The organism is Variovorax sp. PEI5, from assembly GCF_056679935.1.
Genome location: NZ_CM155257.1, coordinates 3,052,379 through 3,164,722 on the forward strand (window position 1 = coordinate 3,052,379; position 112,344 = coordinate 3,164,722).

102 protein-coding genes and 1 other RNA gene (2 of these 103 only partly in view) are annotated in these 112,344 nt (G+C 68.9%); 68 read left to right on the plus strand and 35 right to left on the minus strand.

What is annotated here, in order from left to right; genetic code table 11:
* The 8 genes in view from AC1MLT_RS14010 to AC1MLT_RS14045 are tightly spaced (at most 16 nt apart) and all read left to right on the plus strand, a layout consistent with a single transcriptional unit that may run on beyond the window.
* Positions 1-223 carry the 3' portion of a DoxX family protein gene (locus AC1MLT_RS14010; protein ID WP_481032810.1) on the plus strand. 173 nt of this gene lie to the left of the window's left edge, so the window shows 223 of its 396 coding nt (coding positions 174-396); its start codon lies beyond the left edge, outside the window; the stop codon is at positions 221-223.
* Complete coding sequence (locus AC1MLT_RS14015) at positions 220-678, plus strand: cupin domain-containing protein (protein ID WP_481032811.1); 459 nt, start codon at positions 220-222, stop codon at positions 676-678. The genes AC1MLT_RS14010 and AC1MLT_RS14015 overlap by 4 nt, the downstream gene beginning before the upstream one ends.
* A gap of 16 nt (positions 679-694) precedes the next feature.
* Entirely contained in the window at positions 695-1,609 is a 915-nt protein-coding gene (locus AC1MLT_RS14020) for an SMP-30/gluconolactonase/LRE family protein (protein WP_481032812.1), read from the plus strand.
* On the plus strand, positions 1,606-2,520 hold the full coding sequence (locus tag AC1MLT_RS14025) for a VOC family protein (protein WP_481032813.1): 915 nt from the start codon (positions 1,606-1,608) through the stop codon (positions 2,518-2,520). Before AC1MLT_RS14020 ends, AC1MLT_RS14025 begins: the two co-directional genes overlap by 4 nt.
* Complete coding sequence (gene cyoA / locus AC1MLT_RS14030; RefSeq protein WP_481032814.1) at positions 2,517-3,389, plus strand: ubiquinol oxidase subunit II; 873 nt, start codon at positions 2,517-2,519, stop codon at positions 3,387-3,389. The genes AC1MLT_RS14025 and cyoA overlap by 4 nt, the downstream gene beginning before the upstream one ends.
* A gap of 10 nt (positions 3,390-3,399) precedes the next feature.
* Positions 3,400-5,472 (plus strand): cbb3-type cytochrome c oxidase subunit I, encoded by a 2,073-nt coding sequence (locus AC1MLT_RS14035; protein WP_481032815.1) that lies wholly within the window; start codon positions 3,400-3,402, stop codon positions 5,470-5,472.
* A gap of 5 nt (positions 5,473-5,477) precedes the next feature.
* Positions 5,478-6,125 (plus strand): cytochrome c oxidase subunit 3, encoded by a 648-nt coding sequence (locus AC1MLT_RS14040; protein WP_481032816.1) that lies wholly within the window; start codon positions 5,478-5,480, stop codon positions 6,123-6,125.
* Positions 6,122-6,496 (plus strand): cytochrome o ubiquinol oxidase subunit IV, encoded by a 375-nt coding sequence (locus tag AC1MLT_RS14045; protein WP_481032817.1) that lies wholly within the window; start codon positions 6,122-6,124, stop codon positions 6,494-6,496. The genes AC1MLT_RS14040 and AC1MLT_RS14045 overlap by 4 nt, the downstream gene beginning before the upstream one ends.
* 11 nt (positions 6,497-6,507) lie before the next feature.
* Here the strand turns inward: AC1MLT_RS14045 and AC1MLT_RS14050 are convergent, their stop codons facing one another.
* From AC1MLT_RS14050 to AC1MLT_RS14070, 5 genes are read right to left on the minus strand one after another with little or no spacing between them, the layout of a single operon-like run.
* The gene (locus AC1MLT_RS14050) at positions 6,508-7,113 is read right to left on the minus strand and encodes a hypothetical protein (RefSeq protein ID WP_481032818.1); all 606 of its coding nucleotides are present in this window, start codon (positions 7,111-7,113) and stop codon (positions 6,508-6,510) included.
* 17 nt (positions 7,114-7,130) lie between these two features.
* Positions 7,131-7,649, minus strand: coding sequence for a carboxymuconolactone decarboxylase family protein (locus tag AC1MLT_RS14055; RefSeq protein WP_481032819.1), 519 nt, complete (start codon positions 7,647-7,649; stop codon positions 7,131-7,133).
* A 23-nt stretch (positions 7,650-7,672) separates the two neighbouring features.
* Positions 7,673-8,650: a Bug family tripartite tricarboxylate transporter substrate binding protein gene (locus tag AC1MLT_RS14060; RefSeq protein ID WP_481032820.1), complete on the minus strand. Its 978-nt coding sequence runs from the start codon at positions 8,648-8,650 to the stop codon at positions 7,673-7,675.
* 47 nt (positions 8,651-8,697) lie between these two features.
* The gene (locus tag AC1MLT_RS14065; protein WP_481032821.1) at positions 8,698-9,528 is read right to left on the minus strand and encodes an SDR family NAD(P)-dependent oxidoreductase; all 831 of its coding nucleotides are present in this window, start codon (positions 9,526-9,528) and stop codon (positions 8,698-8,700) included.
* Positions 9,529-9,538: 10 nt separating this feature from the next.
* Positions 9,539-10,396 carry an amidohydrolase family protein gene (locus AC1MLT_RS14070; RefSeq protein ID WP_481032822.1) on the minus strand — a complete coding sequence of 286 codons (858 nt, stop codon included), beginning with the start codon at positions 10,394-10,396 and terminating at the stop codon, positions 9,539-9,541.
* Between the two features lie 103 nt (positions 10,397-10,499).
* On the opposite strand from AC1MLT_RS14070, the gene AC1MLT_RS14075 reads away from it, so the two are divergent.
* A complete protein-coding gene (locus AC1MLT_RS14075) occupies positions 10,500-11,387 on the plus strand; it encodes a LysR family transcriptional regulator (protein WP_481032823.1) in 888 nt (295 codons plus the stop codon).
* Positions 11,388-11,431: 44 nt separating this feature from the next.
* Here the strand turns inward: AC1MLT_RS14075 and AC1MLT_RS14080 are convergent, their stop codons facing one another.
* Positions 11,432-12,256 carry a transglutaminase-like domain-containing protein gene (locus tag AC1MLT_RS14080; RefSeq protein ID WP_481032824.1) on the minus strand — a complete coding sequence of 275 codons (825 nt, stop codon included), beginning with the start codon at positions 12,254-12,256 and terminating at the stop codon, positions 11,432-11,434.
* Between the two features lie 428 nt (positions 12,257-12,684).
* On the opposite strand from AC1MLT_RS14080, the gene katE reads away from it, so the two are divergent.
* Positions 12,685-14,859, plus strand: coding sequence for a catalase HPII (katE, locus tag AC1MLT_RS14085; protein WP_481032825.1), 2,175 nt, complete (start codon positions 12,685-12,687; stop codon positions 14,857-14,859).
* Positions 14,860-14,975: 116 nt separating this feature from the next.
* Here the strand turns inward: katE and AC1MLT_RS14090 are convergent, their stop codons facing one another.
* Entirely contained in the window at positions 14,976-15,800 is an 825-nt protein-coding gene (locus tag AC1MLT_RS14090; protein WP_481032826.1) for an NAD-dependent protein deacetylase, read from the minus strand.
* A gap of 112 nt (positions 15,801-15,912) precedes the next feature.
* Here AC1MLT_RS14090 and AC1MLT_RS14095 point away from each other — a divergent pair, with 112 nt between their 5' ends.
* Both AC1MLT_RS14095 and AC1MLT_RS14100 read left to right on the plus strand, forming a co-directional pair.
* Positions 15,913-18,048: a molybdopterin-containing oxidoreductase family protein gene (locus tag AC1MLT_RS14095; protein ID WP_481032827.1), complete on the plus strand. Its 2,136-nt coding sequence runs from the start codon at positions 15,913-15,915 to the stop codon at positions 18,046-18,048.
* Positions 18,045-19,154, plus strand: a complete 1,110-nt coding sequence (locus AC1MLT_RS14100) for an aminopeptidase (protein ID WP_481032828.1) — start codon at positions 18,045-18,047, stop codon at positions 19,152-19,154. Before AC1MLT_RS14095 ends, AC1MLT_RS14100 begins: the two co-directional genes overlap by 4 nt.
* On the opposite strand, the gene AC1MLT_RS14105 is transcribed toward AC1MLT_RS14100, so the two are convergent.
* The 6 genes from AC1MLT_RS14105 to AC1MLT_RS14130 form a co-directional block, all read right to left on the minus strand.
* Complete coding sequence (locus tag AC1MLT_RS14105; protein WP_481032829.1) at positions 19,137-19,397, minus strand: acyl-CoA-binding protein; 261 nt, start codon at positions 19,395-19,397, stop codon at positions 19,137-19,139. The two genes, AC1MLT_RS14100 and AC1MLT_RS14105, sit on opposite strands and share 18 nt — an antisense overlap.
* An 81-nt stretch (positions 19,398-19,478) precedes the next feature.
* Entirely contained in the window at positions 19,479-20,339 is an 861-nt protein-coding gene (locus AC1MLT_RS14110) for a hypothetical protein (protein ID WP_481032830.1), read from the minus strand.
* A 38-nt stretch (positions 20,340-20,377) separates the two neighbouring features.
* Complete coding sequence (locus tag AC1MLT_RS14115) at positions 20,378-21,052, minus strand: TetR/AcrR family transcriptional regulator (RefSeq protein WP_481032831.1); 675 nt, start codon at positions 21,050-21,052, stop codon at positions 20,378-20,380.
* Positions 21,053-21,162: 110 nt separating this feature from the next.
* Positions 21,163-21,603, minus strand: a complete 441-nt coding sequence (locus tag AC1MLT_RS14120) for a phasin family protein (RefSeq protein WP_481032832.1) — start codon at positions 21,601-21,603, stop codon at positions 21,163-21,165.
* Positions 21,604-21,685: 82 nt separating this feature from the next.
* On the minus strand, positions 21,686-22,816 hold the full coding sequence (gene gmd, locus AC1MLT_RS14125) for a GDP-mannose 4,6-dehydratase (protein ID WP_481032833.1): 1,131 nt from the start codon (positions 22,814-22,816) through the stop codon (positions 21,686-21,688).
* 7 nt (positions 22,817-22,823) lie between these two features.
* Positions 22,824-24,269 (minus strand): mannose-1-phosphate guanylyltransferase/mannose-6-phosphate isomerase, encoded by a 1,446-nt coding sequence (locus AC1MLT_RS14130; RefSeq protein WP_481032834.1) that lies wholly within the window; start codon positions 24,267-24,269, stop codon positions 22,824-22,826.
* A 332-nt stretch (positions 24,270-24,601) separates the two neighbouring features.
* On the opposite strand from AC1MLT_RS14130, the gene rfbB reads away from it, so the two are divergent.
* The 9 genes from rfbB (at position 24,602) to AC1MLT_RS14175 (ending at position 38,978) form a co-directional block, all read left to right on the plus strand.
* Positions 24,602-25,684, plus strand: coding sequence for a dTDP-glucose 4,6-dehydratase (gene rfbB, locus AC1MLT_RS14135; RefSeq protein ID WP_296309551.1), 1,083 nt, complete (start codon positions 24,602-24,604; stop codon positions 25,682-25,684).
* Entirely contained in the window at positions 25,681-26,571 is an 891-nt protein-coding gene (gene rfbD / locus AC1MLT_RS14140) for a dTDP-4-dehydrorhamnose reductase (RefSeq protein WP_296309554.1), read from the plus strand. Before rfbB ends, rfbD begins: the two co-directional genes overlap by 4 nt.
* An 82-nt stretch (positions 26,572-26,653) precedes the next feature.
* Positions 26,654-27,544 (plus strand): glucose-1-phosphate thymidylyltransferase RfbA, encoded by an 891-nt coding sequence (gene rfbA, locus AC1MLT_RS14145; protein ID WP_296309556.1) that lies wholly within the window; start codon positions 26,654-26,656, stop codon positions 27,542-27,544.
* Complete coding sequence (rfbC, locus tag AC1MLT_RS14150; RefSeq protein ID WP_481032835.1) at positions 27,541-28,089, plus strand: dTDP-4-dehydrorhamnose 3,5-epimerase; 549 nt, start codon at positions 27,541-27,543, stop codon at positions 28,087-28,089. Before rfbA ends, rfbC begins: the two co-directional genes overlap by 4 nt.
* Positions 28,090-28,339: 250 nt before the next feature.
* On the plus strand, positions 28,340-31,684 hold the full coding sequence (locus AC1MLT_RS14155) for a glycosyltransferase (protein WP_481032836.1): 3,345 nt from the start codon (positions 28,340-28,342) through the stop codon (positions 31,682-31,684).
* Positions 31,685-31,694: 10 nt separating this feature from the next.
* A complete protein-coding gene (locus AC1MLT_RS14160; protein ID WP_481032837.1) occupies positions 31,695-32,849 on the plus strand; it encodes a glycosyltransferase family 4 protein in 1,155 nt (384 codons plus the stop codon).
* Between the two features lie 390 nt (positions 32,850-33,239).
* Entirely contained in the window at positions 33,240-35,771 is a 2,532-nt protein-coding gene (locus AC1MLT_RS14165; protein ID WP_481032838.1) for a glycosyltransferase family 2 protein, read from the plus strand.
* A gap of 10 nt (positions 35,772-35,781) precedes the next feature.
* A complete protein-coding gene (locus tag AC1MLT_RS14170) occupies positions 35,782-37,986 on the plus strand; it encodes a DUF7657 domain-containing protein (protein WP_481032839.1) in 2,205 nt (734 codons plus the stop codon).
* 5 nt (positions 37,987-37,991) lie between these two features.
* Complete coding sequence (locus tag AC1MLT_RS14175; RefSeq protein WP_481035026.1) at positions 37,992-38,978, plus strand: glycosyltransferase; 987 nt, start codon at positions 37,992-37,994, stop codon at positions 38,976-38,978.
* Between the two features lie 42 nt (positions 38,979-39,020).
* On the opposite strand, the gene AC1MLT_RS14180 is transcribed toward AC1MLT_RS14175, so the two are convergent.
* The 5 genes from AC1MLT_RS14180 to AC1MLT_RS14200 all read right to left on the minus strand — a co-directional run bounded on the left by AC1MLT_RS14180 (position 39,021) and on the right by AC1MLT_RS14200 (position 43,445).
* Complete coding sequence (locus AC1MLT_RS14180) at positions 39,021-39,989, minus strand: glycosyltransferase family 2 protein (protein ID WP_481032840.1); 969 nt, start codon at positions 39,987-39,989, stop codon at positions 39,021-39,023.
* Positions 39,986-40,981, minus strand: coding sequence for a glycosyltransferase family 2 protein (locus tag AC1MLT_RS14185; protein ID WP_481032841.1), 996 nt, complete (start codon positions 40,979-40,981; stop codon positions 39,986-39,988). Before AC1MLT_RS14185 ends, AC1MLT_RS14180 begins: the two co-directional genes overlap by 4 nt.
* Complete coding sequence (locus AC1MLT_RS14190; RefSeq protein ID WP_481032842.1) at positions 40,978-41,730, minus strand: ABC transporter ATP-binding protein; 753 nt, start codon at positions 41,728-41,730, stop codon at positions 40,978-40,980. The genes AC1MLT_RS14185 and AC1MLT_RS14190 overlap by 4 nt, the downstream gene beginning before the upstream one ends.
* Positions 41,731-41,735: 5 nt before the next feature.
* Positions 41,736-42,539, minus strand: a complete 804-nt coding sequence (locus AC1MLT_RS14195) for an ABC transporter permease (RefSeq protein ID WP_481032843.1) — start codon at positions 42,537-42,539, stop codon at positions 41,736-41,738.
* 102 nt (positions 42,540-42,641) lie between these two features.
* A complete protein-coding gene (locus tag AC1MLT_RS14200; RefSeq protein ID WP_481032844.1) occupies positions 42,642-43,445 on the minus strand; it encodes a glycosyltransferase in 804 nt (267 codons plus the stop codon).
* Between the two features lie 54 nt (positions 43,446-43,499).
* On the opposite strand from AC1MLT_RS14200, the gene AC1MLT_RS14205 reads away from it, so the two are divergent.
* Genes AC1MLT_RS14205 through argB form a run of 3 tightly spaced genes read left to right on the plus strand, consistent with a single transcriptional unit; the run spans position 43,500 to position 46,885 of the window.
* Entirely contained in the window at positions 43,500-44,594 is a 1,095-nt protein-coding gene (locus AC1MLT_RS14205; protein WP_481032845.1) for a glycosyltransferase family 4 protein, read from the plus strand.
* Between the two features lie 57 nt (positions 44,595-44,651).
* Entirely contained in the window at positions 44,652-45,983 is a 1,332-nt protein-coding gene (locus AC1MLT_RS14210; protein WP_481032846.1) for a flippase, read from the plus strand.
* On the plus strand, positions 45,980-46,885 hold the full coding sequence (gene argB, locus AC1MLT_RS14215) for an acetylglutamate kinase (RefSeq protein WP_481032847.1): 906 nt from the start codon (positions 45,980-45,982) through the stop codon (positions 46,883-46,885). Before AC1MLT_RS14210 ends, argB begins: the two co-directional genes overlap by 4 nt.
* A gap of 12 nt (positions 46,886-46,897) precedes the next feature.
* On the opposite strand, the gene galE is transcribed toward argB, so the two are convergent.
* Positions 46,898-47,914, minus strand: coding sequence for a UDP-glucose 4-epimerase GalE (gene galE / locus AC1MLT_RS14220; protein ID WP_481032848.1), 1,017 nt, complete (start codon positions 47,912-47,914; stop codon positions 46,898-46,900).
* Between the two features lie 143 nt (positions 47,915-48,057).
* Between galE and slmA the strand changes: the two genes are divergently transcribed.
* Positions 48,058-48,699: a nucleoid occlusion factor SlmA gene (slmA, locus tag AC1MLT_RS14225; RefSeq protein WP_481032849.1), complete on the plus strand. Its 642-nt coding sequence runs from the start codon at positions 48,058-48,060 to the stop codon at positions 48,697-48,699.
* 31 nt (positions 48,700-48,730) lie between these two features.
* On the opposite strand, the gene AC1MLT_RS14230 is transcribed toward slmA, so the two are convergent.
* The 6 genes from AC1MLT_RS14230 to AC1MLT_RS14255 form a co-directional block, all read right to left on the minus strand.
* Entirely contained in the window at positions 48,731-49,837 is a 1,107-nt protein-coding gene (locus AC1MLT_RS14230) for a malate/lactate/ureidoglycolate dehydrogenase (protein WP_481032850.1), read from the minus strand.
* Between the two features lie 198 nt (positions 49,838-50,035).
* A complete protein-coding gene (locus AC1MLT_RS14235; RefSeq protein ID WP_481032851.1) occupies positions 50,036-51,565 on the minus strand; it encodes a UxaA family hydrolase in 1,530 nt (509 codons plus the stop codon).
* 14 nt (positions 51,566-51,579) lie between these two features.
* A complete protein-coding gene (locus tag AC1MLT_RS14240; RefSeq protein WP_481032852.1) occupies positions 51,580-52,974 on the minus strand; it encodes a TRAP transporter large permease in 1,395 nt (464 codons plus the stop codon).
* Between the two features lie 14 nt (positions 52,975-52,988).
* The gene (locus AC1MLT_RS14245; protein WP_481032853.1) at positions 52,989-53,543 is read right to left on the minus strand and encodes a TRAP transporter small permease; all 555 of its coding nucleotides are present in this window, start codon (positions 53,541-53,543) and stop codon (positions 52,989-52,991) included.
* 88 nt (positions 53,544-53,631) lie between these two features.
* Positions 53,632-54,603, minus strand: a complete 972-nt coding sequence (locus AC1MLT_RS14250; protein ID WP_481035028.1) for a sialic acid TRAP transporter substrate-binding protein SiaP — start codon at positions 54,601-54,603, stop codon at positions 53,632-53,634.
* A 191-nt stretch (positions 54,604-54,794) separates the two neighbouring features.
* Positions 54,795-55,505, minus strand: a complete 711-nt coding sequence (locus tag AC1MLT_RS14255; RefSeq protein WP_481032854.1) for a FadR/GntR family transcriptional regulator — start codon at positions 55,503-55,505, stop codon at positions 54,795-54,797.
* A gap of 286 nt (positions 55,506-55,791) precedes the next feature.
* Here AC1MLT_RS14255 and AC1MLT_RS14260 point away from each other — a divergent pair, with 286 nt between their 5' ends.
* From AC1MLT_RS14260 to AC1MLT_RS14305, 10 genes are all read left to right on the plus strand, one after another.
* Positions 55,792-56,526: an SDR family oxidoreductase gene (locus AC1MLT_RS14260; RefSeq protein ID WP_481032855.1), complete on the plus strand. Its 735-nt coding sequence runs from the start codon at positions 55,792-55,794 to the stop codon at positions 56,524-56,526.
* Positions 56,527-56,571: 45 nt separating this feature from the next.
* Positions 56,572-57,420 (plus strand): fumarylacetoacetate hydrolase family protein, encoded by an 849-nt coding sequence (locus tag AC1MLT_RS14265; RefSeq protein ID WP_481032856.1) that lies wholly within the window; start codon positions 56,572-56,574, stop codon positions 57,418-57,420.
* 124 nt (positions 57,421-57,544) lie between these two features.
* Positions 57,545-58,213 carry a TetR/AcrR family transcriptional regulator gene (locus AC1MLT_RS14270; protein WP_481032857.1) on the plus strand — a complete coding sequence of 223 codons (669 nt, stop codon included), beginning with the start codon at positions 57,545-57,547 and terminating at the stop codon, positions 58,211-58,213.
* 81 nt (positions 58,214-58,294) lie between these two features.
* A complete protein-coding gene (locus tag AC1MLT_RS14275; protein WP_481032858.1) occupies positions 58,295-60,091 on the plus strand; it encodes an acyl-CoA dehydrogenase C-terminal domain-containing protein in 1,797 nt (598 codons plus the stop codon).
* A gap of 62 nt (positions 60,092-60,153) precedes the next feature.
* Positions 60,154-60,543 (plus strand): DUF2147 domain-containing protein, encoded by a 390-nt coding sequence (locus tag AC1MLT_RS14280; protein ID WP_481035030.1) that lies wholly within the window; start codon positions 60,154-60,156, stop codon positions 60,541-60,543.
* Between the two features lie 53 nt (positions 60,544-60,596).
* Positions 60,597-63,008, plus strand: coding sequence for a 3-hydroxyacyl-CoA dehydrogenase/enoyl-CoA hydratase family protein (locus tag AC1MLT_RS14285; protein WP_481032859.1), 2,412 nt, complete (start codon positions 60,597-60,599; stop codon positions 63,006-63,008).
* A gap of 21 nt (positions 63,009-63,029) precedes the next feature.
* A complete protein-coding gene (locus tag AC1MLT_RS14290) occupies positions 63,030-64,226 on the plus strand; it encodes an acetyl-CoA C-acyltransferase (RefSeq protein WP_481032860.1) in 1,197 nt (398 codons plus the stop codon).
* Positions 64,227-64,327: 101 nt separating this feature from the next.
* A complete protein-coding gene (locus AC1MLT_RS14295; RefSeq protein WP_481032861.1) occupies positions 64,328-65,167 on the plus strand; it encodes an acyl-CoA thioesterase in 840 nt (279 codons plus the stop codon).
* Between the two features lie 118 nt (positions 65,168-65,285).
* Positions 65,286-66,092, plus strand: a complete 807-nt coding sequence (locus AC1MLT_RS14300; protein WP_481032862.1) for an enoyl-CoA hydratase — start codon at positions 65,286-65,288, stop codon at positions 66,090-66,092.
* 162 nt (positions 66,093-66,254) lie between these two features.
* Positions 66,255-67,391, plus strand: coding sequence for an ABC transporter substrate-binding protein (locus AC1MLT_RS14305; protein ID WP_481035032.1), 1,137 nt, complete (start codon positions 66,255-66,257; stop codon positions 67,389-67,391).
* A 30-nt stretch (positions 67,392-67,421) separates the two neighbouring features.
* On the opposite strand, the gene AC1MLT_RS14310 is transcribed toward AC1MLT_RS14305, so the two are convergent.
* Entirely contained in the window at positions 67,422-67,850 is a 429-nt protein-coding gene (locus tag AC1MLT_RS14310) for an acyl-CoA thioesterase (RefSeq protein WP_481032863.1), read from the minus strand.
* A gap of 74 nt (positions 67,851-67,924) precedes the next feature.
* Here AC1MLT_RS14310 and AC1MLT_RS14315 point away from each other — a divergent pair, with 74 nt between their 5' ends.
* The 14 genes from AC1MLT_RS14315 (at position 67,925) to htpX (ending at position 82,264) form a co-directional block, all read left to right on the plus strand.
* A complete protein-coding gene (locus tag AC1MLT_RS14315) occupies positions 67,925-69,853 on the plus strand; it encodes an ABCB family ABC transporter ATP-binding protein/permease (protein ID WP_481032864.1) in 1,929 nt (642 codons plus the stop codon).
* A gap of 35 nt (positions 69,854-69,888) precedes the next feature.
* Positions 69,889-70,830: a 2-hydroxyacid dehydrogenase gene (locus tag AC1MLT_RS14320; RefSeq protein WP_481032865.1), complete on the plus strand. Its 942-nt coding sequence runs from the start codon at positions 69,889-69,891 to the stop codon at positions 70,828-70,830.
* Positions 70,831-70,850: 20 nt separating this feature from the next.
* Positions 70,851-71,867: a LysR substrate-binding domain-containing protein gene (locus AC1MLT_RS14325; RefSeq protein ID WP_481032866.1), complete on the plus strand. Its 1,017-nt coding sequence runs from the start codon at positions 70,851-70,853 to the stop codon at positions 71,865-71,867.
* Positions 71,868-72,134: 267 nt separating this feature from the next.
* The gene (locus AC1MLT_RS14330) at positions 72,135-73,034 is read left to right on the plus strand and encodes an amino acid ABC transporter substrate-binding protein (RefSeq protein ID WP_481032867.1); all 900 of its coding nucleotides are present in this window, start codon (positions 72,135-72,137) and stop codon (positions 73,032-73,034) included.
* Positions 73,035-73,147: 113 nt separating this feature from the next.
* Entirely contained in the window at positions 73,148-73,876 is a 729-nt protein-coding gene (locus AC1MLT_RS14335; RefSeq protein WP_481032868.1) for an amino acid ABC transporter permease, read from the plus strand.
* A gap of 1 nt (position 73,877) precedes the next feature.
* Positions 73,878-74,546 (plus strand): amino acid ABC transporter permease, encoded by a 669-nt coding sequence (locus AC1MLT_RS14340; RefSeq protein WP_481032869.1) that lies wholly within the window; start codon positions 73,878-73,880, stop codon positions 74,544-74,546.
* 163 nt (positions 74,547-74,709) lie between these two features.
* On the plus strand, positions 74,710-75,447 hold the full coding sequence (locus tag AC1MLT_RS14345; protein WP_429594376.1) for an amino acid ABC transporter ATP-binding protein: 738 nt from the start codon (positions 74,710-74,712) through the stop codon (positions 75,445-75,447).
* A gap of 188 nt (positions 75,448-75,635) precedes the next feature.
* Complete coding sequence (locus AC1MLT_RS14350) at positions 75,636-76,652, plus strand: tripartite tricarboxylate transporter substrate binding protein (RefSeq protein ID WP_481032870.1); 1,017 nt, start codon at positions 75,636-75,638, stop codon at positions 76,650-76,652.
* A gap of 41 nt (positions 76,653-76,693) precedes the next feature.
* Complete coding sequence (locus AC1MLT_RS14355) at positions 76,694-77,578, plus strand: polysaccharide deacetylase family protein (RefSeq protein ID WP_481032871.1); 885 nt, start codon at positions 76,694-76,696, stop codon at positions 77,576-77,578.
* Between the two features lie 41 nt (positions 77,579-77,619).
* A complete protein-coding gene (locus tag AC1MLT_RS14360; RefSeq protein WP_481032872.1) occupies positions 77,620-78,327 on the plus strand; it encodes a GntR family transcriptional regulator in 708 nt (235 codons plus the stop codon).
* 57 nt (positions 78,328-78,384) lie between these two features.
* Positions 78,385-79,452: a dihydroorotase gene (pyrC, locus tag AC1MLT_RS14365; protein ID WP_481032873.1), complete on the plus strand. Its 1,068-nt coding sequence runs from the start codon at positions 78,385-78,387 to the stop codon at positions 79,450-79,452.
* Positions 79,449-80,426 carry an NYN domain-containing protein gene (locus tag AC1MLT_RS14370; protein ID WP_481032874.1) on the plus strand — a complete coding sequence of 326 codons (978 nt, stop codon included), beginning with the start codon at positions 79,449-79,451 and terminating at the stop codon, positions 80,424-80,426. Before pyrC ends, AC1MLT_RS14370 begins: the two co-directional genes overlap by 4 nt.
* Positions 80,423-81,307, plus strand: coding sequence for a DUF3025 domain-containing protein (locus tag AC1MLT_RS14375; protein WP_481032875.1), 885 nt, complete (start codon positions 80,423-80,425; stop codon positions 81,305-81,307). Before AC1MLT_RS14370 ends, AC1MLT_RS14375 begins: the two co-directional genes overlap by 4 nt.
* Positions 81,308-81,388: 81 nt before the next feature.
* Positions 81,389-82,264 (plus strand): protease HtpX, encoded by an 876-nt coding sequence (gene htpX / locus AC1MLT_RS14380; RefSeq protein WP_481032876.1) that lies wholly within the window; start codon positions 81,389-81,391, stop codon positions 82,262-82,264.
* Between the two features lie 18 nt (positions 82,265-82,282).
* Here the strand turns inward: htpX and AC1MLT_RS14385 are convergent, their stop codons facing one another.
* From AC1MLT_RS14385 to cysK, 6 genes are all read right to left on the minus strand, one after another.
* Positions 82,283-82,825 carry a hypothetical protein gene (locus tag AC1MLT_RS14385; RefSeq protein WP_481032877.1) on the minus strand — a complete coding sequence of 181 codons (543 nt, stop codon included), beginning with the start codon at positions 82,823-82,825 and terminating at the stop codon, positions 82,283-82,285.
* On the minus strand, positions 82,822-83,265 hold the full coding sequence (locus AC1MLT_RS14390) for a hypothetical protein (RefSeq protein ID WP_481032878.1): 444 nt from the start codon (positions 83,263-83,265) through the stop codon (positions 82,822-82,824). Before AC1MLT_RS14390 ends, AC1MLT_RS14385 begins: the two co-directional genes overlap by 4 nt.
* Before the next feature lie 380 nt (positions 83,266-83,645).
* Entirely contained in the window at positions 83,646-84,998 is a 1,353-nt protein-coding gene (locus tag AC1MLT_RS14395; RefSeq protein ID WP_481032879.1) for a ProQ/FINO family protein, read from the minus strand.
* A 128-nt stretch (positions 84,999-85,126) separates the two neighbouring features.
* Positions 85,127-85,765, minus strand: coding sequence for a flavin reductase family protein (locus tag AC1MLT_RS14400; RefSeq protein ID WP_481032880.1), 639 nt, complete (start codon positions 85,763-85,765; stop codon positions 85,127-85,129).
* 34 nt (positions 85,766-85,799) lie between these two features.
* The gene (locus AC1MLT_RS14405) at positions 85,800-87,512 is read right to left on the minus strand and encodes an NAD(P)/FAD-dependent oxidoreductase (protein WP_481032881.1); all 1,713 of its coding nucleotides are present in this window, start codon (positions 87,510-87,512) and stop codon (positions 85,800-85,802) included.
* Positions 87,513-87,589: 77 nt separating this feature from the next.
* A complete protein-coding gene (gene cysK, locus AC1MLT_RS14410; RefSeq protein WP_481032882.1) occupies positions 87,590-88,522 on the minus strand; it encodes a cysteine synthase A in 933 nt (310 codons plus the stop codon).
* Between the two features lie 77 nt (positions 88,523-88,599).
* Between cysK and rnpB the strand changes: the two genes are divergently transcribed.
* An RNA gene (gene rnpB, locus AC1MLT_RS14415) (RNase P RNA component class A) lies at positions 88,600-88,941 on the plus strand.
* Between the two features lie 57 nt (positions 88,942-88,998).
* On the opposite strand, the gene AC1MLT_RS14420 is transcribed toward rnpB, so the two are convergent.
* The 3 genes from AC1MLT_RS14420 to AC1MLT_RS14430 form a co-directional block, all read right to left on the minus strand.
* Positions 88,999-89,193: a YqaE/Pmp3 family membrane protein gene (locus AC1MLT_RS14420; protein WP_481032883.1), complete on the minus strand. Its 195-nt coding sequence runs from the start codon at positions 89,191-89,193 to the stop codon at positions 88,999-89,001.
* A gap of 117 nt (positions 89,194-89,310) precedes the next feature.
* Positions 89,311-90,102, minus strand: coding sequence for an RNA pseudouridine synthase (locus AC1MLT_RS14425; RefSeq protein WP_481032884.1), 792 nt, complete (start codon positions 90,100-90,102; stop codon positions 89,311-89,313).
* A gap of 69 nt (positions 90,103-90,171) precedes the next feature.
* A complete protein-coding gene (locus AC1MLT_RS14430; protein ID WP_481032885.1) occupies positions 90,172-91,827 on the minus strand; it encodes an MBL fold metallo-hydrolase in 1,656 nt (551 codons plus the stop codon).
* 138 nt (positions 91,828-91,965) lie between these two features.
* On the opposite strand from AC1MLT_RS14430, the gene AC1MLT_RS14435 reads away from it, so the two are divergent.
* The 18 genes from AC1MLT_RS14435 to murD form a co-directional block, all read left to right on the plus strand.
* On the plus strand, positions 91,966-92,955 hold the full coding sequence (locus tag AC1MLT_RS14435; RefSeq protein WP_481032886.1) for a magnesium and cobalt transport protein CorA: 990 nt from the start codon (positions 91,966-91,968) through the stop codon (positions 92,953-92,955).
* Positions 92,956-93,001: 46 nt separating this feature from the next.
* Positions 93,002-93,886 carry a diaminopimelate epimerase gene (dapF, locus tag AC1MLT_RS14440; RefSeq protein WP_481032887.1) on the plus strand — a complete coding sequence of 295 codons (885 nt, stop codon included), beginning with the start codon at positions 93,002-93,004 and terminating at the stop codon, positions 93,884-93,886.
* A complete protein-coding gene (locus AC1MLT_RS14445; protein ID WP_481032888.1) occupies positions 93,883-94,578 on the plus strand; it encodes a DUF484 family protein in 696 nt (231 codons plus the stop codon). Before dapF ends, AC1MLT_RS14445 begins: the two co-directional genes overlap by 4 nt.
* A 1-nt stretch (position 94,579) precedes the next feature.
* Positions 94,580-95,638 carry a tyrosine recombinase XerC gene (locus AC1MLT_RS14450; protein WP_481032889.1) on the plus strand — a complete coding sequence of 353 codons (1,059 nt, stop codon included), beginning with the start codon at positions 94,580-94,582 and terminating at the stop codon, positions 95,636-95,638.
* A gap of 308 nt (positions 95,639-95,946) precedes the next feature.
* On the plus strand, positions 95,947-97,056 hold the full coding sequence (locus AC1MLT_RS14455; protein ID WP_481032890.1) for an acyltransferase family protein: 1,110 nt from the start codon (positions 95,947-95,949) through the stop codon (positions 97,054-97,056).
* A gap of 174 nt (positions 97,057-97,230) precedes the next feature.
* The gene (locus AC1MLT_RS14460; RefSeq protein ID WP_481032891.1) at positions 97,231-98,298 is read left to right on the plus strand and encodes a CobW family GTP-binding protein; all 1,068 of its coding nucleotides are present in this window, start codon (positions 97,231-97,233) and stop codon (positions 98,296-98,298) included.
* Positions 98,299-98,608: 310 nt separating this feature from the next.
* Complete coding sequence (gene dksA / locus AC1MLT_RS14465) at positions 98,609-99,274, plus strand: RNA polymerase-binding protein DksA (RefSeq protein WP_481032892.1); 666 nt, start codon at positions 98,609-98,611, stop codon at positions 99,272-99,274.
* A gap of 46 nt (positions 99,275-99,320) precedes the next feature.
* On the plus strand, positions 99,321-100,991 hold the full coding sequence (locus AC1MLT_RS14470; protein WP_481032893.1) for an STAS domain-containing protein: 1,671 nt from the start codon (positions 99,321-99,323) through the stop codon (positions 100,989-100,991).
* Between the two features lie 94 nt (positions 100,992-101,085).
* On the plus strand, positions 101,086-101,631 hold the full coding sequence (gene hslV / locus AC1MLT_RS14475) for an ATP-dependent protease subunit HslV (protein WP_481032894.1): 546 nt from the start codon (positions 101,086-101,088) through the stop codon (positions 101,629-101,631).
* 2 nt (positions 101,632-101,633) lie between these two features.
* Positions 101,634-102,977 (plus strand): ATP-dependent protease ATPase subunit HslU, encoded by a 1,344-nt coding sequence (gene hslU, locus AC1MLT_RS14480; RefSeq protein WP_481032895.1) that lies wholly within the window; start codon positions 101,634-101,636, stop codon positions 102,975-102,977.
* A 260-nt stretch (positions 102,978-103,237) separates the two neighbouring features.
* Positions 103,238-103,672, plus strand: a complete 435-nt coding sequence (gene mraZ / locus AC1MLT_RS14485; protein ID WP_481035033.1) for a division/cell wall cluster transcriptional repressor MraZ — start codon at positions 103,238-103,240, stop codon at positions 103,670-103,672.
* A 20-nt stretch (positions 103,673-103,692) separates the two neighbouring features.
* Positions 103,693-104,628, plus strand: coding sequence for a 16S rRNA (cytosine(1402)-N(4))-methyltransferase RsmH (rsmH, locus tag AC1MLT_RS14490; protein ID WP_481032896.1), 936 nt, complete (start codon positions 103,693-103,695; stop codon positions 104,626-104,628).
* Between the two features lie 5 nt (positions 104,629-104,633).
* The gene (gene ftsL / locus AC1MLT_RS14495; RefSeq protein WP_481032897.1) at positions 104,634-104,984 is read left to right on the plus strand and encodes a cell division protein FtsL; all 351 of its coding nucleotides are present in this window, start codon (positions 104,634-104,636) and stop codon (positions 104,982-104,984) included.
* Positions 104,984-106,738 carry a peptidoglycan D,D-transpeptidase FtsI family protein gene (locus AC1MLT_RS14500; protein ID WP_481032898.1) on the plus strand — a complete coding sequence of 585 codons (1,755 nt, stop codon included), beginning with the start codon at positions 104,984-104,986 and terminating at the stop codon, positions 106,736-106,738. The genes ftsL and AC1MLT_RS14500 overlap by 1 nt, the downstream gene beginning before the upstream one ends.
* A gap of 20 nt (positions 106,739-106,758) precedes the next feature.
* The gene (locus tag AC1MLT_RS14505) at positions 106,759-108,318 is read left to right on the plus strand and encodes a UDP-N-acetylmuramoyl-L-alanyl-D-glutamate--2,6-diaminopimelate ligase (protein ID WP_481035034.1); all 1,560 of its coding nucleotides are present in this window, start codon (positions 106,759-106,761) and stop codon (positions 108,316-108,318) included.
* A 41-nt stretch (positions 108,319-108,359) separates the two neighbouring features.
* Complete coding sequence (locus tag AC1MLT_RS14510) at positions 108,360-109,790, plus strand: UDP-N-acetylmuramoyl-tripeptide--D-alanyl-D-alanine ligase (RefSeq protein ID WP_481032899.1); 1,431 nt, start codon at positions 108,360-108,362, stop codon at positions 109,788-109,790.
* A 28-nt stretch (positions 109,791-109,818) separates the two neighbouring features.
* Positions 109,819-110,997, plus strand: a complete 1,179-nt coding sequence (mraY, locus tag AC1MLT_RS14515; RefSeq protein WP_481032900.1) for a phospho-N-acetylmuramoyl-pentapeptide-transferase — start codon at positions 109,819-109,821, stop codon at positions 110,995-110,997.
* Positions 110,998-111,001: 4 nt separating this feature from the next.
* Positions 111,002-112,344: the 5' portion of a UDP-N-acetylmuramoyl-L-alanine--D-glutamate ligase gene (gene murD, locus AC1MLT_RS14520; RefSeq protein WP_481032901.1), read on the plus strand. Its footprint extends 658 nt past the window's final position; the window shows 1,343 of its 2,001 coding nt (coding positions 1-1,343); it begins with the start codon at positions 111,002-111,004; the stop codon falls past the right edge of the window.

The following is a 112,344-nucleotide window of genomic DNA, read 5'->3' on the forward strand; positions in this document are numbered from 1 at the left end:
GGCGCCGGTGTGCATCGTCGCCGGCTGGCAGGCGCCCCTGGCGGCGCTGGTGCTGGCGGCGTTCTGCGCCGTCACGGCGCTGCTCTACCACCCGTTCTGGAAGCATGGCGATTTCTGGGCCTCCGGCGCCAGCGTCGATCGTGGGCACTTCTGGGATTTCACCAAGAACTTCGGGCTGGTCGGCGGCTTGCTGCTGCTGGCCCTCACCACCGGATCGCCATGACCTCCGACACCGCCAAGGACACCCCGCCGATCACCCACTACTGGCACCTCTGGACCGACGACCAGGGCGTGAGCCACCAGACGCGCTGCGCGCTCACGGCCTTCCAGCAGGCGCAGGTCGGCGGCGCGGCGCCGCAATGGAACGACGAGCAGGCGCGTGGCGAGGCCACCGTCGTCTTCACCGTGCAGCCGGTCGGCTGGGTCGGCGACTGGCACGAGAATCCGGCGCCGCAATGGATCGTGCCGCTCTCGGGCCGCTGGTGGGTCGAGGCCATGGATGGCACGCGCATCGAGATGGGCCCGGGCGAACTGTCGCTCGGCGAGGACCAGCACTGCCGCGCCGATCCCCAGGGCCGCCGGGGCCATCGCTCCGGCACGGTCGGCGACGAGCCCGCGCACCTGATCACGATCCAGCTGCATGTCGAGTCCGTGCGCCAGCCCTGCCACCTGCGCTAGCGCGGAGCGGACCGCCATGAACGAAGTACCCCGGCACGAGGTGATCGACCCGCGCTTCCGTTCGTTCGTGCTGGGCAACGCCGAGCTCGAATTGCTGTTCGACCAGGCCCGCTGGCTCGAGGGCCCGGTCTGGTTCGCCGACCACCGCAGCCTGCTGGCGAGCGACCTGCCCAACGACCGCGTGCTGTGCTGGCGCGAGGGCGCGGGCGTGTCGGTGCATCGCGCGCCGGCGGGCTATGCGAATGGCCACACGCGCGACCGCGAGGGCCGCCTGCTGAGCTGCTCGCACCAGCATCGCGACATCCGGCGCATCGAACCCGACGGCACCGAGACCGTGCTGTGCGACCGCTTCGAGGGCCGGCGCCTGAACTCGCCCAACGACATCGTGGTCAAGCGCGACGGCACCGTCTGGTTCACCGATCCGCACTACGGCATCCAGACCGACTACGAGGGCGGCAAGCAGACCCCCGAGCTGCCGCCGCGCGTCTATCGCTTCGATCCGCGCGATGCCTCGCTCACGGTCGTGGCCGACGACTTCGAGGGGCCCAACGGCCTGTGCTTCTCGCCCGACGAGAAGCGGCTCTACGTGGCCGAGAGCGGCGACCAGTTCGCCGCCGAGCCGAGGCGCCACCTGCGCGTCTTCGACCTCGACGACGATGGCGCCCGGCTGGTGGACGGCCGCGTCTTCCACACCGTCGAGCCCGGCTATGCCGACGGCTTCCGCTGCGACACCGAGGGCCACGTCTGGACCGGCGCGGGCGATGGCGTGCACTGCATCCATCCGTCGGGCGCGCTGCTGGGCCGCATCTTCGTGCCGCACGCGGTGGCCAACCTGTGCTTCGGCGGGCGCCACCGCAGCCGGCTGTTCCTGTGCGCCGGGCAGCGGCTGTTCTCGCTGGCGGTGAACCAGCGCGGCTGCCAGTGGCCATGACATCCTCCACGGCGACCGGTCTGCCGGAACGGCTCGCGCGCTTCGGCTGGCTGGAGCGGCGGGTGCGCGACCTGCCGCGTTCGATCGCCTTCCATGTCGATGGCCTGGGCTTCCGGCTGCTCGGCGGATGCGCGATGACGCAGGGCGATCCGCCCGGCGCGCTGCTCGGACTCGGCGACCAGCGCCTGGTGCTGCGCCCGGTGCCCTCGGCCACCGCCGCCACCGCCGCCACCGCCGCCACCGCCGCCACCGCCGGGACCACCGTCTTCGCCGGACCGGATGTGCGCTTCCAGCACGCGGCGATCGTCGCGCGCGACATGGATGCGGCGCTGCGGCGCCTGCTGCCGCTGGCGCCCGGCCCGATCACGCGGGGCGGGCCGCAGCGGCTGCCCGTGGCCTCGGGCGGCGTCACGGCCTTCAAGTTCCGCGATCCGGACGGCCATCCGCTCGAACTGCTCGAATTCCCGGCCGACGACGTGCCGGCGCGCTGGCGGGGACCTGCCGGGGCCGGACCGACGCTGGGCATCGACCACCTCGCCCTCGCCGTGGCGGATGTGGCGCGCAGCGTGGCCTTCTACGAGCGCCTGGGCTTCCGCGTGGCCGGCCGGCAGCTCAACACCGGCGCGGCGCAGGCCCGCCTCGACGGCCTCGGCGCAGCCGATGGAGCGCAGGGGGAGGGTGACGTGGCGGTCGACGTGGTGGCGCTGCGGCTGCCGAGGGCGCCGGGGCCCCACCTCGAACTGCTGGGCTATCGCCGGCCCGCGCCGGTCGTCGTCGCCGCCGCGCCGGACCGCGAGGACGGCGACGACCACGCCCTGGCCGACCGCGCGCACTGGATCGGCATGCCATCGACCGGCGCGTTCGCCGATCCCGATGGCCACCGCCATCGCTGGACGGAGGGCGCGCCATGACGGTCGTGCCATCCCTGGCGGTGCTGCAGTCCGGCCTGCTCGATCCGCAGGGTCCGGTGGCGGCGTCGCAGCGCCTGATCCTGTTCAATGCCAGCGTGATCATGGCGGCGGTGATCGTGCCGGTGATCGTGCTGACGCTGGCGGTCGCCTGGTGGTTCCGCGCCGGCAACCGGCGCGCGCGGCGCCGGCCCGACTGGGCCTACTCCGGCCCGCTGGAGGTGCTGGTGTGGTCGGTGCCGCTGCTGGTGATCCTGTTCCTCGGCGGCATCGCCTGGATCGGCTCGCACGAACTCGATCCGCGCCGGCCGCTGGCCTCGGAGGTGGCGCCGCTGGACATCGAGGTGGTGTCGCTCGACTGGAAATGGCTCTTCATCCTGCCGCGCGCCGGCGTCGCCAGCGTCAACCACCTGGTGGTGCCGGTCGGCCGGCCCCTGCGCTTCCATCTTACCTCCACCACCGTCATGAACAGCTTCCTGGTGCCCCAGCTGGGCAGCCAGATCTACACCATGGCCGGCATGACGACCGAGCTCAACCTGCGGGCCGATCACGCCGGGGTCTATCCGGGGCTGTCGGCGCAGTTCAGTGGCGATGGCTTCTCCGACATGCGCTTCGAGGTCGAGGCGGTGTCCGAGGAGGCCTTCGCCGGCTGGCTCGCCGCCACCGCCGCCGAGGGCCGTCCGCTCGACGCCGAGGCGCTGCGGCTGCTCGAGCGCCCGGGCACCACCGGCCGCGAGCGCTACCGGGTGGCGCTGCCCGACCTGTTCGGCTCGCTGGTGCGGCGCCACGGCCACGGCGCCATGCCGGGCATGGCCGCCAGCGCTTCCGCTCCCTCCCATCCTTCCCATTCCCCCCACGCCGCCCCGCCATGAAAGTCGCGCCATGTCCCTCCTGGGCAAACTGAGCTGGTCGGCCCTGCCGCTGGGCCAGCCGATCGCATTGGCGGCCGGCGCGATGGTCGTGCTGACCGCGTTGTCGGTGCTCGCGCTGGTGACCTGGAAGGGCTGGTGGCCGGTGCTGTGGCGCGACTGGATCACCAGCGTCGACCACAAGCGCATCGGCGTGATGTACGTGGTGCTGGCGCTGGTCATGCTGCTGCGCGGCTTCGTCGACGCGCTGATGATGCGTTCGCAGCTGGCCCTGGCCGCCGCCGGGGCCCCGGGCTTCCTGCCGCCGGAGCACTACAACCAGATCTTCTCGGCGCACGGCACGATCATGGTGTTCTTCGTCTCCATGACCTTCATGGTCGGGCTGATGAACTTCGTCGTGCCGCTGCAGATCGGGGCCCGCGACATGGCCTTCCCGGTGCTCAACTCGGTCAGCTTCTGGCTGACGGCGGCCGGCGTGCTGCTGATGAACCTGTCGCTGGTGGTGGGCGAATTCGCGCGCACCGGCTGGCTGGTCTATCCGCCCCTGTCGGAGCTGGCCTTCTCGCCCCAGGTGGGGGTCGACTACTACCTGTGGGCGCTGCAGATCGCGGGGGTCGGCACCCTGCTGTCGGGCATCAACCTGACCACCACCATCCTCAAGCTGCGCGCGCGCGGCATGGGCTACTCGCGCATGCCGATCTTCTGCTGGACCGCGCTGGCCTCGAACCTGCTCATCATCGCGGCCTTCCCGATCCTGACGGCGACCTTCGCCATGCTGCTGCTCGACCGCTACCTGGGCTTCCACTTCTTCACCAACGAGCTCGGCGGCAACGCCATGATGTACGTCAACCTGATCTGGGCCTGGGGCCATCCGGAGGTCTACATCCTCATCCTGCCGGCCTTCGGCGTGTTCTCGGAGGTCATCGCCACCTTCGCGGGCAAGCCGCTGTTCGGCTACCGCTCGATGGCGATCGCCACCATGGCCATCTGCCTGCTGTCGTTCATGGTCTGGCTGCACCACTTCTTCACCATGGGCGCGAGCGCGGACGTCAACGGCTTCTTCGGCGTCATGACCATGATCATCGCCGTGCCGACCGGCGTGAAGGTCTTCAACTGGCTGTTCACCCTGTATGGCGGCACGATCCGCTTCAGCGTGCCGCTGCTGTGGTCGCTGGGCTTCATGGTGACCTTCGTGATCGGCGGCATGACGGGCGTGCTGCTGGCCATCCCGCCGGTCGACTTCCAGGTCCACAACAGCCTGTTCCTGGTCGCGCACTTCCACAACGTGATCATCGGCGGCGTGCTGTTCGGCGCCTTCGCGGGCTACAACCACTGGTTCCCCAAGGCCTTCGGCTTCACATTGCACGAGGGCTGGGGCCGGGCCTCGTTCGGCTGCTGGGTGGTCGGCTTCTACCTGGCGTTCATGCCGCTCTACCTGCTCGGGCTGATGGGCGCGACGCGCCGCATGCAGCACTACGACGAGCGCGGCTGGCAGCCGCTGATGGTGGTCGCCTGGGTCGGCGCGGTGGTGATCCTGGCGGGCATCGCCTGCACCATCGTGCAACTGGTGGTGAGCATCCGCACGCGCGACCGGCGGCGCGACCGGACGGGCGATCCATGGAACGGCCGCACGCTGGAATGGTCGGTCGCCTCGCCGCCGCCGGCCTGGAACTTCGACAGCCCGGTGGTGGTGAACGGACGCGATGCCTTCTGGACCGCCAAGAACGGCCAGGAGCCCGAGGTGGTCGATGCCAGTTTCGCCACCACGGCCGCCGCCGCGCCATCGCCGGGCCGCGCGGGGCATGGCGACGGCGCCGATGCCGGCGACCCGGCCGCCGGCGCGCGCCCGGAGCCATCCGTGACGGTGCCACCACCGAGCGCGGTGGGCGTGGTGATCGCCTTCTTCGCGGTCGCCTTCGGCTTCGGCATGGTCTGGCACATCGGCTGGCTGGCGCTGGCGGGTGGACTGGGCATCGTGGCGACGGTGCTGCGCTTCTCGTGGCTGGAGCGCGAGGAGATCGTCGTCGCGCCGGAGGCCCTCGCCCGGTCGGCGATGGCGCGCCCGGCGCCGGGAGGCGCGGCATGAGCGGCATGGCGACCCCATCCACGGCCGTCCACGGCGGCGCCGGGACCCCGCGGCATCGCGCCGAGGAGGTGCCGCGCTCGGAGCGCGGACCGGCGCCGCCGCGCGTGGTCGTGACCTATGGCTTCTGGCTCTACCTGCTGAGCGACATCGTCATGTTCGCCGCCTTCTTCGCGACCTACGCGGTGCTCCGGACCCATGTCGCCGACGGGCCCGACGGCCGCGCGCTGTTCGACCGCAGCAAGGTGCTGCTGGAGACCGGCTGCCTGCTGCTGTCGAGCTACAGCTGCGCGCTGTTCTCGCTGGCCATCGACCGCAAGGCCAGGCTGGCGAGCTATGCCATGGGCGGGCTCACGCTGCTGCTGGGCGGCGCCTTCCTGGCGCTGGAACTGTCGGAATTCGCCTCGCTGCTGGCGCAGGGGGCGGGGCCGCAGCGCAGCGCGTTCCTGTCGGCCTTCTTCGCGCTCGTGGGCCTGCACGGCCTGCACGTGGCCGTGGGCATGGCCTGGCTGGTGGTCCTGCTGCTGCAGATCGCGACCCTGGGCTTCACGCCGCGCACGGTGCGCCGCCTGCTGTGCTTCAGCCTGTTCTGGCATGCGCTCGACATCGTCTGGATCGGTGTCTTCACGATCGTCTACCTGGGAGCGTTTTCATGAGCCGACCCGCCACCGCCTCCGAGGTCCCGGAAGGTCAGATGGAGGAGGCGCCGGGCGATGCCGGCGACCTGCGCACGGGCCTGTGGAAATACTCCGGCGGGCTGGCGCTGTCGATCGTGCTGACGCTGGCGTCGTTCTGGGTCTCCGGCACGACGGCGATCTGGCCGGGTGGCGTGCCGGTGATGCTGGCCGCGCTGGCCATCGGCCAGATGGGCGTGCACCTGGTGTTCTTCCTCCACATCTCGAGCGGGCCGGAAGGCACCAACACCATCCTGGCGCTGGCCTTCGGCGTCTTCGTGGTCGCGCTGGTGGTGTTCGGCTCCCTGGTCATCATGGGCAGCCTGGATGCCATGCTGCCCGCGCACCCCTGAGCGCGGCGTCCTCAGCCGAGGGTCCTGAACATGGTGCGCCGGACGTTGGTGAAGTGCGGCCGCACGATGTCGCTCCACGCCGTGTGGCGCACCGCCAGCCAGGGGGGCGAACCCAGCACGTCGGGGGCGATCAGGTCGTAGCAGGCCAGGGAGAGCGGGCCGTGGTCGTGGTTGAGCAGGCGCGTGGCGCGGATGCTGCCGGGCACGGCGGCCAGGCCGGGCATGTGCTCGGTGTCGTACCAGCGCAGCAGTTCGTCGCGCCAGCCGGCCTCCGGGTCCATCTCGACCACGTAGTGCCAGGCCGGTGGCGCGTCCTGGCTGGCGCCGGCCACGTCGAAGGCCTGGGTCAGGCGCGAGACCCGTGGCGCGGCGTCCGCCGGCAGCGCCCTGGCCAGCGCGTCGCGTACCGGCGCCAGGTCGCCGGCTTCCAATGGCTCGGGCCGCGCCAGCGCCAGGTAGGCATAGGCATCGCCGCTCGTGGGCGACCAGGCCATGCGCCGCAGCCGGGCGCCGGGCCGGGCGGCTGCCGCGGCCGCGCAGGCCGCGGTCCAGGTCGCCGAGGCGCCCTCGTCGAGCCGGGCCTGCAGCAGGATGTGATCGGTGTCGATGGTGGTCATGGGATCGCTCCTGCGCCTCAGTGGCCGATGCGCAGCGCCACCAGGAAGCGCGACACCATGTTGTAGGCCGCCACGGTGGCGGTCAGGTCGACCAGCGCCTGGTCCTTGAAATGTCGGTTCACGCGCTCGAACAGCGCATCGGGGACGTCGATGTCGCGCGTCATGGCATCGGCGTATTCCAGCGCCACGGCCTCGGCCGGGTCGAGGCCGGCATCGGTGGGCAGCCCAGGCGAGCGCAGGGCGTCGATGGTGGCCTGCGGCACGCCGCCGGCCAGGGCGTGGGGCACGTGGGCCTCGAACTCGTAGGGCGCGCGGTTGATCACCGCCACCCGCAGGATGATCATCTCGCGCAGGCCCGCGGGCAGGCTGTTGTGGTTGCGGATGGCCGAGAGCATCTGCTCCCAGCCGTTGGCCACCGGCGGACTGTTGAGCAGCACCTGGTAGAGCAGCGAGATGCGCCCGCGCGCGCCCTGGATGCGGGTCTCGAGGTCCGCCAGTTCGGGGCGGCTGCCGGGTTCGATGGCTGGGATGCGCATGGATTCTTTCTCCTGTCCTGGCTTCAGTCGGGCTTGATGTTCTTGGCCTTGACGACACGGCCCCACTTGTCGCCGTCCTTCTTGAGCAGCGCGGCCAGTTCGGCCGGCGTGGAGGACGCCGGCTCGGCGCCCTGGGACATCAGGCGGCTGCGCACGCCCTCGTCCGCCAGGGCCTTGCGCAATGCGGCGCTCACCTTGTCGATCTCGGCGGCGGGCACCGACTTGCCGGCGAAAACGGCATACCAGTTGTCCGAGTCGACGCCCTTGATGCCCATCTCGGCGAAGGTCCTGACCTCCGGCAGCAGCGGGTTGCGCTTGTCCGAGGCGATGCCGATCGGCTTGAGCTTGCCGCCCTTGATGAAGGAGATCAGCCCGGGGACGTCGCCGAAGAAACCATTGACGTGGCCGGCGATGACATCGGTGATGGCCGGCGCCGCGCCCTTGTAGGGCACGTGCAGCATCGGCACCCTGGTGGCGTCGGACAGCAGCTCCATCGCCAGGTGCGGCACGCTGCCGGTGCCGGAAGACGCCAGCGTCAGCGGCTGCTTGGCCTTGGCGGCGGCGGCCACGAACTCGGCGCCGGTGTTGTAGGGCGCGTTGGCCGCCACCACCAGCACCTCGACATTGCGCACCACCAGCGAGACCGGCTGCAGGTCGCGCTGCATGTCGTAGGGCAGCTTCTCGTAGAGCGAGGGATTGATGGCGACCGCGCCCACGCTGGTCAGCCAGAGCGTGTTGCCGTCCGGGGCGGCAGTCGAGACGTACTGGGCCGCGATGGCGCCGTTGCCGCCGGCCTTGTTCTCGATGATGACCTGCTGGCCGAGTTCCTTGCCGAGCTGCTCGGCCACCGTGCGGGCCACGAAGTCGACCGGACCGCCCGGCGGGAAGGCCACCACCAGGCGGGTGATCTTGGCGCCCTGCGCCCAGGCGGCGGGCGCGGCCAGGCAGGCGGCGGCGGCCAGGCCGACGAGGCCGCGGCGCAGGAGGGAGGGGATGTGCATGGTGTTCTTGTCTCCGTGGGTCTCTGGGTTTCTTGGAAGGATTCGGGTCAGCCGCAACGCACCGACATGCCGCCGTCGACGACGAGCTCGGTGCCGGTGATGAACCGGGCCTCGTCCGAGGCCAGGAACAGGGCCGCGGCGGCGGCATCTCGGCCATCGCCCATGAAGGGCAGCGGAATGCGCGCCTGGCGTTGCGCCAGCAGGGCCTGCACGTCGCCGCCGGCGCGCTGCCCGGCCAGCCGCGCCTCGACCATCGGCGTGTGCAGCTGTCCCGGCACCACGGTGTTGCAGCGGATGTTGCGATCGGCGTACTGCACCGCCACCACCCGGGAGAGCTGGATCACCGCCGCCTTGGTCGCGGCATAGGCGACCTGCGCCGCGCCGGTCCAGCGCAGCCCGGAGGTGGAGGACATGTTGACGATCGCGCCCGCGCCCTGGCGCTCCATCAGCGGCAGCACGTGCTTGCAGGCCAGGAACACGCTCTTCAGGTTGAGGTCGACCTGGGCATCCCAGACCTCCTCGGACAGGTCGACGGGCCCGCCCTTGGCCGAGCCGCCGACGTTGTTGACCAGCACGTCGATGCGGCCGAAGCGCTCGGCGCATTGCGCCACGGCGGCGGCGAGGGAGGCGCTGTCGGTGACGTCGCACTGGCAGGTCACCAGGGTGCCGCCGGCGGCGGCCACCCGCTCGGCGGTCTCCACCAGGCGCGCCGGATCGCGGTCGGTGGCGAACACCAGCGCGCCCTCCTCGGCAAAGCGCACGGCGATGGCCCGGCCGTTGCCCCAGCCCGGGCCGACCGAGCCGGCGCCGCTGACGAAGGCCACGCGGTCCTGCAGCCGGCCGGCCGGGTTGTATCTGAAGTCCATCTCCTCGCTCATCGGTATTCCTTCACTCGAAACGGTAGAAGCGCGCCGGGTTGTCGACCAGCAGGCGCTGGCGCAGTCCGGCATCGGGCGCGATCTCGGGCAGCAGCTCGAGCAGCGCGGCGTCGTCGGGCACGTGGGTGTGGTTGGGATGGGGCCAGTCGCTGCCCCACAGGCAACGGTCGGCGAACGACTCGACCAGCCGGCGCGCCAGGGCCACGCCCTGGGGATAGGTGCCGGCCGTGGCGATGCGGTCGACGCCGCTCACCTTGACGCGGAACAGCGGGTTGGCCATCAGATGGCACAGGGCCACGAAATCGGCGTGGTCCGGCCCCAGCGCGGCATCGACCCGACCCATGTGGTCGATCACCACCGGCACCGCGCTCGCGGCCAGCGCGGCGCCCACGGTGTGCACCAGGGCGCTCTCGAAATGCACCTGCAGGTGCATGCCCAGCGGGGCGAGCCGGCGGCTCAGCGCCAGCACGTCGTCCACGGGCGTGCCGGGCAGGTGCGCCATGAAGTTGAAGCGCACGCCCCGGAAGCCGGCGGCGGCCAGGCGGGCGAGTTCGGCGTCGGGGACCGAGGCCGGCGCCAGGGCGATGCCCAGGTAGCGTCCCCCGCCGGCGGCGATGGCGTCCTCGACGACGCGGTTGTCCATGCCGTGCACGGCCGACTGCACGATCACGCAGCGCTCGATGCCCAGCAGTCGATGCAATGCGAACAGGGTCTCCTTGGGCGCATCCACGGGGGTGAAGCCGCGGCCTTGCGCATAGGGAAAGCGCGCGGCCGGACCGAACACGTGCACATGGCTGTCGCAGCTCAGGGGCGGTGGCGTGAAGTTCGCGGCCCGGGGTTCGGGGTCGTAGGTGAGGATGTCCGGCATGGCTTCATTGTCCGGCCGCCGCCGGCGTGGGACCATCGGAGGAATCGATAGCAGTTATCCGCCGATCGCATGCCTGGCGCGATCGCCACTCACGAGGAACACCATGGATCTGACCCGCCTGCGCTACTTCGTCGCGGTGCTCGAGAGCGGCAGCTTCAGCCGCGCCGCCGCCGCCCTGCACATGTCGCAGCCGGCGCTCAGCCGGCAGGTGCTGCTGCTGGAGGAGGAACTGGGCCAGCGGCTGCTGGTGCGCAACGGGCGCGGCGCGTCGGCCAACGAAGCCGGACTGGCGCTGCTGGCCCATGCGCGCGCCATCGACGAGCTGGCAGACAAGGCGCGTGCCGACATGCGCGAGCGCCAGGCGAGTCCGCGCGGGCGGGTGACGATCGGCCTGCCGCCGCGCGTGGCGCAGGTGCTGACGGCCGACCTGGTGCAGCGCTTCCGCGAGCAGTATCCGGAAGCGACGGTGACGATCGTCGAGTCGTTGAGCCTGCGCCTGCGGGAATGGCTGGTGGCCGGCACGCTGGACATGGCGATCCTGTTCGATCCGCCGTCATCGCCGCAACTGGCCGAGGAGACGCTGGGGCGCGAGCCCTTGCTGCTGTTCGGGCCGCAGGCCCTGCCGCGCCGCATCAGGCTGGCCGAGCTGAGCCGGCTGCCGCTGGTCATGCCCAGCGGCCCCAATGCCCTGCGCCAGCTGCTGGAGGCGCACACGCGGCCGCGCGGCCTGGCGCTGGACATCGTCGCCGAGGTCGATTCGGTCTCGACCGTGCTGTCGCTGGTGGCGCGCGGGGTGGCGCACACCGTGCTGCCGGCGAGCGCGTCGCGGCTCTGGAGCTATCCGCAGACGCTGCATCAGGCCGCCATCGTGTCGCCCGCGATGCGCAACCGCGTGGTGCTGGCGATCCCGAAGGCGCGGCCGGCGACGCGGCCGCAGCGGCTGGCGGCCGAGCTGCTGCGCGCGCTCGCCCTGAAGCAGTACGGCGGGTAGACGGCCCGGCTCGAAGCGATCCGGCGGAGCGGCCTACCGCCGACTCACAGGGGGCCGACGACCTCGTCGGTCACGACCTCGAAGCGCTGCAGCGTGTTGGCGCCGAAGACCATCGTGATCGGCACGTCGGCGGCATCGCGGCCGCGCGCGATGACGATGCGGCCGATGCGCGGCGTGTTGTGGCGCGCATCGAAGGTGTGCCAGCGGTCGCCGAGGTAGACCTCGAACCAGGCGCTGAAGTCCATCGGATAGGGCACCGCCGGAATGCCGATGTCGCCCAGGTAGCCGGTCACGTAGCGCGCCGGGATGTTCATGCAGCGGCACAGCGTGACGGCCAGGTGCGTGAAGTCGCGGCACACGCCCACGCGCTCGTTGAAGCCTTCCTGCGCCGTGCGGGTGGCGCGGGCCTGCTGGTAGTCGAAGCGCAGGTGGTTGTGGACGAAGTCGCAGATGGCCTGCACGCGTGCCCAGCCCGGCGCGACATTGCCGAACTGGCTCCAGGCGAAGCCGAGCAGCTGGCCATCGACCTCGCAATAGCGGCTGGGCAGCAGGAAGGGCAGGGCCTCGGTCGGCAGGTCGGCCACCGCATGCTCCTTGGCGCCGTAGTCGACCGGATCGGGCAGGCCGTTGTCGTAGACCACGGCCTCGTTACGCAGGCGCACGCTGTTGACGCCCCAGGGCACGTGCACGCGCGCGCATTCGTTGTCGAAGCTGTCGCGGTAGAAGTCCGTGACCAGCGGCGGGCTGATGGTGATGTTCTCGCCCTGGGTGATGTCACCGGCGCGCGATGGATGCACCTTGAGCATGTAGATCAGCGCGGTGGGGGCGCTGATGCCGAGTTCGATGTCGTAGCCGATTTTGATGAGCATGGCGCCTCGCAGGAAAAGAATGAGCGGATAGGGAACGAGGAGTGGTTCACAGGAAAAACCACCATCGATGCAAGCACGAGACGTGCCGCCCCGATGCCAAACTGCAGTCGATGGTATGCAGTGTGCGGCGGCTCGGCCGAGCAGGGCCGACGCGTGCTGACGTAGGCCAAGGCTGATGGCGTCCGCCAATGCCTATTTCCTACTGGGAATCCATCCAGCGTCCTACGCCGGCCATCGGTCGTTGCGACAAGGGCGGTGGACGGTGGCGCTTACCCTATCCCGAAGACGCGGCTCGACACGGCCTCGTCATGGCCCAAGAGGGTATCGGCTGTGCCAGCCGCTTCTTCCCCTTTCGCTTTCTCCCGCAATCTGTCGTGGGTTCCTCACAAGGGAGTCTGCGCATCGACGTTTTTGACCAAGGACTTGGAATGACGCTAAGAAACAGGGCGGCTGCCGGCCGCCGCCCGAAAGCCGGCGATACCGTCAACCCGAAGCAGCAGCAGCTCGCCGGTTTCATGCAGGAGCCGATCTCCCAGCTCACGACCAACCAGGGGGTCCACATCCCCGACAACCACAACTCGCTCAAGGCCGGCGTGCGCGGACCGACGCTGCTGGAGGATTTCATCCTGCGCGAGAAGATCACGCATTTCGACCACGAGCGCATCCCGGAGCGCGTGGTCCATGCGCGCGGCTCGGCCGCGCATGGCTACTTCCAGGTCTACAAGTCGATGTCGCAGTTCACCTCGGCCGACTTCCTGCAGGACCCGTCGCAGCGCACGCCCGTTTTCGTGCGCTTCTCGACCGTGGCGGGCGAACGCGGCTCGGCCGACACGGTGCGCGACGTGCGCGGCTTCTCGGTCAAGTTCTACACCCAGCAGGGCAACTACGACCTGGTGGGCAACAACATGCCGGTGTTCTTCATCCAGGACGCCATCAAGTTCCCGGACCTGATCCATGCCGTCAAGCCGGAGCCGCACCACGCCATCCCGCAGGCCGCCAGCGCGCACGACACCTTCTGGGACTTCGCCTCGCTGATGCCGGAGACGACCCACATGCTGATGTGGGCCATGAGCGATCGCGCCATCCCGCGCAGCTACCGGATGATGGAGGGCTTCGGCGTCCACACCTTCCGCTTCGTGAATTCGCGCGGCGAATCGCACTTCGTCAAGTTCCACTGGAAGCCCAAGCTGGGCGTCCACGGACTGGTCTGGGACGAGGCGCAGAAGATCGCCGGCAAGGATGCCGACTTCCATCGCCGCGACCTGTGGGAGGCGATCGAGAACGGCGACTTCCCCGAGTGGGAGCTGGGCGTGCAGATGATTCCGCAGGACAAGGAGCATTCGCTGGGCTTCGACCTGCTCGACCCGACCAAGCTGATCCCCGAGGAACTGGTACCGGTGCAGCGCATCGGCCGCCTGGTGCTCGACCGCAATCCGGACAACTTCTTCGCCGAGACCGAGCAGGTCGCCTTCCATCCGGGCCACGTGGTGCCGGGCATCGACTTCTCCAACGATCCCCTGCTGCAGGGCCGACTGTTCTCGTACACCGACACGCAGATCTCGCGCCTGGGCGGCGCCAACTTCCACGAGCTGCCAATCAACCGCGCGGTGTCCCCGTCCCACAACTTCCAGCGCGACGGCATGCATCGCCAGACCATCGCGCGCGGCCAGGTCGCCTACGAGCCCAACTCGCTGGGCACCGGCGCCGAGTACCGGGTCGATGGCGCCAGCGCCGGTTTCCAGTCCTATCCGGAGGCGCTCGAGTCGCCCAAGGTGCGCCGGCGCAGTCCGTCGTTCGACGACCACTTCACGCAGGCCCGCCTGTTCTTCAACAGCCAGAGCACGGCCGAGAAGGAGCACATCGTCGCGGCCTTCCGCTTCGAGCTGTCGAAGCTGGAAGTGCCGGCGATCCGCCAGCGCATGGTCGACAACCTGGCCCACGTCGACGAGAAGCTCGCGCGCCGCGTGGCCGAGCCGCTGGGCATCGGAGCGCCGGATGCGCGCGCCGCCGCCGGGCGCTCGGGCTTCCGCGACCACCAGATCACCAGCACCATCGAGGAGTCGCGCGCTCTGAGCATGGTCGACACGGGCGAGGGCTCGGTCAAGACGCGCAAGGTGGCCATCCTGGTGGCCGACGGCGTCGATTCGGCATCGCTCAAGCCGATCCGCGATGCGCTGGAGAACGCCGGCCTGACCTGCAAGGTGGTGGGTCCGCGCCTGGGCACGGTGTCGAGCGCGTCCAAGCGGCAGATCGAGGTCGACGCGACGTTCTCGGCCATGCCCTCTGTGATGTTCGATGCCGTGCTGGTGCCGGCCGGCAAGGATGGCATCGCGGCATTGGCGCAGAACGGCGAGGCCGTGCACTACGTGCTGGAGGCCTTCAAGCATTGCAAGGCGATCTGCACCATCGGCGAGGGCGTGCAGCTGCTGGACGCCCTGCGCCTGGCCGAGGGCGCGCAGCCCGCCGGCGTGGTGGTGGCGCCGACCCCGGTGACCAACCTGGGAGACGCCACCGCCGCGCTGCAGATCGCCAGCGATTTCGTGGCGGCGATCGGCAAGCACCGCCATTGGGATCGCGCGGGCATCGAGGCCGTGCCGGCCTGAGCCCGGGCTCGGTCAATCGATGATCGGCAGGGTGGCCGATCGATCGAATGCCGATTCGCCGATCGATGTCGGGCGCGTCCGGCCACCCCTGCCAACGTCCTTTCGCCACTGCCCTCTCACGTCGCGAGCGACTTCGCCAGGCCTTCCAGTGTCTCCCCCACCGACCGCTCGACCTTGAGGTCGAACAGGTCGTCGGCCCGGGTGCGGCCCAGGTTGACGGCGGCGATGGGCTTGCCGGCCTTGGCGGCCGCCTGCACGAAGCGGAAGCCGGAATAGACCATCAGCGAGGAGCCGGCGACCAGCATCGCGTCGGCGGCCTCGAGGGCGGCGAAGGCGGTGGCGATGCGCTCGCGCGGCACGTTCTCGCCGAAGAACACCACATCGGGCTTGAGCATGCCGCCGCAGATCGGGCAGTCGGGCACGTCGAAGCCGGAGAAGTCGAGGCCGTCGAGGTCGGCATCGCCATCGGGCGCGGCCTTGGCTTCGAGTTCGGCCCAGGCCGGATTGCGGCGCCGCAGCTCGGCCTGGAACAGCGGCCGCGGCGTGCGGGCTTCGCAGCCCAGGCAGCGGATGGTGTCGATGCGGCCATGCAGGTCGATGGTGCGCCGGCTGCCGGCGGCCTCGTGCAGGCCGTCGACGTTCTGGGTCAGCAGCAGCTCGACGCGGCCGGCGTCCTCCAGGTGCGCGAGCGCGCGATGGGCGGCGCCCGGCCGCGCGTGCGCCATGGTCGGAAACCCGACCAGGCTGCGGGCCCAGTAGCGCCGCCGCGTGGCTTCCTCGCCGGTGAAGGCCTGGAAGGTCACGGGCGAGGGACGCTTCCATTCGCCGCGCACGTCGCGATAGTCGGGAATGCCCGATTCGGTGCTGCAGCCGGCGCCGGTGAGGACGAACAGGCGGGGATGGCGGGCGGTGAAGTCGGCGAGCGCGGCGGTGGGATCCATGACGGGAGTAGGCCGCTCGGCCGGGTGCCGGCATGCAGGCGGTTTCCCCTGGCGGTGGTCAGCCGGCGCATCGGTTCGCACCCGGACGGACCGATGAATTTAGACTGGCGCGATGACCGCTCCCCTGGCCGCTTCCGCCTCCACCTCCGGGTTCCCCGCGCCCGGCGCCGACGACGGCGTCGCCGCCAGCGTGCTCGGCGCCTGTCCGCACGACTGTCCCGACACCTGCTCGTTCGTGACCACGGTGCGCGACGGCGCCGCCGTGCGGCTGCAGGGCAATCCCGCGCATCCCCACACCGGCGGCGTGCTGTGTACCAAGGTGTCGCGCTACCTGGAGCGCTGCGCGCACCCCGAGCGGCTGCTGCAGCCACTGCGTCGCGTCGGCGCCAAGGGCGAGGGCCGGTTCGAGCCGGTGAGCTGGGACGACGCGCTCGACGACATCGCCGCGCGCCTGCGCGCCCTGGCCGCCGACACGGCGGCCGGTGGCGCCGAGACCATCCTGCCCTACAGCTATGCCGGCACCATGGGCCTGGTGCAGGGCGAGTCGATGGACCGGCGCTTCTTCCACCGGCTCGGCGCCTCGCAGCTCGATCGCACCATCTGCGCCTCGGCCGGCGCGGAAGCTCTGACGATGACGCTCGGCGGCAAGGTCGGCATGCGCGTCGAGCATTTCGCCGAGTCGCGGCTGATCCTGATCTGGGGCAGCAACTCGATCGGCAGCAACCTGCACTTCTGGCGCCACGCGCAGGCCGCCAGGCGCGCCGGCGCGAAGCTGGTGTGCATCGATCCGCGCCGCTCCGAGACGGCCGACAAGTGCGACGAGCACATCGCGTTGCTGCCCGGCACCGATGCCGCGCTGGCCTTCGCGCTGATGCACCAGCTGATCGTCGAGGACCTGCTGGACCACGACTACATCGAGCGCCACACGCTCGGCTGGGCCGCCCTGCGCGAGCGCGCGCTGCAGTGGCCGCCGGCGCGCGCGGCTGCCGTGTGCGGCGTGCCGGAAGCGCAGATCGTGGCGCTGGCGCGCGACTACGGGCGCATCGGGCCCGCCGCGATCCGCCTGAACTACGGCATGCAGCGCGTGCGCGGCGGCGGCAACGCGGTGCGCGCGGTGGCCTGCCTGCCGGCGCTGGTGGGCGCCTGGCGCCATCGCGCGGGCGGCCTGCTGATGAGCGCGTCGAGCCATTTCCCGGTCGATCGCGCGGCCCTGCAGCGACCCGACCTCATGCCCGCCGGTCGGCCGCCGCGCACCCTCAACATGAGCCGCATCGGCGAGGTGCTCGCGGGCGATGCCGATGCCCTGGGCGGCGGCCCGCCGGTGCGCGCGCTGGTGGTCTACAACAGCAACCCGGTGGCCGTGGCGCCGGACTCCGCCAGCGTGGTGGCCGGCTTCGCGCGCGAGGACCTCTTCACCGTCGTGCTCGAGCAGTTCCGCACCGACACCGCCGACCACGCCGACTACCTGCTGCCGGCCACGGTGCAGATCGAGCACTGGGACATCCACACCAGCTATGGCCACACCGACGTGCTGCTCAACCGGCCCGCCGTCGCCCCGCGCGGCGCGGCGCGCAGCAACGCCTGGGTGTTCCGCGAGCTGGCGCGGCGCCTGGACTTCGACGAACCCTGCTTCCGGGACGACGACGAGACCCTGTGCCGCAGCGCCTTCGCGCCCGGCGTGGTCGACTTCGATCGCCTGCTGGCGCATGGCTTCGCCAGCCTGGCGCTGCCGGAGGCGCCATTCGCCGAGGGGCGCTTCCCGACGCCCTCGGGGCGCTGCGAGTTCTGGAGCGACCGGCTGGCCGCGCGCGGCGTGGACGGGTTGCCCGACCACCTGCCCAACCACGAGCCGATCGGCAGCTCGACCGAGTTCCCGCTCGCCATGATCTCGCCGCCGGCGCGCAACTTCCTGAACTCGACCTTCGTCAACGTCACCAGCCTGCGCGCCATCGAGGTCGAGCCGGTGCTGGAGATGCATGCCGACGATGCCGCCGCGCGCGGCATCGAGGACGGCGCGATGGTGCGCGTCTTCAACCGCCGTGGCGAGCATCGCTGCCGCGCCGAGGTCTCGCGCCGGGCGCGCCCGGGCGTGGTCAACGGCCTGGGCATCTGGTGGCGCAAGTTCGGGGTCGATGGCACCAACGTCAACCAGCTCACCAGCCAGCGCCTGACCGACCTGGGCCGGGCGCCGACCTTCTACGACTGCCTGGTCGAGGTGGAACGGCTGGCCGGGGGCGCGGCGGCGTGAGGCGGGCGGGCCGGATCGCCGCCGCCGCCGCGCTGGCGGGCCTCGTCGCGCTGGCGCTGAGCGCCTGCGGCAACCTGGGCTACTACTGGCAGTCGGCCCAGGGCCACGTCGACCTGCTGCGCGCGGCGCGGCCGGTGTCGCAGTGGATCGCCGATCCGTCGACCAGCGAGGCGCTGCGGGCCAAGCTCGCACTCACCCAGCGCATCCGCCGCTTCGCCGTCGACGAGCTGGCGCTGCCCGACAACCGCAGCTACACCGGCTATGCCGACCTGCAGCGCAACGCGGCGGTCTGGAACGTGGTCGCGGCGCCGCCATATTCGCTGACGCTCAAGACCTGGTGCTTTCCGGTCGCGGGCTGCGTCGGCTATCGCGGCTACTACGCCGAGGCCGATGCCCGCGCCGAGGCCGAGGCCCAGGGGGCCCAGGGCCTGGAGACGGCGGTCTATCCGGTGCCGGCCTACTCGACGCTCGGCTGGCTCGACTGGGCCGGCGGCGACCCGCTGCTCAACACCTTCATCGGCTATCCCGAGGGCGAGCTGGCGCGATTGATCTTCCACGAGCTGTCGCACCAGGTGGTCTACGTGCCGGGCGACACGCTGTTCAACGAGTCGTTCGCGACGGCGGTCGAGCGCCTGGGCGGCATGCGCTGGCTCGACGAGCGCGCCGGCGACGCGGCGCGCGCCGAGTACGCGCAGTTCGACGCCCGGCGGCGCCAGTTCCGCGCCCTCACGCTGGCGACGCGGCGACGCCTGCAGGCGGTCTACGACACGCCCGCCGCCCGCGCCGGCGACGTCGCCATGGTCGAGCCGATGAAGCAGGCGGCGATGGAGACCTTCCGGTCCGACTTCGCCGCGTTGCGCGCGACCTGGCCGCCGCAGCGGCAGGCCGCCTACGACGGCTGGGTCCGGCGCGCCAACAACGCCATGTTCGGCGCCCAGGCCGCCTATGACGAACTGGTGCCGGCGTTCGAGGCGCTGTTCGAGCGCGAGGGCCGCGACTGGCCGCGCTTCCACGCCGAGGTGCGCCGCATCGCCGCGCTGCCCGCGGGCGAGCGGCGACGCGCGCTGCCGGCGCTGGCGCCGACGGCCTCAGCCGGCGCGCAGTGAGTCGATCAGCTCGATGTACTTGCGCTTGGCCTCGTCGGCCGACACGCCCTTGTGCGAGGACCAGGCGTCCCACTTGGCACGCGCCACGAAGTCGCTGAAGCTCGGCCGCTTGGCGGTGTTGTCGCCTTGCGTCGCCTGCTTGAACAGGCCGTAGATCTTCAGGAGCGTGGGGTTGTCGGGCCGTTCGGTCAGCAGCTTGGAGTTGGCCTGGGCGGCATCGAAGAGGGCGTTCAGATCGGACATGGAGGAGCGGGAGGAGCGGAAAAAGCGGGAAGAACGGAGGAAATGGAGGACGGGACGGCCGGGAGGATGCGCGGGCGTGCTTCAGCCGATGTTCGCGGTGCGCGCCAGTTCGGCGTCCAGGCGCTCGCGCGCGTCGGCCGGGGTGATGGCGGCGGCCCTTTCGTAGAGCCGGCCGGCCTCGTCGATCTTCGCATCCCCTTCGAGCATCATCAGGCCCCGGGCGTATTCCATCCAGCCGCTGGCGGAATGGGAGTTGAGCGCGACGCCGCGCTCGAACATGGCGATGGCGGTCTCGGCGCGCACGCCATAGGTCATGCGCCCGACCAGCGTGCCGACCTTGTCGATCACCTCGGCATGGAACGCGCCCAGCGCGATGTGCGCATCCGCGTGCAGCGGTTCCAGCGCGACGACGCGTTCCAGCACCTCCTTGATGCGGCCGCCCAGGCCCTGGGCCAGCGCCCGCGCCACGCTGATGCCCTGGCTGTAGCGCCCGAGCGCGTAGGCCTCCCAGAACAGGGCCTGCGGATCGTCGGGATTGCGCGCGACCTGGGCGGCGGCGCGTTCGGCGACCTGCAGGAACAGGGCCAGGCGCGCCGATTCGCGCGGCTCCAGGTAGTTGGCGTAGATGGCGGTGGCCTGGTTGGCCAGCGTGAGGCCCTCGGGGCCCTGGAGCAGGCCGGATGCCGCGGCGCTCTCGAACTGACCCGTGTGATAGAGCATCCAGCCGTCGATCAGGGCCGACGAGGAGGGCAGCGGCAGGGCCTGGCCGGCATGCAGCCGCGCCCAGCGCGACAGCAGGGTGTCGGCGTCGAAGCGCGGCACGTCGGGGTAGGGCATCGCCAGCCAGGGGCCGATCGCCGGCTCGACCACCGGCGCGTTGGGGGGGCCGCCCCGCGTGCCGCCCTGCAGGAAGCCCAGGGGTCTGAAGTTCGTGATGGGCATGGGGTCGCGAGTCTCCGGGGTGGGTGCGTCGCAGCCGTTCATGCGGCCATGGCGAGGTCGTCGCGGTCGTAGGCGCTGCTCAGTGCGAGCAGGTGCCGGCGCTGCGCCGGGGCGAGATAGGGCGTCAGGAGGTGCAGGGTGTGGTGCGCGCCGCGCAACAGCGCCGCCTGCGCGTGCGCGGGCTCCAGCGCCTCGCGCGGATTGCGCACGTATTCGTAGCTCAGCCAGTAGGTCAGCACGACCACCATGCTCTGGGCCAGCATGCCGACCTCCCGCGTGTCGATGTCGAGGTGGCCGGCCCGGACCATGCCGCCGAGCATGGCGCGCACGGCATCGGTCTTGTTCTGCAGCACGTTCTGGAACCGCATCTCCAGGTGCCAGTTCTTGCTCAGCAGGTCGTTCAGGTCGCGATAGAGGAAGCGATAGCGCCACAACAGCTCGAACAGGCTGTGCATGAAGAACCAGGCGTCCTCCACGTCCCGCACGCCCTCGCTGGCGTGCAGCAGCTCGTCGAGCTCGAGCTCGTAGGCCTCGCACAGGCGGTTGATGAGCTCCTCCTTGGCCGGGTAGTGGTAGTAGAGATTGCCGGGGCTGATGTTGAGCTCGCCGGCCACCAGCGTGGTCGAGACGTTGGGCTCGCCAAAGCGGTTGAACAGGTCCAGCGCCGCCTCGAGGATGCGCTCTGCAGTGCGTCTAGGCGCCTTCTTGGCCATGATGGTGCCCCGGTTGATAGCTCCAGGACACTCTAGCTCAACTGTTACCTTTCAGGTGCACGGCCCCGGTCTGGTGCCGGGTAAGTCCGCATAGGCGCGGCGACCGTTCGTCAGGGTGCCTCGTCCTCGGGCTCCCGGCGGCGCGCTGCGCGGGCGCCGGCGCGTGGCTTCGACAGGGCGTCGAGTTCGTCCTCCAGTTCCTCCACCCGCGCCTTCAGGGCCGCGAACTCCTCGGCCGTGGGAATGCCCAGGCTCGTCAGCGCGCGCGCCACGCGTTCCTCGAAGATGTTCTCCAGCTTGCCCCAGCCGCCCGAGGCCTTGCTGCCGATCTCGCTGGCCAGGCCGGCCATGCGCGCCTGCGCCTCGGCCAGCGTCTCCTGGGCCGCCTGCTGCGTCTTCTTCTGGATGCCGACGCCATCCTTCACCAGGGCCTCGAACGCCTTGCTGCCTTCCTGCTGCATCTTGGCGAACGCGCCGAGCCCGGCCAGCCAGATCTGCTGGGCCGAGTCCTTGATGCGCTCGGCGGCCTTGTCTTCTTCAGGGGTTGCCATGAATTACGTGCTCCTTGAATGCGATGAGGGGACGCGCACGGTGCGTGCGCGTCCCCTCAGTTTGGCAGGCCGGCAACGCGGATCAGTTTTCCTTGCTCACCGACACGTTATAGCCATGCTTCTGCAGCAGCGAATGGCGGCGCGAGACCTCCAGGTCGCCCGCGACCATCTCGGCGACCATCTCGTCGAGCGTGATCTCCGGGATCCAGCCGAGCTGTTCCTTGGCCAGCGTGGCGTCGCCCAGCAGCGTCTCGACCTCGGCCGGACGAAAGTAGCGGGCATCGACCGAGACGATGACGTCGCCGACCTGCACGCCCGGCGCCTTGTCGCCGGAGATCGCGCGCACGACCGCCTTCTCCTCGACACCGCGGCCGACGAAGTCGAGCTCGATGCCCAGCTCGGCGGCCGACTTGCGCACGAAGTCGCGCACGCTGTACTGGACGCCGGTGGCGATCACGAAGTCCTGCGCCTCCTCCTGCTGCAGCATCATCCACTGCATGCGCACGTAGTCCTTGGCATGGCCCCAGTCGCGCAGGGCGTCGAGGTTGCCGACGAACAGGCACTTCTCCAGGCCCTGGGCGATGTTGCACAGGCCGCGCGTGATCTTGCGCGTCACGAAGGTCTCGCCGCGGCGCGGGCTCTCGTGGTTGAACAGCACGCCGTTGCAGGCGTACATGCCGTAGGCCTCGCGGTAGTTCTTGGTGATCCAGTAGGCGTAGAGCTTGGCCACGCCATAGGGGCTGCGCGGATAGAAGGGCGTGCTCTCGCGCTGCGGGATCTCCTGCACCAGGCCGTAGAGCTCGCTGGTGCTGGCCTGGTAGAAGCGCGTCTTGTCCTGCAGGCCGAGGAGGCGCACGGCCTCCAGCAGGCGCAGGGTGCCGATGGCGTCGACGTCGGCCGTGTACTCGGGGGCCTCGAAGCTCACCGCCACGTGGCTCTGCGCGCCGAGGTTGTAGATCTCGTCGGGCTGCACCTGCTGCACGATGCGCGTCAGGTTGCTGGTGTCGGTCAGGTCGCCGTAGTGCAGGTGCAGGCGGCGGTTCTGCTCGTGCGGGTCCTGGTACAGGTGGTCGATGCGGTCGGTGTTGAACGAGGACGCGCGGCGCTTGATGCCGTGCACCTCGTAACCCTTCTCGAGCAGGAATTCGGCGAGGTAGGAGCCGTCCTGGCCCGTGATGCCGGTGATGAGGGCTTTTTTGGGAGTCGTGGTCATTGTTGTTTTATTTTGCGCGAGCGTTGAGGGGGGTGACGCGGCCATAGGTGTCGTCGAAACGCACGATGTCGTCCTCGCCCAGGTAGCCGCCGGACTGCACCTCGATGACCTCGAGCATGAGCTTGCCCGGGTTCTCCAGGCGGTGCACGGTGCCCAGGGGGATGTAGACCGATTCGTTCTCGCGCACCAGGATCGTCTCCTCGTCGCGCGTGACCTTGGCCGTGCCCTTGACGACCACCCAGTGCTCGGCGCGGTGGTGATGCATCTGCAGCGACAGCTTGGCGCCCGGCTTGACGGTCAGGCGCTTGACCTGGAAGCGCTCGCCCGAATCGACGCCGTCATAGGCGCCCCACGGACGCGCGACGCGGCGGTGCTCGACGGCTTCGAGGCGGCCTTCGCGGTTGAGCATGCTCACCACGTCCTTGACCTGCTCGGCGTACTTGACGTTGGCCACCAGCACGGCGTCCTGGGTGTCCACGATGATCAGGTCCTCGGTGCCCAGGGCCACCACCGGACGGATCGGCGCATGCACGAAGGTGTTGCGGGCGTTCAGCGCGCTGGCCATGCCGTTGAGGCGGTTGCCGGCGTCGTCGGCCGGGTACAGGTTGGCCACCGCGTTCCAGCTGCCGACGTCGCTCCAGGCGCCATCGAAGCGCAGCACGGCGATGTCCTTGTGCTTCTCCAGCACCGCGTAGTCGATGCTCTCGCTGCGGCAGGCCGCGAAGGGCTCGCGGTTCAGGCGCACGAAGGTGCCATCGGTGGCGGCGCCGGCCGTGGCCTGCTGGCAGGCGGCCAGGATGTCCGGGGCCTGCTGGCGCAGGGCCTCGATCAGGGTGCCCGCGCGCACCAGGAAGATGCCGGCGTTCCACAGGAAGCCGCCCTTGAGCAGCATCGACTGGGCGACGTCCTCGGTCGGCTTCTCGACGAAGCGCACCACGGCGTTGCCGGCCGGGGCTTCCGCATCGGCGGCGCCGGTCAGGGCCGCGCCGGTCTCGATGTAGCCATAGGCGGTGCTCGGGAAGGTCGGAACGATGCCGAAGGTGACGATGTGGCCGGCCAGGGCAGCGGCGGCGCCGGCGCGCACGGTCTCGGCGAAGCGTTCGGCATCGGGGATGTGATGGTCGGCCGGCGCGAACAGCAGCAGGTCGTCGCTGTCGGCGAGCAGCGCGGCCGCGGCCATGGCGGCGGCGGTGTTGCGGCCGACCGGCTCGAGGATCTGCTTGCCCGACACCTTGGCGGCGTCGATCGCCTCCTGAACCAGGAAGCGATGGTCCTCGGACGCCATGCAGGTGATGACGTCGTTGAGGCTGCGCAGGCGCTCGAGCGTCATCTGCAGCAGGCTCTTGCCATCGATGAGCGGGGTGAACTGCTTGGGCAGCGCCTTGCGCGAGAGCGGCCACAGGCGCGTGCCGTTGCCGCCACAGAGAACAACTGGATGAATGGAAGTGGTCATGAGCAATGATCGGTCTGGATGGACGGGTTGTGGAGCAGTCATGCGCATCGTCGTCCGCGATACATGACTTGGTGACAACTTAATACAAAAGAACGCGTACTGTAACGCTCAATTGTTTCTTAAGCCTTGCCAGTGAATCGTGAAAGTCGGATGAAAGAGGTCATGATTCGGCTGAAAGTCACGGATGTTGAACAAATGCAGGGCCGTCTGAGCCACTGCGCTTTAAGGCCAACTGACTAGTTTTGTCAGATTTCGATCCGGAGCCCTTGTGGATAATCGCCTGCTGGGCCACCGGATCGGGGGTCATACAAGTCAACAGGACACAATTCCACATGATTCTGGTCACAGGCGGCGCCGGCTTTATCGGTGCCAATTTCGTTCTCGACTGGCTCGCGCAAGGCAAGGAACCGGTCGTCAACCTCGACAAGCTTACCTACGCCGGCAACCTCCAGACACTGTCGTCGCTCGATGGCAACGCTTCGCACATTTTCGTTCAGGGCGATATTGGTGATAACGCGCTCCTCGATCGCCTGCTCGCCGAGCACCGGCCGCGCGCCATCGTGAACTTCGCCGCCGAGTCGCATGTCGACCGTTCGATCCATGGCCCGGAAGACTTCGTGCAGACCAATGTGCTGGGTACTTTCCGGTTGCTCGAAGCCACGCGCGGCTACTGGAACACGCTGCCTCCAGAGGAGAAAGCTGCCTTCCGCTTCCTGCACGTCTCGACCGACGAGGTGTATGGCTCGCTGTCGGCGACCGACCCGGCCTTCACCGAGGAACACACCTACGAACCCAACAGTCCGTACTCGGCCAGTAAGGCGGCCAGCGACCATCTGGTGCGGGCCTGGCACCACACCTACGGGCTGCCGGTGCTCACAACCAATTGTTCCAACAATTACGGGCCGTTCCATTTCCCGGAGAAGCTCATTCCCCTCATGATCGTCAATGCGCTCGCCGGCAAGCCCCTGCCGGTCTATGGCGACGGCATGCAGGTGCGCGACTGGCTCTACGTCAAGGACCACTGCAGCGCCATCCGCCGCGTGCTCGAGGGCGGGCGCCTGGGCGAGACCTACAACGTCGGCGGCTGGAACGAGAAGCCCAACATCGACATCGTCAACATCGTCTGCGGCCTGCTCGACGAACTCCGTCCGCGCGCCGACGGCAAGCCCTACGCCGAGCAGATCACCTACGTCACCGACCGGCCCGGCCACGACCGCCGCTATGCCATCGACGCGCGCAAGCTGGAGCGCGAGCTCGGCTGGAAGCCCGCCGAGACCTTCGAGTCGGGCATCCGCAAGACGGTGGAGTGGTATCTCGCCCATGGCGAATGGGTGCGCAACGTGCAGAGCGGCGCCTATCGCGAATGGGTGGAGAAGCAGTACGACCACGCAGCCGACCCCAAGGCCGCCGCATGAAGCTGCTGCTGCTGGGCAAGGGCGGACAGGTGGGCTGGGAACTCCAGCGCAGCCTCGCTCCGCTGGGTGAAGTCGTCGCGCTTGATCACGACAGCCAGGAATACGCCGCCGATTTCAGCGAGCCGGACGCATTGGCCGAGACCGTGCTGCGGGTACGCCCCGACGTCATCGTCAATGCCGCCGCGCACACCGCGGTCGACAAGGCCGAGAGCGAGCCCGAATTCGCGCGCAAGCTCAACGCCACCGCGCCGGGTGTCGTCGCCCGGGCGGCCGACCGCATCGGCGCGCTGCTCGTGCACTATTCCACCGACTACGTGTTCGACGGCAGCGGCAGCGCGCCCTGGACGGAGGAGGCCGCCACGGGCCCTCTGAGCGTCTATGGCCTCACCAAGCTCGAGGGCGAGCAACTGGTGGCGCAACACTGCGCCAGGCACCTGATCCTGCGCACCAGCTGGGTCTATGCCGCGCGCGGTGGCAATTTCGCCAAGACCATGCTGCGCCTGGCGAAGGAGCGCGAGCGTCTGACCGTCATCGACGACCAGTTCGGCGCTCCGACCGGCGCCGAACTGCTGGCCGATGTCACGGCCCATGCGATCGGCGACATCCTGCGCGATCCGTCGAAGGCCGGGCTCTATCACGCCGTGGCCGGCGGTGAGACCAGCTGGCACGGCTATGCGCGCTTCGTGCTCGAGCAGGCGCGCGCCGCCGGTGTCGAACTCAAGGCCGGACCCGATGCCGTCGACGCCGTGCCGACCAGCGCCTTCCCGACGCCGGCGCGACGCCCGCAGAATTCGCGTCTCGACACCCGTCGGCTGCAGTCGACCTTCGGCCTGGTGCTGCCCGACTGGCGACTCGGCGTGGCACGCATGCTGCAAGAGACACTCTGATCGACATGCCGGCAGTGACCCCGTGGTCACATCCACCTCCCGCCAGAAACCCCGACCCACGAGACAAGAGACACGAAACGCAATGACGACCTCACGTAAAGGCATCATCCTGGCCGGCGGTTCCGGAACACGCCTGCACCCGGCCACGCTGGCCGTCAGCAAGCAGCTGCTGCCGGTCTACGACAAGCCCATGATCTATTACCCGCTGAGCACCCTGATGCTCGGTGGCATCCGCGACGTCCTGATCATCAGCACGCCGCAGGACACGCCGCGCTTCCAGCAGCTGCTGGGCGACGGCAGCCAGTGGGGCATGAACCTGCAGTATGCGGTGCAGCCGAGCCCGGACGGCCTGGCACAGGCCTTCATCATCGGCGACGCGTTCATCGGCGACTCGCCGAGCGCCCTGGTGCTGGGCGACAACATCTTCTACGGTCACGACTTCGCCCATCTGCTGGCGGACGCCGATCGCAAGGAGTCCGGCGCCACCGTCTTCGCCTATCACGTCCATGATCCGGAACGCTATGGCGTCGTGGCCTTCGACACGGACGGCCGGGCCAGCAGCATCGAGGAGAAGCCCAAGGTGCCCAAGAGCAGCTATGCCGTGACCGGCCTCTACTTCTACGACAACCAGGTGGTCGACATCGCCAAGGCCGTGAAGCCGAGCGAGCGCGGCGAGCTGGAGATCACGGCCGTCAATCAGGCGTACCTCGACATGGGCCGGCTGAACGTGCAGATCATGCAGCGCGGCTATGCCTGGCTGGACACCGGCACGCACGAGAGCCTGCTGGAGGCGGGCCAGTTCATCGCCACGCTGGAGCATCGCCAGGGCCTGAAGATCGCCTGCCCGGAGGAGATCGCGTGGCGCGCCGGGTTCATCGACAAGGAGCAGCTGGCCCGCCTGGCCGCGCCGCTGCAGAAGAACGGCTATGGCAAGTACCTGAACCACCTGCTGGCCGAAGGAGTGCGCTCGTGAAGGTCACCGCGACCCGGATCCCCGACGTCCTCGTCTTCGAGCCCAAGGTGTTCGGCGATGCGCGGGGCTTCTTCATGGAGAGCTTCAACAGCCGGGTCTTCGACGACGCCGTGGGCCGGCATGTGGAGTTCGTCCAGGACAACCATTCGCGCTCCGCCAGAGGCGTGCTGCGCGGCCTGCACTACCAGATCCAGCAGGCGCAGGGCAAGCTGGTGCGGGTGACGAGCGGTGCCGTGTTCGACGTCGCGGTCGACATCCGCCGGACGTCCGCCACGTTCGGCCAGTGGGTCGGGGTGGAATTGAGCGCCGACAACCATCGGCAGCTCTGGGTGCCACCCGGTTTCGCGCATGGCTTCCTGGTCCTCAGCGAGAGCGCCGACTTCCTCTACAAGACCACCGACTACTACGCGCCGGCGCACGAGCGCAGCATCCTGTGGAGCGATCCGGGGGTGGGGATCGAATGGCCGGATGTCGGGCAGCCGCCCCAACTCTCCGGGAAGGACGCGTCTGGAAAACTGCTTGCCGAAGCTGATCTCTTCGAATGAACGTCGGCCCATCAAAGATGGACGCGTTCATCCGAAGCCCCGCCTACCGATAGATGGACTGAATGCCGGAGGTCGGAGTCCAGGCTGGAACTGACGGCGTCGAGCGATCGGCACTCCATCCAGGATGGGAAATCCGTTTTTGAATCGATTGAACTCCATCGAGCGTCATGGTTTCTCTTCTCAATTAAAAAACACGCGATTCGGGGCCGGCTGGCTGATCCGAAGACCGCCAACGCAATTGCATGCTTAAATGAAATCAGAACAGTCCAGCGTCGCCGACATACCCTGTCTTCCCGTCGAGGCGTTCAAAAAGCCAACCACGCCAGTCACCTCCGCCTGGATCGAGCACACCCCCTTCGTCTTCTGGTTGATGCAAGCGGCTCGACCTGCGGTGTTCGTCGAGTTGGGTACCTTGCATGGGGTCTCGTACTTCACGTTCTGCGAAGCGGTGCAGCTGTTCGGCACGGGAACCAAATGCTTCGCGGTCGATACCTGGCAGGGAGATGACCACACTGGTCTTTACGGCGAGGAAGTGTGGAAGCATGTCCAGGACCTGAACCGGCATTACACGTCGTTCTCGACGCTTCTGCGAAAAACGTTCGACGATGCGCTGCCCTCGGTCGCGGATGGGGTCGTGGATGTGCTGCATGTCGACGGTCGTCATTTCTACGAGGACGTCAAGCACGACTTCACGAGTTGGATCCCCAAGCTGTCGAATTCGGCAATCGTTATTTTTCATGACATCAACGTTCATGAGAAAAATTTCGGTGTGGCGCGTTATTGGGCTGAATTGAAGCGGCACTATCCGAGCTTCGAGTTCTTGCATGGTAATGGACTGGGTGTGTTGGCATTCGGTCCCGAAATTCCGTCCGCGGCACGTCGGCTTTTCGATCTGAGCGAAGCCGATGCCACCAATGTCAAGATTGCCTATTCACGCTTGGGATCCGCGGTCTCGAACGAGCTCGAATTGGTGCACGAGCGTTCCATGGTGGAGCGTTTGCGGAAGGATGTTTCCATCATCCAGGCCGACGCAGCCGTGCTCAATCAGGAGATCGGTCGACTCCATGGCGAGCAGGCTCACGCGGCGGAACTGACGTCGACGATCGAATCCGAGAGAGCGGCTCACCAGGCGCAATTGAGCCGGGTGCAAGCCGACATCGACGAGCTTCAAAAGGCTTTGCAGTCATCGACTTCACTGGCGGAGTCCTATCGATTGTTGCAAGCCGCGATGGATGCGGTGACGCACGAGAAGCATGGATCGCGACAACGCCTTGAGGAACTCGAAAAAACGCTCAAGACGCGCAACGAACTGATCGTCGGTCTGCATTCGGAGGTCTCGAGGATCAGCCGCGCAGGTCTCGAACGCAGATTGCAGGAGCTGGAACGCCAGAACGATGCCCTGGTACGAGAAAAGGAAAAACTCGAATTCCAGTCCAGCAACCTTCGAGCCAACAGGGCGAAGATCTATGCGTCCCGTAGCTGGCGATTCATGGCTTCCTTCAGGAAGTTGGGCGCGCTCTACCGGTTTGCGCGCAAGTCGAAGAAAGGTGCCTATGCCCGCGGACCCGTCGAGCGGCTGCGCGAAATCGTCCGCGCGCAAAGGACGATCAAGACGCTGGCCGGCCTGAACGTCTTCGACAGCCAGTGGTACGAAGAGGCATACCCGGATGTCGTTCGCGCCGGCATCGATCCGTTGACGCACTACGTCTATTACGGTGTCGTCGAGAATCGACGCCCGATGAGATCGTTCGATACCGGTTGGTACGTCGAGCATTATCCGGACGTGGTGGCCGCAGGAATCAATCCCTTTCTGCACTATGCCATGTTCGGCGTCGCGGAGCGTCGAAATCCGTGCCAGGAATTCGATACGGAATGGTATCTGTCCAATAACAGGGATGTGGGCGCCTCCGGCGTCAATCCCTTGGTCCATTTCGAAAAGTTCGGCCATGCCGAGGGTCGGCTGCCCCGGCCAGCGCTCCCTTCGTCCTTCATGGAAATGATAGAAGGACCTGCCAGAGCGCCGGGCAGCGCCAGACACTTTGCCTTCATGCCGCTCATCTCGATTGTCATGCCGGTGTACAACGTGGCCGCCAAATGGTTGGCTCTGGCGGTGCAATCCGTGGAAAGGCAAACCTACCCCAACTGGGAACTGTGCATCTGCGACGATGGCTCGAAGAATGCCGACACGTTGGAGGAATTGACCCGTCTGGAGCGCCGCGGAGGACGCATCCGGGTCTTCAAGTCACCTCGAAATGGAGGCATTTCCGCCGCGACCAACCATGCGATGGCCCAGAGTTCGGGGGACTACATCACGTTCCTGGACAACGATGACGAACTCTCCACCGTCGCACTCGAGACCTATGTCCGGAAATTAAACGTCGATCCGGAGATCGACGTCTTCTACAGCGACGAAGCCAAGCTCGACGAGAACGGTGTGGCGGAAGAGCCGTTTTACAAACCGGATTGGTCACCCTCGATGTTGCGGGAGGTGATGTATGTGGGACATCTGCTGATGGCTCGCAAGGACCTGATCGAAGCAGTCGGCGGACCGGACTCTCAGTTCGATGGCGTCCAGGATTTCGAATTCGCACTGCGTCTGACCGAAAAAGCCAGGAAGGTCATGCATGTGGGCAAGATCCTTTATTACTGGCGCCGCATCCCGGGCAGCGTGGCTTCGCACAGCGAGGCCAAGCCTGATCTGACGATCAAGCAAGCAGCGGCTGTGAACCAGCATCTGCGCCGTATGAACATCGATGCGGTGGCCATTCCCAACCCCCGGCATTCTCATCGCCTGATCGTTCAGCCGAAACCCCGCAGAGATTGGCCAAAGGTCTCGATCGTGATCCCCAGCAAGGATGCGCCGCATCTGATCTCGCGCTGCCTGGAATCGATTTTCGAGAAGACGTCGTATCGGAACTTCGAAGTCATCGTCGTCGACAACGGGACGACCGACCCGGCGGCCTTGAAGGCATTGGCTTCCCACGACATCCAGAAGGTCGACCTGCCGGGATCGTTCAATTTCTCACGCGCCAACAATCGTGGTGTCGAGATGGCGACGGGCGAATACCTGATCCTGCTGAACAACGACACCGAAGTGATCCAGGCCGACTGGATCGAGCAGATGCTCTTCTTGCTGGAGGATTCGACGGTGGCAGCGGTAGGGCCGATGTTGCTTTATCCCGATCACACGATCCAGCATGCAGGCGTGGCGCTTGGACTGCGAGGTACGGCGGACCACGTGCTGCGCGGACTGCCGCGTGACGCGGATGGGTACTTCGGCTCGTTGGTGTGCACGCGTGAGGTATCCGCAGTGACTTTCGCCTGCGTGATGTTGCGCAAGGCCGATTACATCAACGCCCATGGCCTGGACGAGCTTTATCAGACGCATTATCAGGATGTGGATCTCTGTTTGAAGCTGATTGAGGATGGAAGAAGGATCCTCTACACGCCACGATCGGTTCTTGTCCATCACGAAAGCGCCACGCGAGGCCCCAAATACGATGCAGTCGACCGAATGCTGTTCCTGGACAGCTGGGGCAGCCATATCGCACGCGGTGATCCCTATTCGCGTTGGGAGAACGAAGCGAGGCGATAGGACTAAAAAAATGAATATCTTGTTTGTGTGCCACAACGGCATTGCCACCAACAGCGGCACCCATGTCAGCAACATCGCCACAGCCCTCGGGAAATTGGGTCTCGATGTGGTTGCGGCAGTGCCCGACGACAACCTCGTCACATCACGATCCCCGACAACGTGCAAAGTCATTTCCTGGAGTGAGGCTGAAATCCATCGCTTCGCCGATGGCGGGAAGGCTGATTTCATCCATGCCTGGACACCACGGCAGCATGTTGCCCGCAGGACGAGGTCGCTGGCTTCATTGCATGATTGCAATTACCTAGTGCATCTCGAAGACAACGAGTACGTCGTGACGTCGTCGCAGCTGGGTATCACTCCTGGAGACCTGATGTCCAGGTCGCAGGAATTGAAGATTCCGGAAATGCTCGCCGACCCGGAGGACATGCACGAGTTCATCGCGACCTCGGCTGGCGTGACGGTTCTCATCAAGAGCCTGTTGGAATTCAAGCCGTCCAACCTGCCTGGCATCGAGATATGGCCCTCAGCGGAGAAGGAGATCTTTCAACCTAGGGCGGCTGATACCGCATTGCGTCGAAGTCTGGCAATTCCAGATGATTCCAAAGTCGTGGTCTACCATGGCAACGTGCATGCAGCGAATGTAGAGGAAGTCCGTTCCCTGTATCTGGCTGTTGCGGCACTGGCGCGCGATGGAAGAAGGATCACGCTTGTCAGGTTGGGTGAGGATTACGCTGAATTGGTGACTGATTCCCTGAAGTCGGTCGAGGCTCATGTTGTCAGAGTGGCATTCCAGCCCAGGGAACGCTTGCCGGACTATCTCGCGTTGGCCGACTTGTTTGTTCAGCCAGGCCGAGTCGACGAATTCAACATCTATAGATTTCCATCCAAGCTGCCCGAGTTTTTCGCGATGGGCAAGCCTGTGATCATGCCCGCCACCAATCTCGGACACGCCTTGGTCCATGGTCAGAACGCCTTCTTGCTGCGCAAGGGCGACGGTCTGGAGATCGCCAATGCCATGGCCCGGATCTTCGATGACGAAGGTCTGGCCACCGTGCTGGGCCAGGGAGCCAAGGACTTTTTCGACCAGAACCTGAGTTGGGACCGAAGCGCTGCCAAGCTCGAAAAGTTTTATGGCAATGTCTCGGGGATGCTGGGCGGTTGGTGATCTCCGGTTCGAGTTCGAGAACCTAGTCAAGTACGCCAGAACTCCTTGGAGCGAATCTTCATGGATTTCGATAGAGTTCCGCGGTGTGCGATGCGATGAATGGCTTGGATCGAGCCCCGTCTTCATCGATCGGCGTGGCGACGGAGCATCGAATCCATTGTCGAATCTGTCAGCATTCAACATTCGGTCCGCTGGGAAGGCGGGCGATGCGCTGCTTTTCTTAAAGCGCTTGGTTTCGGAGGGCGGTGTCTTCGGCGGCTTCGTTTTCAAAGGGGTCAACCCTATTGTCCATTGCGGATGGCCTGAGCCGAATGGTGCTGCAGCGGGTCGATCGTCCATTTCATCCGTGATGCCCGAGCGCCGGAATTTATCTTCATTCAAACGAATCGCATGACGTCAGACTCCCTCCCTCCCTCTGCTGCATTCCGACCCGAACTCGTCAGAGACCCTGCCTTCTGGCGCGCCTTGGGTCCCGCATTCGAATGGCATCATGCACGCTTGCTGGTTCTTTTTCTTGGCAGCGATCAGAGACAGGCGGCGATGCATTGGCAAGCATGCTTCCCCGATGCTCGATGCGTCGTGACATGGGATGTGTCCTTGCCGATGCAGACCGATCATGAAGCGTTCGATAGTGTGATCGATGTGTCCGGACGGGCGCATGCGGAAGCCGTGGCAACGTTTCAACTGATCTTTTCGAACCTGCCGGATACCGGTGTCTACGTCTTCGCCGGTCAGAGCATCCGAGGGTTGTTGGGCGCACTCGACGTCGAGGGCAATGCGGCGGTGATGGACCAAGTTCAGGCCATGGATTTCGCGCATGGCCTGTGCATCGTGCGCAAGGGGCCGTCGAGCGTTGCCGGCAGACGATCGACGCAGACGATCCATGTGGAGGACAACGAGCGCGAAGCTTATCGGCTGTCAGCCGAGGTCGTGCGGCTGCGCGGCGAGGTGGCGCGTGAAACCGAAGCATTGCGGCGTGCCACGGTCGCACATGCGCAGAAGCTGGATGAAATTCACGCGTCGACGAGTTGGCGCGTGACCACACCGCTGCGCTGGGCCGGGACGCAGGTACTGCGCGGACGTGGCGCCATCAGATTGTTCAATACGATGCGTGAGCATCAGCAGGGCACGCTGGGTGCGGTACGCCAGGGTGTGCGCACGTTGCGACGGGTTGGTTTGAATGGCCTGTCTCAAGCCGTCGTGGAACGGGCAAAGCCGCCGGAGGATTACCAGGAATGGGTCCGCCGCTACGACACGCTGGATGATGACGAACGCATCCGGCTATCGGAACTGGTCCGCTCGATGCCGCTGCAGCCCCTGATATCCATACTGATGCCGGTTTACAACCCTGGACTGGAGTGGCTGGAGCGAGCCATCGCATCGGTACAGGCACAGATCTATTCGCATTGGGAACTCTGCATCGCCGATGATGCTTCGCCAGACCCCGCAGGGCGCGAGGCCCTGGCCCGTCTGGCGAGCGAGGATGACCGGATCAAGATCGTTCATCGCGCGCGGAATGGCCATATCTCGGCGGCCTCCAACAGTGCATTGACGCTGGTCACTGGCGAATGGACCGCATTGATGGACCAGGACGATCTCTTGCCGGCCCATGCCTTGGCGTGGGTGGCCCACGCCATCAATGAACATCCGGAAGCACAGTTGATCTATTCGGACGAAGACAAGGTCGACGACGATGACCGACGCTTCGATGCTTATTTCAAGCCCGACTGGAATCTCGACTTGCTGCGGTCGCAAAACGTGTTTTCCCATCTGGGGGTCTATCGGACGCAGCTTCTGCGCGATGTGGGTGGTTTCCGAGAAGGTTTCGAGGGGGCGCAGGACCACGACCTCGTATTGCGCTGTGTTGAGCGCATCCGCCCGGATCAGATCCATCACATTCCGAAGGTGCTCTATCACTGGCGCGTGCATGCTGAGAGCACGGCGAGTTCGGCCGACGCAAAGCCCTACGCACAGATTGCCGGGGAAAAGGCGCTCAATGAGCATTTTCAACGCAGCGGCATCCAGGGCCATTTCGAATCGCTGGGTCACGGCTATCGGGCGCATTACGATCTGCCAGAGCATCTCCCCTTGGTATCGCTGATCATTCCAACGCGCAACGCGGTGGAGCTGGTTCGTCAATGCGTCGACAGCATCGTGCTTCTGACGACCTATAAAAACTACGAAATAATCATCGTTGACAATGGCTCCGACGACAGGGAGGCGATCGATTATTTCAAGTCGCTGTCGGAGCGAGACGGATTCAAGGTCATCAGAGACGACGGCGAGTTCAATTATTCCGCGCTCAACAACAAGGCCGTGGCAGCCTCATCCGGGCAAGTGATCGGATTAATCAACAATGACATCGAAGTCATTTCTCCCGACTGGCTTTCCGAAATGGTGTCGATCGCGCTTCAGCCTGGTGTCGGGGCCGTTGGCGCGAAACTGTGGTATCCCGACGAAACGCTACAGCACGGTGGTGTGATACTGGGCGTGGGCGGTGTCGCCAATCATTCTCACAAGAAGTTGTCGCGGGGCCGCAAGGGATATTTTGGTCGTGCCGACTTGATTCAATCTTTTTCTGCTGTTACTGCCGCCTGTTTGCTCGTTTCCAGAAGAAATTACGAAGCAGTTGGTGGCCTGAATGAGATTGATCTGAAAGTGGCTTTCAATGATGTCGATTTTTGCTTGCGCCTACGCGAACTTGGCTTGAGAAGCGTATGGACGCCCTATGCTGAACTTTTCCACCATGAATCGGCAACGCGTGGCGAAGATGTCAAGCCGGAAAAGCGCGAGCGATTTCTGTCTGAAGTGAATTACATGATGAACCGCTGGAGTGGGATTTTGAACCGTGATCCAGCGTATAACCCCAACCTCACGCTTGTGCATGAAGATTTCAGTCTGGCTTGGCCACCAATAACCTAAAGAGGGTTCAATGCGAAAGTTGGTTAGAAAAAAGATAACAGTTTCAGCCATCTTTCTTTTTTTGGGTCTTTTCTATGTATCTCAATATTGGTCTCCATCGTCGTATGCGTTGGTACTACGTCAACTGGGAGTGTCAGATGTCGGTTTGATGTGGGGTAAACCGCGCCCCATCCGCTCCGATGAATGGGCGGTCGTCACACCGCTGACGCAGGCGGCGGTCCGCAACGATTTCCAGCGCATCAACCAGTCCTCCTATTACAAGGAGGACCTGCGCATCAATTACGGCTTGCCACTGCGCGACTGGGGGCTGATCTTCAAGCCGACGATGTGGGGTTATTTCATCGTCGACGCGGCGCATGCCTACTCTCTGCACTGGTTCGCGATCTTCGCGCTCTTCCTGGTCGGTCACCTGCTGCTGTTCCAGCGTCTGGGCCTGGGACGCATCGAAGCCGCGCTGCTCTCGGGCGCGATCTATTTCACCCCTTACACGCAGTTTTGGTGGAACGAGAAGGGCCCCATCTTCGCGATCTTTCCCTGGGTCATCCTGGCGTTGCTGGCGCGCCTGCCCTGGGGAGCGCGCCTCGTCCTCTTCTACTGGCTGGCCGTGTCCTGGCTGGTGACCAACTTCTATCCGCCGGTGTTCATCTCGCTGGCGTTCGTTGGCGGGGCGATCGTGCTGGCCTTCGAGCGTGACTGGCTGCGGCCGGGACGCGCCATCGCCCTGCTGGCGACGACCGCCTGCGCCGGTGGCACGGCGGCGTTCTACCTGAAGGACTATCTGCTGCGAACGGCCGCCACGGTCTATCCGGGGCATCGCAACAGCCAGGGTGGTGCCGTTCCGGCCTTCGAGTGGTGGGGCCAGTGGTTCCCGTTCAACGGCTTCGACTGGCGGTATGAAAGCGTCATGGGCCAGAACATCTGCGAGGTCGGCGTGGTCGGCGCCGCGTTCGCGCTGATGTACCTGTGCTTCATGGATCATCGCCGGGCCTGGGGCGTACTGGCCACGCCGGGGTCGCAGCGCACGCGGCTGCTGATCCTGTGCGGCGCGCTGGCCCTGATGTATGCCTGGATGCTGCTGCCGATCCCCGCGTGGGCGGGCCGGGTCTTGCTCTGGAACCACGTGCAGCCCGAACGCATGGAATACGCCGCCGGCCTGCTGATGCTCCTCGTCACGGTGCTGCTGGGCCGGAGCGCCGGACTGGTCGTGACGGCGCCGCGCATGGCGCTCTACCTGGCGCTGGTGATCCTGGGTTGGATCGCGTTCAAGGGGCTCGATCACGGCGCGCTGGTGGAACCCCGGATCATGGCCAAGCGCAGCAACGACCTGATCGTGCTGCCGGTCCTGCTGGCGTGCCTGATCGTGGGGCGCAGGATGCGCCTGGCATCTTCCACGGTGCTGCTGGGCGCTTCCACGCTGGCCGGCGCGATCCTGCTGTTCGCCTTCAATCCGATCCAGTCCGCCCGGCCGATCTTCGAGCGCCACGACACCCCGGTGGTCCGTGCCATCGAGGCCGAGCGCGCCGCCGATGGCTCGCTCGCCATGCCGGGCTTTCCGGGCGCGGTGCTCAACGGGCTGGGCTATGCCTCGGTGTCGCACGTCACGGCGGTACCGGCGCTCGACCTCTGGCGCAGCCGCTACCCGGACCTGCCCGAGGCGGAGTTCATGAGCATCTTCAACCGCTATTCGCACATCCGCCTGAACGATGGCGAACGGCCGGTGTCGCCCTATCCGGACGTGGTCGACGTGCCATTGCACGATTTCTGGCCGAATCGCGTCGAGATTCCGGTGGCGCGGACCGAACCGGTGGTGACCTGGCTGGAGCCCGGGCGGCATGCCTCCGGCAGCCTAGAACTCGCGCGGGCGGGCGCGTGGGACGCCCTGCAGGTGCTGATCGGCACCGGCCAGGGCAGTGCCGATGGCATCCTCCACCTGCGGGTGTGCGATGCGATGTCCCCGGTCTGCGCGAGCGGGCGGCGCGATCTGCGGGAGGCGCTGGACAACGATTACTTTCCAGTGCCGCTCGACCGGCCGATGACGCTGCCGGCCGGCCCGTCCCGCCTGACCTTCGAACTGTGGACCGAGAACGCCCGTGTCCCCGTGGCGCTCATCACCCAGCATGTACCGGGCGGTTCGACGTCCGCGTTCCAACTCGACGGTGTGCCGCATCGCGCGGCCGTGCGCTTTCGCATCGATTTCAAGCAGGAGGCCTCATGAGGACGATGAACCCGACCGCGCAACCGCCACGCACGCCACTCACCTACCGCGGCCAGCACGTCGCGTTGATCATCCCCTGCTACAACGAGGAGCAGGCCATCGGGCTGGTGATCGAGCAGTTCCGGGCGGCCATGCCGGCGCTGGACATCCATGTCTTCGACAACGCATCGTCCGACCGCACCGGCGACATCGCGCGCGCGCTGGGCGCGCGGGTCTCGCAGGTCGCCCTGAGCGGCAAGGGCAACGTGGTGCGGCGCATGTTCGCGGACGTCGACGCCGATGTCTACGTCATGGTCGACGGCGATGCCACCTACGATGCCGCGAGCGTGCGCCTGCTGGTCGACAAGCTGCTGGACGCGCGGCTGGACATGGTCGTGGGCTGCCGCCAGACCCAGCATGGCGAGGTCGCGGGCGAGGCCTACCGGCGCGGCCACCAATGGGGCAACCGCCTGCTGACGGGCAGCGTCGTGAACATCTTCGGCGGACATTTCACGGACATGCTCTCGGGCTATCGCGCCTTCTCGCGCCGCTATGTGAAGTCCTTCCCGGCGATCTCCCAGGGCTTCGAGACCGAGACCGAACTGACCGTGCACGCGCTGGAGCTGCGCATGCCCTATGGCGAGGTCATGACGCCCTACCGCGCGCGGCCCGAAGGCTCCGTCAGCAAGCTGTCCACCTACCGGGATGGCTGGCGCATCCTCAGGATGATCGGCAGCCTCTATCTCGCCGAGCGGCCCCTGGCCTTCTTCGGCCGGCTCGCGGCATTGATGGTGGTCGTCGCGCTGGTCCTGGCCCTGCCGGTGCTGATCGAGTACGTGCACAGCGGCCAGGTGCCGCGACTGCCGACCGCCATCCTGTCGGCGACCCTGATGCTCGCGGCCATGCTCTCGCTGGAGAGCGGGTTGATCCTGGACAACGTCACGCGGGGGCGCCAGGAGACGCGGCGTTTCGCCTACCTGGGCGTCGGATCGAAACCCGTCGAGGAGCACTGACGCGGCATCGGCCCGGGCCGGCATCGGCCGGTCGGGGCCGTCTTACCGGGGCAGGGGGCCGTCGATGCCCCGGATGCCATGCCACAGCCCGCGCAGCATCAGGCGCAGGTACTGCCAGCGCGGCGCGACGAACAGGGCGGTGCCGACGAACTTCAGCACCAGGCGCGGCAGGTCCTGCGCGATCCACACGGCGGGTGTCTCCGCCCGGCCATAGAGCAGCACGCGGTTGCGCATGATGTAGTAGAGCCGCACCGGCTTGTGGATCATCACGCCACCGGGCTTGAGCCAGGCGGCGCGCAGCGTATCGCCGATGCTGTGGCGCATCCGGGCATCGCAGACGCCGAACAGGCCGAAGCCGCGATGCTTCGCCCGGAAGCACCACTCCATGTCGACGTTGTCGATGAACAGGCGCTCGTCCATGCCGCCGATCAGGGCCAGCGCGTCCAGGGGCAGGAGGCTGCCCGACGAGATCAGGAAGTCGCATGGCACGACCTGGCCCGGCCCGCCGAACAGCTTGCGGTTGAGCGGGAAGCCGTTCTCGATGAAGGGCGCGACATGGCCGTTGCGGCGGTCGCTGAACTGCGGCCCCACCGCGCCCACCTTCCGGGTCCGCGCCAGGGTCTCGCAGGCATCCCGCAGCGTCGCGACCATGTCCGCATCGAGCAGGCTGTCCTGGTCGAGCAGCAGCAGGTAGGCGAAGCCGGCCGCGCGTGCGTGCTCGGCGGCGCGGTTCATGGCCGCGCCCAGGCCCACGTTGATCGGCGAGCGCACCACCATGCCGCCACGCTCGCGCTCGACCTCGTCGAGCAGGGTGCCCAGCGCGGCGGCACCACTCCCGCCGGTGGCGTTGTCGAACACCACGATGCGACCGACCTGGCCCTCGACGCTGTCGAGGACCTGGCGCAGCACGTCGAGCTGCGGCTGGTAGGTGATGACGACCGCGCAGACATCGCTGCAGCGCCGTGCCGTGCCGGTCGCCGGCGCCGGATCGCCCAGTGCGGAGGCGGTCATTTGCGCAGCAGCAGCAGGTCGCTCATGGCCGAGCGGGGGCCGTTCGAGAAGCGCGAATAGCGCCCGGTCGCGTACTCGCGCAGGATGGCCGCGAGCCGCGCGTGGATGTGTCGCGGCGGCGTCGCGCGAAAGCGCGCATGCGTGAGCCGGTCGCGCAGCAGCTGCATCGCCGGCGCGTCCAGCTCCAGCTGCCCGGCCTCGGCGAGCTCGAGCAGCGTCTGCGTGCGCAGCAGGGTGCGCGTCATGAACTCGAAGCGCGACATGCCGCCGCCCGTCAGGCGCTCGACGAAGCCGCGCCGGCGGGCGCCGATCTGGTTGTTGCCGTGCTGGCGGTAGTCGATGGTCGCCACCTCGAGGCAGTCGACCCGGCCCATCGAGGTGGCGATCATGGCCAGCCACTCGTCATGGATCCAGCCTTCGGGCACGATGAACTCGCCCGCGAACACCGAGCGACGCACGGCCATGGTGGCGCCGGTCACGATGTTGCGCCGCAGGAGCACCTCGAACATGTCGCCGGCGTGGACGGCGTCGAGTTCCTCGCGCGTCACCTCGAAGGCCTCGAACAGGCCGCAGTCCATGCTGGCGCCCTGGTCGTCCACCAGGCGGGCATCGCTGTGGAGCATCAGCAGGTCGGGCCGGCGTTCGAATTCGGCGGCGAAACGCTCGACCTTGGTCGGATGCCAGAGATCGTCCTGGTCGCACAGGAAGACGATTTCGCCGGCGGTGGCGCGCAGGGCCCGCTCGAAATTGACGATGTAGCCGACGTTGGCGGCATTGCGGTGCATGACCAGCCGGATGCCGGCGGCCCGGATGCGCGGGGCGAAGCTCTCCAGCAGGGCCCAGGTGCCATCGGGAGAGTCGTCGTCGAAGACGACCAGCTCCTGCGGCAGCCGCGTCTGCGCGAGGATGCTGTCGAGCTGCACGGCGAGGTAGTGCTCGCCCCGGAAGGTGCACAGCGCGACCGAGACGACGACGGGATCGGGCAGGTTCACTGCTTGAGGCCGGTGTATCCGGTGCCTTCCGCATTGGGCGTGAGTGCATAGGCGTCGACGATGCGGCCGTGCTCCATGTGGACGACGCGATTGCACTCCTTCTGGATCAGTTCCATGGAGTGCGAGGCCAGCACCAGGATGCCCGACTTCGCCACCACGTCGCGCATGCGCCGCTCGGCCTTCTCGGTGAACTCCGCATCGCCGACCGACAGCCATTCGTCCATCAGCAGGATGTCGGCCTCGACGCTGGTCGAGATGGAGAAGGCCAGGCGCATCAGCATGCCGGTGGAGTAGGTGCGCACCGGCATGTTGACATATTCGCCCAGGCCGCTGAACTCGCAGATCTCGTCGGTCAGGGCATCGACCTGCTTCTTGCTCATGCCCATGACCAGGCCGCGCAGCATGATGTTCTCGACGCCGGTGGCATCGGCCTCGATGCCCAGCGAGGGGTCGATCAGGCTGGCCACGCTGCCGCGGCGCTCGAAATCGCCCGACGAGGGTTCGTAGACGCCGGCGAGCGTGCGCAGCAGGGTGGATTTGCCGGCGCCGTTGTGGCCGATCAGACCGAGGCGGTCGCCGCTCCTGAGTTCGAGGTCGATGTCGCTCAGGGCCTGGACCACGCGCACGCCGGTCTCCTTGCCCAGGCGGCCGCCGGTGACGGAGGCCGCGAGCGTCTTCTTCAGGGACGCGGAGCCGGCGCCATAGATGGGAAAGCTCACCGATGCTTTCTTCAGGGAAATGGAAGGCATTTTCTTCAGAGCCAATAGACGACGCGACGGCGATATTTGGCGAACAGCAGGGCGGAGCCGGTCACGCAGACCACGGTCCAGCCCAGGATGCCGATCCAGCTGTGCGAGGAGGCCTCGCCGCCCATCAGGGGCGTGCGCAGGAGGTCGAGCATCTGCGCCAGCGGGTTGTAGAGGATGTAGCGCGCGCGGCCGGGCAGGCTCTCGGGCATCCAGAACACCGGGGTCAGGAACATCAGCATCTGCATGACGCTGGTGACGATCTGAGCGACATCGCGAAAGCGCGTGCAGATCAGGCCGAGCGCGATGCCCAGGGCGTGCGCGTTGATCAGCAGCAGCAGGATCGCGGGAACCACGAGCAGGGCCGACCACGACAGCGAGATGCCGGCCCAGAGCGCCACCGGCACGTAGATGACGATGTGGTGCAGGAACTGGATGAGGTTGCGCGACATGCTGCGCCACACGAACAGACTGATCGGGAAATAGCCCTGCTTGAGGTAGTTGGCGGAATACACGAAGGCATTGCAGGCATCCGTCACCAAATTGGAGAAGAAATTCCAGAAGATGATGCCCAGGGCCAGGTGGGGGAAGAACTTCGACAGCTCGGCACCGAAGAGCGAGCTGTACAGCGGTCCCATGCCGCCGATCATGGCGCCCATGCTCAGCGTCAGCCAGAGCGGGCCGAGCATCGAGCGCCGATAGCGCAGCACGATGTCGAACCAGGCCAGCGTCCACCAGATGTCGGTGCGCCGCGTGCCTTCCCACCAGTCGGCCCAGGCGGTGCGGTGCAGGTTGGAATGGGCCTGGCTCATGCGGCGCGGCTCGTCGGTGGAAAGGGCATGGAAAAGTCGCTCATGGAAGATTTCGGGGGGTTGGAGTGTGGCGAGGGAGTATGTGGTTTCGGTGCCGAATTGTTATTGCGCCAGCCGCCGATAACGCCAGAACGCACCCGACATCCAGACCTTCAGCAGGCTGGTCACATGCCAGGCGAGGTGGTCGCGGCTCGAATGACTGGCGCGCTGCGCTTCGTGCCGGACCCGCAGGTCCTCGGCGACCTGCAGGTGCCAGCCGGCCAGACGCAGGCGCGCGCAGATGTCGAAATCCTCGCCATACATGAAGAAGCGTTCGTCGAAGCCGTCGATCCGGCGATAGGCGGCACTGCGGAACAGCATGAAAAGGCCGGGAATCCAGGCCGGGACGGCCGGCGGCACATAGGCCGGTCGCTTGCGCGCCAGGATTTCGACCGGCGAGATTATGGCCCGGTGCGGTTCCGGCGCCGTCTTGCCGGGTTCCATGATGCGTGGCGTCAGCAGGCCGCCGTCCGGGCCGGCCCGGTCGACCAGGGCCGCGAGCACGTCGCCGTCGAGCCGGATGTCGGGATTCAGGACCAGGAACCAGGGCGTCGCGCAGCGCCCGAAGGCGGCATTGTGATTGGCGCCGAAGCCCCGGGGCGCCGGGTTGTCGATCCGCTCGATCGGGAAGCGCAGTCGCAGTCCGGCGATGACGTCATCCGGCTCGGGGATGTTGATCGTCAGCACGACCTTGTCGATGGAACGCCAGCTCCAGTGGTCGAGCTGATCGAGCAGCGGACGGATCAGCGCCAGCTGGCCATGGCTCACGATCGACACCGTGATGCCCCGTGTCGCCGCGGCCGTGGCATCGCCGGGCGCCAGCGGTGATGGGACGGGGTCTGGAGCGGGGAAGGCGGTAATGGACATGGTCTAATTTCGCCGGGAATTCTAGGTTCCCGCTCCTCTTCTGCTTTTCCCTCCATGATTGCCCTGATCGTCATCAGCTTCGTCGTGTCCGCCTTCGCCGTGCTGGTGTTCATGAGACGGGCGCGCCGTCACGCGCGCCGATACGCGGCCGACATGCCGCAGCGCTTCCACAAGGGTCACGTGCCGCGGCTCGGCGGCGCCGGCATCTTCATCGGCACCGGGGCGGCCTGGCTGGCGGCGGGATTGTTCGGCGACCCGTTCAACGTCGGCTGGCGCGTGTCGGCCTCGTCGCTGGTCCTGCTGTGCATGGCGCCGGCCGTCATCGGCGGCATCGCCGAGGACGTGACGCAACGCGTCCAGGTGCGCTGGCGGCTGGCGCTCACGCTGGGCTCGGCATTGCTGCTGTGCGGACTGCTGGACCTGGCCGTGAACCGGACGGGACTGGGCGTCGTCGACGCCGGGATGCGCGCCGTGCCGTTCGCGGGCGTGCTGTTCGCGGTGCTGGCCATCGGCGGCCTGCCGCACGCCTTCAACATCATCGACGGCTACAACGGCCTGGCCGGCACCGTGGCTGTGCTGGTGTGCCTGGCGATCTCGCACGTGGCGCTGCAGGTGGGCGACCGGCAACTGGCGGCGATGGTGATCTGCCTGGTCGGCGCGACGATGGGCTTCCTGATGTGGAACTACCCGAGCGGCAAGATCTTCGCCGGCGATGGGGGTGCCTATGTGTGGGGCATGGTGATCGCGGTGGCCTGCGTGGCGCTGGTGCAGCGGCACTCGGCCGTCTCGCCCTGGTTCCCGATGCTGCTGCTGATCTATCCGGTGTGGGAGACGCTGTTCTCGATCTACCGCAAGCTGGCGCGCGGCCAGTCGCCCGGCACGGCCGACGCGCTGCATTTCCATCAGCTGATCTTCCGGCGCATCGTGCGCGTCGCCTTCACCGACGACGAGGCCCGTCAATTGCTCTCTCGCAACAACCGCACGTCGCCCTACCTGTGGATGTTCGCCGCGCTGTCGGTGGTGCCGGCGGTGCTCTTCTGGCGCAACACGCTCGCGCTCATGCTGTGCTGCCTGCTGTTCGTCACGACCTACGTGCTGGCCTATCTGATGATCGTGCGCTTCAAGGTGCCGCGCTGGCTGCGCCCCTGAGTCGCAGACGTCTTCCTTCACCGCCGCGTGCCCGTCCTCCCGCCCCCAACCCGACCGATGTCCCTGCGCCGCAACATCTTCTGGAATCTCGCCGGTGCCGGGTTGCCGCTGCTGGCGGGCGCGGCGTTCATTCCCTATCTGGTGCGCGAGGCCGGGGTCGAGGTCTTCGGTATCCTGACGCTGGTCTGGGCGCTGATTGGCTATTTCAGCCTGTTCGACTTCGGACTCGGGCGCGCGCTCACGCAGCAGGTCGCGCAGCGCCTCGGCGCCGGGCGTCCCGGCGAGGTCGCGGCGCTGGTCAAGGGTGGCCTGGGGCTGACGCTGGCCACCGGCCTGGCCGGCGGCGCGCTGCTGGGCGCCTTCGCGCAGCCGCTCGCCACCCATGGGCTGAGCGTGTCCCCGGCGCTGCAGCACGACGTCCTGCTGGCCCTGCTGATCGCGGCGATCAGCGTGCCGGTGACGACGGTCACGGTCGGCCTGCGCGGCGTGCTGGAGGCCTACGAGGATTTCCGCGACGTCAATCTCCTGCGCATCCTGCTGGGGCTGGCCAACTTCGGGCTGCCGGCGCTCAGCGTCCTGTGGTTCGGTCCCTCCCTGGTGCCGATGGTGGCCGGCCTGATGGTGGCCCGGCTGGTGTTCTGCCTGGCCCACTGGATGCTGGTGCGCCGGCGCCTGCCCGGTGGCTTCGGCGCGGCCACGCTCGAAGGCGTCCAGCTGCGCCGCCTGCTGACCTTCGGCGCCTGGATGACGGTGTCCAACATCGTCAGTCCCCTGATGGTGACGGGCGACCGCTTCGTCATCTCGGCCATGCTGGGCGCGGTCCTGGTGGCCTACTACACGGTGCCCTCGGAGGTCATGGCGCGCGTGCTCATCCTGCCCGCCGCGCTCACGGGCGCCTTGTTCCCGCGGCTGGCCTCGCTCATGACCGCCGCCGACCTGGGCGCCGCGCGACGCATCTATCTGCAGTGCATCGCCGTGGTCGTCGCGGCCCTGATGCCGGCCTGCCTGGTGCTGGGACTGGGCGCGCACTGGGGGCTGTCGCACTGGCTGGGCGCGGATTTCGCGGAGCGCTCGGCGCCGGTGGTGAGCGTGCTGGCGCTGGGGCTGCTGCTCAACGGCATCGCCTTCGTGCCGTTCGCGGCGGTGCAGGCGGCCGGCCTCGCGCGCGTCACGGCCCAACTGCACGTGGCCGAGGCGCTGTTCTACTTCCCGTTGCTCTGGTTCGGCCTGCACGAGTTCGGCCTGATCGGCGCCGCCATGGCCTGGACGATCCGGGTGGGCATCGATCTCGTGCTGCTGCTGATCGTCGCCCATCGACAGGTCTTCAGGCACTCTGCGTCATCGTCCGTGCGGCACAATTTGCCATCCTTCGAACCGGAGTCTCCATGACTGTCAACGCGAGCGATCCCGTGCTCAACATCCCCCCCCGCGACAAGGCCGAGATCCTGGCCCAGGCACTGCCCTACATCCGCAAGTTCCACGGCAAGACCATCGTCATCAAGTACGGCGGCAACGCCATGACCGATCCGGCGCTGCAGGCCGATTTCGCCGAGGACGTGGTGCTGCTCAAGCTGGTGGGCATGAACCCGGTGGTGGTACACGGCGGCGGTCCGCAGATCGAGGCGGCGCTCAACCGGCTGGGCAAGAAGGGCAGCTTCATCCAGGGCATGCGCGTGACCGACGCCGAGACGATGGAGGTCGTCGAGTGGGTGCTCGCCGGCGAGGTGCAGCAGGACATCGTCGGTCTCATCAACCAGGCCGGTGGCAAGGCCGTCGGCCTGACCGGGCGCGATGGCGGCCTGATCCGCGCGCAGAAGCTCAAGCTGGCCGACCGCGCCGATCCGAGCCTGCTGCACGACGTCGGCCAGGTCGGCGACATCGTCTCGATCGATCCCAGCGTGGTCAAGGCGCTGCAGGACGATGCCTTCATTCCGGTCATCAGCCCGATCGGCTTCGGCGAGGAGAACGAGAGCTACAACATCAACGCCGACGTGGTGGCCGGCAAGCTCGCCACCGTGCTCAAGGCGGAGAAGCTCATGCTCCTGACCAACACGCCCGGCGTGCTGGACAAGGCGGGCACCCTGCTGACCAACCTGAGCGCGCGCGAGATCGACGAGCTGTTCGCCGACGGCACCATCTCGGGCGGCATGCTGCCCAAGATCGAAGGCGCGCTCGATGCCGCCAAGAGCGGCGTGAACGCGGTCCACATCATCGACGGCCGCGTGCCGCACGCGATGCTGCTGGAGATCCTGACCGATCAGGCCTACGGGACCATGATCCGCGCTAGATAGGGTGGTGCGGGTCTACTCGTAGCCGCGCGGATTGCCTTGCTGCCAGCGCCAGCTGTCGGCGCACATCTGGTCGAGACCGCGGCGGGCGCGCCAGCCGAGCGTGGCTTCGGCCAGGGCCGGGTCGCCCCAGTAGGCCGGGACGTCGCCGGCGCGGCGCGGGCCGATGTCGTAGGCGATGCGCCGGCCGCTAGCGCGCTCGAAGGCCTTGACCACGTCGAGCACCGAGGCGCCGGTGCCAGTGCCCAGGTTCAGGGTCACCAGGCCGGGTGCCTTCTCCGTGTGGCGCAAGGCCGCGACGTGGCCTTCGGCCAGGTCCATGACGTGCACGTAGTCGCGCACGCCGGTGCCGTCGGGCGTCGGGTAGTCGCCGCCGTGGACCGCCAGCTTCTCGCGCAGTCCCACCGCGACCTGGCTCACGAAGGGCATCAGGTTGTTGGGCTTGCCGTTCGGGTGCTCGCCGATCAGGCCGCTCTCGTGCGCGCCGACCGGATTGAAATAGCGCAGCAGCGCGATGCGCCAGTCGGGCTGCGCGATCTGCAGGTCGCGCAGCGACTCCTCCACCATGTACTTGGACCGGCCATACGGACTCGCCGGCCGGCAGGGCGCGTCCTCGCGGATCGGCGAACTGTCGGGCTCGCCATAGACCGTGGCGGACGACGAGAAGATCAGTGTCCTCACGCCCGCGGCCTGCATCGCCTCGGCCAGCACCCAGCTGCCGTGCACGTTGTTCTGGTAGTAGGCCATCGGCTCGGCCACCGAGTCGCCGACCGCCTTCAGGCCGGCGAAATGGATCACGCCAGCGATCTCGTGCTGCGCGAACACCCGGTCGAGCAGTCCGCGGTCGCGCACGTCGCCTTCGATGAAATCGGGTGCGGATCCGGTGATGCGTGTCAGGCGATCGAGCACCCGCAGGTCGCTGTTGCCCAGGTTGTCCAGAATGAGGGGCGTGTAACCGGCCTCGGCCAGCGCCACGCAGGTGTGGCTGCCGATGAAGCCTGCTCCGCCCGTCACCAGAATGCGATTGCCCATGTTTTTTCCCTGTTGGGTTCGTGAAGTGAGTATCTATTCTCACGCAGAGGCCTTTTCCGCCTGGCTTCGGCATGGCGAAGAAGCATGACGTGCGAGAATTAATTTTTTACATTTATGTACACGCAATGACAATTGAAGAGAACATGGCTGTCCTTGCCGCGGGCACCACCGTATCGTCAGGCGCCGTTGCGCTGCTGACGCGAAGGCGGCCCAAGCCTGGCGAACGCCGCGTGCAGATCATGCAGACCCTGGCGGCGATGCTGGAGCGTCCGGGGGGCGAGCGCGTCACCACCGCCGCGCTGGCGTCCGAGCTGGATGTCAGCGAAGCCGCGCTCTACCGGCATTTCGCCAGCAAGGCGCAGATGCTCGAGGGCCTGATCGAATTCATCGAACAGAGCGTCTTCGTCGAGGTCGACCAGATCCTGGGGCACGAGCTGCCATCGCGCGAGCGGGCGGCACGCATCATCACCACGCTGATGCAGTTCGCCGAGAAGAACGCGGGCATGGCGCGCGTGATGGTCGGCGATGCCCTGGTCTACGAGAACGAGCGGCTGCAGAACCGCATGAACCAGTTCTTCGACCGCATCGAATCGACGCTGTGCAAGGTCCTGCGCGACGACGCGGCCGTGGCCACGGATGCGGCGCTGCCGGGTGCGCTCGATGCGCAGGTGCGCGCCGGCGTGCTGACCGCCTTCGTCGCCGGGCGCCTGCAGCGCTTCACGCGCTCCGGCTTCAAGCGTCTGCCGACCGAGCATCTCAAGCTCGCCCTCGATCACCTGATCTGACCCGGGCCGCGCGCGGCGGCGACGGCGTTCGTCAGGCGCCGACGTCGACGCCCACTTTCGCGCCGGCGGCGACGATCTCGGCCCAGGTGGCGTCGTCGAGCGCGATGCCGGCCGACTCGCGGGCCCGGCGCGCGGCGCGCTCCGGCTCGCCGGCGATCCGCACGGCCTCGTGGCCCTCGCCCGGCGGACTGCGGCGCAGCCAGTCGACGAAGGCGCTGGCCTCCTGCTCGAAGGCCGCCTGCGTGCCCAGCCGGGCCGGATCGATCAGCACCGTCAGCATGCCGTTGTAGACCGAGCGCGCGGCATCGGCCGGACGGTGCCAGGTGCCGCCGCCGGTGAGCGCGCCGCCGAGCAGTTCGCAGGCCACGGCCATGCCATAGCCCTTGTGCTCCCCGAAGGTCATGAGCGCGCCGAACAGGCCGCCACCCGCCAGCGTCTCGGCCGTGCCGTCGCCGTCGGGGACCGGCGCGCGCTGCGGCACCACCACCACGCCGGGGTCGTCGGTCGGACGGCCGCGTTCGTCGATCAGGTAGCCCGGCGGCACGCGTTCCCCCTTGTTGTAGGCCACGCGCATCTTGCCCTGCGCCACGCGGCTGGTCGCGAAGTCCAGCACGAAGGGCTCGGCACCCGCCAGGGGCACGCCGATGCAGCACGGGTTGGTGCCGAAACGCCCGTCGCCGCCACCCCATGGCGCCACCACCGGGCGCGAGAGCACGTTGACGAAATGCATCGACACCAGCCCCTGCGCCGTCGCCATCTCGGCGAAATGGCCGATGCGGCCCAGGTGGTGGGCCTGCGCCAGCGTGAAGATGCAGCTGCCGTGTCGCCGGGCCCGCTCGATGGCCAGTTCCATCGCCTGCACGCCGACGATCTGGCCATAGCCGCGCCGGCCGTCGAGCGCCAGCAGGGTGCCGATGTCCAGCGTCACCGCCACCGACGCGCCGGGCACCAGTCCGCCCTCGGCCACCGCGTCGACATAGCGCGGCAGCATGCCGACCCCGTGCGAGTCGTGCCCGCTCAGATTGGCCAGCACCAGGTTGTCCGCGACCTGCGTCGCCTCGGCGGCCGAACTGCCCGCCGCCTCCAGGATGGCCGCGCACTGCGCCTGCAACACCCCGGCCTGAAAAATTCGTGACATCAAGACCTCCGTCGATACAGACCCATCAAACAATCCACTGCCTCGGTGGACTCACCCCCCCATCGCACGCCCCAGGGCCCGCGCAGCGAGGCCCGTTCGCGAACACCGCGGAACCGGCTCCGCCGGAGCCGCCAGTGTTGCCCCCGGTAGGGAGTTGGCGAAGCGACACGAAGTGCGCGAAGACTGGGGGCGAGCCAGTCACATCGTGGCCCCGATCTGCCAGGGCACGAACTCGCTCTGCCCATACCCGTGCCGTTCGCTCTTGGACGGCTCGCCCGAGGCGGTCGCCAGCACCAGCCTGAAGATGCGCTCGCCCATCTCCTGGATCGACGCCGTGCCGTCGACGATCTCGCCGCAGTTGATGTCCATGTCCTCCTCCTGCCGGCGCCACAGCGCGGAGTTGGTGGCCAGCTTGAGCGAGGGCGAGGGCGCGCAGCCATAGGCCGATCCGCGTCCGGTGGTGAAGCAGATCAGGTTGGCGCCGCCGGCGACCTGGCCGGTGGCGCTGACCGGGTCGTAGCCCGGCGTGTCCATGAAGACGAAGCCGTGCGTGGTGACCGGCTCGGCGTATTCGTACACCGCCTCCAGGTTGCCGGTGCCACCCTTGGCGACCGCGCCGAGCGACTTCTCCAGGATGGTCGTCAGGCCGCCGGCCTTGTTGCCCGGCGAGGGGTTGTTGTTCATCTCGCCCTGGTTGATGGCGGTGTAGTGCTCCCACCACTTGATGCGCTCGACCAGCTTCTCGCCGACCTCGCGCCGCACCGCGCGCTGCGTCAGCAGGTGCTCGGCGCCATAGACCTCCGGCGTCTCGCTGAGGATCGCCGTGCCGCCGTGCGCCACCAGCAGGTCGACCGCGACGCCCAGCGCCGGGTTGGCGCTGATGCCCGAATAGCCGTCCGAACCGCCGCATTGCAGGCCGATGGTCAGATGCGCCGCGCTGCACGGCTCGCGCGTCACGGCATTGGCGCGCGGCAGCATCGACTCGATCAGTGCCACGCCCTTGTCGACCGTCTTGCGCGTGCCGCCGGTGTCCTGGATGTTGAAGGTGCGGAAGTTCTCGCCCTCGGCCAGGTTGCCGGTCGCCAGCCAGGCGTTGATCTGGTTGGCCTCGCAGCCCAGGCCCACCACCAGCACGGCGGCGAAGTTGGCATGCGTCGCATAGCCCGTGAGGGTGCGCTCCAGCACCCGCATGCCCAGGCCGTCGGCGTCCATGCCGCAGCCGGTGCCGTGCGTGAGCGCGACCACGCCGTCGATGTTCGGGTAGGGCGCCAGCGCGGCCGGGTTGGTGTGGCGCGAGAAGTGATCGGCGATGGCGCGCGCCGCCGTCGCCGAGCAGTTCACGCTGGTCAGCACGCCGATGTAGTTGCGCGTCGCCACGCGGCCGTCGGCGCGGCGGATGCCCATGAATGTCGCCTCGCGCTTCGGCGGCGCGGGCTTGACGTCGCTGCCGAAGGCGTAGTCGCGTTCGAAGTCGCCCTTGTCCGGACCCATGTCGAGGTTGTGCGTGTGCACGTGCTCGCCCGGGGCGATGGGCTGGCTGGCGAAGCCGATGATCTGGTTGTAGCGGCGCACCGCCTCGCCCGGCGCGATGGCGCGCATGGCGACCTTGTGGCCCGGCGGGATCAGGCCGCGACTGGTCAGGTGCTCGATCGGCGTGCCGCCCACGAGCTGCGCGCGCGCGATCACGACATCGTCGGCGGGATGAAGGCGGATGAAGGGAGTGGTCATCGGAGGTCTCTCGTTCAATGCATGAACCGGGGCAGCCACAGCACGGTGGCCGGCCAGTAGGTGATCAGCACCAGGCTCAGCAGCAGCGGTATGAGCCACGGCAGGATCGCCATGGTGGTGCGCTCCAGGCTCAGGTTGGCGATGCGCGCGAGCACGAACAGCACCATGCCCATGGGCGGATGCAGCACGCCGATCATGAGGTTGAGCACCATCAGGACGCCGAAGTGGACCGGATCGACACCCAGCTGGGTGGCGATCGGCAGCAGGATCGGCACCAGGATGGTGATGGCCGCCGTGGTCTCCAGGAAGCAGCCGACGAACAGCATCAGCAGGTTCGCCAGCAGCAGGAACACCCAGGGCTCCTTGGTGAAGTCCAGCACCCAGGCGGCGATGTCCGCCGTGACGCCGGTGGCCGTCAGCATCCAGCCGAAGATCGAGGCGGCGGCGACGATGAACAGCACCGTGGCGGTCGACTCCACCGTCTCCAGGCAGACCTTGACGAACATCTTCCACTTGAGCGTGCGATACCAGAAGAAGCCCAGCACGATGGCCCACACGCAGGCCGCGATGGCGCCCTCGGTGGCGGTGAAGAGGCCGGTGGCCATGCCCCCGATCAGCAGCACCGGCGTCATGATGGGCAGCACGGCCTCGAAGTCGAACACCTTGTCGGCCACGAACAGGACGACCAGCGCCACCGCCACGGCCGGCTGCGCCGGCATGCCCAGCCGGCTGATGGCGAACCACAGCGCGGTCGGCCAGGCGCACACCACCAGCAGCTCGACCAGCGCCTTCATCAGGCGCGGCCACTGGAACTTGACGTCCGAGCCCCAGCCGTTCCTGTGGGCGTAGTAGGCGACCGTCAGCATCATCAGCAGCGTCATGATGACGCCGGGCACGATGCCCGCGAGGAACAGCGAGCCGACCGACACGTTGGCCATCATCCCGTAGATCACGAAGGGCAGGCTCGGCGGAATGATCGGCCCCAGGGTGGCCGACGCCGCCGTCACGCCGACGGCGAACTCGGTCGAATAGCCGTGCTCCTTCATGGCCTTGATCTCGATCGTGCCCAGGCCCGCGGCATCGGCGATGGCCGTGCCGCTCATGCCGGAGAAGATCACCGAGCCCAGGATGTTGACGTGGCCCAGGCCGCCCTTGAGCCAGCCCACCAGGGCGAGGGCGAAGTTGTAGATGCGGTTGGTGATGCCGGCGTTGTTCATCAGGTTGCCCGCCAGGATGAAGAACGGCACCGCCAGCAGCGGGAAGCTGTCGACCCCGCTGACCATGCGGTGGATGACGACGAAGCCCGGCAGGTTGCCCGACCACCAGATGTAGACCAGCGAGGCGCCGGCCATCGCCACGGCGACCGGCAGGCCGGCGCTCATGAACAGGAGGAATGCGATCTTGAGCATGGTGCGCGTTCGCCTCAGCGGTCCTGCATGGTGGATTCGGGCCGTTCGAGCGCGCAGTAGCCGCGCCGCCAGTGCACCACGCTGACCTGCACCGAACGCGCGAGCATCGCCACGAAGCCGAACAGGCACACGGCGTAGACCACGTTCATCGGCAGGTCGACGATCGTCATGCTGGAGTTGTTGCCGATGCGGATCATCATCTGCACCGTCATCACCACCGCCGCGGCGAAGAAGCCGGTGCGCAGCACGTCCACCGCCACGCCCAGCACGCGGCCGACCGAGGCCGGCATGTGGCGGTAGAAGAAGTCGACCTGGATGTGGTTGTTCTTGGCCACGCCGATGGCCGCGCCCACGAACACCACGCCCACCAGCAGGTAGCGCGCGATCTCCTCGGTCCAGGCGGCCGAGTCGTTCATCACGTAGCGCGTCACGAACTGGTAGAGCACCGTCGCGCCCAGCAGCCAGAAGATGCCCAGCGCGATCCAGGCCTCGAAGGTGGTCCCCGACAGGTCGACCGCTTCGTCGACCGCGTGGAATTCGCCGTCGTCGCCGACGAGTTTGTCGCTCATGAATATGTCTCCGTTCTTCTTGTTCGAGAGCACCGCGCAGCCGGCCCGGCCGGGCCGCCGGTGTGCCCCCCGGCCGGGGGGCGGGTCCTCACTTGATGGCGGTGATGCGGTCGTAGTCCTGCTGGCGGTAGCCGTGGTCGGTCGGCTTGGTGTTCTTCAGCACGGCGTCGCGGAAGGCGTTCTTGTCGACCGTGATGATGTTGTTGCCGCGCTTCCTGAACTCCTCCACCAGCCGCGTCTCGGAGGCGATGATCTCGCGGCCGGTCTTCTCGGCGGCCTCCTGCATCACGTCGCCGAACATCTTCTTCTCGTCGGCCGACAGGCGACCCCAGAGCTGGCCCGACACCACCGTGAGCAGCGAGTCGACGATGTGGCCGGTCAGCGAGATGTTCTTCTGCACCTCGAAGAACTTCTTCGCCTCGATGGTCGGCAGCGGGTTCTCCTGGGCGTCGACCGTGCCGCTCTGCAGCGCCAGGTAGACCTCGGCGAAGGCGATGGGCGTGGCGTTGGCGCCCAGCGCCTTGGGGAACGCCAGGTAGGCCGGCGCGTCGGGCACGCGGATCTTCAGGCCCTTCATGTCCTCGGGCTTGGCCACCGGGCGCGCCGCGCTCGAGGTCACGTGGCGCGCGCCGTAGTAGCTCAGGGCCGTGATGTGGTTGCCGGTCTTGTCGTCGTAGCCCTTGGCCAGCTCGCGGAACACATCGCTCCTGGCGTACTTCAGCTGGTGCTCGGCGTCGCGGAAGATGAAGGGGAAGTAGGAGATCGACAGTGGCGTGTAGCTGCGCCCGGCGAAGCTCGCGCCGGTCAGCACGATGTCGACCGTGCCCAGCGTCAGGCCCTGGTTGATGTCGGCCTCCTTGCCCAGGCTGGAGGCCGGGAACACCTGGATGTCGTACTTGCCGTTGCTGCGCTTCTTGATCTCCTCGGCGGCCCAGACCGAATACTTGTGGAATGGCTCGGAGGTCTCGTAGACGTGCGCCCACTTGAGCTTGGCCTGGGCCCGCGCGGTGCCGGGCATGCCCAGGGTGGCCAGGGCCGCGGCCACCAGGGTCGCGCCCATCAGGCCGCGCAGCAGCAGGCGGCGTTCCGCCGGTGGCCGGATGGCCGCGTCGCCTCGGCGTGTCGTCGTGAAGTCGTTCATCGTCTTGTCTCCGTTTCTTGGGCTGTGGAATGAAGGGAACGTCGGAATGGGGCGGCGGGCGGGGGCGGCGTGCGGATGCGGTCGCGACGGGGCTCCGGCGGCGGAGGGCCTCAGGCCGCGCGGCGCGCGCGCCGCCAGCTGGCGCTGAATCGCTGATGGGCCTTGTCCATGTGCGCGTGCATGGCGGCGCGCGCGGCGTCGACGTCGTGCGCGGCCACCGCCTCCAGCACCACGCCATGCTCGGCGATGGCCGCGCGCCACGACGGCAGGGTCTCGAAGTGGCCGCCCAGGCGCGTGAAGATCGGCCCCCGGCGCGAGTCCCAGAAGCCCTGCACGGTCTCCGTCAGCACGACGTTGCCGCAGGCGCCGGCGACCGCGACGTGGAAGGCGCGGTCGCCATCGAGCGGCATCACGTGGCGCTCCGACAGCTCCCGCATCTGCGCGATGGCGCGCGCCATGGCGTCGATGTCCTTGCGCCGGGCGCCGCTGGCGGCCAGCGCGGCGGTCTCGCCCTCGACCACGCGGCGCGCACGGATCAGTTCCAGCGGCCCCCACTCGGTCGCGGCCACGCGCTCGGCGCTGCGCTGGCTGCGATCCTGGACATAGACGCCCGATCCGGTGCGGACCTCGACCCAGCCCTCGACCTCCAGCGCGATCAGCGCCTCGCGCACCGATGGCCGGCTCACGCCGAGCTGGCGCGCCAGGTCGCGCTCGGCAGGCAGGCGCGCGCCGGTCTCGAATTCGCCCTGGCCGATCAGCATGCGCAGCTGGTCGGCGATCTGGCGGTACAGACGTTGCGGTTCGATGGATTGCAGGGGCACGGCGGGGCGGGAGGACTGATCGGGACGATGCTGGACAGGGCGGTCTCGGCGAACTCGCCGGACCCCTTAAGGGTTGTCCTGAATTGGACAAGTGGTCAGGCCAATCCAGAATAAGTTCGCTGTCGTGGCGTCGCATCGGGCGAAACCCTTGAGCGCGATGGCCGCGTCGCCGTCGCGGTCCGCGCCCGTCGCGCCCGTCGCGGTCGCCGCGCCCGCGTGCCGCGCGCGGCGCCCGCCTTCCTTCCTTCCTTCCACTCCGCCTCCTCCAGATCAAGGACTCCTCACCATGCGACTCCAGGGAAAAACCGCTCTCGTCACCGCCGCCGGCCAGGGCATCGGACGCGCCACCGCGCTCGCCATGGCGGCCGAGGGCGCCCAGGTCTGGGCGACCGATGTCAATGCCGCACTGCTCGAGAGCTATGCCGGCACGCCCGGCATCCGGACCGCGGTGCTCGACGTGCTCGACCGCGCCGCCATCGATGCCCTGGTGGCATCCATGCCCCGGGTCGACGTGCTGTTCAACTGCGCCGGCGTGGTGCATGGCGGCACCGCGCTGGAGGCCACCGACGACGACCTCGACTTCGCCTTCCACCTCAACGTGCGGGCGCAGTTCTGGACCATCCGCGCGGTGCTGCCGCGCATGCTGGAGGCCGGTGGCGGCAGCATCGTCAACATGGCCAGCGTGTGCTCCAGCATCAAGGGCCTGCCCAACCGCTGCGTCTATGGCACCACCAAGGCGGCGGTGCTCGGCCTGACCAAGAGCGTCGCGGCCGACTACGTGGGCCGCAACGTGCGCTGCAATGCCGTGTGTCCCGGCACGGTCGACACGCCCTCGCTCGCCGGCCGCATCAATGCCAGCGCCGATCCGGTGGAGGCCCGCAAGGCCTTCATCGCGCGCCAGCCGCTCGGCCGCCTGGCGCAGGCGCACGAGATCGCGCCGCTGGTGGTGTTCCTCGCCAGCGAGGACGCGGCCTTCGTCACCGGCCAGGCCTATTCGGTGGATGGCGGCATCACGATCTGATCCGCTAGGCTCGCGGGCTTCTTCCACTGAACCCAAGGAACCCTGATGAAACTCGTGCGTTACGGCAGACCCGGCAAGGAGAAGCCCGGCCTCGTCGACGAGACCGGCCAGTTGCGCGACCTGAGCGCCGTCGTGGCCGACATCGGCCCCGACCAGCTCGGCGACGCCGCCCTGGCCAGGCTGCGCCGGCTCAAGGTCGACAAGCTGCCGCCGGTGCGCGGCAAGCCGCGCCTGGGCAGCCCGGTCGCCGGCGTCGGCAAGTTCATCGCCATCGGCCTGAACTACGCCGATCACGCCGCCGAGTCGAACCTGCCGATCCCGACCGAGCCGATCGTGTTCATGAAGGCCACCACCTGCATCCAGGGTCCGAACGATCCCGTGATGCTGCCCAAGGGCTCGGTCAAGAGCGACTGGGAGGTCGAACTGGGCGTCGTCATCGGCACCCGGGCGCGCTACGTGTCGCAGAAGGACGCCCTGAACTTCGTCGCCGGCTACTGCACCGTCAACGACGTGAGCGAGCGCGAGTACCAGATCGAGCGCGGCGGCACCTGGGACAAGGGCAAGGGCTGCGACACCTTCGGCCCGCTCGGACCCTGGCTGGTCACGCGCGACGAGGTCCCCAACCCGCAGCGCCTGTCGATGTGGCTCGACCTCAACGGCCAGCGCATGCAGACCGGCAGCACCCGCACCATGATCTTCGGCGTCGCCAAGCTCGTGAGCTACGTGAGCCAGTTCATGACGCTGATGCCGGGCGACGTCATCACCACCGGCACGCCCCCGGGCGTCGGCCTGGGCATGAAGCCGCCGCTCTACCTGAAGAAGGGCGACGTCATGACCCTGGGCATCGAGGGCCTGGGCGAGCAGCGTCAGGACGTGGTGCCCTTCAAGCTCTGAGCCCGGCCCTGCGCGACGCGGGGCGACGGGAATCTCCGCTTGCGGGGGATGCATCGGTTCCGGCAAAATAGAACGACCGTTCTTTTTGTCGACGACCGATCCATCCCCCGCCCGGAGGCCCGCCATGCCCGTCGCTGCCCACGCTTCTCCCCACGCCTCCAGCCCTTCCTCCACCGCCGTCGCGCGGGCGCCGCAGAAGGGCCGCCAGACCAAGTCCGCCATCGTCGACGCCGCCCTGGCGCTGGCGGCGCAGATCGGCCTCGAGGGCCTGTCGATCGGCGCCATCGCCGAAGTGATGCAGATGAGCAAGTCGGGCGTCTTCGCGCATTTCGGCTCGCGCGAGGAGCTCCAGCTGTCGGTGGTGCGCGAATACCACCAGCGCTTCGAGCAGGAGGTCTTCTATCCCGCCCTCCAGGCGCCGCGCGGACTGCCGCGCCTGCGCGCGATGTTCGCCAACTGGATGCGGCGCACTTCCACCGAGATCGACTCGGGCTGCATCTACATCAGTGGCGCGGTCGAGTTCGACGACCGTCCCGGCCCCGTGCGCGACGCCCTGGCCGATTCCGTGAACATCTGGCTGGCCGCCATGACCCGTGCCGTGGTGCTGGCGCGCGAGGCCGGCCACCTGCGCGCCGATGCCGACGAGCAGCAGGTCGCCTTCGAGATCCACGCCCTGATCCTGGCGCTCCACTACGAGGCGCGGTTCCTGCGCTCGCCGGGCTCGCTGGCGCGCGCCGAGGCGGGCTTCGACAACATCCTGGCGCGCCACGCCGTGTCGCCGGCCGCCGCCTGAGGCCACGGCCTCTGCCGTGCGCCTGCCTCTGCGCTTTCCATTCTTCCGCCTTCCCCCCAGACCCTTCCACGGAGCTCACCGATGCCTCTCTACACGCCACCCCTGCGCGACATGCAGTTCGTCCTGCACGAAGTCCTCGACGTCGCCAGCGAGTTCCGCGCCATGCCCGACCATGCCGAGACCGACGCCGACACGATCAACGCCGTGCTGGAGGAGGCCGGCCGGTTCGCCGCCGAGGTGGCCTTCCCGCTCAATGCCGTCGGCGACGCCGAGGGTTGCGTGCTCGACCGTGCGACGCACGAGGTGAAGACCCCCCAGGGTTTCAAGGAGGCCTACGCGCAATATGTCGAGGGTGGCTGGGCGGCGCTGTCGTGCGATCCGCGGTATGGCGGGCAGGGCCTGCCGCTGGTGCTCAACCAGTGCCTCTACGAGATGCTCAACAGCGCCAACCAGGCCTGGACCATGTATCCGGGCCTCTCGCACGGGGCCTATGCCGCGCTGGCCGCGCATGGCACCGAAGCGCAGAAGAAGACCTACCTGCCCAAGCTGGTGAGCGGCGAATGGACCGGCACCATGTGCCTGACCGAGCCCCAGTGCGGCACCGACCTGGGCCTGCTGCGCACCCGCGCCGAACCGCAGCCCGACGGCAGCTACCGCCTCACGGGCAACAAGATCTTCATCTCCGCCGGCGAGCACGACATGGCGGCCAACATCATCCACCTGGTGCTGGCCCGCCTGCCGGACGCGCCGCGCGGCAGCAAGGGCATCAGCCTGTTCGCCGTGCCCAAGTACCACGTCGCCGACGACGGCACGCTCGGCGCGCGCAACCCGATCCATTGCGGCGGGCTGGAGCACAAGATGGGCATCCATGGCAACGCCACGGCGCAGATCGTCATGGAAGGCGCCACCGGCACGCTGGTGGGCGAGCCCCACAAGGGCCTGCAGGCGATGTTCGTGATGATGAACGCGGCCCGCCTGGGCGTGGGCAACCAGTCGCTCGGCCTGACCGAGGTGGCCTACCAGAACGCCCTGGCCTATGCCCGCGACCGGCTGCAGATGCGCTCGCTCTCGGGCGTCAAGGCCAAGGACAAGGAAGCCGATCCGATCATCGTCCACCCCGACGTGCGCCGCATGCTGCTGACCGCCAAGGCCTATGCCGAAGGCGGCCGCGCGCTGCAGATCTTCTGCACGCTGCTGCTGGACAAGGAGCACCACCACCCCGACGAGCGCGTGCGCAAGGAGAGCGGCGAACTCGTCGCCCTGCTGACGCCGATCGTCAAGGCCTTCATCACCGACAACGGCCACGTCGCCACCAATGCCTGCCTGCAGGTCTTCGGCGGCCATGGCTACATCCGCGAGTGGGGCATGGAGCAGTTCGCGCGCGACAACCGCATCAACATGATCTACGAGGGCACCAACGCCATCCAGTCGCTCGACCTGCTGGGCCGCAAGATCCTCGGCAACAACGGCGCGACGCTGAAGAAGTTCGGCAAGCTGGTGGCCCGCCTGGTGGAGGAGGAGGGCGTGAACGAGCAGATGGCCGAGTTCATCAATCCCATCGCGGCGCTGGGCGACCAGCTGGTGAAGTTCACCACCGAGATCGGCTTCAAGGGCTCGCAGAACGCCGACGAGGTCGGCGCCGCGGCGGTCGACTACCTGCGCGTGGCCGGCCACTTCGTCTTCGGCTACCTGTTCGCCCGCATGGCGCAGGTCGCGCTGCGCGAGATCGAGGCCGGCAGCACCGATGCGTTCTACGTCGCCAAGCTGCAGACCGCGCGCTTCTACTTCGCCCGCCTGTTCCCCGAGACCGCGACCCTGATGCGCACCGCGCGCGCCGGCAGCCGCTCGCTGATGGACACCGACGAGGCCCTGGCATGACACGCCCGCGCCACTCCTGGCGCGCCGCCGCGTTGGCGCTGGCTCTCGCGCTGCCGGGCGCGATGGCGTTCGCGCAGGCCACGCCGGTCGGGCTGTGGCACAGCGTGGACGACAAGACCGGCGAGGTGAAGGGCGAGATCCGCATCGTCGAGCGGGACGGCGCGCTCAGCGGCCGGCTGCAGCGCTCGCTGCGCAAGGACACCGCGCCGGACGCGACCTGCGAGGCCTGCACCGACGACCGCAAGGGCCGGCCGATCGCCGGCCTGGAGATCATCCGAGGCGGCCGCCAGGCCGACGGCCAGCCCTTCTGGGACGGCGGCCGCATCCTCGACCCCGAGAACGGCAAGGAATACAACGCCCGCTTCACCCCCGTCGACGGTGGTCGCCGCCTGGAGGTGCGCGGCTACATCGGCCCGTTCTGGCGCACGCAGACCTGGACGCGCCAGCCATGACGCCGGTCCCCGTGGCCGCCGCCGCTCCCACCTTCCCATCCCCGAGTTCCGCCATGTCCAGATTTCAAGTGAAGAAGGTCGCCGTGCTCGGCGCCGGCGTGATGGGCGCGCAGATCGCCGCCCACCTCGTCAACGTGCGCGTGCCGGTGGTGCTGTTCGATCTCGCCGCCAAGGAAGGCCCGAGGAACGGCATCGTCACGCGCGCCATCGAGGCCCTGAAGAAGCAGAAGCCGGCGCCATTGGGCGATGTCGCCGATGCCGCGCTGATCGAGGTCGCCAACTACGACGACGACCTGGCGCGGCTGGGCGAATGCGATCTCGTCATCGAGGCCATCGCCGAGCGCATGGACTGGAAGCTCGACCTCTACCGCCGGATCGCGCCCCACGTCGCGCCACACGCATTGCTGGCCTCCAACACCTCCGGCCTGTCGGTGACGACGCTGAGCGAGGCCCTGCCCGAAGGCCTGCGGCCGCGCTTCTGCGGCATCCACTTCTTCAATCCGCCGCGCTACATGTTCCTGGTCGAGCTGATCGACACGCCGGCCACCGGCGCCGGCGTGCTCGACCGGCTGGAGGAGTTCGTCACCACCACGCTCGGCAAGGGCGTGGTGCGCGCGCACGACACGCCCAACTTCATCGCCAACCGCGTCGGCATCGCCGGCCTGCTGGCGACATTGAAGGAGGCCGAGACCTACGGACTCACGCCCGACGTCGTCGACGACCTGACCGGCAAGAAGCTCGGCCGCGCCGGCTCGGGCACCTTCCGCACGGCCGACGTGGTGGGCCTGGACACCATGGCCCATGTCATCCGGACATTGCAGGACCAGCTCGACGAGACGAGCGATCCGTTCTACGGCAGCTTCGCCACGCCGCCGGTGCTCGCGACGCTGCTGGAGCGCGGCTTCCTGGGCCAGAAGACCCAGGCCGGTTTCTACAGGAAGGCCGGGCGCGACATCCTGCGCTTCGATGCCGCCGCCGACGGCGGCCGGGGCGACTACGTGCCCGCCGGCGCCAAGGCCGACGAGGTCTATGCCCGCATGCTCAAGAAGCCCGCTGGCGAGCGGCTGCGCCTGCTGCGCGAGTCCAAGGGTCCGCAGGGGCGCTTCCTGTGGGCCATCCTGCGCGACGGCTTCCACTACGCCGCCGTGCATCTGGCGACCATCGCCGAGAGCGCGCGCGATGTCGACTTCGCCCTGCGCTGGGGCTTCGGCATGAAGCAGGGGCCGTTCGAGCTCTGGCAGGAGGCCGGCTGGGCGCAGGTCGCGCGCTGGGTGCAGGAGGACATCGATGCCGGCGAGGCCCTGAGCCGCGCGCCGCTGCCGGCTTGGGTGTTCGAGGGTCCGGTGGCCGAGGCCGGTGGCGTGCACACGCCCGCGGGCTCCTGGAGCGCCGCCGAGCAGCGCTTCGTGCCACAGCGCCGCCTGCCGGTGCATGCGCGCCAGCTGTTCCCCGAGAGCGTGCTCGGCGCCGCCGCGCCCGGTGCCGCCGAGTCCGGCACCACGATCAGCGAGGACGGCGACGTGCGGCTGTGGACGCTCGATGGCGAGGTGCTCATCGCCAGCATCCAGTCGAAGATGCATGCCATCAGCCCCGATGTCGCCGAGGCGCTGGGCGCCGCCGTCGAGCGGGCCGAGGCCGGGTACCGGGGCCTGGTGATCTGGTCGCCGGACGAGCTGTTCTCGGTCGGCGCCGACCTGCAGGCGATGCTGCCGGCCTTCGTGGTGGCCGGCGTCGGCGCGGTCGAGGGCGCCGAGGAGGAACTGCAGAACGTGATGCTGAGGATCCGCTATGCCGCCGTGCCGGTGGTCGCGGCGGTGCGCGGCCTGGCGCTGGGCGGCGGCTGCGAGCTGGCGCTGCACGCGGCCCGGCGCGTGGCGGCGATGGAGAGCTACATGGGACTGGTCGAGGTCGGGGTCGGCCTGGTGCCGGGCGCCGGCGGACTCACCCACATCGCCCGCCGCGCGGCCGAGAACGCCGCCGCGTCGACCGGCACCGACCTGCTGCCCTTCCTCACCGAAGGCTTCACCGCCGCCGCGATGGCCAAGGTCGGCACCGGCGCGCTGGACTCGAAGCGGCTGGGCTACCTGATGGAGGGCGATGTCATCGTGGCCCACAAGGACGAGCTGCTCCATGTCGCGCTGCAGCAGGCCCGGGCGATGGCCGATGCCGGCTGGCGCGCGCCGCCACGGCGCCGCTTTCGCGTCGCCGGGCGCAGCGGCGCGGCCACCATCCGCGGCCAGCTGGTGAACCTGCGCGACGGCGGCTTCGCCAGCGCGCACGACTTCCACATCGCCAGTCTGATCGCCGAGGTGGTGACCGGCGGCGACGTCGACGCCGGTTCGCTGGTCACCGAGGAATACCTCATGGCGCTGGAGCGCAAGGCCTTCTGCTCGCTCATCGTCCACCCGAAGACGCAGGAACGGATCATGGGCATGCTCGGGACGGGCAAGCCGGTGCGGAATTGAATGAACATCAGGAGCCTCCCCATGAAACAACTCCAGGACGCCTATGTCGTCGCCGCCACGCGCACGCCGATCGGCAGGTCGCATCGCGGCTTCTTCCGCAACACCCGGCCGGACGACCTGCTGGCCACCACGCTGCGCGCCGCGCTGGCGGCGGTGCCGACGCTCGATCCGGCCGCCATCGAGGACATCGTCTGCGGCTGCGCCATCCCGGAGGCGCAGCAGGGCCTCAACGTGGCGCGCATCGCCGCCGTGCTGGCCGGGCTGCCGACCAGCGTCGGCGGCATCACGGTCAACCGCTTCTGCGCCTCCGGCCTGTCGGCGGTGCAGATGGCGGCCGACCGCATCCGGGTCGGCGAGGCCGACGTGATGATCGCCGCCGGCGTCGAGAGCATGAGCCTGGTGCCGATGATGGGCAACGCGCCATCGCTGTCGCCGGCGATCTTCGAGCGCGAGGGCGACGTCGGCATCGCCTATGGCATGGGACTCACGGCCGAGAAGGTGGCGCGGCGCTGGAAGGTCTCGCGCGAGGACCAGGACGCCTTCGCGCTCGCGTCCCACCAGAAGGCGCTGGCGGCCCAGCGGGCCGGCGAGTTCGCCGACGAGATCACGCCGATCGAGGTGACCGACCGCGCGCCGGACCTCGACAGCGGTGAGGCGGTCGCCACCACGCGCACCGTCGATCTCGACGAGGGCGCCCGGCCCGACACCAGCCTCGAAGGGCTGGCGCGTCTGCGCACCGTGTTCGCCGCGCGCGGCACGGTCACGGCCGGCAACAGCTCGCAGACCTCCGACGGCGCCGGCGCGCTGATCCTGGCCAGCGAGGCCGCCGTGCGGCGCTTCGGTCTGGTGCCGCTGGCGCGTTTCGCCGGCTTCGCCAGCCGGGGCGTGCCGCCGGAGGTCATGGGCATCGGCCCGGTCGAGGCGATCCCCGCCGCCCTGCGCCATGCCGGCCTGAAGCACGAGGACCTCGACTGGATCGAGCTCAACGAGGCGTTCGCGGCGCAGTCGCTGGCGGTCATCCGCACGCTGGGCCTGGATCCGGCGAAGGTCAATCCGATGGGCGGCGCGATCGCGCTCGGGCACCCGCTGGGCGCGACCGGGGCTATCCGTTCGGCGACAGTGGTTCATGCGCTGCGGCGCAAGAATCTGAAGTACGGCATGGTCACGATGTGCGTGGGCATGGGACAGGGCGCCGCCGGAGTCTTCGAGCGGGTCTGATGACCCGACCCGGGTCCTCGCGCACTGCGTGTCGCGACGCCTTCCCGCTTCCAGGGGGCCATGCCGGACGCTTCACAGATTGGAAGTCGAGGAGACGACGAATGACGCAGCAGCCACAGCATCCGTTCGACCGGGCCCTCGTGCTCGACCACAGCGACCTGCGCGCCGGGCTGTTCACGGGCACGACGAGCCCGGACTACTGGAACATGATCGGGCCGTTCGGCGGCACGACGGCGGCGGTGGCGTTGCAGGCGGTGCTGCGGCATCCGGACCTGCTGGGCACGCCGATCGCGCTGACCGTCAACTACGCCGCCGCGCTGGAGGCGGGCGCCTTCGACGTGCAGGCCACGCCGGCGCGCACCAACCGCTCGACCCAGCACTGGACGGTGCAGATCACCCAGGCCGGCGCGGAGGGCGCGCCGCACGTGACCACCACGGCCACGGTGGTGACGGCGGCGCGGCGCGAGACCTGGGGCACGACCGACCTGGCGATGCCCGAGGTGCCCGCACCGGAGGCCGTCGAGCGCGTCACGATCGGCCCCAGGGGCGTCGCCTGGATCGGGCAGTACGAGATGCGACCGGTGAGCGGCGGCATCCCGGCGCGCTGGGATGGCGGCGGCGAGCACAGCGAGACGCGCCTGTGGGTGCGCGACGCGACGCCGCGGCCGCTCGACTTCCCGGCGCTCGCCGCCATGAGCGACCTGTTCTATCCACGCGTCTGGCTGCGCCGCGCGACGCCGGTGCCGGCCGGCACGGTGTCGATCACCACCTACTTCCACGTCGGGATGGACGAACTGGCCGAGGTCGGCACCGGCCACCTGTTCGCGCGCGCCACCGGCCAGCAGTTCAGGAATGGCTTCTTCGACCAGACCGCGCAGCTCTGGAGCCGGGCCGGCGTGCTGCTGGCGACCAGCAGCCAGATCGTCTACTTCAAGGAGTAGGGCGGGGGTGACGGCCATGCGGGCAGCCCCGAGCCACGGTCCCGAACGCACCGATGCCACCGGAAGTGGCGGACGTGATCCAATCTTTCCTCCTTCCGTCCGAAAGCGATCCGATCCCATGAGCGACATCCTCGTCCACACCGAAGCCGGCGTGCTGACCCTGACCCTCAACCGGGTCGACAAGAAGAACTCCCTCACCGCCGCCATGTATGCCGCGCTCGCCGACGCGCTGGACGCCGCCGCCGGCGATGCGGCCGTGCGCGTGGTGCTGATCCAGGGCGATCCGGCGATCTTCAGCGCCGGCAACGACATCGGCGACTTCCTGCGCGCCTCGGCCGCCGGACCCGCGGGTGACGCGGAGGGCGCGGACGAAGCCGCCATCGCGCTGGACGAGCCGGTGTTCCGCTTCCTGCGCGGCCTGGCGGGCTTTCCCAAGCCCGTCGTGGCCGCCGTCTGCGGCCCGGCGGTCGGCATCGGCACCACGCTGTTGCTGCATTGCGACCTGGTCTATGCCGGCGACAACGCGGCCTTCTCGATGCCCTTCGTCAACCTCGGCCTCTGCCCCGAGGCCGGCTCGAGCCTGCTGGTGCCGCAGATGCTCGGCCACCATCGCGCCGCCGAGGCCTTGCTGCTGGGCGAGCCCTTCATGGCCGAGGCGGCGCTGGAGGTCGGACTGGTCAACCGCGTCGTGCCGCCGATGGAGGCCAACACGATCGCGCAGACGCAGGCCCGCCGGCTGGCCGCCAAGCCGCTGGCCGCCCTGGTCGAGACCAAGCGGCTGCTGAAGAAGTCGAACCAGGCGGTGGTGCTCGAACGCATCGAGGAGGAAGCGCGCAGCTTCCGCCGCCTGATGAGGGGACCGGCCGCGCGCGAGGCGTTCGCGGCCTTCATGGACAAGCGCAAGCCGGATTTCGCGGGGCTGTGAGGACGGCCGTCGGCGCGAGGCCGACGTCCGGCGAGATCCGTCCCGGCCGGGCTCGCGGTCGCCCGTAGACTCCGGCCCGTGCCTTTCCTTCCATCCTCCCTTCCTCCCTTCCGTCCGTCGACCCCCGCTGCCGCCGGGTCGAACCGCCGCCGTGCCCTGGGCCTGCTGGCCGGTGCGTTGGCCGCGCCCGCCGTGGTCCGCGCCGCTGCGCCGGCGGCCCCGCTGCGCATCGGCGTGATCGCCTCCTGGTCGGGCCCGTATGCCGACTATGGCCGGCAGTTCGATGCCGGCATGGCCGTGTGGCTGGGCGCCCATGGCAACCGCATCGCCGGCCGACCGGTGGAACTGCTGCGGCGCGACGTCCCCGGCAGCGCGCCCGACCTGGCGCGCCGCCATGCCCAGGAGCTGGTGGTGCGCGAGCGCGTCGAATTGCTCACCGGCCTCGACTTCAGTCCGAACGCCTTCGCCGTCGGTGCCATCGCCGCGCAGGCCCGGGTGCCGGCCATCGTCATGAACGCGGCATCGTCGGGGCTGACGGCGCGCTCGCCGTTCCTGGTGCGGGTTTCGTTCACGGTGGCGCAGGTGTCCGCGCCGATGGCGCAGTGGGCCCTGCGTGAGAGGATCGCCAGCGTCTGCACGGTGGTGGCCGACTATGCGTCGGGCGTCGACGCGGAGAGCGCGTTCACCGGCGCCTTCACGGCCGGCGGCGGGCAGATCGCGGCCAGCCTGCGCGTGCCGCTCGCGACGCTGGATTTCTCGGCCTACCTGCAGCGCGTGCGCGACCTCAAGCCCCAGGCGGTGTTCTTCTTCTTCCCCTCCGGCCAGCTGCCCACCGCCTTCCTGCGCGCCTGGAAGGAGCGCGGCATGGCCGACTCGGGCATCCGCCTGCTCGCCACCGGCGAGGCCACCGACGACAACTACCTCGACGGCATCGGCGAGCTGGCCGCCGGGCTGGTGACCAGCCACCACTACTCCTACGCCCACGAGTCGGAGGCCAACCGGCGGTTCGTGCAGAGCTTCGAGACGCTCTATGGCTCGCGCCTGCGGCCGGGCTACTTCGCCGTCGCCGCGCACGACGCGCTGGCCGCCGCCGATGCCGCCTATGCGCGCGCGGGCGCCACGGCGCGCGGCGAGGCGCTGGTCGACGGCTTCAAGGGCCTGAGGCTGGAGAGCCCGCGCGGCCCGATCGCCATCGACGCCGGGACGCGCGACATCGTGCAGACGGTCTACATCCGCCGCACCGCCAAGCGCGCGAGCGACGGGCGCTGGGTGAACGTCGAGCTCGCGCCCCGCTCCTGAGGACCGGCGCCGTCCCGGGAGGGGCGGGCGCTAGTCGCGCGGGATCGGCCGCGGCCGGCCGTGGTCGTCGATGGCGACATAGGTGAAGGTGGCCTCGGTGACCTTGATGTAGGCGCCCTGGGCGATGGCGCGTTCGGCGAACACCTCGACGCTCACCGTGATCGAGGTGCGGCCGATGCGCAGCAGCTTGGAATAGAACGACAGGATGTCGCCCAGGCGCACCGGCTGCTTGAAGACGAACTCGTTGACCGCGACCGTCGCCATGCGGCCGCGCGCGTGGCGCACCGGGATGACCGAGGCGGCCATGTCGCAATGCGCCATCACCCAGCCGCCGAAGATGTCGCCATTGACGTTGCAGTCCTTGGGCATGGGAATCACCTTGAGCACCAGCTCCATGTCGAGCGGCAGGCTCTGGACGGTGGCGTCGCGGCCGGCGGCGGAACCGGATGGCGGGGTCATCGGGGAGGAGGCGGGCGGTGGCGGGGAGGACATGGGCACAATCCGGAGCAAACAACACCCACGATTGTCCCCCCATGCGCCGCAGCGGCGAGGCGCCTTCGGCCGCCTCCTCAACCTCCCACCCCTCGTCCCACCACCACCACGCCGGCGGCCTGGAACCGGCGCGCGCCGATCGCTCCGACGTGGCGACATTGCGCCGGCTGCTGCCCTACCTGTGGCCCTACAAGTGGCGGGTGGCGGCGGCGCTGGCCTTCATGATCGGCGCCAAGGTCGCCAACGTGAGCGTGCCGGTGCTGCTCAAGCACCTGGTCGACGCCATGACGCCCAGGCCGGACATGGCGCAGGCACTGCTGGTGGTGCCGCTCGGACTGCTGGTGGCCTATGGCCTGCTGCGCTTCTCGACCTCGCTGTTCGGCGAGCTGCGCGAACTGGTGTTCGCCAAGGCGACCGAGGGCGCGTCGCGGCGCATCTCGCTGGAGGTGTTCCAGCACCTGCATGCGCTGAGCCTGCGCTTCCACCTGGAGCGCCAGACCGGCGGCATGACGCGCGACATCGAGCGCGGCACGCGCGGGGTGCATTCGCTGATCTCGATGTCGCTCTACAGCATCGTGCCGACCCTCATCGAGCTGGCGCTGGTGCTGACCATCCTGGGCGTGAAGTTCGACATCCTGTTCGTCGTCATCACCGGCGTCGCGCTGGTGCTCTACATCGGCTTCACGGTCACCGTGACCGAGTGGCGCACGCAGTTCAGGAAGACCATGAACGAGCTCGACTCGGTGGCGCAGAGCCGCGCCGTCGACTCGCTGCTGAACTACGAGACGGTCAAGTACTTCAACAACGAGGCCTTCGAGGCCGGCCGCTACGACGCCAGCCTCGACCGCTACCGCAAGGCGGCCATCAAGAGCCAGCGCACGCTGTCGATGCTCAACACCGGCCAGCAGCTGCTCATCGCCGTCAGCCTGGTGCTGATGCTGTGGCGGGCGACCTCGGGCGTGGTGGAGGGGCGCATGACGCTGGGCGACCTGGTGATGGTCAACGCCTTCATGATCCAGCTCTACATCCCGCTGAATTTCCTCGGCGTCATCTATCGCGAGATCAAGCAGAGCCTGACCGACCTCGACAAGATGTTCGTGCTGCTGGAGAAGGAGCGCGAGGTGCGCGACGCCCCGGGCGCGCAGCCCCTGGTCCTGCGCTCCCTGGCGACGGGCGCCGCCGGCGCCGCGACCACGGCCGGGAACGGGGACGCGGGCGGAGCCGTCGACGCCACCGTCCGCTTCGAGGATGTCAGCTTCGCCTACGACCCCGCCCGTCCGATCCTGAAGCACGTCAGCTTCGAGATCCCGGCGGGCAAGACGGTGGCCGTGGTCGGCCCCTCGGGCTCGGGCAAGTCGACCCTGGCGCGCCTGCTCTACCGCTTCTACGACGTGCAGCAGGGCCGCATCACCATCGGCGGCCAGGATGTCCGCGCGGTCACGCAGGCCAGCGTGCGCGCGGCCATCGGCATCGTGCCGCAGGACACGGTGCTGTTCAACGACACGGTCGAATACAACATCGCCTATGGCCGGCCCGGCGCCTCGCACGACGAGGTGGTGGCGGCGGCGCAGGCCGCGCGCATCCACGACTTCATCGCCGCCACGCCGGGTGGCTACCAGACGACGGTGGGCGAGCGCGGGCTCAAGCTGTCGGGCGGCGAGAAGCAGCGCGTGGCCATCGCGCGCACCCTGCTGAAGAACCCGCCGATCGTGATCTTCGACGAGGCCACCTCGGCGCTCGACTCGGCCAACGAGCGCGCCATCCAGGCCGAGCTCAGGAGCGCGGCGCAGGACAAGACCACGCTGGTCATCGCGCACCGGTTGTCCACCGTGGTGGAGGCGCACGAGATCCTGGTGCTGGAGGGCGGCGTGATCGTCGAGCGCGGCACGCACGCCCAGTTGCTGGCCGGGCCGTCGCGCTATGCCCAGATGTGGAACCTGCAGAAGGTCGAGGCCGGGCAGGTTCTGTGAACGCAGATTCATCGATCGAGAGGAGCTTGGAACGCATGACGACGAAGATCCCGATGCTGGGACTCATCAGCCTGAACGACGACCACCGCGCGTGGATCGAGGACCGCTACGACTTCACCTACGCGCCCGATGCGGCCGGGCGCGGCGCGGCCGTCGCCGCGCGGGGCGCGGACTGCCGCGCCGTGCTGACCAATGGCGCCACCGGCCTCACCGCCGCGGAGATCGCGGCGCTGCCGGCGCTCGAGCTGGTCTGCACGCTCGGCGCGGGCTACGAGAACGTCGCGCTCGACGCCACCCGCGCGCGCGGCATCGTCGTGGCGACCGGCGCGGGCACCAACGAGGACTGCGTCGCCGACCACGCGCTGGGTCTCCTGATCGCCGCCGTGCGCGGCATCGGCCGGCTCGACGCGCAATGCCGCGCCGGCGTCTGGCGCGACCACATCCCGCTGCCGCCGCAGCTCTCCGGCCGCCGGCTGGGCATCCTCGGCCTGGGCGCCATCGGCCACAAGATCGCCCGCCGCGCCGCCGCCTTCGACCTGGAGATCGGCTATCACAACCGCCGGCCGGTGGCCGATGTCGCGCATCGCCACTTCGACAGCCTGGTGGCGCTCGCGCAGTGGGCCGACTTCCTGGTCGTCGCCACGCCCGGCGGCGCCGGCACCCGGCATCTGGTGGACGCCACCGTCATCGAGGCGCTGGGCGAGCGCGGCGTGGTGGTGAACATCGCGCGCGGCAGCGTGATCGACACCACGGCGCTGGCCGCGGCGCTGGCGGCCGGCCGCCTGGCCGGCGCCGGCCTCGACGTCTACGAGAGCGAACCGCGTCCGCCCGAGGCGCTGCTCGGATTCGACAACGTGATCCTCACGCCGCACGTCGCGGGCTGGTCGCCCGAGGCGATGGCGGCCTCGGTGCGGCGCGTGCTGGCCAATGCCGACGGGCACTTCGACGGCCGTGGCGCGGTCTCAGTGGTCGGTTAAGGTGCCGATAATCCGCCGCCATGGAAACCAAGTGGCTCGAGGATTTCGTCAGCCTGGCTGAAACGCGCAGTTTCAGCCGCTCCGCGCAATTGCGCCATGTCACGCAGCCGGCGTTCTCGCGCCGCATCCAGGCGCTCGAGGGCTGGGCCGGCACCGACCTGGTCGACCGCAGCTCGTACCCGACGCGCCTGACGCCCGCCGGCCAGACGCTCTACAGCCAGGCCATCGAGATGCTGCAGGGCCTGCAGAGCACGCGCGCCATGCTGCGCGGGCACTCGGCGACCTCGCACGACGTCATCGAGTTCGCGGTGCCCCACACGCTGGCGCTGAACTTCTTCCCGGCCTGGGTCAGCACCCTGCGCGAGCACTTCGGGCCGATCCGCAGCCGCCTGCTGGCGCTCAACGTGCACGACGCCATGCTGCGCCTGATCGAGGGTGGCTGCGACCTGCTGATCGCCTACCAGCATCCGTCGCAGCCATTGCAGCTCGACGCCGGACGCTACGAGACGGTGCGCCTGGGCAGCGAGGTCGTCGCGCCCTGGGTCAAGCCCGACGCGAGCGGCCTGCCGCGCTATCGCCTGCCGGGTCGCCCGGGCCAGCCGCTGCCCTACCTGGGCTATGCCCCCGGCGCCTACCTGGGGGGCGTGGTCGACCAGCTCATCAAGGATTCCGACATCCCGATCCATCTCGACCGCGTCTACGAGACCGACATGTCCGAGGGCCTGAAGGCGATGGCCCTCGAGGGCCACGGGATCGCCTTCCTGCCGCAGAACGCGGTGCGCAAGGAGGTCCGCCAGCGCACCCTGGTGAGCGCGCTGCCGCCGGAGATCGGCAGCCTGGAGGCGACGATGGAGATCCGCGCCTACCGCGCGCGGCCGATCGCCGCGAGCCCGAAAACCGCGCGTGGCGCCGCGCGCGGCAACGACATGCGGATTGCGCATGGGAGCGGCGCCGTCATGCCGATCTCGCATGGTCACCGCGCGGTGGACGCGCTGTGGGGGCATCTGCTGGCCACGCAGCCGCCGGCCACGCCCTGAGTCGCTCGGAAAGCCGCTTTCGCGGCCTCGACGGCGTGGAATCGACGTTCCGGGCACAAAGACTGCTTAGCACGGAAAGGTCATGGAGGAAGATCCGAATGCACCCTTCGGGCGCATGAGGAGGCGACATCGGCGATCCTGGGGTGCCGTTCACGCACCAAGGAGGCGCATGAAGGGCCATTCCGAGGGCTCTCACGGGTATTCCCGCAGATTCCGATGTCTAGAATTCCATTGCATGTCCGTCTCATCCACTCAGGAGTTTTCCGTATGAAGAAGCAATTACTGGCATTGGCCATCGCGGCGCTCGCCACCGGCGGCGCCCTGGCCCAGGCCAACGACACGCTCGCCAAGATCAAGGCATCGGGCGTGATCACCGAAGGTGTGCGCGAATCCTCCGGCCTGTCCTACACGCTGGGCAATGGCCAATACACCGGCTTCCACTACGACGTCTGCGCCAACATCATCAAGGACCTGGAGAAGGTCGTCGGCAAGAAGCTCGAGACTAAGTACCAGCCGGTGACCTCGCAGAACCGCGTGCCGCTGGTGCAGAACGGCACCGTCGACCTCGAGTGCGGCTCGACCACCAACAACGCCACCCGCGGCAAGGACGTGGCCTTCGCCGTCACGACCTACGTCGAGGAGGTGCGCATCGCCGTCAAGGCCAACTCCGGCATCGCCGGCATCAAGGACCTCAACGGCAAGACCGTCGCCACCACCACCGGCACGACCTCGGTGCAGACGCTGCGCAAGAACGAGCGCGCCGGCGGCATCGACTTCAAGGAGCTGTATGGCAAGGACCACTCCGACAGCTTCCTGCTGCTCGAATCCGGTCGCGCCGATGCCTTCGTGATGGACGGCTCGATCCTGGCCTCGAACATCGCCAAGTCCAAGGCCCCGTCCGAGTACAAGATCGTCGGCGAGGTGCTCAGCGTCGAACCCATCGCGATCATGATGCGCAAGGACGACGCCGCCTTCAAGAAGGCCGTGGACGACAGCATCAAGGCCCAGATCAAGAATGGCGAACTCGCCAAGCTCTGGGACAAGTGGTTCCTGAAGCCGGTCCCGCCGGCCAACGTGACGATCAACCTGCCGTTGTCGGATGCGACCAAGAACGCCTGGGCCAATCCCAACGACAAGCCGATGGAAGACTACGCCGCCAAGAAGTGATGCGCGCGCCGAAGCCTTGACGCCACGCCCGCCGCCCCCCGGCGGGCGTTTGCTTTGAGCCGGCGCCGCCCGGACAACGAACGACAACAACGACGACGCGAAGGAGTATCCCGATGGGATCGAACTGGGATTGGCAGGTCTTCTTGCAGGACCCGGGCGGGAAGTACCCGACCTATTGGGAGTGGATGCTCTCGGCCTGGGGCTGGACGGTGTCGGTCGCGCTGCTGGCGCTGATCGTCGCCCTGGTGCTGGGTTCGCTGGTGGGCATCATCCGCACGCTGCCCGACAGCCCGTGGCTGGTGCGCCTGGGCAATGCCTGGGTGGAGCTGTTCCGCAACATCCCGCTGCTGGTCCAGATCTTCCTCTGGTATCACGTCATCCCGGCGGTGGTCCCGTTCATGAAGGGCGTGCCGAGCATGGTGCTGGTGGTCCTGGCACTGGGCTTCTTCACCTCCGCGCGGATCGCCGAGCAGGTGCGCTCGGGCATCCAGGCGCTGCCCAAGGGCCAGCGCTACGCGGGCATGGCGGTGGGTTTCACCACGCCGCAGTACTACCGCTATGTCATCCTGCCGATGGCCTACCGCATCATCATTCCGCCGCTCACCAGCGAGACGATGAACATCTTCAAGAACTCGTCGGTCGCCTTCGCCGTGTCGGTGCCCGAGCTCACGATGTTCTTCATCCAGTCGAGCGAGGAGACCTCGCGGCCGATCGAGATGTTCCTGGGCGTCACGGCGCTCTACGTGATCTCGGCCTTCGCGATCAACCGGCTCATGGCCTTCATCGAGAAGCGCTCGCGCGTGCCGGGCTTCATCGTCTCGGCCTCGGGCGGGGGCCACTGACATGATGAATCTCGATTTCTCGTTCTACAGCTGGGACGTCGTCAGCAAGTTCGTGCTGAACGGCCTGTACTTCAGCGTCATCCTCACCGTCGTCGCCACGCTCGGCGGCATCCTCTTCGGCACGCTGCTCGCGCTGATGCGCCTGTCGGGCAAGAAGTGGCTCGACGTGCCGGCCGCCATCTATGTCAACGGCATGCGCAGCATCCCGCTGGTGATGGTGATCCTGGGCTTCTTCCTGCTGGTGCCGTTCGCCATCGGCCGGCCGATCGGCGCCGAGGGCTCGGCGGTGATCACCTTCATCGCCTTCGAGGCCGCCTACTTCAGCGAGATCATGCGCGCGGGCATCCAGTCGATCCCGCGCGGCCAGGTCAACGCGGGCCTGGCGGTGGGCATGACCTACGGCCAGAACATGAAGCTGGTCGTGCTGCCGCAGGCGTTCCGCAACATGCTGCCGGTGCTGCTGACGCAGACCATCATCCTGTTCCAGGACACCTCGCTGGTCTACGCCATCGGCGCCTACGACCTGCTCAAGGGCATCGAGACGGCCGGCAAGAACTACGGCCGCCCGATCGAGGCCTATCTGCTCGCGGCGGTCGTCTATTTCGTCATGTGCTACGTGCTGTCGTACTTCGTGAAGCGGCTCCACAAGCGCATCGCCATCATCCGGTGAACAGGCATACCCCCAGTCTTCGCGCACTTCGTGTCGTTGCGCCGACCCCCTTGCAGGGGGCAGCACCGGAGGCCCGGCGGAGCCGGTTCCTCGGTGCTTGGCGCAGGGCAGTGCAGGGGGGGTGCGGGCCACAAGTCTCAGGTAAAGACAGGAGTTTTGAAAAATGATCGAAATCAAGAACGTTTCCAAGTGGTACGGCCCGGTGCAGGTGCTCAACGACTGCTCGGTGAGCATCGGCAAGGGTGACGTGGTGGTGGTGTGCGGGCCCTCGGGCTCGGGCAAGTCCACGCTCATCAAGACGGTGAACGCGCTCGAGCCCTTCCAGAAGGGCGAGATCACGGTCAACGGCATCGCCCTGCACGACCCCAAGACCAACCTGCCCAAGCTGCGCTCCAAGGTCGGCATGGTGTTCCAGCACTTCGAGCTGTTCCCGCACCTGTCGGTGACGGAGAACCTGACGATCGCGCAGATCAAGGTGCTCGGCCGCAAGCCCGACGAGGCCAAGACGCGCGGCCTGAAGATGCTCGACCGCGTGGGCCTGATGGCGCACAAGGACAAGTTCCCCGGCCAGCTCTCCGGCGGCCAGCAGCAGCGCGTGGCGATCGCCCGCGCGCTGTCGATGGACCCGATCGTGATGCTGTTCGACGAGCCGACCTCGGCGCTCGACCCGGAGATGGTCGGCGAGGTGCTCGACGTCATGGTGAGCCTGGCCAAGGAAGGCATGACCATGATGTGCGTGACCCACGAGATGGGTTTCGCGCGCAAGGTCGCCAGCCGCGTGATCTTCATCGACGTCGGCGGGCGCATCCTGGAGGACTGCTCGAAGGACGAGTTCTTCAGCCATCCCGAGAACCGTCAGCCGCGCACCAAGGAATTCCTCAACAAGATCCTGCAGCACTAGGCTGCGCATCCCTGGACCGCCGGGTGCGGGTGGTCCTGTTCCCTTCGTTCTCCCACGCTGGCACGCATCATGCTGAAAGCCATGGATTGTGCACAATCGTCAAGCGAATGTGCACATCGATGGCGCATGACCGACTTCCAGGTTCCTGCGTCGTTCTTCCATCCTGGCTCGTCCTCCCGGAGAACCGCATGTCCGCATCCATCCCCCGTGTCCTGTCGTCCGGCCGTCGCGCCGCGCTCCTCTCGGTCCTGTCGCTGGCGCTCGCCGGCGGCGCCGGCGCGGCGCTCGCGCAGGATGCCGCCACCTATCCCGACAAGCCGGTCCGCATCGTCGTGCCCTTCCCGCCGGGCGGCGCGGCCGACATCTACGCGCGGATGGTGGCGCAGAAGCTGTCGGATGCCTGGGGCCAGCGGCAGCCGGTGGTGATCGACAACAAGCCCGGCGCCGGCGGCGTGATCGGCACCGACGCGGCGGCCAAGGCGCCGGCCGATGGCAGCACGCTGCTCATGGTCACCATCGGCCACGCGGTCAATCCCTCCATGTATGCCAGGCTGCCCTACGACACCCGGGCCGACCTGGTGCCGGTCGGCGTGGTGGCGCAGGTGCCCAGCGTCGTGGTGGCGAGCCCGTCGCTCAGGGGCAGGACGCTGGCCGAGGTGCTCGACATGGCGCGCGCGCGGCCCGAAGCGCTCCAGTACGCCTCCTCCGGCGTCGGCACCACCAGCCACGTCGGCGCGGCGCTGCTCGAATCGATGACGGGCACGCACATGATCCACGTGCCCTACAAGGGCGCGGCCCCGGCCCTGCAGGACGTGATGGGCGACCGCGTCGCGCTGTCGGTGGACATCATCACCTCGTCGCTGCCCCTGGTGCAGGGCGGCAAGCTGGTGCCGCTGGCGGTCACCAGCGCCAGGCGCTCGCCCAAGCTGCCGGACGTGCCGACCGTGGCCGAGGCCGGCGTGCCGGGCTACGAGTTCGTGTCCTGGTACATGCTGCTGGCGCCCGCGAAGACGCCCCGGCCGGTGCTGGAGAAGCTCAACACCGAATTGCGCCGCATGGTCGCGCTGCCCGATTTCAAGGGCCGCGTCGAGGACACCGGCGGCGAGGTGGCGAGCATGACGCTCAAGCAGTCGAGCGACTATCTCGATGCCGAATTCGCGCGCTGGACGAAGGTGGTCAAGGAACGCGGCATCAGGGCCGATTGAGCCGATCCGGGCGATCGAGCGATTCACAGAGGAGACCCGACATGCGAGATTTCATCGGCTACGGCTGCGATCTGCCCGATGTGCGCTGGCCCGGGGGCGCCGGGCTGGCCGTGTCCTTCGTGCTCAATTTCGAGGAGGGCGCCGAGTTCTCGGTGGCCGATGGCGATCCGCGCAACGAGGGCGTGTACGAGGTGATCGACCCGCGCACCGGCTGGGATCCGTGCATCGACAGTCACTTCGAGTACGGCACCCGCACCGCCTGGTGGCGCATCGCCGATGCCTTCGGCCGCCATCGGGCGCCATTCACCCTCAGCAGCTGCGGCCGCGCCGTCGAGCGCAATCCCTGGCTGGCGCGCGACGCCATCGAGCGCGGGCACGAGGTCTCGGCGCACGGCCATCGCTGGCAGAGCCACGCCGGCATGGGCCGCGACGAGGAGGCCGCCGTGATCGACGCCGCGGTGCGCGCCATCACCGAGGCCACCGGCGAGCGCCCGGTCGGCTGGCACACGCGCTCGGCCTGCACGCCCAACACCCGCTCCCTGCTGGTGGAGCGCGGCTTCCTCTACGACAGCGATGCCTACAACGACGACACGCCCTACGTGGTGCCGGTCGACGGCCGGTCCCACCTGGTGCTGCCCTATGCCTTCGACACCAACGACATGCAGTTCCAGCACACCCAGCGCTTCGACACGGCGGCGAGCTTCGCCGAGTACGTCTGCGATGCCGCTGACTGGCTCGCCGACGAGGCCCGCACGGGGCCGCGCATGCTGTCGGTCGGCCTGCACCTGCGCATGATCGGCCGCCCCGGGCGCATGAAGGCGCTGGAGCGGATCCTGCGCCACCTGCGCGAGCGGCCCGACGTCTTCTGGATCGCCACGCGGGCGCGGATCGCGCGCCACTGGCTGGACGCCCGCGCGACCGGCTGAGGCCCCGGCGGCCGGCGGCGGCCGTGCACTACATTGGGCGCATGAATCCGCAGGAAGCATCCATCCATCGCGTGCTGTCCCAGGTCCTGCTGGCGGGACGGCTCGCCCCCGGCACCCAGCTGGTCGAGACGCGCCTGGCGGCGGTGTTCGGCGTCACGCGCGAACGGGTGCGCAAGGTGCTGCACCGGCTCGGTCATGAACGCCTGCTCGAGATCGTGCCCAATCGCGGCTGCTTCGTCTCCAGTCCCACCCTGGCCCAGGCGCGCGAGATCTACGACGCGCGGCGCATCGTCGAGGGCGGCATCGTCGGCTGGCTGGCCGGTCGCCTGTCGGCCCGCCAGCTCGACGCCCTGAAGGCGCACGCGGCGCTCGAGCAGGCGGCGCTGCATGCCGGCGACCGCGCCGCCTCGATCCGGCTGTCGGGCGAATTCCACCAGCTGCTCGCCGGCTTCACCGACAGTCCCTTCGTGGTGCGGCAACTCCAGGAACTGGTCGGCCGCACCGCCATGCTGGTCGTCTTCTTCGAGCCGTCGGCGGCTTCCGAATGCGCCTGCGAGGAACATCGCGACATCCTGGAGGCGCTGGCGCAGGGCGACGCGGCGCGCGCCGTCAAGGCGATGCACGGGCACCTCTCGCTCATCGAGACGCGACTGCGCCCGCGCACCGGAGGCGACACCGCGCGCGAGGCCGACGTCGAAGCCGAGATCGCCCAAGCCTGGGAGCAGGCGCGCGCCATCGAGGCCACCTGAGCGGGAAGAACCCCGGGGCCGCCTGGCGCGGCGCGGGCGCGATGGGAGAATCGCCGCATGACCCGCCCCGCCGAGCCCACCCCCACCGCCGCCGTCCCCTCCACCCTCACCATCACCCGCCCCGACGACTGGCACCTGCACGTGCGCGATGGCGCCGCGCTGCAGGCCGTCGTGCCGCACTCCGCGCGCCAGGTCGGCCGGGCGCTGATCATGCCGAACCTGCGCCCTCCGGTGACGACCGCGCAGCAGGCGCTGGACTATCGGCGGCGCATCCTCGACGCCGTGCCCGAGGGCCTGGCCTTCGATCCCGTGATGTCGCTCTACCTCACCGATCGCCTGCCGCCCGAGGAGATCGCCCGCGCCGCCGAGGCCGGCGTGCGCGCGCTCAAGCTCTATCCCGCCGGCGCCACCACCAACAGCGATGCCGGCGTGACCGACCTGCGCCACACCTACCCCACGCTGGAGGCCATGCAGAAGCACGGCCTGCTGTTCCTGGTGCATGGCGAGGTGACCGATCCGGCGGTCGACCTGTTCGATCGCGAGGCGGTCTTCATCGACCGCGTGCTGATCCCGCTGCGGCGCGATTTCCCCGAACTGAAGATCGTCTTCGAGCACCTGACGACCCGGGAGGGCGCGCAGTACGTGCGCGAGGCCGACCGCTTCACCGCCGCCACCGTCACCGCGCACCACCTGCTCTACAACCGCAACGCGATCTTCACCGGCGGCATCCGCCCGCACTACTACTGCCTGCCGGTGCTCAAGCGCGAGACCCACCGCCTGGCGCTGGTCGAGGCCGTCACCAGCGGCAGCGACCGCTTCTTCTTCGGCACCGACAGCGCGCCGCATGCCGCGCACCTGAAGGAGCACGCGCTGGGCTGCGCCGGCTGCTACACCGCGCTGACCGCCATCGAGCTCTATGCCGAGGCCTTCGACGATGCCGGCGCGCTCGACCGGCTGGAGGGTTTCGCCAGCTTCCACGGCGCCGACTTCTACGGCCTGCCGCGCAACACCGACCGCATCACGCTGCGGCGCGAGACCTGGACCGTGCCCGAGACGGTGCCTTACGGCGATGCCACGCTCAAGCCGCTGCGCGGTGGCGAGACCCTGAAATGGAAGCTCGCTTGAACGACCCCACCCCGACCCGGAGCGATGCCATGAACGAACGCATCATGCTGCTCATCGACGCCGACAACGTCTCGGCCGATGTCATCGAGCAGGCCGTGCGCCAGGTGCTGGCCGAGCATGGCGCGCTGCACGTGCGGCGCGCCTACTGCACGGCCGAGGCGGCGCTCAAGCACCAGGCGCTGTTCAAGCGGCTGGGCGTGCGGCCGATGGTCAATCTGGCCGTCGGCAAGAACAGCACCGACATCGCGCTGGCGGTCGATGCCATGGACCTGGTGGTCGCCGAGCGGCCACGGGTGGTCTACCTGGTGTCGTCGGATTCCGATTTCGCGCCGCTGGTGATCCGGCTGCGCGAGAAGGGTTGCCGCGTCTGCGGCATCGGCCAGCAGGGCAAGACCGGCGACGAGACCGTCGCCGCCTACGACGCCTTCACCGACCTGCGCCATCGCGGCGAGGCCGGCGCGCCACCGGCGCGGCCCACCGCCGCCACCGCGCCGGCGGCCCCGCCGCGCCGCGCCGCTCCGGCCGCCCCGACCCGCCGCGCGCCTGCGGCCGCGACGGCGCCCGCGCCGACCCCGGCTCCGGCTCCGGCCGCCCGCAGGTCCACCGCGTCGACGTCCCGCGCGCCGGCCGCCGTGGTCGACGAGCCGGCGGCGCCGGCGCGCAAGACGACGGCCCGCAAGACCCGGGCCGCCAAGGCACCGCCGCCGCCGCCGCCGCCACCGCCGGCCTCGCCGGCCGTCGATGCCGCCGCCGCCGCCGCGGCCGAGGCCGCCGGCTTCATCCTCGAGGCCGCGCCGGCCCTGCGCGGCGGTGGCGAGGTGGCGCTCAACGACATCGCCCAGGCCCTGCGCACGGCCGGCCTGCTGGGCAGGAACGCCAGTTCGGTGAAGCTGTTCGAGAAGCTGCCGACCGAGTTCCTCGTCTTCCACCATCCCGACCGCATCCGCTGGATCGGCGGCGCGAAGGCGCGTTGAACCCATCGGCGATCGACTGGAGCGCGCCCTGGCTGGCGCCCTACCGGGCATCGGGCCGGCGGGTGCTGGGCGCCGGTCTTCCGGCCGCGGGCATGGACGAGGGCGCGGCGGCCGGCCGGCATGGCGGGGAAGGGTGGGTCGCCAGGGCGCTCGATGCCTGCGTGCCGCCTCCGCCGGCGGGACCGGGGGGACCGGGGGGACCGGTCGCCACGTCGCCCGCGATCCGCTTCGTTCCCCAGTCCCGCCTGCCGGCCGGCGAGCCCTACGAGCGCTTCATCTTCGAGACCGGCAGCGTGCCGACGCGCGACAACCTGCACGACTTCTTCAACGGCCTGGTCTGGCTGCGCCATCCGCGCACCAAGCGGCATCTCAACGCGCTGCAGGCGGCGGAGATCGCGCGCCACGGCATCGGCGCCACGCGCGGACCATTGCGCGACGCGCTCACCCTGTTCGACGAGAACGGCGCCGTGCTGGACGCGCCGCCCGAGCTGTGGCGCGCGCTGCTGGCGCGCGACTGGCAGGGTCTGTTCGTCACCCACCGCGACCTGTGGCGCGAGGCGCGCCTGCGGATCTTCGGCCACGCGCTGCTCGAGAAGCTGGTGGCGCCGCGCAAGCCGATGACCGCCCATGTCCTGGTGGCCGGCGCGCCGGATTCCGGCCGGGCCGACGACGACGAGGCCCTGGCGGCCCTGCTCGATCCGGAGCAGCTGCGCGCCAAGCCCTTCGTCCCGCTGCCGGTGCTCGGAGTGCCCCTGTGGTGGGAGGGGAATGAGCGGCCCGGCTTCTATGATGACGCCGACGTCTTCCGGCCCGCGCGTGCTCCCAGATCGACAACCACACGAGCCGCCCTTCCGGCCGACCGGCGTCGCCCTGCGGCTTGAAGCGCGCGGCCCGGCCCCCATCTGGGGACCGGGGCCGGGCCGCCCCATCCGGAACCGCCTTTCCTCCACGGAGAAACCACCTTGAAACGCATCCTTCTGTTCGTCCTGACCAATGTCATGGTCGTCGCCGTGCTGGGCGTGGTCGCCAGCCTGCTCGGCGTCAACCGCTTCCTCACGGCCAACGGGCTCAACCTGACGTCGCTGCTGGGTTTCGCGCTGGTGATGGGTTTCGGCGGCGCGATCATCTCGCTGCTGATCAGCAAGCCGATGGCCAAGTGGACCGCCGGCCTGCGCATGATCGACAACCCGCAGAACGCCGACGAAGCCTGGATCGTGGCGACGGTGCGCAAGTTCGCCGACAAGGCCGGCATCGGCATGCCCGAGGTCGCGATCTTCGAGGGCGAGCCCAATGCCTTCGCCACCGGCGCCTTCAAGAACTCGTCGCTGGTGGCGGTCTCCACCGGATTGCTCCAGGGCATGACGCGCGAGGAGGTCGAGGCCGTCATCGGCCACGAGGTGGCCCACATCGCCAATGGCGACATGGTCACGATGACGCTCATCCAGGGCGTGATGAACACCTTCGTGGTGTTCCTCTCGCGCGTGATCGGCTATGCGGTCGACAGCTTCCTGCGTCGTGGCGACGACCGCAGTTCCGGCCCGGGCATCGGCTACTACGTCAGCACGATCGTGCTGGACATCGTGCTGGGCTTCGCCGCCGCGATGGTCGTGGCCTGGTTCTCGCGCCATCGCGAATTCCGCGCCGATGCCGGCGCCGCGCAACTGATGGGCCGCAAGCAGCCGATGATGAACGCGCTGGCGCGCCTGGGCGGACTGCCCGCCGGTGAACTGCCCAAGGCGGTCGAGGCGATGGGCATCACCGGCTCGATCGGCAAGCTCTTCGCGACCCACCCGCCTATCGAGGAGCGCATCGCCGCGCTGCAGAACGCGGCGAACTGAGCATCCGGCGGTGGTCGCTCAGAGGTCGAGCGCCGCGATGGCTTCCAGGCCCTGCCGGATGTTCCGGCGCGCCGCGCCTTCCATCGCGAAGCGCAGGCGCACCGCATCGGACAGCGCGTCATTGGCCGGGATCGTCTGGCTTGACATCACCGAGCGACGCAGCAACTCCGCGCCATCCGATGCGCGGGTGAGCAGCCAGGCCGTCTCCAGATCCACCGTGAACGCATGCTCGAACGAGGGCCGGGTCATCTCGACGATGGTGACGTCGAGTTCGTAGTCGGCCTGGCCGTCCTCGGCGATCCTCCCGAACAGGCCCGTGCGCCTGATGGCGCCTTCGATGGCGACGCGCAGGTCGGCATCGGAGATCCCGGACATCTTGAAGATCCCCCCGCCGGTGCCGCCATGGGACTGCACCGACACCGAATGGGGATGGCGCTTGGTGGAGCCGCTGCTCGCCGCCGACATGGCATAGCGGTTGGGCGGCGTGAGACAACCCGTCAGTGTCGACATCAACAGCAAGGGAAGCCCGACACGGGCCCGACGCATGGAGCGCGAGATCATGGGCGGGCCTGCGTGCCGTCGAAGATGTCGTCGAGGACCGCGTCGACCATCTCCCGGGGCGACGGGCGGGTCTGCGATGCCGGCAGCCAGCGGCCGGTGGCCAGCGCGTAGGTCGAGCGCGGGTCGCGCAGCGTGATCGTGAGCTCGGTCAGGCGCGGGGTCGGGTCCCAGCCCCACGTGTCGACATGGGTCGCCACGGCATCGACCTGGCGGCCGGAGGTGTCGTCCTCGAAGACCTCGTAGCCGCGTCGTCGCAGATGGCTGGCGATCAGGGGGCCGATGGTGGTGTCGCCACCCTCGGACCGCCTGACCTGCATCACGCGCAGCCGTCCGAGATCGGAGGCCGATGTCACCGTCGACGTGGTGTTGGAGAGGGCGCAGCCGCCGATCCCCGTGCCCATGGCGGCCATCAAGAGCAATGGCCCGCTCAAGCTTCTCATTGTTTTTCTCCCTGTCCCGAAATGGGGCCCGGGCAATGTAGCAGGGCGAGAAATCGCGAAATGGCGTCGACGACGACCGGAAAGGTCCCCTCCGCCGGAGGTGGAACAGCACCGGTTATCGGTCTTTTGCAATTGTCCGGAACAGGGCGCCGAATTCCGAGAAGCCCCCGGGTCGAGCAGCCGCGAGCGGGAAAACAAAAGAATTGCGTCTCGAGGAATTCGGACGTGCCTCTAGAAACAATGGCCTAAAGGATCTTTTCAGATCGTTGCTCAATGCCAAGGCCGGTGCCATCGACGGGCGTGGCGGTCCAGCGGCCGTCACGCCGGTCGCCGGTGGTCCGCGTTCCGGCGGTTTCACGCCGTCCGCGAGCCGATTCCGGTCAGATCGGTGCAGCCGGCGTCTTCCCGGTGTTCACGTCCGGCGTGTCCGTCGACGATGACACGTGGCGTGCTTCCTGCACGTCCTTCGCCGCCGATGGATCTTCCATGTCTCCGGCCGTCGGCGCGTCCTGTGCGTCCTGCATGTCGTCCACGCCCCGCGCGTCCTGAACGTCCTGCACGTCCTGCATCTCCTGCTCGCCCGCTTCGGCCGGCGCGCCTTCCGCCTCGGCGGCGGCAGCGGCGGCGGTCGCCCGGGCCGCCGCTTCGGCTTCCAGCACGCGGTCCTTGCGCGCGCGCTGCAGCGTGCGGGTGACCTCGCGCGGTTCCATGCCGTACATGTCGGCGAATTCGGCTTCGGTCCGGCCGCTGGCTTCGAAGGCGCGCAGCAGGGCCTCGCGCTTGGCGCCCCGGCGGCCCAGTTCGGCCAGGGCGTCGTCGAGGGCGGCATTGCCATTGACATCGCGGGCGCGCACGCGCTCGGCATAGGCATCGCGGCCGATGCCGGAGGCTTCGATGGCCGCGATGATGCGGTCGCGCAGCGCGCCGCCGAGGTCTTCCGGCGTGCGCGACTGGCGGCGGCGGAACACCTCGAGGATGGCGTGGTGCACGTGCTCGGGCGCCACCGGCTCGACCGGCTGGGCGTCGAGGTCGTGGCGCGGATGGCCGGCCGCGACGGCATCGAGATAGCGCGTGGAGCGCGCGTGCAGGCCGAGCGCGATCTTCAGGTCCTCGGCCTTGAACTCGTCGCCATGGCGTTCCAGCAGGTCCTGGTAGACGCCCAGCTTGAGCGGCAGGAAACGGGCGCCGAACATCGACGGATAGAGCTCGAACAGGCGCTGGAGCACCGGATGGACCTTGTTGCGCGACGGCTGCTGCTGGGGCTGGCCCTTCGGTTGTGCCTGTGCCTGTGCCTGTGCGGGCCGGCGCGGCGGCCGGGCGGCATCGGGGCGGCGGCGCGAGTTGTCGCCGCGGCGGGAACCGGGCGCCGTGTTGGCGTCGGCGTCGGCGGGAGCGTCCCCCGCGCGATCGCCCTGGTGCCCGGCGATCGGGTCGCCGGCGGCGATCCCTTCTGCGTCGCCCGTGTCGGTGGCATCGTCGGCGGTGCCGGCGGCCTTCGGGCCGGCCTGCCCGGAGCGGCGCCGGCCGCGTCCGCCGCGCGAGCGCCGCGCCCGCGGTGCGCCGGTCGCGGCGCCGGCTTCGGCAGTGCCGCCGTCGCCGTCGTTGCCGCTGGCGCCTGCATTGGCGCCATCGGACCGACCTTCGTGGAGCGACGCGGTCGGGCGCGTCGCGGACTCGGCGGCGGCCGGTGTCTGCGGCGTGGGGAGGGAGGTGGCTTCGGGAACGTCGGTCATCGGAATGCGGTGGTAGGAGAGAGGAGGGCCGCGCGGAGGGCGCGGCGCAGGAGGTCTCGCGGCGTCGGCGCTGGGGGGCGCCGACCGGGAAATCGCGTCGAAAGGACAGGGAAGGAGGGAAGGACCGGTCAGCGTGGCCGGAACATGCGGAAGCGATTGTCGGGCGTGATGGTGAAGTAGTCGGCCGGGCCGCCCGCGCGCAGGATCGGCTCGGCCGCCGCGGTGTCGTAGATGCCATCCTTGAGCAGCGCGTGCGCGATGTGCACGCCCACCACCTCGCCCAGCACCAGCCAGGTCTCCACCGGGGTTCCGCTGACGCCCTGGAGCTGCACGATCTGCGTCAGCCGGCATTCGAAGGACACCGGGCTCTCGGCCACGCGCGGCACGGCGATGGTCCGCGAGGCCACCGGCGTGAGCCCGGCGAGCGCGAACTCGTCGACCTCGGGCGGCACGGCGGCGCAGCTGGCGTTCATGCGTTCGGCGAGCGGCCGCGTCGCCAGGTTCCAGCCGAACTCGCCCGTCTCGCGGATGTTGCGCAGGGTGTCCTTGGCGCCGATGCTGGCGAAGCCGACGATCGGCGGCGTGTAGTTGAAGGCATTGAAGAAGCTGTAGGGCGCCAGGTTCAGGCGGCCCGTGGCGTCGTGCGACGAGATCCAGCCGATGGGGCGCGGGCCGACCATCGCGTTGAACGGGTCGTGCGGCAGGCCGTGGCCCCGGGCGGGCTCGTAGAAATGGAAGTCGGTGGGGTCTTGCGGGGCGTCGGACATGGCGTTCCTGGAGGAGGCGGAAAGGGGGCGGGTGTCAGGCGGCCGTGGCCGTGGCCGGGGTGGCCGCGACGCTCGGTCCGGCCGCGCGTGCGCCGTCCTGCAGGATGGCGCGCGCCACGGCCTCGGCCACGCGGATGCCGTCCACGCCGGCCGACAGGATGCCGCCGGCATAGCTCGCGCCCTCGCCGGCGGGGAACAGGCCGCGCACGTTCGGGCTCTGGCAGTCGTCGTCGCCCCGGGCGATGCGGATCGGCGACGAGGTGCGCGTCTCCACGCCGGTCAGCACCGCGTCGTGCATGTCGAAGCCGCGGATCTTGCGGCCGAAGACCGGGAAGGCCTCGCGCATGGCCTCGATCGCATAGCCGGGCAGGGCGGCGTGCAGGTCGGTCGGCGTCACGCCGGGGGTGTAGGAGGGCACGACCTCGCCCAGCGCGGTCGAAGGCGTGCCGGCGACGAAATCGCCGACCAGCTGCGCCGGTGCCCGGTAGTCGCCGCCGCCCAGCACGAAGGCCTCGGATTCGAGCCGGCGCTGCAGCGCCATGCCGGCCAGCGGCGAGCCGATGACGCCGTTCTCCCAGCCGGGGAAGTCCGTCGGTTCGATGCCCACCACGATGCCGGCATTGGCGTTGCGCTCGTTGCGCGAGTACTGGCTCATGCCGTTGGTGACCACCCGGCCGGGTTCGCTGGTGGCCGCGACCACCGTGCCGCCCGGGCACATGCAGAAGCTGTAGACCGTGCGGCCGTTGGACGCGTGGTGCACCAGCTTGTAGTCGGCCGCGCCCAGCAGCGGATGGCCGGCGTGGCGGCCCCAGCGCGCGCGGTCGATCACGCCCTGCGGATGCTCGACGCGGAAGCCGATCGAGAACGGCTTGGCATGGATCTCCACGCCGCGCGCGTGCAGCATCTCGAAGGTGTCGCGCGAGCTGTGGCCGAGCGCCAGCACGACGTGGTCGCAGCGCAGTTCGCTCGACGCGCCGCTGCGCTGGTCGCGCACCACCAGGCCGCGCAGGTGCCCGTCCTCGATGCGCAGGTCGGTCACGCGCTGCTCGAAGCGGATCTCGCCCCCCAGCGCGATGATCTGCTCGCGCATGTGCTCCACCACCTTCACCAGCTTGAAGGTGCCGATGTGCGGATGCGCGACATAGAGGATCTCCGGCGGCGCGCCGGCCTTGACGAACTCCTCCATCACCTTGCGGCCGAGGAAACGCGGATCGCGGATCTGGCTCCACAGCTTGCCATCGGAGAAGGTGCCGGCGCCGCCCTCGCCGAACTGCACGTTCGACTCGGCATCGAGCACGCCCTTGCGCCACAGGCCCCAGGTGTCGCGGGTGCGCTGGCGCACGGTCTTGCCGCGTTCCAGCACGATCGGGCGGAAGCCCATCTGCGCCAGCAGCAGGGCGCTGAAGATGCCGCACGGGCCGAAGCCCACCACCACCGGGCGCAGCGGCAGATCGGCGGGGGCGTGCGCCGGCGCCACGTAGCGCATGTCGGGCGAGCGCGTCACGCGCGGATTGCCGGCCAGCCGCGCGAGCAGCGTGTCCTCGAGCGCGGCCGCCGCCGCTCCGGCGAGCGTCACGTCGACGATGTGGACCTGCAGCAGGTCGGCCTTGCGGGCATCGAAGCTGCGCTTGTGGACGTGGATGCGTTCGATGGCGGCGGCGTCGATGCCGAGCAGGCCCTGCACGGCGCGATCGAGCGCATCGGCGGGCGGATCGAGCGGGAGCTTGATTTCCGAGAGTCTGAGCATGGCGGGGCTTGTGTCTATCAAGCGGGCGATGGGGAAGGAGGAAGGCCGGCGATTTTCGTCGAAAGCCGCTGGCGTCCTCAGGCGGCCGGCAGGAAGCCCTCGACCGACAGGTAGCGCTCGCCGGTGTCGTAGTTGAAGCCCAGCACGACGGCGTCGGCCGGCAGCTCGGGCAGCTTCTGCGCGATGGCCGCCAGCGTGGCGCCCGAGGAGATGCCCACCAGCATGCCTTCCTCGCGCGCCGAGCGCCGCGCCATCTCGCGCGCGGCCTCGGCCTCGACCTGGATCACGCCATCGAGCAGCGCGACGTCGAGGTTGGCCGGCACGAAGCCCGCGCCGATGCCCTGGATCGGATGCGGCGCCGGACTGCCACCGGAGATCACCGGCGAGGCGGCCGGCTCGACCGCGAACACCCGCAGTCGCGGCCACTTCGCCTTCAGCACCTGGGCCACCCCGGTGATGTGGCCGCCGGTGCCCACGCCGGTGATCAGGGCGTCGAGGCCGTCGGGGAAGTCGGCGGCGATCTCCTCGGCCGTGGTGCGCTCGTGGACCTCGATGTTGGCGGGATTCTCGAACTGCTGCGGCATCCAGGCCCCGGGCGTGGCGGCGACGATCTCCTGCGCCCGCGCGATCGAGCCCTTCATGCCCTTCTCGCGCGGCGTCAGGTCGAAGCTGGCGCCATAGGCCAGCATCAGCCGGCGGCGCTCCACCGACATGCTGTCGGGCATCACCAGCACCAGCCGGTAGCCCTTGACCGCGGCCACCATCGCCAGGCCGATGCCGGTGTTGCCCGAGGTCGGCTCGACGATGGTGCCACCCGGGCGCAGGGCGCCGGAACGCTCGGCGGCCTCGACCATCGCCAGCGCGATGCGGTCCTTGATCGAGCCGCCCGGGTTGGCGCGCTCGGACTTGATCCAGACCTGCTGCGCATCCCGGGCGATGCCGGCGAACAGCCGTCCGATGCGCACGTGCGGCGTGCGGCCGATGGTCTCGAGGATGTTCTGGGCTTTCATGGGACGCATCTCCTTGCAAAGGTTTTTGCCGCCCGGCGGCAGGGGGTCGGACATTGTCGCGACATAATCCGCCCCGTGAAGCGGGCCAGACCGCCGCTGGTGCAAGTCTCGAAAGAGCGCACTGGAGGAACGTCCGGACTGCACAGGACAGCGCAGGAGCTAACGGCTCTCCACCGCGAGGTGAGGATCAGAGCAACAGAGACGAGTCGGCGACGGGGCAACCCCGAGCCGGGTGAAACGGGCAATCTCTGCGCGCAGCAACACCAAGTAGGCCAGTATCGAGGTGGTTCCGCTGAGCTGGCGGGTAGGTGGCATCGAGCCGTCCGGGTGACCGGCGGCCCAGAGTAATGGCGGTCACGCCGATGACGTCGCGAGACGTCGTCGGTGCACAGAATCCGGCTTATCGGCTCGCTTCACACTTTTCTTTCCTTCCCCCGCATCCGGCGCCTCGCGACCGGCCCGCGGGGCTGCGCGCCTCAACGCGGCCGGCCGAAGGCCTTCTCGATCTTCTTGTCCGTGCGGTACTGGCTCAGGGCATAGACCGCCCAGATCGCGGCGGGCAGCCAGCCGATCAGCGTGATCTGCAGGATCAGGCAGATGATGCCGGCGATCGGGCGCCCGATGGTGAAGAAGGCCACGAAGGGCAGGAAGATGGCGAGCAGCAGGCGCATGGTTCGAAGGGTGTATGAGGTCTGGAGGCAGAGGCGATGGGACGCCGGCGATGACCACCATCCTGGGCGCTGATGGCGCCGGCGCCTGCCAGCCGAAATCCCGTTCTCGCGCCCCGCTCAGAACCGTTCGTGGGGCAGGAGATAGCGCCACTCGCCCGGCGCCAGTCCGGCCAGCGGCACGCGTCCGACGCGGATGCGCTTCATCCCCAGGATGCGCAGCCCGACGTCATCGCACATCTGCGCGATCTGCCCCGGCCAGCTGCCCTTGATGGCGAAGCGCAGGCCGGTGCGCGCGCCGTCCTCGCTCTGGCGGCCGATGCTCACCCGCGCCGGCAGCATGGCGCGCCCGTCCACCACCGGCGACTGGTTGAGCCGGTGCAATGCCCGCGGCTCGACCGTGCCGGCCACGTCCACCATCACCTCGTTCTCGATCAGGCCGCCGTCCTCGATCAGCTTGCGCTCGATGCGCGGATCCTGCGTGAAGGCGATCAGGCCGCTGGCGCCGGTCTCCAGCGGCGTCAGGCAGCGCTGGCCGATGAAATGGCGCTGCAGCGTCGGGCGGCGCGAGCCATCGTCGGCCTGGCGCCGCGCCGCCACCACCAGCCGCGCGATCGGCGCGTCGAAGGCGATGCCCGGCGGCTTGTGCAGCAGCAGCGTGACGGCCTGCACCGGCTCCGGCCGCGCGGCGGCATCGATCTCGACGCGCTGGCCGTCGCGCACGCGCGCGCCCGGCACCTCGACGACCCGGCCGTCCACGCGCACGGCGCCGTTCTCGATCAGCAGTTCGGCCTCGCGGCGCGAGCAGCCGCGTTCGGCGGCCACCTGCTTGGCCAGGCGGATGCCCTCGTCGTCGGGCTCGGCGGCGCGCGGACCGGGGCCGCGCGGGCGACGGGGAAGGGATTCGTTCATGACGGGGAAGTCTCGGGCAAGCGTGATCGGGTGGGGTGGGGGGGTGGGGTGGGCGTGGCGTGATGTCGATCAGGCGAGGGCCAGCCGGTGGATGCGCGCGACGTGCGCGGCCAGCGAGCGCGCGGCGACCGGCCACAGCCGCTCCGGCACGTCGGCATAGGCCATCGGCAGCCAGTCCTCGGGCGTGCCGTCCGGCCGCGCCCGCATGGCGGCGAGCACGCGCGCCTCGCGCCGCAGGCGGTGCATCCTGAGGCCGGCGATGGCGTCGCGCGCGGCGCCCAGCACGTGGCCGTGCGCCGGCAGGATGAACTCGACGCCATCGGCGGCGCAGGCGGCGTCGAGGGTGTCGAGCGAGTCGAGGTAGGCCGTCATGTCGCCATCGGGCGGATCGACGACCGTGGTGCTGCCGTTGAGGACGTGGTCGCCGGAGAACAGCAGGCCGTCCTCCTGCTGCACCAGGCACAGGTGGTTGGCGGCATGGCCGGGCGTGAAGACGACCCGCAGCGTGAAGCGCGCCTCGCCCCCGGCGTCGCGCAGCGTCAGCCGCTCGCCGTCGGCCAGGGCGCGGTCGGGCGCGAAGCGCGACGTCGGCCGCGCGGTCGGGGCCGAGGGCAGTCCCAGGATCGGCGGCCGGCCCGCGCACAGGGCCTGCAGCAGCGGCGCGCCGGGCGAGTGGTCGGGATGCGAATGGGTGCAGACGATGGCGCGCACGTCGCCACCGGCGGCGCGGTGCAGCCGCTCGACATGCGCCGCGTCGGCCGGGCCGGGGTCGATGGCGATGAAGCCGGTGGTGGCGTCGCCGACCAGGTAGCTGTTGGTGCCGGGGCCGGTCATGGCGCCCGGGTTGGACGCGGTCAGGCGCCACAGGCCCTGCAGCAGCCGGACCGGGGTCTCGTGCTGCCAGTCGAGCGCATGCACGATCTGGCCGTCGGGGCAGACCAGCGCCAGTTCGCCATAGGGCGGCTCGTGCTCCATGTAGCGCGCCTCGCGCCCGCCGAGCAGGCCGGCGCGCGGGCAGCTGGTGAACAGCGGCTGCTCCGTGCCGCAGTCGGCCAGCACGGCGTCGACCGTGGGATAGGCGGCCAGGCGCTCCAAGGTGCGCAGGGTCGGGAAGATCATGAAGAAGCCGCCGGCGCGATGGCGCTCGAGCGCTTCGTCCGGCCGCACCCAGACCGGTTCGAACTGCTCGGTCTCGTCGGCCGCCGGCTCCTGGCCCTCGGGCATGCGCGCGACCAGGAAGGGCACGTCGAAGCGCTTGGGCAGGTCGCGGTCGGTGATCCAGTGGGCCAGGACGAAGACGGCGTCGACCGCCAGCCGCAGCCCGTGGGCGGCGCACTGGGCCGCGAAGGGCGTGGTGCCGGCCGCCGTGGACCGGTCCATGGCGGCGAGCGTGGCCGGCGCCACCGGGGCGCCATCGTCGACCCGGCGCGCGAGCAGCACGCCCAGTTCCTCGAAGCTCTCGCGCAGCGCGGCGATGGCCTGCGTGACCTGCACGGCGCCCTGCGTCGGCCGGTGGTCGGCGATGGGGTGCGCCGCGGCGTCGCCCGCGTCGATGCGCCCGCCCGGGAAGACATAGGCGCCGGGCGCGAAGCTGGCGCGGTCGGAGCGACGCGTCATGAGCACCTCGACGCCCGCGGGCGCATCGCGCAGCAGCAGGAGCGTGGCGGCCGGACGCACGGGCACCGGCTCGCGGTGCGGATGGAGGTGTTGGGCGGGACGGACCATCGAGGGATTATCGGCATGGCAATATCCGCGCCTGCGCCGGGCGCATCCCGCGGTCCGGCGCCATCGCGTCCCATCCGCCTCGAGACAGGCCCCGTCCATGCCGCCGCCGTCCCCGCCATCCCCGTTGCCGTCCCCGTCATGCTGATCAACTGCGTCGTCTACGAGAACGGTGCCCGGCGCGCCGACATCCCGGTCGAGCGCATCGGCGACCACCTGGGCCAGCCCGGCTGCTTCGTCTGGGTCGCCCTGGCCGATGCCGCGCCCGAGGAACTGGCCGCGCTGCAGCGCGCCTTCGACCTGCACCCGCTGGCGGTGGAGGATGCGCAGAACGGCCACCAGCGGCCCAAGATCGAGGAGTACGGCGACTCGCTGTTCGTCGTGCTGCACCTGCTGGAGGCCGACACCGGCGGCGCCCAGACCACGGTGCAGGTCGGCGAGCTCGATGTCTTCGTCGGCCACGACTACCTGGTGTCGGTGCGCACCCGCAGCACCCACGGCTTCGTCGAGGTGCGGGAGCGCTGCGAGCGCGAGCCCGCGTTGCTGCAGAACGGTCCGGGCTTCGTCCTCTACGCGCTGATGGACGCGGTGGTCGACCGCTACTTCCCCGTCATCGACGCCTTCGAGGCCGAGCTCGACGAGATCGAGGAACGCATCTTCACCACCGGCCAGGGCCAGAGCCGGGCGCGCGACAGCATCCGCCAGCTCTACGACCTCAAGCAGCGCGTGACGGTGCTCAAGCACGCGGTGGCGCCGCTGCTCGAGGCCGCCAACAAGCTGCTGGGCGCGCGCGTGCCGGCGGTGTGCACGGGCTCGCAGGAGTACTTCCGCGACGTCGTCGACCACCTCACGCGCATCAACGGCTCGGTCGAGGCCATCCGCGACACCATCGGCACCGCCATCCACGTCAACCTGTCGATGGTGACCATCGAGGATGGCGAGGTGACCAAGCGCCTGGCCGCCTGGGCGGCGATCTTCGCCGTCTGCACCGCGCTCGCGGGCATCTGGGGCATGAACTTCGAGGTCATGCCGGAGCTGAAGTGGCGCTATGGCTATGTCGCCGCGCTGGCGCTCATCGCCGGGCTGTCGGGATTGCTGTACTGGCGTTTCCGCAAGGCGGGCTGGGTCTGAGCGGAGCGCCCCGGTCCTCAGCCGGCGCGCGGCCGATAATCCCGCGATGCGAATCCGTTTCACGAAGATGCAGGGCGCGGGCAACGACTTCGTCGTGCTCGACGAGACCCGCGCGCCGCTCGGTCTCACGGCCTTCCACTACCGGTTCCTGGCCGACCGCCACTTCGGCGTCGGCGCCGACCAGATCCTGACCGTGCGGCCGCCGCCGGCCGGGGCCGCGCCGGACATCGACTTCCGCTACGTGATCCACAACGCCGATGGCGGCGAGGTCGAGCAGTGCGGCAACGGCGCGCGCTGCTTCCTGCGCTTCGTGCGCGAGCGCGGCCTGACCGACAAGGACGTGGTGCGCGTGCAGACGCTCGGCGGCGTGATCGAGCCGCGCCTGAGCGACGACGGCCGCGTCACGGTCGACATGGGCGCGCCGGTCTTCGAACCCGCGCGCGTGCCGTTCGACGATGCCGGGCTGGCCCCGCAGGCCGATGGCGACTGGCAGACCTGGCACCTGGCGCTGTCGACCCGTCCCGAGGACGCCACCGTGCCGCTGGCGATCGTCTCGATGGGCAACCCGCACGCGGTGCAGATCGTCGACGACGTCGAGACCGCGCCCGTGGCGCGGCAGGGGCCGCTGATCGAGCATCACCCGCGCTTTCCGCAGCGCGTGAACGCCGGCTTCCTGCAGATCGTCGATCGCGCGCACGTGCGGCTGCGCGTCTTCGAGCGCGGGGCCGGCGAGACCCTGGCCTGCGGCACCGGCGCCTGTGCCGCGGTGGTCGCGGGCATCCGGCTCGGACGCCTCGATGCGCGGGTCGACGTCGAGACGCGCGGCGGCGTGCTGACCATCGAATGGGCCGGCATCGGCCAGCCGGTGCGCTTGACCGGCCCCGCCGTCACCGTGTTCGAGGGCGAGATCGAGGTGCCCGAGCTGTCATGACCACCGCGCGCCGCCCGCCCAACGCCCTGAATCCGATCACCGAAGACGACATCGTCGCCTACCTCGCCAACACGCCGGACTTCTTCGAGCGCCACGCCGAGCTGCTGGCCCAGGTCCAGCTCACCAGCCCGCACGGCGCCCGCGCGGTCAGCCTGCAGGAGCGCCAGGCGCAGATGCTGCGCGAGAAGATCAAGGCGCTGGAGACCCGCTTGATGGAGATGGTGCGCCACGGCGCCGACAACACCGCGACGGCCGACCGGCTGCATGCCTGGACGCGCGGGCTGCTGGCCCTGCGCGAGCCGCGCGAACTGCCCGAGTGCATCGCCGCCGACGTGCGCTCGATCTTCCAGGTCGCGCAGGTGGCCCTCAAGGTCTGGGACTGCCATGGCGTCCATGCGCGGGAGCCGTTCGCGCTGGGCGCGAGCAGCGCGGCGCGGGCCTTCGCCGGCTCGCTGGTGCAGCCGTACTGCGGCGTCAACGCGGGCTTCGAGGTGGTCGGCTGGCTGGCCGAGCCGCAGGCCGCGCAGTCGATCGCCCTGCTGCCGCTGCGCGCCGGGGCCGGCGAGCCGGCCTTCGGGCTGCTGGTGCTGGGCTCGCACGACGCGCAGCGCTTCCAGGCCGAGATGGGCCTGCACTTCCTGACGCGCATCGCCGAGCTGGCCTCCGCGGCGCTGTCCCGCCTGCGGCACTGACATGACCCGCCCGACGGCCACCGCCGAAGCCGCCGATCCCGTGGCGCGCCCACCGCTGATCGAGCGCTACCTGACGCACGTGCGCGTCGAGCGGCGCCTGGCGGCGCGCACGGTCGACATCTATGCCGAGCACCTGGACGCGCTGGCCGCGCGCGCCGCCGAGACCGGGGTCGCGCTGGAACGGGTCCAGACCGCCCACGTGCGGCGCTGGATGGCGCAGCTCCACGGTGCCGGACGCGAGCCGCGCGGCATCGCGCTGGTGCTGTCGTGCTGGCGCAGCTTCTACCGCTGGCTGGGCCACGAGCGGCTCATCGAGGTCAATCCGGTGCAGGACGTGCGCGCGCCCAAGGCCGGACGGCCGTTGCCCAAGGCGCTGTCGGTCGACGATGCCGTGCGGCTGGCCGAACTGCGCGACGCCGATGCCGATCCGTGGACCGAGACGCGCGACCGCGCCATCGTCGAGCTGCTCTATGGCTGCGGCCTGCGCGTGGCCGAGCTGGTCGACCTCGACGTGCGCGCGAGCCGCGAGGCGCGTGGCTGGATCGACGCCGATGCCCGCGACGCCCACGTCATCGGGAAGGGCAGCAAGCCGCGCGTGGTGCCGGTGGGCGGCAAGGCGATCGAGGCATTGGCGGCCTGGCTCGTGGTGCGCGAGGACGGCCTGGCGACGGCGGCGGCGCAGGCGCGCGACCCGGCCGATGCGCGGGCGCTGTTCATCGGGCGCCATGGCGCGCGCTTCTCGGCGCACGCGGTCTGGAAGATGCTCAAGGCCCGCAGCGTCAGGGCCGGCCTGGCCGCCACCGTCCATCCGCACATGCTGCGGCATTCGTTCGCGAGCCACGTCCTGCAGTCGAGCAGCGACCTGCGCGCCGTTCAGGAACTGCTCGGCCACGCCAACATCACCACCACGCAGGTCTACACGCGGCTGGATTTCCAGCATCTGGCCAAGGCCTACGACGCGGCGCATCCGCGCGCCCGGGCGATGCCCGAGCGGGGCGCGGCGTCGCGCTCGGCCACCTCGGCGCCGCCGGCTGTCGAGGACGACGAGGACCCGCGCTGAGCCTCGGTCGTCCCGGCCCATCGCTCGCGCTTCCTGGCACCGCACGCCGCCGCCGCGACAGGCGGTCGGATTCGATCAGCCGGCACGGGCGGGAGAAAGGCGGCGTCTCTCGTTCTCGCCGAGACGACCCGCCCGCAAAAGCGGACATGAATTCACATAGCCGCAAATATGGGAATTGCATTTAAGAAAAATATGATTTCTTGAGGCGATGCCAGCCTTTGAATCATTTGCGAAAAGTCGCATTAAATTAATCAAACATTAGTTCTAATCACAGATAGAGTTCGATTTCGCACGCAAAGTGATGCCCGGTGAATGTCGATGACTGGCATCGCGATCCGTCAACATCGAGCACCGTCGTGAATACATCGTCCCCCACGATTCGATCCATCCAATACGTTCGCGGCATCGCCGCATTGATGGTCGTCTGGCATCACGCCCGGCATCAGGTGCCCGGACTCGACGAGTGGTTTCCGACCTTCTTCAGCGCATTCGGCGCGACGGGGGTCGACCTCTTCTTCGTCGTGAGCGGCTTCATCATGGCCATCACCACACGCCAGAGCGAAGGCGGCCCGATCGATTTCATGATCCGGCGCCTGGTCCGCGTGGTGCCGCTCTACTGGTTCCTGACCCTGCTGATGGTTGCGTTCGCCCTGGCGCAACCTGCGCTGTTCAAGACCGTGGTCATCGGTCCCGATGCGCTGATCAAGAGCCTGTTCTTCATCCCGCATTATTCGACCGGCATTCCGGATTCGATCCGGCCGCTCCTGGTTCCTGGCTGGACACTGAATTACGAGATGTTCTTCTACCTCGTGCTCGCGCTGTGTCTTTTCCTGCCCAGGGTCCACAGGCCCGTGGCGGTGCCGGCCGTCATGGCGCTCCTGGTCGGAACGAATATCGCCTTCGGTCCATTCACGGATGCCATTGCCATCTCCTGTACGAACCCCCTGCTGCTGGAATTCGCATTGGGATTCGTGATCGGCGAGCTGCATGCGACGAAGCGAATCGATATCCCCGCCCACCTTGCCCTCTTTTTCGTTCTGGCGGGATTGGTCATTCTTCAGACGTGCAGGGAATTGCCGGGCGCGCCGTATCTGCCGTTCGCGGGTGCCGGTCTGGTCATCGTCGGGGTGCTGAGAGTGCCATTCGGCAATCTGCCCAACCGCGGGTTGAAATTGCTCGGCGATGCCTCCTACTCCATCTATCTGACCCATATCTTCACGCTCGGCATCCTGCGTGTCGTGTGGGTCAGGCTCGATGTGCTGCAGCCTTCGTTCGAGGCCGCCGGCCTGTGGATGAGCCTGTCGCTGGCATGCTGCTCGGCCGCTGGCATCCTGTGCTACTGGTGGATCGAGAAGCCGTTGGGCGTCGCTGCCTCGAGGTGGATGCGGAGCCACCGGATCGTCGCATCGCCCGGCTGATCGGACTCCCTTCCCGTGGGGCGGTCGCGAGGTTCCGCATCGGCGGCCGGGCATGGCGACGCGACGGCCGGTTCGATGGCGCTACCTCGTGGGGAGGCGCAATCCCGGGGAGCAGCAACTTCGGGCGCCAGTCGATAAACTGCCGGATTCCCCAGTTTTCGACCAAGGCATCGCATGGCACTCATTCCCGCCACCATCCTCACCGGCTTCCTCGGCTCCGGGAAGACCACCTTGCTCAAACGCATCCTCACCGAGGCGCACGGCCAGAAGATCGCCGTCATCGAGAACGAGTTCGGGGAGGAGAACATCGACAGCGACATCCTCGTGACCGAGTCGAAGGAGCAGATCGTGCAGATGAGCAACGGCTGCGTCTGCTGCACCATCCGCGAGGACCTGCGCGAGGCGCTGCAGCTGCTGGCGGCCAAGAAGCGCAAGGGCCTGCTCGACTTCGACCGCGTCGTGATCGAGACCACCGGCCTGGCCGACCCCGGCCCCGTGGCGCAGACCTTCTTCATGGACGACGAGATCGCCGAGAGCTACCTGCTCGACTCCATCCTGACGCTGGTCGACGCCAAGCACGCACCGCAGCAACTGGACGACCGCCAGGAGGCGCGCCGCCAGGTCGGCTTCGCCGACCAGATCTTCATCAGCAAGAGCGAGCTGGTCTCGGCCGACGAGACCGAGGCGCTGATCCATCGCCTCAAGCACATGAATCCGCGCGCGCCGCAGCAGAAGGTGCATTTCGGCGAGGTGCCGCTCGCCAGCGTGTTCGACCTGCGCGGCTTCAACCTGAACGCCAAGCTCGACATCGATCCGGACTTCCTGAAGGACGAGACGCACGCCCACGACGATCACGCGGGCCACGACCACGCGCCGGGCGAGCCCTGCGACCATCCCTCGCACGCGCACGACCACGGTCACGCCGGCCACCACCATCACCACGACGACGACGTCAAGAGCTTCGTCTACAAGGCCGACCGCGCCTTCGATCCGGCCAAGCTGGAGGATTTCCTCGGCGCCGTGGTCAACATCTACGGGCCGCGCATGCTGCGCTACAAGGGTGTGCTGCACATGCAGGGCACCGACCGCAAGGTGATCTTCCAGGGCGTGCACCAGCTCATGGGCAGCGACCTGGGGCCGCAGTGGGGTCCGGACGAGGCGCGCCAGAGCCGGATGGTGTTCATCGGCATCGATCTGCCACGGGAAATCCTGGAGCAGGGACTGGACCAAAGCCTGGTCTGATTCCGAAAACGAAAGCACTGTCTAGAAAACCACTTCTATATACAATCTCGCGCCTGTCGCGCAGCCGGCGCATCGCCTGCCCGCAAGGGCGCGCCAGACGGATGACACGGTTTTCCGGCCTGCGAATCCCGTGTTCCAGCCGCCTTCCGAAGGAGCCAGCCACCATGAGCCACCTTGCCGCGAACGTCTCGACGGCCGTCCGCGCACCGACGGCGGCGCAGGCCCCGGATCCATCGAAGGCAGCCCGCGCGGCTGCCTCGTCCCATCAACCCGCCGGCGCTCGCGCCGTCCCATCCGCATCACCGCTCCCATGAAAAAAACGGCTGCCGCCACCCCGACGCCCCCGGCGACACCTCCCGCCGCCGCTCCCGCTGCGCCCGCTGCCCGTGGCGGACGCGTCTCGCGCCTGTCGCAGCTGACCGTGCCCTCGATGGCGCAGTCGGTCGCCTCGACGGCCGCCAAGTCGAGCTTCACGCAGACCGCTTCGACGGCGCTGGTGCCGCCGCCGCCCATGGCGGTCAAGAAGGACCCCAAGCTCGCCAACAACTGGAAGACCAAGTCGCCCGAGGAGCTGGAGGACGCCGAAGTCATCGCCATGCCCGACACGGAGTACATGAACGAGAAGCAGATGGCGTTCTTCCGCCTCAAGCTGATCGAACTCAAGCGCGGCATCCTCGAGAACGCCGGCGAGACCACCGAGCACCTGCGCGAGGACACCGTGGTCGTGCCCGATCCGGCCGACCGCGCGACCATCGAGGAGGAGCACGCCCTCGAACTGCGCACCCGTGACCGCGAGCGCAAGCTGCTCAAGAAGATCGAGCAGTCGATCCAGCGCATCGACGCCGGCGACTATGGCTACTGCGACGAGACGGGCGAGCCCATCGGCGTCGGCCGCCTGCTGGCCCGCCCGACGGCCACGCTGTCGCTCGAGGCCCAGCAGCGGCGCGAGCTCAAGCAGAAGATGTTCGGCGACTGAAGCCGCGCCGTCGCCGACGCCCGCCCGCGCCCCTCCCACCCGCCGCATGCCCAAGGACGAACCCAGCCGCCTGCTGTCCAAGATGGCGAAATTCGTGCGCAATCCGCTCAAGGATTGGGCCGATCTCGACGTGCGTGAGCCCGCGGCCGGGGAGCCCAACTACAGCCGCGAGATGGTGCGCGAGATGATCGAGCGGCGCCAGCGCAACGATGCGGTGCGGCGGCGCGAGTTCGATGCCCTGCGGCGCCTGCGCCAGCGCGGCGGCGGCACCGTCACCGACCTCGATCCGCTGTCCTCCCTGTCCGCCGGCACCGCGCCGGGCCGCAACGAGGAGCGGGCGCAGACCCTGCGCAAGATCGACGAGATCGAGGCGCAGATGTCCAGGCACTGGTGGAAGAGCGATCCGAAGGCCGGCGACGGCGCCGATTCGGTGGTCCATCCTGAGGTCCTGGCGGCCCAGCGCGCGCGCGCCTATGCCGACACCACGCCCGGCATCCAGCCCGATCACCAGCCTCCGGCCCAGCCGCCATCCATGTCGCCCCCGGCCCGCGGCGCCGAACCATCCCCGCCGGCCGAGGCCGTCGCGGTCGCGGCGGACGCCGACGACGCGCTGGTCGTCTCGGCGATCTACGACAGCGCGCTCGACGAGGCCGCGCTGCGTTTCTCGAACCGGGACGACGCCGGCGCCGAGGCGGTGCTGCTGCAGATGCTGGGCGACGACGGCGCGCTGGCGCACCACGGCGACACCTGGCTCGCCCTGCTGGACCTGTATTGCGCCACCGGCGAGGCGGCCAGGTTCGAAGCCGCGGCCGAACGCTACGCGCAGCGCCTGCGCCACCGGCCACCGGCCTGGACCTCGCTGCCGGTGCGCGCGGCCGATCTCGCCATCACGCAGGCCCTGTTCGACACGGTCGAGCAGCGGGAGGAGCCCGAGGAAGTGCCGGCCGCCGACTGGCACAGTCCCTCGCGGCTGACCCGCTCCGACCTGTCTCAGCTGACGCGCGCCCTGTCGGCCGCCGGACCGTCCTGGACGCTCGACTGGCGCGCCCTGACGGCGATCGATGCCGATGCGACGGGTCCGCTGCGGGTGCTGTTCGCCCACTGGGCCGATTCGCCGGTCGACCTGCGCTTCCATGGCGCCGACCGGCTCGACACCGTGCTCGAACGCGCCACGCCGCTGGGCGATCGCGAGGTCTCCCAGGCCTGGTGGCAGCTGCGGTTGGCCGCCCTGCGCGTGACGCATGCCGTCGACCGTTTCGAGCTCGCCGCGCTGCACTACTGCATCACCTACGAGGCCGCGCCGCCCGCCTGGGAGGAACCGGTCGGGCGCTATGCGATGCTGGAGATGGCGCTCGACCTCGACCTCGATGTCGGAGCGCCGGCCGATGCCGGCGCGGCGGGATCGACGCCGCTCGATGCCGAGGCCGCGCGTGCGATGCTCTCGGGCGAACTCGCCGGCGAGTCGCCGGCGGTCTGGACGCGGCTCGATGCGGCATTGGCGCGCCAGGGCGCGGCCACCGCCCACGGACCGGCCATCGTCGCCTGCGACGCCCTGGTCCGGCTGGACTTCGCGGCCGCCGGCGCGCTGCTCAATTGGGTCGTGGCGCGCGAGGCCCAGGGCCAGCGCGTGCGCCTGGCCGGCGCGCACCGGCTGGTGGCGGCGTTCCTGCGCGTGGTCGGCGTCACCGAGCACGCCGACGTCACCCTGCGTTCGTGACCCGGCGCCGCGATCGCGGCGCCTCGGCGGGCGGGGACGTCAATGCCCGGTGGCGCGGTCTTGCATTGCGCGGCCCCATCCCAAAGTGCCTGCGATGGAACAATTTCATGGAACCACCATCGTCAGCGTGCGCCGCAAGACCCCCGACGGCGACCAGGTCGCCATCGGCGGCGACGGCCAGGTCACGCTCGGCAACATCGTCATCAAGGGCACGGCGCGCAAGGTGCGCCGGCTGCATCACGGCAAGGTGCTGGCCGGCTTCGCCGGCGCGACCGCCGATGCCTTCACGCTGTTCGAGCGCTTCGAGGCCAAGCTCGAGAAGCACCAGGGCCAGCTCGCGCGTGCCGCCGTCGAACTGACCAAGGACTGGCGCACCGACCGCGTGCTGCGCCGCCTGGAGGCGATGCTGGCCGTGGCCGACGCCACCACCTCGCTGATCATCACCGGCAACGGCGACGTGCTCGAACCCGAGGACGGCATCGTCGCCATCGGCTCGGGTGGCGCCTATGCCCAGGCGGCGGCCAAGGCCCTGCTGCAGCACAGCGACCTCACGGCGCAGCAGATCGTCAAGAAGTCGCTGGAGATCGCCGGCGACCTGTGCATCTACACCAACATGAACCACACCGTGGAGACGCTCTGACCATGTCGATGACGCCCCAGGAGATCGTCTCCGAACTCGACCACCACATCGTCGGCCAGCCCCAGGCCAAGCGCGCCGTGGCCATCGCCCTGCGCAACCGCTGGCGCCGCCAGCAGGTGGAGGAGAAGCTGCGCGTGGAGATCACGCCCAAGAACATCCTCATGATCGGCCCCACCGGCGTCGGCAAGACCGAGATCGCGCGCCGCCTGGCCCGGCTGGCCGATGCGCCCTTCATCAAGGTCGAGGCGACCAAGTTCACCGAGGTCGGCTATGTCGGCAAGGATGTCGACTCCATCATCCGCGACCTGGCCGAGATCGCCGTCAAGCAGACGCGCGAGAAGGAGAGCGTCAAGGTGCGCGCCCGCGCCGAGGACGCCGCCGAGGACCGCATCCTCGACGTCCTGCTGCCGCCGGCCCGCCTGGGCGACGGCAGCGGCGCCTCGGCCGGCGGCACGGCGGGCGATGCCGGCAATCCGACGCGCCAGGCCTTCCGCAAGAAGCTGCGCGAGCATCAGCTCGACGACAAGGAGATCGAGCTCGACCTGGCCGAGAACCGCATGCCGCTGGAGATCATGGGGCCGGCCGGCATGGAGGAGATGACCGAGCAATTGCGCGGCATGTTCGGCCAGATGGGCCAGACCAAGCGCAAGACGCGCAAGCTCAAGATCGCCGAGGCGATGCGCCTGCTGATCGACGAGGAGGCCGCCAAGCTGGTCAATGAGGAGGAGATCCGCACCCAGGCCATCCACAACGCCGAGCAGAACGGCATCGTCTTCATCGACGAGATCGACAAGGTGGCCACGCGCGCCGAGGCGCAGGGCTCGGACGTCTCGCGCCAGGGCGTGCAGCGCGACCTGCTGCCCTTGGTCGAGGGCACCACCGTCAGCACCAAATACGGCGTCGTGCGCACCGACCACATCCTGTTCATCGCCAGCGGCGCCTTCCACCTGAGCAAGCCGAGCGACCTGATCCCGGAGCTGCAGGGTCGTTTCCCGATCCGTGTCGAACTTCAGTCATTGTCCGTGTCCGATTTCGAGGCCATCCTGATGCAGACCCAGGCGTCGCTGGTCAAGCAGTACCAGGCCCTGTTGGCCACCGAGGGCGTGACGCTCGATTTCAGACCCGATGGCATCACGCGGCTGGCGGGCATCGCGTTCGAAGTCAACGAGCGGACCGAGAACATCGGCGCGCGCCGGCTGTCGACTGTGATGGAACGGCTGCTCGACGAAGTCAGTTTCGACGCCGCTCATCTCGAAGGTCGGACGATCACGATCGACGCCGGCTATGTCGAGCAGCGACTTGAGGCCTTAAGTAATAACGAAGACTTGTCGCGTTTTATCCTCTGAATCCCCCCTGAGAGGGGGCCGGTTCACGCATCACTTTCAGTGCAAGAGCTAAGTGCTTCCCCGGCAACGGAATTCGCTTTGGGTTCAGGTTTAGAAACTCTCCTAAGTCCTTGATTCCATTATCAAAAAAGCCATCGTCGCGTCTCGCGACGAGGGGCTTTCCCTGATACAGTGGAAAAAAGTGCAGTTAAGTGGGAATAAGTGCCGGATGCCGTCTCGTCGAGGCGCGCGGCCCGTCCTACCAAAAGGGTTTCGTGGTCGTGTTTCAAGGCGCTTCATCGCTGAGTCTGGATGCAAAGGGGCGCCTGTCGGTGCCGACCCGGCATCGCGATGTGCTGGCCGCCACGGCCGAGGGCCAGCTCACGATCACGCGTCACCCCCACGGCTGCCTGATGATCTTCCCGCGTCCCGCCTGGGAACAGTTCCGCGAACGCGTGGCCACGATGCCCCTGAAGGACCAATGGCTCAAGCGCCTGTTCATCGGCAACGCCATGGACGTGCAGATGGACGCCACCGGCCGCATCCTGGTGTCGCCCGAGCTGCGCGCGGCCGCCCGCATCGAGCGCGACACCTTGCTGCTTGGCATGGGCAGCCACTTCGAGCTGTGGGACAAGGCGACGCACGACGAGCAGGAAGCACGCGCCCTGGCCGCCGGGCTGGCCGAGTCCGCCGCCTTCAACGATCTCGCGTTCTGACGCGGCAGAGAGAATTCGCGTTGGACCAACCCATCTCATGGACCCACACGACCGTCCTCCTCGACGAGGCGGTGGAGGCGCTCGTGGCCGATCGTCCCGCGTCGGCGCTCGCGGGCACCTTCGTCGATGCCACGTTCGGCCGCGGCGGGCATGCGCGGCGCCTGCTGGAGCGGCTGGCGCCGGAAGGCCGGCTGATCGCGTTCGACAAGGACGCCGAAGCCATCGCCGCGGCCGCCCGCATCGAGGACCGGCGTTTCTCGATCCGGCACCAGGGCTTCGCCAACCTCGGCGAACTCGAACCCGCCGGCATCGCCGGACTGCTCATGGACCTGGGCATCAGTTCGCCGCAAATCGACAACCCCGCACGGGGTTTTTCTTTTCGTTTCGACGGCCCGCTCGACATGCGCATGGACACCACGCGCGGCGAGAGCGTGGCCGCGTGGCTGGCGACGGCCGAGACACAGCAGATTGCAGAGGTGATTCGTGACTATGGGGAAGAACGGTTTGCTGTTCAGATTGCAAAGGCGATTGATGCTCGCCGACAGGAGCGGGGCCCAGTTTCAACCACCACCGAGCTGGCCGAGCTCGTGGCTGGCACGGTCAAAACCCGCGAGCCGGGCCAGAACCCTGCAACGCGCACATTTCAGGCTCTTCGGATTTTCATCAACGCCGAGCTTGAAGAGCTGCAACAGGCACTCGAAGCGAGCCTGAAGGTGCTGGCGCCGGGCGGCCGGCTGGCGGTGATTAGCTTCCATTCCCTGGAGGACCGCATCGTCAAGCAGTTCATCGCCCGCCACTCCAAGGAGGTCTACGACCGCCGCGCGCCGTTCGCCACGCCCCAGGCGATGCGGCTGCGGGCCGTCGCGCGCATCCGTCCGTCCGCCGCCGAGGTGGCGGCCAACCCGCGTGCCCGCAGCGCGATCCTGCGCGTGGCCGAGCGCACCGACGAGGCCTGACGCGCATGGTCCGCCTGAACGTCCTCCTGCTGATCGCCGTGCTCGCCTCGGCGCTCTACCTGGTGCACACCGAATACCGTTCGCGCCTGCTCTTCACCGAGCTCGACCGCCTCACCACCGAGGGGCGCCGGCTGGAGGTCGATGGCGAGCGGCTGCAGGTCGAGAAGCAGGCGCAGGCCACGCCCCTGCGGGTCGAGAAACTGGCCAAGGAGCAATTGAAGATGCGCACCACGACGCCCGCCATCACGCAGTACGTGCGCCAGGACGGCACGGTCATCCCGCCGATCCCGCAGGCCGTGCCCGCGCCGCCGGCCGGCGCGCGGCCGGCGGCGACCGCCACCCGGAGGGCCGGCTGATGCCACGCCGAGGTCACAGCGTCCAGTACACCACCAGCCCCTTGCTCGCGAGCAAGACGCCGGTCTGGCGCAGCCGCTTCATCGTCGCGGCCATCGCGCTGGGCTTTGTGGTGCTGGCCGGTCGCGCCGCCTACGTGCAGGTCATCGGCAACGACTTTTTCCAGCGCCAGGGCGCGGTGCGCTTCGCGCGCACGCTGGACATGCCGGCCAACCGCGGCCGCATCTTCGACCGCAACGGCCTGCTGCTGGCCTCGAGCGTGATCGCCCCGAGCATCTGGGCCATCCCCGAGGACATCGAGCGCGACGATCCGGATGTGAAGGCCAAGCTCAAGCTGGTCGCCAAGCTGCTGGAGATGCCACAGAAGGACTTCGACAAGAAGCTCGAGGACGAGGACAAGACCTTCGTCTGGATCAAGCGCCAGGTCGACGCGCCGATCGCCAAGCAGATCGCCGATCTCAACATCAAGGGCATCTACCAGCGCAAGGAATACAAGCGCCAGTATCCCAACGGCGAATCCGCGGCCCACGTGGTGGGCTTCACCAACGTCGAGGATCGCGGCCAGGAGGGCATCGAGCTGCAGTTCGACCGCGAGCTCGCCGGCCGCGCCGGTTCGCGCCGCGTCATCAAGGACCGGCTCGGCCGCGTCGTCGAGGGCGTGGGCGAGACCGTGCCGCCGCTCGACGGCAAGGACATCCAGCTGAGCGTGGACAGCAAGGTGCAGTTCTTCGCCTACCAGAAGCTGCGCGACGCCGTGATCGCGCGCCGCGCCAAGGCCGGCAGCGTGGTGGTGCTCGATGCCATCACCGGCGAGGTGCTGGCATTGGCCAACTATCCGAGCTACGTGCCCGACAAGCGCCAGAACCTCACCGGCGAACAGTTGCGCAACCGCGCCCTGACCGACACCTTCGAGCCCGGCTCGACCATGAAGCCGATCACCGTCGCCATGGCGCTGGAGGCCGGCCGCATCCGGCCGTCGACCCTGATCGACACCGGTCCCGGGCGCTACCAGCTCGGCGGCTTCACCATCAGCGACACGCACAACTACGGCACGCTGAGCGTCGAGGGCGTGATCCAGAAGTCGAGCAACGTCGGCGCGCTCAAGATCGCCCAGAAGATGACCCCCCACGAGATGTGGGACACCTACACCGCGCTGGGCTACGGCCAGAAGCCGCAGATACAGTTCCCCGGCGCCGTCACCGGACGCGTGCGGCCCTGGAAGAACTGGAAGCCGGTCGAGCAGGCGACCATGGCCTACGGCTACGGCCTGTCGGCGTCGCTGTTCCAGATGGCGCACTCGTACACCTCGTTCGCGCACGACGGCCGGCTGATCCCGCTGACCATCCTGCGCAGCCCCGAGCCGGCCGTCGGCGTGCCGGTGTTCTCGGCCGAGAACGCGCGCGCGGTGCGCAAGATGCTGCAGATGGCCGCGGCGCCCGGCGGCACCGGACCGCTGGCGCAGACCGTGGGCTATTCGGTCGGCGGCAAGTCGGGCACGGCCCACAAGCAGGTCGGCCGGGGCTACGCGAGCAACAAGTACCGCGCCTGGTTCACCGGCATGGCGCCGATCGACAAGCCGCGCATCATCGTCGGCGTGATGATCGACGAGCCGAGCGACGGCGTCTACTTCGGCGGCCTGGCCGCCGCGCCGGTCTTCAGCGAGGTCGTGCAGCAGACGCTGCGCACGATGAACGTCGCGCCCGACCTGGCCGTCAAGCCGCTGGTCGTGACGCAGAGCGTGGACGAGAGCTTCTGACCCCGGATGCGCGCGCCATGATGAAGACCTTCGACACCCCGCACGAGGCCGCCCGCTGGCTGCAGGACCGCGTGCGCGGCACCCTGCAGGCCGACAGCCGCGCCATCGGCGCGGGCGACGGCTTCATCGCCTGGCCCGGCGCGGCCACCGACGGGCGGGCGCATGTCGCGGCGGCGCTGGCGCGTGGCGCGGTGGCCTGCCTGGTCGAGCGCGCCGGCATCGAGGCCTTCGTCGATGGCGCCGATGGTTTCGGCGTCGCGTCCGACGACGAGCGCATCGCCGCCTATGTCGGGCTCAAGGCCGCCACCGGTCCGATCGCCGCCGCCTTCCACCTGGCGCCGTCGGCCCAGCTCGACGTCATCGCGGTGACCGGCACCAACGGCAAGACCTCGACCGCCTGGTGGCTGGCCCAGGCGCTGTCGGAGGCCGGCGGCGTCGAGTCCGAGGTGCTGCTGCCCACGCCCTGCGCCGTGATCGGCACGCTCGGCATCGGCGTGCCGCCGGAGCTGGTCCACACCGGTCTCACCACGCCCGACCCGGTGGCGCTGCAGCGCGCCCTGCGCGACTTCGCCGATCGCGGGTTCGGCGCCTGCGCGATCGAGGCGTCCTCCATCGGCATCGCCGAGCGGCGCCTGGACGGCACCCGCATCGCGGTGGCGGTGTTCACCAATTTCACCCAGGACCACCTCGACTACCACGGCAGCATGGAGGCCTACTGGCAGGCCAAGGCCGAGCTGTTCGGCTGGCCCGGACTGCGCGCTGCGGTGGTCAACATCGACGACGTCCATGGCGCCTCGCTGGTCGGCGAACTGATCGACCGCGGCACCGGCGCGCTCGACGTCTGGACCGTCTCGGCCGCCGGCGCGCCGGCGCGGCTGTCGGCCCATGCCGTGGGCTACGACGCCCGGGGCCTGGGCTTCGAGGTGCGCGAGACGGAGGTCGCCGGCGCATCGCAGCAGCAGGCGCCACGCCTGGAGACCACCCTCATCGGCGACTACAACGTCGCCAACCTGCTGGGCGTGATCGGCACCCTGCGCGCCCTCGGCCTGACGCTGGCGCAGGCCGTGGATGCCTGCCGCCGGCTGGGCAGCGTGCCCGGTCGCATGGAGCGCGTCGAGGTGCCCGGCCGGCCGCTGGTGGTGGTCGACTACGCCCACACCCCCGATGCGCTGGACAAGGCGCTGGCCGGCCTGCGCCCGCTGGCGGCCGCGCGCGGCGGCGCGCTGTGGTGCGTCTTCGGCTGCGGCGGCGATCGCGATGCCGTCAAGCGGCCCCTGATGGGCGCCGTCGCCGAGCGCGGCGCCGACCGCCTCGTCCTGACCAGCGACAACCCGCGCAGCGAGAAGCCGGCGGCGATCCTGGGCCAGATCCTGCTCGGTCTCTCGCGTCCCGAGGCGGCCTGGGTCGAGTCCGACCGCGCCGCCGCCATCGAGCGCACGCTGGCCGAGGCGGCGCCGCGCGACGTCGTGCTCGTGGCCGGCAAGGGCCACGAGGCCTGGCAGGAGATCGCGGGTGAACGCATTCCGTTTTCCGATCGGGCGCATGCGCTCGATGCACTTGCGCGCGGGAGCGTCGCATGAACCACAGAGAAGGTCTCGTTTTTGAAGAAGAAAGCACATCGATGAGCGCCATGACCACGCTGGGTGGGGCGCTGCAGTGGATCCCGGGCGCGCGGCTGGTCGGCGACCCCGCGACGCCGTTCTCGCGCGTCCATACCGACACCCGCACGCTGATGGCGGGCGACCTGTTCGTCGCGCTCCAGGGCGAACACCACGACGCCAATGACTTCCTGCCCGCCGCGCGCGGGCGCGGCGCCGTCGCGGCGATCGCCCGGGGCGGCCTCGAGGCCGCCGGCCTGCCCGGCCTGGAGGTGCCCGACACGCTGGCCGCGCTCGGCGCGCTGGCCGCCGGCTGGCGCGCGCAGTTCGCGCTGCCCCTGGTGGCGGTCGCCGGCAGCAACGGCAAGACCACCGTCACGCAGATGATCGCCTCGATCCTGCGCGCCGCCTGCGACGCCCAGGCGTTCGCGACCGAGGGCAACTTCAACAACGAGATCGGCGTGCCGCTGACGCTGCTGCGCCTGCGCGCGGCGCACCGGCTGGGCGTGGTGGAGCTCGGCATGAACCACCCGGGCGAGATCGCGCGGCTGGCGGCCATCGCCCGCCCGACGATCGCGCTGGTCAACAACGCGCAGCGCGAGCACCAGGAGTTCATGGCCACCGTCGAGGCCGTGGCGCACGAGAACGGCGCGGTGTTCCCGGTCCTGCCGGCCGACGGCACGGCCGTCTTCCCGCACGCCGACGAATTCACGCCCCTGTGGCGTTCCCTGGCGCACGAGGGCGCGGCACGCCGCTGCCTGAGCTTCGGCGTCGCCGCCGATGCCGACATCGCGCTGGAGGACGCGCGGTGGGAGCAGGGCGCCTGGCGGATCCGCGTGCGCACGCCGCTCGGCGCGCTGGCGACGACGCTGCGCATCGCCGGCCACCACAACGTGGTCAACGCCCTGGCGGCGGTGGCCTGCGCGCTGGCCTCGGGCGTGTCGCTCGACCACATCGCCCAGGGACTGGCCGCGTTCGAACCGGTCAAGGGCCGCTCGCGCGCCAGCGAGATCGCGCGCGCCGACGGTCACACGCTGACGTTGGTCGACGACAGCTACAACGCCAATCCCGACTCGGTGCGCGCCGCCATCGAGGTGCTGGCATCGCTGCCGGGTCCGCGCCTGCTGGTGCTGGGCGACATGGGGGAGGTCGGCGACCAGGCCGGGCACTTCCACGCCGAGGTCGGCGCCTGGGCGCACCGGCGCGGCATCGAGACACTGTTCGCGCTCGGGCGGGAATCGGCCGCCAGCGTGGCCGCCTTCACCGCCGCCGGCGGCACCGATGCCCGGCATTTCGAGGCCATCGAGACGCTCGACGCGGCGGTGCTGGAGCGCCTGCCGGCCACGGCCAGCGTGCTGGTCAAGGGTTCGCGATTCATGCGCATGGAGCGGGTGGCCCAGGCCATCGCCGCCACGGCCGCTCCGGCGAGCCCGCAACAGGGAGGCCGGCCATGAGGAATCGTCATGCACCGCGTGAGACGACATGCTGCTGAGCCTGGCCCAATGGTTGCAGACGCTGTCCCCCGAGTTCGGGTTCCTGCGGATCTTCCAGTACCTCACCTTCCGCGCGCTGATGGCGTCGCTGACCGCGCTGCTGCTCGGCCTGGCCGCCGGTCCGTTCGTGATCCGGCGCCTGAGCCTGCTCAAGATCGGCCAGCCGGTGCGCGGCTATGGCATGGAGACCCATCTCTCCAAGAGCGGCACGCCCACCATGGGGGGCGTGCTGATCCTCTTCGCCATCGCGTTCTCCACCGTGCTGTGGTTCGACCTGGCCAACCGCTTCGTCTGGATCGTGCTGTGGGTGACGCTGGGCTTCGGCGCCATCGGCTGGGTCGACGACTGGCGCAAGGTGGTGCGCAAGGACCCCGAGGGCATGCGCTCGCGCGAGAAGTACATGTGGCAGTCGCTGGTCGGCCTGGTCGCCGGCTTCTACCTGCTGTTCAGCATCTCGGAGAGCTCCAACTGGCGCGTGCTGGAACTGTTCGCCGACTGGGTGCGCTCGGGCTTCGCGCTGGAGTTCTCGCCCAAGATCAACCTGCTGGTGCCATTGTTCAAGGAGATCAGCTATCCCCTGGGTGGCATCGGCTTCGTGATCCTGACCTACCTGGTGATCGTCGGCGCCAGCAACGCCGTCAACCTGACCGACGGCCTGGACGGCCTGGCGATCATGCCGGTGGTGATGGTCGGCTCGGCGCTGGGCGTGTTCGCCTATGTGACCGGCAGCGCGGTCTACTCGCGCTACCTGCTGTTCCCGCACATCCCCGGCTCGGGCGAGCTGCTGGTGTTCTGCTCGGCGATGGCCGGCGCGGGCCTGGCGTTCCTGTGGTTCAACACCCACCCGGCGCAGGTCTTCATGGGCGATGTCGGCGCGCTGGCGCTCGGCGGCGCGCTGGGCACTATCGCGGTCATCGTGCGCCAGGAGATCGTGTTCTTCGTGATGGGCGGCATCTTCGTGGTCGAGGCGATCTCGGTCATGACGCAGGTGACCTACTTCAAGTACACCAAGAAGCGCTTCGGTCAGGGCCGGCGCATCCTGAAGATGGCGCCGCTGCACCACCACTTCGAGAAGAGCGGCTGGCGCGAGACCCAGGTGGTCGTGCGCTTCTGGATCATCACCATGCTGCTGTGCCTCGTGGGCCTGGCCACGCTGAAGCTGCGTTGAAGCCATGAAGCACCTCCACGACCTCCACGTGCTGATCCTGGGCCTGGGCGCATCCGGCCTGGCGATGGCGCGCTGGTGCGCGCGCCATGGCGCGCATGTCACCGTGGCCGACACGCGCACGGCGCCGCCGCAACTCGCGGCCCTGCGCCGCGACGCGCCCGACGCGGTCTTCGTCGGCGGCGCGTTCGCCCCGGCCCTGGTCGAGGGCACGTCGGTGCGCGCGGTCTATCGCTCGCCCGGTCTGGCGCCGGCCGACATCGCGCCGGTCGTCGACGCGGCGCGCGCCATCGGCCTGGCCATCGGCGGCGAGCTCGACCTGTTCGCCCGTGCACTGGAGGACCTGCGCGTGGCCGACGACGCGGCGGCCGGCGCCGATGCGGAGCATCTGCTCGGCGTCGCGCCCGATGCCGATGCCGATGCCGCCGGGGAAGCCGAGGAGGGCGAGCCTGTGGAGGACCGCGTGGACATCGTCGTGCCGCCCGCCGGGTCCCGGCCCCTGCAGCCGCCGCCGGAGTCCGAGGTCGAACCCCGCACCGAGACCGGTCCCGCCGCGGCGCCCGGCTCGGCACCCGCCGATGCGCCCGGTCCCGATGTCGCGCCGGGCTCGGCGCCCCATCCCGACAGGGCGCCGGAGCCGTCGCCGGAACCCGCATCGGTGCGTCCGGCGGGCATCTCGCCGCACACCGCCGCGCGCGACGCCGCCGCCTTCGTCGCCCGCATCGCCGAGCTGTCGGCGAGCGCGCCGGCCGCGCCCGCGGACGACGAGACCCCGGCAGCGATCGTCGCGCCAGCCGCGGCGCCGGCCGCCGGCGGCTACCGGCCGGTCGTGCTGGCCATCACCGGCACCAATGGCAAGACCACCGTCACCTCGCTGACCGGCCGGCTCGTCGAGCGCGCCGGCCGCACCGTGGCCGTGGCCGGCAACATCGGCCCGACCCTGCTCGACACGCTCGCCGGCCACCTCGACGCCGGCACGCTGCCCGAGGTCTGGGTGCTGGAACTCTCCAGCTTCCAGCTCGACGGCGTGCGGGGTTTCGAGCCGACCGCCGCCACCGTGCTCAACATCAGCCAGGACCATCTCGACTGGCATGGCGACATGGCGGCCTACGAGGCGGCCAAGGCCGGCATCTTCGGCCGCCAGGGCCTGATGGTGCTCAACCGCGACGATCCGGCCGTGATGCGGATGCTGCCGGCGCCGGTGCGCGTGCGGCTGCAGCGCCCCCGGGTGCGCGCCCATGTCACCTTCGGCGGCGACCTGCCGCGGCGCCCGGGCGACTTCGGCATCGAGCGCGTCAACGGCATGGCCTGGCTGGTGCGCGCCTTCGAGGCCGACGAGACCGTGAAGCG

Excerpts from the sequence above, each read along its gene's own strand:
- AC1MLT_RS14250 (WP_481035028.1), bottom strand. The coding sequence starts at position 54,603 with ATGGGCGCGACCCTGGTGGCCGCGGCCCTGGCCACCCTGGGCATGCCC.
- dksA (WP_481032892.1), top strand. The coding sequence starts at position 98,609 with ATGAAAAAAACGGCTGCCGCCACCCCGACGCCCCCGGCGACACCTCCC.
- AC1MLT_RS14385 (WP_481032877.1), bottom strand. The coding sequence starts at position 82,825 with ATGATCTCGCGCTCCATGCGTCGGGCCCGTGTCGGGCTTCCCTTGCTG.
- AC1MLT_RS14325 (WP_481032866.1), top strand. The coding sequence starts at position 70,851 with ATGGAAACCAAGTGGCTCGAGGATTTCGTCAGCCTGGCTGAAACGCGC.
- AC1MLT_RS14015 (WP_481032811.1), top strand. The coding sequence starts at position 220 with ATGACCTCCGACACCGCCAAGGACACCCCGCCGATCACCCACTACTGG.
- AC1MLT_RS14060 (WP_481032820.1), bottom strand. The coding sequence starts at position 8,650 with ATGCACATCCCCTCCCTCCTGCGCCGCGGCCTCGTCGGCCTGGCCGCC.
- AC1MLT_RS14505 (WP_481035034.1), top strand. The coding sequence starts at position 106,759 with ATGAAGACCTTCGACACCCCGCACGAGGCCGCCCGCTGGCTGCAGGAC.
- AC1MLT_RS14320 (WP_481032865.1), top strand. The coding sequence starts at position 69,889 with ATGACGACGAAGATCCCGATGCTGGGACTCATCAGCCTGAACGACGAC.
- rfbA (WP_296309556.1), top strand. The coding sequence starts at position 26,654 with ATGACGACCTCACGTAAAGGCATCATCCTGGCCGGCGGTTCCGGAACA.
- AC1MLT_RS14460 (WP_481032891.1), top strand. The coding sequence starts at position 97,231 with ATGGCACTCATTCCCGCCACCATCCTCACCGGCTTCCTCGGCTCCGGG.
- AC1MLT_RS14210 (WP_481032846.1), top strand. The coding sequence starts at position 44,652 with ATGTCCCTGCGCCGCAACATCTTCTGGAATCTCGCCGGTGCCGGGTTG.
- AC1MLT_RS14170 (WP_481032839.1), top strand. The coding sequence starts at position 35,782 with ATGCGAAAGTTGGTTAGAAAAAAGATAACAGTTTCAGCCATCTTTCTT.
- AC1MLT_RS14290 (WP_481032860.1), top strand. The coding sequence starts at position 63,030 with ATGAAACAACTCCAGGACGCCTATGTCGTCGCCGCCACGCGCACGCCG.
- AC1MLT_RS14130 (WP_481032834.1), bottom strand. The coding sequence starts at position 24,269 with ATGACCACTTCCATTCATCCAGTTGTTCTCTGTGGCGGCAACGGCACG.
- AC1MLT_RS14355 (WP_481032871.1), top strand. The coding sequence starts at position 76,694 with ATGCGAGATTTCATCGGCTACGGCTGCGATCTGCCCGATGTGCGCTGG.
- AC1MLT_RS14195 (WP_481032843.1), bottom strand. The coding sequence starts at position 42,539 with ATGAGCCAGGCCCATTCCAACCTGCACCGCACCGCCTGGGCCGACTGG.
- AC1MLT_RS14160 (WP_481032837.1), top strand. The coding sequence starts at position 31,695 with ATGAATATCTTGTTTGTGTGCCACAACGGCATTGCCACCAACAGCGGC.
- AC1MLT_RS14395 (WP_481032879.1), bottom strand. The coding sequence starts at position 84,998 with ATGACCGACGTTCCCGAAGCCACCTCCCTCCCCACGCCGCAGACACCG.
- AC1MLT_RS14285 (WP_481032859.1), top strand. The coding sequence starts at position 60,597 with ATGTCCAGATTTCAAGTGAAGAAGGTCGCCGTGCTCGGCGCCGGCGTG.
- rfbB (WP_296309551.1), top strand. The coding sequence starts at position 24,602 with ATGATTCTGGTCACAGGCGGCGCCGGCTTTATCGGTGCCAATTTCGTT.
- AC1MLT_RS14180 (WP_481032840.1), bottom strand. The coding sequence starts at position 39,989 with ATGACCGCCTCCGCACTGGGCGATCCGGCGCCGGCGACCGGCACGGCA.
- AC1MLT_RS14205 (WP_481032845.1), top strand. The coding sequence starts at position 43,500 with ATGATTGCCCTGATCGTCATCAGCTTCGTCGTGTCCGCCTTCGCCGTG.
- AC1MLT_RS14020 (WP_481032812.1), top strand. The coding sequence starts at position 695 with ATGAACGAAGTACCCCGGCACGAGGTGATCGACCCGCGCTTCCGTTCG.
- AC1MLT_RS14055 (WP_481032819.1), bottom strand. The coding sequence starts at position 7,649 with ATGCGCATCCCAGCCATCGAACCCGGCAGCCGCCCCGAACTGGCGGAC.
- AC1MLT_RS14420 (WP_481032883.1), bottom strand. The coding sequence starts at position 89,193 with ATGCGCCTGCTGCTCGCCATCTTCCTGCCCTTCGTGGCCTTCTTCACC.
- AC1MLT_RS14095 (WP_481032827.1), top strand. The coding sequence starts at position 15,913 with ATGACCGCTCCCCTGGCCGCTTCCGCCTCCACCTCCGGGTTCCCCGCG.
- AC1MLT_RS14335 (WP_481032868.1), top strand. The coding sequence starts at position 73,148 with ATGGGATCGAACTGGGATTGGCAGGTCTTCTTGCAGGACCCGGGCGGG.
- AC1MLT_RS14470 (WP_481032893.1), top strand. The coding sequence starts at position 99,321 with ATGCCCAAGGACGAACCCAGCCGCCTGCTGTCCAAGATGGCGAAATTC.
- AC1MLT_RS14165 (WP_481032838.1), top strand. The coding sequence starts at position 33,240 with ATGACGTCAGACTCCCTCCCTCCCTCTGCTGCATTCCGACCCGAACTC.
- gmd (WP_481032833.1), bottom strand. The coding sequence starts at position 22,816 with ATGACCACGACTCCCAAAAAAGCCCTCATCACCGGCATCACGGGCCAG.
- AC1MLT_RS14430 (WP_481032885.1), bottom strand. The coding sequence starts at position 91,827 with ATGGTCCGTCCCGCCCAACACCTCCATCCGCACCGCGAGCCGGTGCCC.
- AC1MLT_RS14240 (WP_481032852.1), bottom strand. The coding sequence starts at position 52,974 with ATGCTCAAGATCGCATTCCTCCTGTTCATGAGCGCCGGCCTGCCGGTC.
- argB (WP_481032847.1), top strand. The coding sequence starts at position 45,980 with ATGACTGTCAACGCGAGCGATCCCGTGCTCAACATCCCCCCCCGCGAC.
- katE (WP_481032825.1), top strand. The coding sequence starts at position 12,685 with ATGACGCTAAGAAACAGGGCGGCTGCCGGCCGCCGCCCGAAAGCCGGC.
- cysK (WP_481032882.1), bottom strand. The coding sequence starts at position 88,522 with ATGAAAGCCCAGAACATCCTCGAGACCATCGGCCGCACGCCGCACGTG.
- pyrC (WP_481032873.1), top strand. The coding sequence starts at position 78,385 with ATGACCCGCCCCGCCGAGCCCACCCCCACCGCCGCCGTCCCCTCCACC.
- AC1MLT_RS14035 (WP_481032815.1), top strand. The coding sequence starts at position 3,400 with ATGTCCCTCCTGGGCAAACTGAGCTGGTCGGCCCTGCCGCTGGGCCAG.
- AC1MLT_RS14400 (WP_481032880.1), bottom strand. The coding sequence starts at position 85,765 with ATGTCCGACGCCCCGCAAGACCCCACCGACTTCCATTTCTACGAGCCC.
- AC1MLT_RS14330 (WP_481032867.1), top strand. The coding sequence starts at position 72,135 with ATGAAGAAGCAATTACTGGCATTGGCCATCGCGGCGCTCGCCACCGGC.
- AC1MLT_RS14105 (WP_481032829.1), bottom strand. The coding sequence starts at position 19,397 with ATGTCCGATCTGAACGCCCTCTTCGATGCCGCCCAGGCCAACTCCAAG.
- AC1MLT_RS14040 (WP_481032816.1), top strand. The coding sequence starts at position 5,478 with ATGGCGACCCCATCCACGGCCGTCCACGGCGGCGCCGGGACCCCGCGG.
- AC1MLT_RS14265 (WP_481032856.1), top strand. The coding sequence starts at position 56,572 with ATGAAACTCGTGCGTTACGGCAGACCCGGCAAGGAGAAGCCCGGCCTC.
- AC1MLT_RS14340 (WP_481032869.1), top strand. The coding sequence starts at position 73,878 with ATGATGAATCTCGATTTCTCGTTCTACAGCTGGGACGTCGTCAGCAAG.
- AC1MLT_RS14300 (WP_481032862.1), top strand. The coding sequence starts at position 65,286 with ATGAGCGACATCCTCGTCCACACCGAAGCCGGCGTGCTGACCCTGACC.
- AC1MLT_RS14175 (WP_481035026.1), top strand. The coding sequence starts at position 37,992 with ATGAACCCGACCGCGCAACCGCCACGCACGCCACTCACCTACCGCGGC.
- AC1MLT_RS14065 (WP_481032821.1), bottom strand. The coding sequence starts at position 9,528 with ATGAGCGAGGAGATGGACTTCAGATACAACCCGGCCGGCCGGCTGCAG.
- slmA (WP_481032849.1), top strand. The coding sequence starts at position 48,058 with ATGGCTGTCCTTGCCGCGGGCACCACCGTATCGTCAGGCGCCGTTGCG.
- AC1MLT_RS14425 (WP_481032884.1), bottom strand. The coding sequence starts at position 90,102 with ATGAACGAATCCCTTCCCCGTCGCCCGCGCGGCCCCGGTCCGCGCGCC.
- AC1MLT_RS14230 (WP_481032850.1), bottom strand. The coding sequence starts at position 49,837 with ATGTCACGAATTTTTCAGGCCGGGGTGTTGCAGGCGCAGTGCGCGGCC.
- hslU (WP_481032895.1), top strand. The coding sequence starts at position 101,634 with ATGTCGATGACGCCCCAGGAGATCGTCTCCGAACTCGACCACCACATC.
- AC1MLT_RS14050 (WP_481032818.1), bottom strand. The coding sequence starts at position 7,113 with ATGACCACCATCGACACCGATCACATCCTGCTGCAGGCCCGGCTCGAC.
- AC1MLT_RS14345 (WP_429594376.1), top strand. The coding sequence starts at position 74,710 with ATGATCGAAATCAAGAACGTTTCCAAGTGGTACGGCCCGGTGCAGGTG.
- AC1MLT_RS14260 (WP_481032855.1), top strand. The coding sequence starts at position 55,792 with ATGCGACTCCAGGGAAAAACCGCTCTCGTCACCGCCGCCGGCCAGGGC.
- AC1MLT_RS14235 (WP_481032851.1), bottom strand. The coding sequence starts at position 51,565 with ATGACCACTCCCTTCATCCGCCTTCATCCCGCCGACGATGTCGTGATC.
- rfbD (WP_296309554.1), top strand. The coding sequence starts at position 25,681 with ATGAAGCTGCTGCTGCTGGGCAAGGGCGGACAGGTGGGCTGGGAACTC.
- galE (WP_481032848.1), bottom strand. The coding sequence starts at position 47,914 with ATGGGCAATCGCATTCTGGTGACGGGCGGAGCAGGCTTCATCGGCAGC.
- AC1MLT_RS14120 (WP_481032832.1), bottom strand. The coding sequence starts at position 21,603 with ATGGCAACCCCTGAAGAAGACAAGGCCGCCGAGCGCATCAAGGACTCG.
- AC1MLT_RS14510 (WP_481032899.1), top strand. The coding sequence starts at position 108,360 with ATGAGCGCCATGACCACGCTGGGTGGGGCGCTGCAGTGGATCCCGGGC.
- ftsL (WP_481032897.1), top strand. The coding sequence starts at position 104,634 with ATGGTCCGCCTGAACGTCCTCCTGCTGATCGCCGTGCTCGCCTCGGCG.
- hslV (WP_481032894.1), top strand. The coding sequence starts at position 101,086 with ATGGAACAATTTCATGGAACCACCATCGTCAGCGTGCGCCGCAAGACC.
- AC1MLT_RS14080 (WP_481032824.1), bottom strand. The coding sequence starts at position 12,256 with ATGCTCATCAAAATCGGCTACGACATCGAACTCGGCATCAGCGCCCCC.
- AC1MLT_RS14390 (WP_481032878.1), bottom strand. The coding sequence starts at position 83,265 with ATGAGAAGCTTGAGCGGGCCATTGCTCTTGATGGCCGCCATGGGCACG.
- AC1MLT_RS14190 (WP_481032842.1), bottom strand. The coding sequence starts at position 41,730 with ATGCCTTCCATTTCCCTGAAGAAAGCATCGGTGAGCTTTCCCATCTAT.
- AC1MLT_RS14075 (WP_481032823.1), top strand. The coding sequence starts at position 10,500 with ATGGATCTGACCCGCCTGCGCTACTTCGTCGCGGTGCTCGAGAGCGGC.
- AC1MLT_RS14110 (WP_481032830.1), bottom strand. The coding sequence starts at position 20,339 with ATGCCCATCACGAACTTCAGACCCCTGGGCTTCCTGCAGGGCGGCACG.
- AC1MLT_RS14155 (WP_481032836.1), top strand. The coding sequence starts at position 28,340 with ATGAAATCAGAACAGTCCAGCGTCGCCGACATACCCTGTCTTCCCGTC.
- mraY (WP_481032900.1), top strand. The coding sequence starts at position 109,819 with ATGCTGCTGAGCCTGGCCCAATGGTTGCAGACGCTGTCCCCCGAGTTC.
- AC1MLT_RS14405 (WP_481032881.1), bottom strand. The coding sequence starts at position 87,512 with ATGCTCAGACTCTCGGAAATCAAGCTCCCGCTCGATCCGCCCGCCGAT.
- AC1MLT_RS14445 (WP_481032888.1), top strand. The coding sequence starts at position 93,883 with ATGACCACCGCGCGCCGCCCGCCCAACGCCCTGAATCCGATCACCGAA.
- AC1MLT_RS14090 (WP_481032826.1), bottom strand. The coding sequence starts at position 15,800 with ATGGATCCCACCGCCGCGCTCGCCGACTTCACCGCCCGCCATCCCCGC.
- dapF (WP_481032887.1), top strand. The coding sequence starts at position 93,002 with ATGCGAATCCGTTTCACGAAGATGCAGGGCGCGGGCAACGACTTCGTC.
- AC1MLT_RS14270 (WP_481032857.1), top strand. The coding sequence starts at position 57,545 with ATGCCCGTCGCTGCCCACGCTTCTCCCCACGCCTCCAGCCCTTCCTCC.
- AC1MLT_RS14245 (WP_481032853.1), bottom strand. The coding sequence starts at position 53,543 with ATGAGCGACAAACTCGTCGGCGACGACGGCGAATTCCACGCGGTCGAC.
- AC1MLT_RS14045 (WP_481032817.1), top strand. The coding sequence starts at position 6,122 with ATGAGCCGACCCGCCACCGCCTCCGAGGTCCCGGAAGGTCAGATGGAG.
- AC1MLT_RS14275 (WP_481032858.1), top strand. The coding sequence starts at position 58,295 with ATGCCTCTCTACACGCCACCCCTGCGCGACATGCAGTTCGTCCTGCAC.
- AC1MLT_RS14435 (WP_481032886.1), top strand. The coding sequence starts at position 91,966 with ATGCTGATCAACTGCGTCGTCTACGAGAACGGTGCCCGGCGCGCCGAC.
- AC1MLT_RS14500 (WP_481032898.1), top strand. The coding sequence starts at position 104,984 with ATGCCACGCCGAGGTCACAGCGTCCAGTACACCACCAGCCCCTTGCTC.
- cyoA (WP_481032814.1), top strand. The coding sequence starts at position 2,517 with ATGACGGTCGTGCCATCCCTGGCGGTGCTGCAGTCCGGCCTGCTCGAT.
- AC1MLT_RS14295 (WP_481032861.1), top strand. The coding sequence starts at position 64,328 with ATGACGCAGCAGCCACAGCATCCGTTCGACCGGGCCCTCGTGCTCGAC.
- AC1MLT_RS14315 (WP_481032864.1), top strand. The coding sequence starts at position 67,925 with ATGCGCCGCAGCGGCGAGGCGCCTTCGGCCGCCTCCTCAACCTCCCAC.
- AC1MLT_RS14450 (WP_481032889.1), top strand. The coding sequence starts at position 94,580 with ATGACCCGCCCGACGGCCACCGCCGAAGCCGCCGATCCCGTGGCGCGC.
- AC1MLT_RS14350 (WP_481032870.1), top strand. The coding sequence starts at position 75,636 with ATGTCCGCATCCATCCCCCGTGTCCTGTCGTCCGGCCGTCGCGCCGCG.
- AC1MLT_RS14025 (WP_481032813.1), top strand. The coding sequence starts at position 1,606 with ATGACATCCTCCACGGCGACCGGTCTGCCGGAACGGCTCGCGCGCTTC.
- AC1MLT_RS14360 (WP_481032872.1), top strand. The coding sequence starts at position 77,620 with ATGAATCCGCAGGAAGCATCCATCCATCGCGTGCTGTCCCAGGTCCTG.
- AC1MLT_RS14200 (WP_481032844.1), bottom strand. The coding sequence starts at position 43,445 with ATGTCCATTACCGCCTTCCCCGCTCCAGACCCCGTCCCATCACCGCTG.
- AC1MLT_RS14070 (WP_481032822.1), bottom strand. The coding sequence starts at position 10,396 with ATGCCGGACATCCTCACCTACGACCCCGAACCCCGGGCCGCGAACTTC.
- AC1MLT_RS14115 (WP_481032831.1), bottom strand. The coding sequence starts at position 21,052 with ATGGCCAAGAAGGCGCCTAGACGCACTGCAGAGCGCATCCTCGAGGCG.
- AC1MLT_RS14310 (WP_481032863.1), bottom strand. The coding sequence starts at position 67,850 with ATGACCCCGCCATCCGGTTCCGCCGCCGGCCGCGACGCCACCGTCCAG.
- AC1MLT_RS14280 (WP_481035030.1), top strand. The coding sequence starts at position 60,154 with ATGGCGTTCGCGCAGGCCACGCCGGTCGGGCTGTGGCACAGCGTGGAC.